This is a genomic window from Ancylomarina sp. 16SWW S1-10-2 (assembly GCF_009669305.1).
Classification (GTDB): Bacteria; Bacteroidota; Bacteroidia; order Bacteroidales; family Marinifilaceae; genus Ancylomarina.
This window is the reverse complement of sequence record NZ_SADB01000004.1, coordinates 173,015-254,382: the sequence shown is the minus strand read 5'-3', so window position 1 is coordinate 254,382 and position 81,368 is coordinate 173,015. Positions and strand designations below refer to the sequence as shown.

Annotated in this window: 64 protein-coding genes (1 of these 64 cut by a window edge); 41 read left to right on the top strand and 23 right to left on the bottom strand. The window is 32.9% G+C overall.

The features are described 5' to 3' along the window. Positions 1-798 precede the first annotated feature (798 nt). The 6 genes from EMN46_RS05080 to EMN46_RS05055 all read left to right on the top strand — a co-directional run bounded on the left by EMN46_RS05080 (position 799) and on the right by EMN46_RS05055 (position 7,466). On the top strand, positions 799-1,548 hold the full coding sequence (locus EMN46_RS05080) for a nitroreductase family protein (RefSeq protein WP_154199595.1): 750 nt from the start codon (positions 799-801) through the stop codon (positions 1,546-1,548). Positions 1,549-1,688: 140 nt separating this feature from the next. Further along, entirely contained in the window at positions 1,689-3,023 is a 1,335-nt protein-coding gene (locus EMN46_RS05075; protein WP_154199594.1) for a ferric reductase-like transmembrane domain-containing protein, read from the top strand. A gap of 834 nt (positions 3,024-3,857) precedes the next feature. Next, positions 3,858-4,739 carry an alpha/beta hydrolase fold domain-containing protein gene (locus EMN46_RS05070; RefSeq protein WP_195715187.1) on the top strand — a complete coding sequence of 294 codons (882 nt, stop codon included), beginning with the start codon at positions 3,858-3,860 and terminating at the stop codon, positions 4,737-4,739. A gap of 38 nt (positions 4,740-4,777) precedes the next feature. After that, entirely contained in the window at positions 4,778-5,455 is a 678-nt protein-coding gene (locus EMN46_RS05065) for a haloacid dehalogenase type II (protein ID WP_154199592.1), read from the top strand. Between the two features lie 327 nt (positions 5,456-5,782). Continuing rightward, on the top strand, positions 5,783-6,847 hold the full coding sequence (gene corA / locus EMN46_RS05060; RefSeq protein ID WP_154199591.1) for a magnesium/cobalt transporter CorA: 1,065 nt from the start codon (positions 5,783-5,785) through the stop codon (positions 6,845-6,847). 310 nt (positions 6,848-7,157) lie between these two features. After that, on the top strand, positions 7,158-7,466 hold the full coding sequence (locus EMN46_RS05055) for a hypothetical protein (RefSeq protein ID WP_154199590.1): 309 nt from the start codon (positions 7,158-7,160) through the stop codon (positions 7,464-7,466). Positions 7,467-7,703: 237 nt separating this feature from the next. On the opposite strand, the gene EMN46_RS05050 is transcribed toward EMN46_RS05055, so the two are convergent. Then, positions 7,704-8,522: a 5'-nucleotidase, lipoprotein e(P4) family gene (locus tag EMN46_RS05050; RefSeq protein WP_154199589.1), complete on the bottom strand. Its 819-nt coding sequence runs from the start codon at positions 8,520-8,522 to the stop codon at positions 7,704-7,706. 166 nt (positions 8,523-8,688) lie between these two features. On the opposite strand from EMN46_RS05050, the gene EMN46_RS05045 reads away from it, so the two are divergent. From EMN46_RS05045 to EMN46_RS05020, 6 genes are all read left to right on the top strand, one after another. Beyond that, positions 8,689-9,174, top strand: coding sequence for an RNA polymerase sigma factor (locus tag EMN46_RS05045; RefSeq protein WP_154199588.1), 486 nt, complete (start codon positions 8,689-8,691; stop codon positions 9,172-9,174). A 33-nt stretch (positions 9,175-9,207) separates the two neighbouring features. Continuing rightward, positions 9,208-10,293 (top strand): anti-sigma factor, encoded by a 1,086-nt coding sequence (locus tag EMN46_RS05040; protein WP_154199587.1) that lies wholly within the window; start codon positions 9,208-9,210, stop codon positions 10,291-10,293. 126 nt (positions 10,294-10,419) lie between these two features. After that, the gene (locus tag EMN46_RS05035; protein WP_154199586.1) at positions 10,420-11,493 is read left to right on the top strand and encodes an outer membrane beta-barrel protein; all 1,074 of its coding nucleotides are present in this window, start codon (positions 10,420-10,422) and stop codon (positions 11,491-11,493) included. A gap of 226 nt (positions 11,494-11,719) precedes the next feature. Next, positions 11,720-13,735, top strand: a complete 2,016-nt coding sequence (locus tag EMN46_RS05030; RefSeq protein WP_154199585.1) for a tetratricopeptide repeat-containing sensor histidine kinase — start codon at positions 11,720-11,722, stop codon at positions 13,733-13,735. A gap of 118 nt (positions 13,736-13,853) precedes the next feature. Then, complete coding sequence (pepE, locus tag EMN46_RS05025; RefSeq protein ID WP_154199584.1) at positions 13,854-14,564, top strand: dipeptidase PepE; 711 nt, start codon at positions 13,854-13,856, stop codon at positions 14,562-14,564. 175 nt (positions 14,565-14,739) lie between these two features. Further along, entirely contained in the window at positions 14,740-16,326 is a 1,587-nt protein-coding gene (locus EMN46_RS05020) for an aspartate:alanine exchanger family transporter (RefSeq protein WP_154199583.1), read from the top strand. Positions 16,327-16,407: 81 nt separating this feature from the next. Here EMN46_RS05020 and EMN46_RS05015 read toward each other — a convergent pair whose 3' ends face one another. The 4 genes from EMN46_RS05015 to prmC form a co-directional block, all read right to left on the bottom strand. After that, the gene (locus EMN46_RS05015) at positions 16,408-16,998 is read right to left on the bottom strand and encodes a hypothetical protein (protein ID WP_154199582.1); all 591 of its coding nucleotides are present in this window, start codon (positions 16,996-16,998) and stop codon (positions 16,408-16,410) included. A gap of 87 nt (positions 16,999-17,085) precedes the next feature. Next, positions 17,086-18,477, bottom strand: coding sequence for an LPP20 family lipoprotein (locus tag EMN46_RS05010; RefSeq protein WP_154199581.1), 1,392 nt, complete (start codon positions 18,475-18,477; stop codon positions 17,086-17,088). 72 nt (positions 18,478-18,549) lie between these two features. Then, entirely contained in the window at positions 18,550-19,041 is a 492-nt protein-coding gene (locus tag EMN46_RS05005) for a regulatory protein RecX (RefSeq protein ID WP_154199580.1), read from the bottom strand. 19 nt (positions 19,042-19,060) lie between these two features. Then, a complete protein-coding gene (gene prmC / locus EMN46_RS05000) occupies positions 19,061-19,921 on the bottom strand; it encodes a peptide chain release factor N(5)-glutamine methyltransferase (protein ID WP_154199579.1) in 861 nt (286 codons plus the stop codon). 76 nt (positions 19,922-19,997) lie between these two features. On the opposite strand from prmC, the gene cls reads away from it, so the two are divergent. Continuing rightward, the gene (gene cls, locus EMN46_RS04995; RefSeq protein ID WP_154199578.1) at positions 19,998-21,464 is read left to right on the top strand and encodes a cardiolipin synthase; all 1,467 of its coding nucleotides are present in this window, start codon (positions 19,998-20,000) and stop codon (positions 21,462-21,464) included. Between the two features lie 5 nt (positions 21,465-21,469). On the opposite strand, the gene EMN46_RS04990 is transcribed toward cls, so the two are convergent. From EMN46_RS04990 to EMN46_RS04945, 10 genes are all read right to left on the bottom strand, one after another. Then, positions 21,470-22,309, bottom strand: a complete 840-nt coding sequence (locus EMN46_RS04990) for a carboxypeptidase-like regulatory domain-containing protein (protein ID WP_154199577.1) — start codon at positions 22,307-22,309, stop codon at positions 21,470-21,472. Between the two features lie 162 nt (positions 22,310-22,471). Then, positions 22,472-23,464 carry a dihydroorotate dehydrogenase-like protein gene (locus EMN46_RS04985; RefSeq protein ID WP_154199576.1) on the bottom strand — a complete coding sequence of 331 codons (993 nt, stop codon included), beginning with the start codon at positions 23,462-23,464 and terminating at the stop codon, positions 22,472-22,474. Positions 23,465-23,701: 237 nt separating this feature from the next. After that, the gene (atpC, locus tag EMN46_RS04980) at positions 23,702-23,938 is read right to left on the bottom strand and encodes an ATP synthase F1 subunit epsilon (RefSeq protein WP_154199575.1); all 237 of its coding nucleotides are present in this window, start codon (positions 23,936-23,938) and stop codon (positions 23,702-23,704) included. Positions 23,939-23,997: 59 nt separating this feature from the next. Then, positions 23,998-25,509, bottom strand: a complete 1,512-nt coding sequence (atpD, locus tag EMN46_RS04975) for a F0F1 ATP synthase subunit beta (RefSeq protein ID WP_154199574.1) — start codon at positions 25,507-25,509, stop codon at positions 23,998-24,000. Between the two features lie 95 nt (positions 25,510-25,604). Further along, entirely contained in the window at positions 25,605-26,579 is a 975-nt protein-coding gene (locus EMN46_RS04970) for a polyprenyl synthetase family protein (RefSeq protein WP_154199573.1), read from the bottom strand. A gap of 236 nt (positions 26,580-26,815) precedes the next feature. Further along, positions 26,816-27,865 carry a tRNA preQ1(34) S-adenosylmethionine ribosyltransferase-isomerase QueA gene (gene queA, locus EMN46_RS04965; protein ID WP_154199572.1) on the bottom strand — a complete coding sequence of 350 codons (1,050 nt, stop codon included), beginning with the start codon at positions 27,863-27,865 and terminating at the stop codon, positions 26,816-26,818. Positions 27,866-28,052: 187 nt separating this feature from the next. Next, the gene (gene truB / locus EMN46_RS04960) at positions 28,053-28,757 is read right to left on the bottom strand and encodes a tRNA pseudouridine(55) synthase TruB (RefSeq protein ID WP_154199571.1); all 705 of its coding nucleotides are present in this window, start codon (positions 28,755-28,757) and stop codon (positions 28,053-28,055) included. 88 nt (positions 28,758-28,845) lie between these two features. Next, on the bottom strand, positions 28,846-29,634 hold the full coding sequence (locus EMN46_RS04955) for an undecaprenyl-diphosphate phosphatase (protein ID WP_154199570.1): 789 nt from the start codon (positions 29,632-29,634) through the stop codon (positions 28,846-28,848). Between the two features lie 160 nt (positions 29,635-29,794). Further along, positions 29,795-30,037: a DUF3098 domain-containing protein gene (locus tag EMN46_RS04950; protein WP_154199569.1), complete on the bottom strand. Its 243-nt coding sequence runs from the start codon at positions 30,035-30,037 to the stop codon at positions 29,795-29,797. A 31-nt stretch (positions 30,038-30,068) separates the two neighbouring features. Further along, positions 30,069-30,941, bottom strand: coding sequence for an ABC transporter permease (locus EMN46_RS04945; RefSeq protein ID WP_154199568.1), 873 nt, complete (start codon positions 30,939-30,941; stop codon positions 30,069-30,071). 238 nt (positions 30,942-31,179) lie between these two features. Here EMN46_RS04945 and EMN46_RS04940 point away from each other — a divergent pair, with 238 nt between their 5' ends. After that, positions 31,180-32,649: a lipopolysaccharide biosynthesis protein gene (locus EMN46_RS04940; RefSeq protein ID WP_154199567.1), complete on the top strand. Its 1,470-nt coding sequence runs from the start codon at positions 31,180-31,182 to the stop codon at positions 32,647-32,649. On the opposite strand, the gene EMN46_RS04935 is transcribed toward EMN46_RS04940, so the two are convergent. From EMN46_RS04935 to EMN46_RS04920, 4 genes are read right to left on the bottom strand one after another with little or no spacing between them, the layout of a single operon-like run. Then, positions 32,650-33,039 (bottom strand): adenylyltransferase/cytidyltransferase family protein, encoded by a 390-nt coding sequence (locus tag EMN46_RS04935; protein ID WP_154199566.1) that lies wholly within the window; start codon positions 33,037-33,039, stop codon positions 32,650-32,652. Beyond that, positions 33,039-34,286, bottom strand: coding sequence for a CDP-glycerol glycerophosphotransferase family protein (locus EMN46_RS04930; RefSeq protein WP_154199565.1), 1,248 nt, complete (start codon positions 34,284-34,286; stop codon positions 33,039-33,041). The genes EMN46_RS04935 and EMN46_RS04930 overlap by 1 nt, the downstream gene beginning before the upstream one ends. Next, on the bottom strand, positions 34,283-35,506 hold the full coding sequence (locus EMN46_RS04925; RefSeq protein ID WP_154199564.1) for a CDP-glycerol glycerophosphotransferase family protein: 1,224 nt from the start codon (positions 35,504-35,506) through the stop codon (positions 34,283-34,285). Before EMN46_RS04925 ends, EMN46_RS04930 begins: the two co-directional genes overlap by 4 nt. Next, a complete protein-coding gene (locus EMN46_RS04920) occupies positions 35,496-38,117 on the bottom strand; it encodes a YfhO family protein (RefSeq protein WP_154199563.1) in 2,622 nt (873 codons plus the stop codon). The genes EMN46_RS04925 and EMN46_RS04920 overlap by 11 nt, the downstream gene beginning before the upstream one ends. A 527-nt stretch (positions 38,118-38,644) precedes the next feature. Here EMN46_RS04920 and EMN46_RS04915 point away from each other — a divergent pair. The 8 genes from EMN46_RS04915 to clcA all read left to right on the top strand — a co-directional run bounded on the left by EMN46_RS04915 (position 38,645) and on the right by clcA (position 46,432). After that, on the top strand, positions 38,645-39,442 hold the full coding sequence (locus EMN46_RS04915) for a hypothetical protein (RefSeq protein WP_154199562.1): 798 nt from the start codon (positions 38,645-38,647) through the stop codon (positions 39,440-39,442). Between the two features lie 206 nt (positions 39,443-39,648). Beyond that, positions 39,649-40,347, top strand: coding sequence for a hypothetical protein (locus EMN46_RS04910; protein ID WP_154199561.1), 699 nt, complete (start codon positions 39,649-39,651; stop codon positions 40,345-40,347). 348 nt (positions 40,348-40,695) lie between these two features. Next, positions 40,696-41,394, top strand: coding sequence for a hypothetical protein (locus EMN46_RS04905; RefSeq protein WP_154199560.1), 699 nt, complete (start codon positions 40,696-40,698; stop codon positions 41,392-41,394). Positions 41,395-41,429: 35 nt separating this feature from the next. Then, on the top strand, positions 41,430-41,918 hold the full coding sequence (locus tag EMN46_RS04900) for an HD domain-containing protein (RefSeq protein ID WP_154199559.1): 489 nt from the start codon (positions 41,430-41,432) through the stop codon (positions 41,916-41,918). A gap of 702 nt (positions 41,919-42,620) precedes the next feature. Next, positions 42,621-43,301: a class I SAM-dependent methyltransferase gene (locus tag EMN46_RS04890; protein WP_154199558.1), complete on the top strand. Its 681-nt coding sequence runs from the start codon at positions 42,621-42,623 to the stop codon at positions 43,299-43,301. A gap of 253 nt (positions 43,302-43,554) precedes the next feature. Continuing rightward, positions 43,555-44,256 carry a hypothetical protein gene (locus tag EMN46_RS04885; protein WP_154199557.1) on the top strand — a complete coding sequence of 234 codons (702 nt, stop codon included), beginning with the start codon at positions 43,555-43,557 and terminating at the stop codon, positions 44,254-44,256. 184 nt (positions 44,257-44,440) lie between these two features. After that, a complete protein-coding gene (locus EMN46_RS04880) occupies positions 44,441-45,058 on the top strand; it encodes a MarC family protein (protein ID WP_154199556.1) in 618 nt (205 codons plus the stop codon). Positions 45,059-45,088: 30 nt separating this feature from the next. Beyond that, a complete protein-coding gene (gene clcA / locus EMN46_RS04875; RefSeq protein ID WP_154199555.1) occupies positions 45,089-46,432 on the top strand; it encodes a H(+)/Cl(-) exchange transporter ClcA in 1,344 nt (447 codons plus the stop codon). 468 nt (positions 46,433-46,900) lie between these two features. Here clcA and EMN46_RS04870 read toward each other — a convergent pair whose 3' ends face one another. After that, the gene (locus EMN46_RS04870) at positions 46,901-48,172 is read right to left on the bottom strand and encodes a family 43 glycosylhydrolase (protein WP_154199554.1); all 1,272 of its coding nucleotides are present in this window, start codon (positions 48,170-48,172) and stop codon (positions 46,901-46,903) included. Between the two features lie 30 nt (positions 48,173-48,202). Further along, positions 48,203-50,728, bottom strand: coding sequence for a sugar-binding domain-containing protein (locus tag EMN46_RS04865; RefSeq protein ID WP_229130275.1), 2,526 nt, complete (start codon positions 50,726-50,728; stop codon positions 48,203-48,205). 206 nt (positions 50,729-50,934) lie between these two features. On the opposite strand from EMN46_RS04865, the gene EMN46_RS04860 reads away from it, so the two are divergent. The 13 genes from EMN46_RS04860 (at position 50,935) to EMN46_RS04800 (ending at position 69,092) form a co-directional block, all read left to right on the top strand. After that, the gene (locus EMN46_RS04860; protein WP_154199553.1) at positions 50,935-52,572 is read left to right on the top strand and encodes a helix-turn-helix transcriptional regulator; all 1,638 of its coding nucleotides are present in this window, start codon (positions 50,935-50,937) and stop codon (positions 52,570-52,572) included. Between the two features lie 453 nt (positions 52,573-53,025). Continuing rightward, on the top strand, positions 53,026-53,460 hold the full coding sequence (locus EMN46_RS04855) for a hypothetical protein (RefSeq protein WP_154199552.1): 435 nt from the start codon (positions 53,026-53,028) through the stop codon (positions 53,458-53,460). Positions 53,461-53,745: 285 nt separating this feature from the next. Continuing rightward, positions 53,746-54,393: a carboxymuconolactone decarboxylase family protein gene (locus EMN46_RS04850; RefSeq protein ID WP_154199551.1), complete on the top strand. Its 648-nt coding sequence runs from the start codon at positions 53,746-53,748 to the stop codon at positions 54,391-54,393. A 1,199-nt stretch (positions 54,394-55,592) separates the two neighbouring features. Beyond that, on the top strand, positions 55,593-56,891 hold the full coding sequence (gene eno, locus EMN46_RS04845) for a phosphopyruvate hydratase (protein WP_368667497.1): 1,299 nt from the start codon (positions 55,593-55,595) through the stop codon (positions 56,889-56,891). A gap of 285 nt (positions 56,892-57,176) precedes the next feature. After that, complete coding sequence (locus tag EMN46_RS04840; RefSeq protein WP_154199549.1) at positions 57,177-59,429, top strand: glycosyltransferase family 4 protein; 2,253 nt, start codon at positions 57,177-57,179, stop codon at positions 59,427-59,429. 3 nt (positions 59,430-59,432) lie between these two features. Beyond that, positions 59,433-60,359, top strand: coding sequence for a glycoside hydrolase family 130 protein (locus EMN46_RS04835; RefSeq protein WP_154199548.1), 927 nt, complete (start codon positions 59,433-59,435; stop codon positions 60,357-60,359). A gap of 1 nt (position 60,360) precedes the next feature. After that, positions 60,361-61,371: a glycosyltransferase family 4 protein gene (locus EMN46_RS04830; protein ID WP_154199547.1), complete on the top strand. Its 1,011-nt coding sequence runs from the start codon at positions 60,361-60,363 to the stop codon at positions 61,369-61,371. A gap of 39 nt (positions 61,372-61,410) precedes the next feature. Then, positions 61,411-62,880 (top strand): glycoside hydrolase family 130 protein, encoded by a 1,470-nt coding sequence (locus EMN46_RS04825; RefSeq protein WP_154199546.1) that lies wholly within the window; start codon positions 61,411-61,413, stop codon positions 62,878-62,880. Positions 62,881-63,666: 786 nt separating this feature from the next. Then, complete coding sequence (locus EMN46_RS04820; protein WP_154199545.1) at positions 63,667-64,932, top strand: KamA family radical SAM protein; 1,266 nt, start codon at positions 63,667-63,669, stop codon at positions 64,930-64,932. A gap of 20 nt (positions 64,933-64,952) precedes the next feature. After that, on the top strand, positions 64,953-66,668 hold the full coding sequence (locus tag EMN46_RS20380; RefSeq protein ID WP_368667495.1) for a hypothetical protein: 1,716 nt from the start codon (positions 64,953-64,955) through the stop codon (positions 66,666-66,668). A 3-nt stretch (positions 66,669-66,671) separates the two neighbouring features. Next, on the top strand, positions 66,672-67,649 hold the full coding sequence (locus EMN46_RS04810; protein WP_154199543.1) for an ATP-grasp domain-containing protein: 978 nt from the start codon (positions 66,672-66,674) through the stop codon (positions 67,647-67,649). Further along, positions 67,646-68,608, top strand: a complete 963-nt coding sequence (locus EMN46_RS04805; RefSeq protein ID WP_154199542.1) for an ATP-grasp domain-containing protein — start codon at positions 67,646-67,648, stop codon at positions 68,606-68,608. Before EMN46_RS04810 ends, EMN46_RS04805 begins: the two co-directional genes overlap by 4 nt. Before the next feature lie 4 nt (positions 68,609-68,612). Then, positions 68,613-69,092: a GNAT family N-acetyltransferase gene (locus EMN46_RS04800; RefSeq protein ID WP_229130274.1), complete on the top strand. Its 480-nt coding sequence runs from the start codon at positions 68,613-68,615 to the stop codon at positions 69,090-69,092. 237 nt (positions 69,093-69,329) lie between these two features. Here EMN46_RS04800 and EMN46_RS04795 read toward each other — a convergent pair whose 3' ends face one another. Both EMN46_RS04795 and EMN46_RS04790 read right to left on the bottom strand, forming a co-directional pair. Beyond that, positions 69,330-69,812 (bottom strand): hypothetical protein, encoded by a 483-nt coding sequence (locus tag EMN46_RS04795; RefSeq protein ID WP_154199540.1) that lies wholly within the window; start codon positions 69,810-69,812, stop codon positions 69,330-69,332. A 753-nt stretch (positions 69,813-70,565) separates the two neighbouring features. Next, positions 70,566-72,776: a tetratricopeptide repeat-containing sensor histidine kinase gene (locus EMN46_RS04790; protein WP_154199539.1), complete on the bottom strand. Its 2,211-nt coding sequence runs from the start codon at positions 72,774-72,776 to the stop codon at positions 70,566-70,568. A 559-nt stretch (positions 72,777-73,335) separates the two neighbouring features. On the opposite strand from EMN46_RS04790, the gene EMN46_RS04785 reads away from it, so the two are divergent. From EMN46_RS04785 to EMN46_RS04760, 6 genes are all read left to right on the top strand, one after another. After that, on the top strand, positions 73,336-74,283 hold the full coding sequence (locus EMN46_RS04785) for a TRM11 family methyltransferase (protein WP_154199538.1): 948 nt from the start codon (positions 73,336-73,338) through the stop codon (positions 74,281-74,283). A gap of 71 nt (positions 74,284-74,354) precedes the next feature. Next, complete coding sequence (locus tag EMN46_RS04780) at positions 74,355-74,768, top strand: hypothetical protein (RefSeq protein WP_154199537.1); 414 nt, start codon at positions 74,355-74,357, stop codon at positions 74,766-74,768. A 56-nt stretch (positions 74,769-74,824) separates the two neighbouring features. Next, positions 74,825-75,568, top strand: coding sequence for a hypothetical protein (locus EMN46_RS04775; protein WP_154199536.1), 744 nt, complete (start codon positions 74,825-74,827; stop codon positions 75,566-75,568). Between the two features lie 240 nt (positions 75,569-75,808). Further along, positions 75,809-78,127, top strand: coding sequence for a response regulator (locus EMN46_RS04770; RefSeq protein ID WP_154199535.1), 2,319 nt, complete (start codon positions 75,809-75,811; stop codon positions 78,125-78,127). A gap of 35 nt (positions 78,128-78,162) precedes the next feature. Beyond that, positions 78,163-78,942, top strand: a complete 780-nt coding sequence (locus EMN46_RS04765) for an enoyl-CoA hydratase/isomerase family protein (protein ID WP_154199534.1) — start codon at positions 78,163-78,165, stop codon at positions 78,940-78,942. 520 nt (positions 78,943-79,462) lie between these two features. Then, positions 79,463-81,368, top strand: partial view of a proton-conducting transporter membrane subunit gene (locus tag EMN46_RS04760; protein WP_154199533.1) — the 5' portion only. Its footprint extends 77 nt past the window's final position; the window shows 1,906 of its 1,983 coding nt (coding positions 1-1,906); its start codon is at positions 79,463-79,465; its stop codon lies off the right edge, out of view.

The following is an 81,368-nucleotide window of genomic DNA, read 5'->3' as shown; positions in this document are numbered from 1 at the left end:
ACTTTAGTTTGGCGATTTTAGTGGTAAAAAAAAGACTTTTATTCCACATAGACAATGGGTGAGACTATTTCTCCTCATTGTCTTGAAAAATTAGATCTCCTTTTTTTATCTAAAATCCCTTCAGTTGCATTTGTTACTTGAATCTAAGCAACGTAAAATTGAAGAAATAAATAAAACAAATAACGCTTAGTAGCTTTTTATATATTCCATAAGGGTTTTAAAGGTATGCGATCAACGGTTTTCCGCTCATTATCTCGTCCGTACCCAGACAAATAATCACACACAAACCCTTACGTAACAAACAATTTTCCGTTAGCAGCAATTTAAAAAAAAATTAAATGAAACTATTAATTATTACACTGCCTAACAACTAAGCGTTCGTGTGAATGAAACTGCTCAATAGCTACAATATGAAGGTGCTGATGATAGAATTGCTACTTTATGGGAAATCTGAGTAACGAATACGTGTAAATCCCTTGGGCTAAATATAAAAATTGCCATTTATAGAAGAAAAGCTAAATATTTCTATTTAGCTAAATAATAAACCGACATGTCGTATTCCCCTCTGTTCTGCGTTTCATATACCAACGTTATACACAAGCAGACAAGCGATATGAATACAACATCCTACAAATCCACAAACCTTTTTTGTTTGTTTTTGAATACTACACAGCTTATTTTCAGTATATTATCAATAGTAAAATGCACTATCCTTTTTGACCGTTATTGCGCAGTTTTAAAACTGTATTTATTTTGGCACTATAAAAATTATAGTTGAACATTACATAATTTAAGAATATGAAAAAAAGAATTTTAATTTTAGCAGTTTTCGCAGGAATTTTAGGAGCCTGTACACCAAAAGAAAAAGGAGAAACACCAAAAGTTTCTGTTGGTAATCAAATCATAGAAGATTTGAGCACTCGCTATACATCAAAAGCCTACGACAAAACAAAACACGTTTCACCCGAAGATTTGGCAACAATAGAAGAAGTATTACGCTTATCTCCTTCCTCAATTAACTCGCAGCCGTGGAAATTTATCGTTATTAAAAGTGATGAAGCAAAACAACGTTTCGCAAACACTTTTGAAAACTATAAATTCAATCAACCACACGCTAAAAATGCGTCGGAAATTATCCTTTTTGCCAATAAAGTGCATTATAGCAAAGAAGATTACAAAAAACGATTAGACGCTGATATGGCTGCCGGACGCTTGAATCAAAAAGGATATGATAAACAGCTAGAAGGAGCATTCAAATTTGCTGAAATGGTGGCTGATGAAAATGGAAACAATGGACATTGGACAAAAGCTCAATCTTACATTGCTTTGGGTAACGTGTTGCACGCATTAGCACGCCTGAATATTGATTCTACTCCAATGGAAGGTGTTAATGCTAAGGAAATTCAAGAAGAATTTGCCAAAGAGTTAGGCGATGATTACGAATGTTCTTTTGCTTTAGCAATCGGTTATCACAAAGATGGAAAAGATTATAACCGTAAATTGCCTAAATCACGTATGGCAAAAGAAGATGTGATTACTGAACTTTAATTGAAAGTATTTTTTTTATATGTAGAGGAAGCTCTTGAAGTTTCTCTACATTTTTTTTAAAATTTTGCCGTCTAAAGTAAATTCCCAAAAATGAAAATAAGCTTAATGGCAGGAAGTTCTAATAAAATTGGAAAGCTTGTATGAATAAAATAAAACTAGCACTCGGCGTGTCAATTACTTTTATCACAATAATTTGGTTTTTGACTAATACACTGCTGTATATTCCGTTTGATTCCAACTTATTTACTAAGAGTTTGGCTCAATATACCGGAATTATTGCTTTTTCTGCTATGACTTTTTCAATGCTATTGGCAACACGTCCCATACTGATTGAGAGACGTTTGGGCGGACTTGATAAAATTTACCGTCTGCATAAATGGCTTGGTATTGTTGCATTTTCCTTTTCTATTATGCACTGGTTAGTATCAAAATTGCCAGAATGGTGGTCACATTTGGATAAAATAATAATTTTGGATTCTATCTCTGGAGCCACCGATAACGTTGAACCTAGCACATTTTCGGAGTTTTTGGAATCTCTTGAATCTACGGCTCTTTTAGTAGGGGAATACTCTTTTTATTTAACAGTTCTATTTCTCACAATGGCCTTGTTAAAGAAAATACCCTATCGTTTTTTTGCAAAAACTCACATTGCAATGGCGGTAATTTATTTAGTGTTGGTTTATCATTCTTTTGCACTAATGTATATCGATTATTGGACGGAACCCATTGGTATAATTATGGCAATTATGATGATAGCAGGAACAGTTTCTTCGTTTATTGTTCTTTTTGGGCAAGTGGGCAAAAAACAAAAGTATGAAGGTTCTATTCAGTCTATCAACACATATCCCGACATGAATATGTTAAAGTTAATAGTAAAAAGCGATAAATGGAAAGGACATAATGAAGGGCAATTTGCATTTCTAAAATTTGAAAAGAAAGAGCCACACCATCCTTTTACAATCAGTTCGGCTTGGGATAAAAAAACCAAAAATATAAGCTTTACAATTAAGGCTCTTGGAGGTTATACTAATAATTTGGCTAATAAATTAAAAATTGGCGATTCGATAATACTCGAAGGTGCTTATGGCAATTTTACTTTTAACGACAATAAAGAAAGTCAAATATGGATAGCCGGAGGTGTAGGTATCACTCCTTTTTTAGCACGAATGGAGCGTTTGGCACAACTGGATAACAAACAAAAAATTGATTTTTTCTACTCAGCATTTAAATTAGATGCTAATTTAAAGAAGAAATTAGAGCAAGTCTCAGCAGAAGCCAACATCAATTTACACTTATTCGATACCTCAAAATCAGCTCTAATTTCAGGAGAACATATCCGAAACGCTGTTTCGGATTGGGAATCTGCAAGTGTTTGGTTTTGCGGCCCCTCAAAAATGGGTAAATCAATAAAGAAAGACCTAAAAGGAAATGGACTTCATTCAAAATTCCATCAAGAATTATTTGAGATGCGCTAATTTATCTGAGAAGATGGCGAATGCAACTTTGTTTAATCCTTAACGAAGGGAAATTAGTTAAAGGCGAACACACATTTTTCTACTATTTGTTCAGAATAAAAACGAACAAATTTTAGAACATCGGGACATAATCGAAACTATTTTAAAGCGCGGTAATTTCAAAAAAATATAAAGTTGTAGCTTGTGCTACAACTTTTTTTATGTCTTATATTTAGAATAATTGACAATGGGATATAGCTATTACTATAAGTGCTCCTATTGGTTTAAGGTTAAGAATCTTAGATTCTCCAAAGGCGGTAGCATATCGCCAACTCAATAGCCAAGAATTATAAATCGGAGAAAACAACAGAATGCACATTTCATTTATTATGCTGACCAATTGCCACAACCAAACAGCACAAAAACTTCGCTCCTATTTTAGTTCCTGCCTTTTCTATATTTAAACCTATTTATTTTGTTGAGATCTTATTGTTTGTAAATTCAGTACATAAATAAAATTAGTGCTCATTACTGACCCATATAAATTCAGTAAACGTAATGCTTTTGCATTTATTTATGAGTTGTACCAATTAGACTACAACTTCCGATCTCAAATTCAACTAAATAGACTGAAAAAAAAAAAGTTAAAATATTTTTAATTTCTAAACGATTGCTTAGTTTTGTGTCGAATTAAAATATATTTAAACATAAATTTGTTCCAAAATGAATCTTTCGAAGAAACTCTTATATCCAATAATATTTTTTAGCGTAATAATTGTAGCATACTCAATAAACGCAAAAGTAATACAGCATAGGAGCATTAAGGCACAAATATTTTCAGATGTTTTAAAATTGATGGATGGAAATAAAAATGGACCAAGTCAATTTTCTAATTTAGAAATAGCACAAGAGTTCATGAATGAAAAGGTAGCAGGCTCTGAAATTAGATACAGTCTAATGAAAGATGATACAGACAAAAGTTTTATAAAAGATTCATTTGGAGAAACCGATGTTTACAGATTTTTCACAAAAAAAACGACTAAGAAAAAACTAATTTATATTCATGGTGGTGGATTTGTAAATGAAATAATGAACGAACATATTGATTTCGCATTAAATATTGGAGAAGCTATTGATGCCGAAGTTATTATACCAATTTCTCCATTAACTCCTTACACGAATGCTAAGCAAGTTCATCACGAAATGATGATGATGTACAAAAAATTATCTGAAACATGGACTGATGAAAAAATTATCCTTATGGGGGAATCATCAGGAGGTGGTTTTGCTCTATCTTTAGCACAACAGATTAAAATCAATAATTTGTATCCAACAAATCAACTTGTTTTAATATCACCCTGGGTAGATATTTCCATGGATAATCCATTAATAACAGAAGAGTTAGAAACACGAGACCACATGCTTGATGCTAAAGCACTCGCCTTGCTAGGAGAATATTGGAAAGGAGATTTTGATGTTAAAAATTCTATTGTGTCTCCTACTTATGGAGACTTAAATCAGTTAGGACATTTTACTATTATTACAGGAACTGAAGAAGTCCTTTTACCTGACATCAAGGATTTAGTCGCCAAATTAGAAAAACAAAATATCTCATATAAGTATTATGAGTATGAAAATATGATGCATGCCTTCCCACTTTTCGGGATGCCCGAATCATTAAATGCAATGGATATTATTATTAATTCTTTAGAGAATATAGACTCCATAGAAGATTAGGAATACCTGAATTCAAAATTTAAAATAACGAATAAAAAATGAAATACACTTTAGCATTTGATGTTTACGGAACATTGATAAATACATCGGGAGTCTATAATTCATTGGAGAAACTGATTGGAGAACAAGCAAAACTGTTCATGGAAACCTGGAGGAACAAACAGTTAGAGTACTCGTTTAAACGAGGAATAATGAATAAATACGTGGATTTTTCAGTGTGTACAAAAGATTCATTGAACTACTGTTGTGAGGTATTCAAAACTGATTTAAACAAAGCACAGATAGATTCTCTAATGGATGAGTATTCTGTTTTACCAACCTTTCCTGATGTAGACACAGAACTGAAAAAACTAAAAAAATCGGGCCATAGATTATTTGCATTTTCAAATGGTAGTGAAAAGGCAGTATCAAATCTTTTAACTAATGCGAATATTATTGAGAGATTTGATGGAATTATAAGCGTTGAAAACATTAAAACCTTCAAACCAAACCCATTGGTTTACAAACACTTCAATACAGAGACTAATTCTACAAAATCAGATTCTTGGTTGATTTCAAGTAACCCATTCGATGTAATTGGAGCTATTTCATATGGGATGCGTTCAGCTTGGGTACAGCGTTCACCTGATTCAATATTTGACCCGTGGGGAATTGAACCTACGACAATAATAAATAAATTGACGGATTTATCTTCGAAATTAGAAATGAATGAATAAAAATCTATTGTTAATCTGGCACAATCTAGTGCCCGTTTAGCTCTTATTCTTTATTTTAGTAATTCCAAAGAATAATAGAAAGTTGTAGATTTATCTACAGCTTTTTTTTATGTCTTATATTTTAAATTCCACAGAATATAAAGGTAAACACCTACGAATTATAACTACTCTTACATTTCATTTAACAAAAATAATAGTGTTTCGGAATCGTAGTAATAAATAGGAAGATATTAATAATGAAAATAATTAGTTGTAAATTGAGAATGGCATATTCCAAAATAGGAATACATAAAATCAGTCCCCTTGTGTTTAATTAAATAAGAACAAATGACAAGATTCATTAAAAAGCGGAAACAAGATATTGGTATTTCACCAGATGAATTAATTTTTAGGGGTGACAAAAAGATAAATCAAGTTTTATTGAGAATTATTGACTTTGACGCAAACAATCTTAATGAAAAATCGATTGAAACCGTCAACGAAATAAATCAATATAAGAATGAAAGCACAGTTACTTGGTTAAATATTGATGGTCTTCATAACCTAGAAATAATAAAAGAAATTTCTTCTTCGTTTAATCTAGACAGACTCGTTATGAGCGAAGTTATGAATACTGAAGCACGACCTAAGATTACCGACTATGATAATTGTACTTTAATATCCTTAAAAATGTTGCAGTATGACAACGAATCAGAGTCTATAATTGTTGAAAACCTAAGCTTAATTTTAACCAAGTCTGTTTTAATCACATTTCAAGAAAAAAAGGGAGATGTATTCGAACCTATTCGTGAGCGTATTAGAAAAAACAAAAAAAGAATAAGAAATGGCGGAACTGACTATTTGACTTTTTCTCTACTTGATATTGTGATTGATAATTACTTATATGTTATCAGTTTGTTGGGGGAAAAAATTGAAACACTCGAAGAAAATCTCCTTCAGAATCCTAAGCATGAGGTGATCAATGAAATTAACAGCTACAAACATGAATTAAATTATCTAAGGAAAAATATTAAACCAGCTAAAGAAATGATTTTCACCTTGGCTAAAATGGAATCAGAATATATCGATGACAGTAACCATGTTCATTTTAAAGAGCTTCAAGATAATATAAGTCAAGCCAGTGAATCTTCTGACAGTTATCGTGAAATTTTATCTGATCAATTAAATATATATCATACTACGATTAGCAGCAAACTGAATGATATTATGAAATTTTTAACGGTTTTTTCAGTCATTTTTATCCCACTTACCTTTATTGCAGGTATTTATGGAACAAATTTTGACAACGTTCCTGAACTTCACTACAAATACAGTTATTTTATAATGTGGGGGCTTTTCATTTTTATTGTATTAGGCATGCTATTGTATTTTAGAAATAAAAAGTGGCTATAAACAAACACAATAAAAAATAACCCTCGTTTAAAGAAATCTGAATTTTTAAAGTAAAAAGCACTTCTTTAGACATTACAATGATTATCTTAGAGAGTTATATAAAAAGAAACCTTCTTATATTCACATTGCTAGAGGATACGACTATGTTATTACAAGTTCAATTCTAAAAATAGAGACGTTTAGAATCTAGTAAATATTATTGACCGGTTTCTTGCTGTTTTTAAAATTAACATACACGAACGATATATAGATATTATTCAGTAAAAAGGTGTTAATTAAAATATTATAAATTAATAAAATTCAATTTAAAATGAAAAAAATTATTTTAGTCCTAGCAATAACTGCTAGCTTCGCAAGTTGTAGCAGTACAAAAAGTGTTACAGATGCTGTATCTCAATACGGTGGTACTGCAGCTTCTTTATTATCATCATTAAGTCCTGACTCTAAACTAGCCGACATCGCAAGTCTATTTTCATTATTAGACACAAATAAAGATGAGTCTATTTCATCAACAGAAGCTATTGGTGAGGTTGCTGATAACTTTGATGTATTAGATGCTGATAAAAGTTCGGGCATCGATTTATCTGAACTTAGTGGTCTATTAGGATTGCTTAAATAATACGCACATTAATATTTAATCCACTTATTTCAGGAATGTTCACCAATAGATGTTCAAACTGACTTAAGTGGATTTTCACATTAAGATATTACATTCTGAAGAAATCTATTTAGAATATAATAATTAGATAACCGACTCCTTCTATTCTCAAAATTGATAGCTTTTTAAGAACGGAATTCTACAAATAAAAAATCCCAATAGATATTGGGATTCCATACAATTTATATAAACCATTACTTAGTTTGCCAACTCTTTATATCCAAATAAAGCCTTTTTCCTTAAATCGTTATTTTCCTTAGGACTCAAACCTCTTTGTGCTTTAAATGCAACTTTCTCCCAAGAACCATACATTGGGTTTGGTAAAATAATAAAACGACTTCCAAAATCAGCATGATGGTCATCAACAGTATCAAAACCTGAATTCTGATTTCTATCTTCAAACAGCTCATCAAAATCGCCAATATTATCGCCTGCCAAAATTAGAATATCATGTGTTTCTGACACTTTGTTTCTACGAACCGTTTTAACACTGGTATCGGTTTTTAATAAAAGATGAGCCTCATCGGCAAAAGGAAAACCAAGTGCTTTAAGATTTTTCAAAGTCACGGCTGTTTCACTCATCGATCTATTAGAAATATAAAACGTCTCTACTCCCTTTGATTCTGCAAACAATAAGAACTTCAAAGCACCTGGAGTCGCCTTAGCTATCGCTTTTTCGGTCCACTCATGCCAAAGTTCATTGGAATATTGCTTTCCTGTTCTCACAGAGTAAGCTTCGAATGGACTATTATCAAGAACTGTCTCGTCAATATCAACCACAACTGCTTTTGGCTTATCATTATTAGATTCAGCCAAGTTGGCAACTAAAGAAAGCTTTGCAAAATTGAAAGCCTGATAATATAAGGCTCGACATTCTGATGCTCTTTGATACCACAAAGTAGACATGGTTAAATAATCGTTTTGCTCTTTTACTGCCTGAGTTGATTCAGTATTTGAAGAATTACAAGAACCTAAGGCTATTGTAAAAATAAGGAGGGCTAAAATTCGTTGCTTCATACTATTAAGATTTTATGTTTAACTTAGTATCAATTTAAGAAATGGTCTATAAGCGAAGATAAAAAACAATAATTAATGAAAATTAAAATTGCTTAGATAGTTTCTAAAATTAATTTCAATAGCCTGTAACTTTTAAAAGAGCTGTCCGTTATAGAGAAGAATACCTATGAAACTAGAAGAATACAATACAAGTGTCGATCAACACTCTGATGGCGTGTTTCGTTTTATCCTCAAAAACATTAAAGACGAGGATAAGGCGCGTGATATTGTACAAGATAGTTTCGAAAAAATGTGGCGAAATGTAGAGAATATCAACTTTCTAAAAGTAAAATCGTATTTATACACGACTGCCTATAGAACGATGATTGATTTGATTAGAAAAGAAAAACGCAAAGAGGATTTCAATCAAGTTGATGTACGGGAATATTCGCATTCGCAACACTATACCGATTTAAAAGAGATATTGGATCAAGCTTTAGAAAGGTTGTCAGCTATTCAGAGATCAGTTGTTTTACTTCGAGATTACGAAGGTTACAATTATCAAGAAATTGCAGAAATAACCGAATTAAGCGAATCGCAAGTCAAAGTATATATTTATAGAGCCAGAAAAAAGATGAAAGAATATATTGGACATATGGAGACTGTTATTTGAAAAATTGGTTCAATAAAATTTTAGAAACAAAACATGAAAGTTATTACACGAAACAACTACGAAGAATTCTTCCTCGATTATATCGAAGGAGAAATCAGTGCTACTGATAAGGTCGCATTGGAGTCGTTTCTTGCTGAAAATCCTGATCTAAAAAAGGAATTGGACGAAATGATGGACATGAATATAGAATGTGAAGGCATCACTATTTCTGTTGAATCAGATTCATTAAAAGATATCCCCTTTCAGGAAAACCTCGACGACTTCTGTATTGCAAAAATTGAAGGCGACTTAGATACCTACGAGAACAAAGCTTTTGATTATTATATAGCTTCTAATCCAAATAAACAGAAAGAACTTTCTCTCTATCAGAAAACAAAACTTGAAGCTGATCAATCTATTATTTTCAAAGAAAAGAAAAGTCTAAGACGAAGAAACAAAGGTCTTATTCTTATAAGATTTGCCTATACATCGCTTGCAGCTGCAGCATCAATTGCTCTTTTATTTACTATTTGGACAAATGAGATTAAAAATAAACCTTCTGATTTAAATATTGAGCAAATTTCCCAAAATACAAGGCAGACAATTGCTTCTCCAGATTCTACAAAAAATAAGATTCAAAAAAATATAAGCACAGAAAAAGATAGTGTCAATACAAAAGCACTAGAAAAACAGGACAAAACTTCGAAGACAAAAATTAAAGGTAAAATACAACATAAAAGCATTATAAAAACGGATGCACTCCCCAATAGAGCCGCAATATCAAATAAAGAATCAATTGATAAAATTGTTGTTAAGCAACTGCTCGTAGATAATAAACGACTTGCCATCGAAAATATTAATTTACCCAAAGCTAAACTTGATGGTATTAACAATATAAACACTACATACAAAGAAAACACAGGGCTAGCATCTTTAGGTCTTACCTGGAAATCAAGTCAAGGAGACGATAAAAACAAAGAAAAATCGACATTACTAAAAATAGCAAGTTATGGAGTCTCTCAAATAGGGAAATTTGCGGGTAAAAAAATAAATTTAGAAAAAAAATACGATCCTAAAACAGATAAAACCCGAGTTGCATTCAATACTTTAGGCATTGGTTTTTCTACCCCTACAAAGTAATTTCAATATATCTATCTTTCCCTTGTAACAAATCGGAATCTTCTTCGTCTTACTATTGATTTATAAATTACAAAAAGAATCTTTTATCGATTCTCAAATTATACCAACTACTGAAATTTTAATGATATGAAACGATACTTATTATTAGCATTAGCTCTTATTCTAACAATAGGAAGCCAAGCACAAGTTGTAACAGACAGTTTAAAAACCGATAGTTTAAAAAAGAAGAAAATTATTATTCAAGACAATTGGTCTAATAAAAAAACCGTAAAGAAAAAGCCAACATATAGGGCTACTGAATTTCAACAAAAAAAGAATATCTATTCGGATACAACAGACGTAAAAGTCTTAAAAAAAGATTTTCTTAAAGTTGTAGAGAATTCGAATGGGACTAAGGTTTCACTGAGAAATTTTGCCAATTACGAAGATGATTCTGACACAACTAAAATTAGAATTGGTCGTAAACAAATTAATGTTATAGATGGCTGGCATGGCACTAAAGTCAGAATTGAGAAAGTACGTCGTTGGGACCCAGAAACTAAAGCTTTCCAAAAACCAAGCTTTAGAGGTCATTGGTCGGGATTTGAAGTGGGCATAAATACTTTTGCAAACTCTGATTATTCAAAATATTCTTCTACAGATAATGACTTTATGGATTTAAATCTTGTGAAATCGATAGCTATAAACCTGAATTTTTTGCAATATGATATCAGCCTACAAAAAAATAAAACCAATATGGGTTTGGTAACTGGTTTGGGTTTGGAATGGAATAATTACCGATTCGACGAAGATATTACTTTAACAGAAGGTGATGATGGAATGATTTACCCTGATCCTATCAATTCTGATTGGAGTGTAAAAAAATCAAAATTAACGTCACTTTACTTAACAGTTCCTCTATTAATTGAATATCAAATTCCATTAAAAAACAAGCATGAAATACATATGGCAGCTGGTTTTGTTGGAGGACTTCGTTTGGGTACTCACACCAAGGTTAAATACAAAAAGAATGGTAACTCACACAAAGACAAAGATAGAGATGATTACAATTTAAGAGCTTTTCGATACAGTGCTCAAGCCCGCATAGGATACAGAGCAATCAATCTTTTTGCTACCTATGGAATGACTGACTTATTTAGAAAAAACAAAGGTCCAGAACTAACACCTTATACAATAGGATTAACTCTTGTTCGATTTTAAACAAAACATAATAACACTTTAAAAACGTACTATACAATTGTATAGTACGTTTTTTATTATAAAATGAATGACAATATTATATTGATGAACACTTAAATTTATCAGATTAATGCCTTAACTTGCCATTTAGTATTCAAATAATATTTTATAATTTCAGAAAGACACACCTATTTTGTGTTAACTGGATATTAATTTGAGATATTAATAAATAGATTCAGCCTTAATTGTGAAAAAAGTAACCTACATATTCATCTTACTTTGTCTTATTTTAGAGACACATATTACCTTTTCCCAAACTCAGCATAATAAAACTCATATAGATAGTCTTAGAAATATATATATTAATTCATCTGGGCGTGAAAAATTAGAAAATTACCTTGAGTTGAGCCGTGCATATTGGGAACAAGATCCTTCAGAAGCTATTCAAATATCATTTGAAGCTCTTGCTCATGCTACAAACCTCGATTATTATAAAGAGGCTGCAAAAGCCATGTACTATTTAGGTTGTGCCTACCATGTTAATAACCAATACGGCCTTTCTTTAGAGTATCTACACGATGCATACCGATATTCAAAAACACATAATTTCTCTAAAATTAATGCGGAAACCACACTTCAACTAGGTATTGTTTATTATCAATTAGATAATTTTAAAAAATGTTATGACTTAGCGCAAGAAGCTTATGACGTTTTTAATAAAATAGAAGACCAAAGAGGTAAAATTAAGTCTCTAAATCTGATCGGACTTTATTTCAAATCACAAAACAAACATGACCTAGCTTCGGGTTATCTTGATGAAGCTTTAAAATCGGCAAAAGCTCTTAAAGACAATAAATTAATCTCTACAATCCTAAACGATCTAGGAAATTACTATGCTGATAAGGGAGATATTCTAAAAGCAATTAAAATATACGAAGAGGCTGTAAGTTACCATCAAGATAATAGTCAAAACTACAACGTAGCCTTGTTTGAATTAAACCTAGCTATTCTTTATTTAAAACACAATGAGAACGACAAGGCTTTTGACCATCTGAATAAAGGCTACACCATCGCAAAAAATATAAAATCTCACCGATTGTATAGTAAATATTACGATTTTCTTTCGCAATATCACAAAAAAGAGAAAAATTATTCTGCTGCACTTAGTGCCTATCAAACAGCACAAGCATACAAAGATTCTATTATTGCAAATCAGCAAAGCAATAAAATTATAGATCTGGAAGTTAAACAAGCAACTCGAGATAAAGATATTGAAAATGAGAGCTTAAGAGAAGAAAACCAGACTAAAGACGGTAAAATACTTAGACAATACATCATAGGTTTATCGCTTTTAATCACCTTGATGATAAGTTTCTTTATTTTATTTATCAGGACTAGAAATAACCGCAAACAAAGGGAAATTTTACAGCTTGAAAAAAGCTTGGCTAATCAGCATGCAACAGAGATTTCTAAGAAAAATAAGGCGCTTCACAAAAGTGAAGGTGAATTAAAAACGGCTAACGAAACAAAAGATAAAATGTTCTCATTAATTGCCCATGATTTAAGAGGATCAGTAGGGAACATTAGCAATGGACTTAGAATGCTAATAGGTGAAGAAGACCTCGATTTTTCGGAAGAAGAAAAAAAGGAATTTTTAGGATCATTATTTCATTCTGCAAATAACTCTTATGAACTTTTAGAAAACTTATTAGCTTGGGCTAGAAACCAAAGTCATTCTATTATCCCAAACTTAGAATTAGTGAACCTCGAACCCATAATTCTTTCGAACATGGAATTATTATCGGAGTTAGGAAAAATTAAATCAATTAAAACCTTTACTTCAACAGATAATAAAATTGATATTTTCTGTGATAGAAATATGATTCAAACAGTATTACGAAATTTTATTTCTAATGCCATCAAGTTCACTAATAAAAATGGAATTATTGAAATTCGTACTGAAGTAAGGGAACATTTTGTAAGTGTTTCGATTATTGATAATGGCGTTGGTATGCGTAAAGATCAAATTCAAAATATTCATAAAGGGCTTACAACAGACGGTACAGCAAACGAAAAAGGAACAGGAATTGGCTTAGCCTTGTGTCGTGATTTTCTATCGAAGAATCATAGTTGGTTTAATGTGATTAGTGAAGTAGACAAAGGAAGCACATTTACCTTTACAGTTCCTCGCCAGCCTTTGAGCGAAAAAGAATTTAAGGAATTAGTGAAAAAAGAAGCAAGCTATTCCCTACTAAATCTTTAAATTTGATAGAAGCATATTCTACTTAGATTATAAGTTGTTTAGATTCACTCTTCATGGTATCTATACTGGAAAAATAGTCTAAGAAAACACTGAATACTTAAACTAAATTTTAATCATAATGAGACTATTACTAATTAGCAATTCTACCAATGCAGGTGAAGAATATTTAGATTATCCTAAAAATAACATCAAAGAATTTTTAGGAGATAAACCTACAAAAGCACTCTTCATTCCTTACGCTGGTGTTACGGTATCCTTCGATGATTATGAAGCTAAAGTAAAACATAGATTCAACGAAATAGGACACGATATTGTTTCGATTCACCATTTTGAAGATCCTATTAAAGCTGTTGAAGAAGCAGAAGTTATAGTTGTAGGTGGTGGTAATACCTGGAACTTATTACACATGGTGCATAAATTTAACTTAATAGATGCTATTCGCAATAAGGTGATGAATCAGAAAACACCATATATTGGCTGGAGTGCAGGATCAAACTTAACTTGTCCTACTATAAAAACCACCAATGATATGCCTATTATCGATCCCCTTGGTTTCGAGGCACTAAACTTTATTCCTTTCCAAATAAACCCTCACTATTTAGATGGCAATCCTGAAGGTCATGGTGGCGAAACACGTGAAGATAGAATCAATGAATTTATAGTTGCTAATCCTGATATGTATGTTGCTGGTTTAAGAGAGGCATGCATGTTTTTAGTTGAAAATGGAAAAATCAGCTTAATAGGAAGTAGAGAATGTCGCATTTTCAAAAATGGAGTTAAAACATATGAGCTAAAAGCAACTGACGATTTCAATTTCTTAATGAAATAAAATATTACAAAGAATATCTCAAGCGACCTTATCAAGTATAAGGTCGCTTTTTACTTTCCCATTCGCCTCACTTATTTTAATTTATAGAATAAATTTTAAGCCTTTCTGATCATTTTTATAAAGAAAACTATTATAACTTTGCAGCCTTAAAACATACATCATATTATCGTCTCCCATGGATTTATTCTCGTCGAGTTATTTCGTTTTATTTCTTATTGTAGCAATAGGTTTCGTCATTGGCAATATTAAAATTAAAGGCATCTCTCTTGATGTCTCTGCAGTCATTTTTGTAGCTTTAGTTTTTGGTCACTTCGGTATTAGCATACCAGTTGATATTCAGGATATAGGACTTACTCTATTTATTTTCACTATTGGAATTCAAGCCGGACCTGGTTTCTTCGAATCATTTCAAAAAAATGGTCGCCATCTTATTATTTTAGCCTTTGTACTTATCTCTAGTGCATCGTTAATTACTGTAGGTCTTGCATCTGCTTTTAATGTTGATTTTAAAATTGCCGTTGGCCTACTAACAGGTTCCTTAACAAGTACGCCCGGCTTAGCTGCAGCTATCGAGAGCACAGGCTCTACACTTTCTTCAATTGGCTATGGTATCGCCTATCCTTTTGGTGTTATCGGTGTCATTTTATTTGTTCGCTTATATCCTAAAATTGTAGGTGTCAATATTGAATCTGAAGCGAAAAAAATAGAAGATGAAGACCTTAAAAAACATCCAGAACTATTCAACCGGAACTTTATTGTTGAAAACGAAAACATCGTTGGAAAAAGCATTCGAGAATTAAAAGTACGTGCTATGACACAGGCTAATATTACTCGTATTATGCATAAAGGTATTACGATAGTTCCTAGTCCAGAAACAATTCTTCACAAGGATGATATTATCAAATTAATTGGATCTCATCAGGCACTCGAAAAAGCTAAAATCTTGGTTGGAGAACAAACCAAACAAAAAATTCCTCTCAGTTTTGATTACGTTGTAGAAAGCATCTTGGTTACCAATAAAGAAGTCGTTAATAAAACAATAGGTCAACTTAACGTTTTATCAAACTACAATGCTCGTATCACAAGAATAAGAAGAGCAGGAATTGACATTGCACCTAGTTCAAAATCAGTCATTCGATTTGGGGATAAAATAATTGTAGCCTGTGGAAAAGGAAACATTAATAACGTTCGCCATTTATTTGGTAATGATCAACAAAAACTTTCAGATACCGACTTCTTTCCTATTGCAACGGGTATTGTTTTAGGTGTTTTGGTAGGAAAACTTAAAATCTCATTCTCCTATGATTTCACATTCTCATTAGGTTTAACCGGCGGTGTCCTTATGGTCGCTCTAATTCTTAGTCGAATTGGGAAAACAGGCCCCATCTTATGGACCATGTCTGGTACAGCCAATCAATTACTACGTCAGTTAGGCTTGCTTATGTTTTTAGCTGTAGTAGGTACTAGCGCAGGATCTAAGCTTGTAGAAACTTTCCAAGAGTCAGGAATGCTCCTTTTCGGAATAGGTATTATAATCACACTTGTACCCATGATCATAACGGCTCTCATTGGTCACTATTGGCTAAAAATGAATCTACTTAACTTATTAGGAGCGCTAACCGGAAGTATGACAAGTACACCAGGTTTGGCTGCTGTTGATGGCATGACAGATTCAAATGCACAAGCTATTGCTTACGCAACTGTTTATCCCATAGCAATGGTTTTTCTAATCGTTTGTGTGCAACTCATAAGTATGATCTAGGGAAATATAGCTAGGACATGAAAACAGCGCTTACCCGTACGGATAAGCGCTGTTTTAGTATATTATTCAAAAACCTTTTAATTAAAAACCTCTTTGTTTAGTTTCAAGTTTTTCCATTTCTGCATCGTAAGTTTCCTTAAACTTATTATAGTCGTAATCAACTTTCAATTTCTCATCTTGAGATAATTTCATATCAATTGCTTTTTCTAAGTCCTCAGCACTCATTTCAATAGCCACATAAGTCTTATATTTGTTCTGAGAAGTACGAGTTTGTTTCTCACAAATCACTTTAATATTATTAAGCTGTTGATTGATTACCTCACGAGTTAAACCTTCGAAACGCTCTTCAACTTGCTCTACATTATTCAATTCTGTAGAATTGACGTAATTGTCGATAGTTCCTTTTATTGTAGATGCAACTAAAGAAGCCAACTCTGCACGTGCATTTGTTCCTGCTTTCTTTTTGGAAACCATCTGATCTAAACTTTCACCAATAGCTGAAGCTCTAAAATGGCTTTTATCACTTTGGTATTCGCTACCTGTGCAGTATACTTCAATCAACTCTTCACCTTGAGACTTAGCCGATACCGCTTTTTCACTAGAACCACACGAATTTAATCCTGCAGTCATTATCACTCCTAATCCTAGGACAAATACTTGTTTTAGTTTCATAATTTTCAATTTATTATTCAGCATTAAATAAAGTATGTATCTCGATTTTATGGCTGAATGATGATACTATTATTTTAAAATTTATTATTATAAATCGAGTTGATTAAGTTTTGGAACAATGGTATTATGAATTTCCTCTACAGCTTGGTCGTATGCCTCTTTCACTGCATAATCATAGCTAATAGGCTTCATCCCTTTTACTTCATAAATGGCGTCATTAAAAATCTCAAAACCAGATTTCACATCAGTCAATGAGAAAAAACAATCTAAATAAACAATATGAACTTTGTAATTTCGTCCTTCTTTTATTTCGCCTTTTACAACATTGGTTTTCACATCAAGAATCACATTTGCACTGTCCTTATCCTCAATAAACGAAAAATAATTCTCAGATAATTCTTTTTTAATTGCATTCTTAAGGATAGAACGTTTTGAATCCTCTCCAAATATTTTCTCACTAAAGGTCATGTAAGCCTTCAAGCGCTCCACATTCAAAATTATAGAACACTTAGGTGCTAATTCAGGAGTTAGGAAAATCTTTTTTAGTTCATAATCTACATCATCTGGTTTTAGTATGGAAGATAAATCAAGAGAAGCCTCAATTTTTTGAAGGCTTTGTTTTGAAGTAACCCTAGATAATTGTGATGAAGCATAACCAAACTCATCCGTATAAACGTTTTTATTTAATATACCATCGCCAGTTATAAAATTAAAAGCTAGAGGTAGATTTATTAAGGGCTTTTCTCCCTCGTCTGAAACCCAATTAACTTTCACTAGAAATGGATCTTTCACTGAAGTCGATATCTCAATCTTTATATTCTTTTTGACAGGAACAAACTGTATTTGAGAATAAATATCTTGAATTCTTTTATAAATCTCAGTTCCCAAATTAACAGAACCTTCAAAAGTCATTACAGACAAATCTTGATCCAAGTGTTTTTTTAATGCAGCTATCGATTTAGAATAATAACTCAAGGCCTGAATTAAATTCAATTTAGCTTCATATTCCTTAGCTTCTTCGAAATAACTTTGAGCTAATTTTTTAGCTTTATTCAACTTTAGTCGTTGCATCAAAGCATATTGATTCTTCGATAAACGGTAATATTCCCAATATTCATTACCCTTTTTATTATTCCATGAAGCAACCAATTCGTATCCCTCTAAATCTTGAACTAAGGATGTTTTAACTTGAGATTCAAATTCTTCTTTAAAACTTGTATTATCCTCGAATTGGGTCAAAACTGAATTCGATGAAATCTGAATCGAAATTTGAGAAGCCAAATCTTCCAATGCCTTATTCTTAGCCAATTGCATATAATTTTCAACATCCTTTTTCACAACCGATATACCAATATAATATTCAGAAGAAACAGGCCTGTTCTTAACCCACTTTGGAGGACGACGACCTGCATAACTCAAACTAGAAAAAATGAGTGTGATTAAAGTCAAGGAAGCTAATTGTCGTAAAAATTTATTCATAGGTTTTTAATTTTAATAAGGTTTAAAGATAAAAATTTCTTTGCAAGAAACGTGCCACTAAGTATACGATTTTTAATCTTTATGTAAGATTTTATTGAGGTATCTAAGTATCAAATTTGATTCAAAACCTCTAGATTGTGCAAAACGATACAATTTTGCCTTCAATTTATAGGGATCATCTTCCCGAGTACTCTTCATTTTAGAATTTAGAATATCTTCTAGATTTTCTTCATAAATATCTTGTGATATTGTATCAAAAGCTTCCATTATAATGTATTCAGGAATCTGTTTTTGTTTAAGTTGATGTGCTATTTTAATCCGTCCCCACTTATTAAACTTATATTTATCACGTACATAAAAACCAGTATATCGCTTCTCGTCAATAAATTTATTATCAATTAACGATTGGATAATTCTATCCTGATCATCGTAAGACAATGACCAATTTTCAAGTTTCTTACGAATATCCGAACAGCACTTTTCCTGCCGACTACAAATAAATTGCATTTTCGAAAGTGCCGATGAATAACTAATCTCTTTCTTTTCTTTTTCTTCAGAGTACATACTTCCAGTTATCTAAATTTTATAATGTAGCCGAAGTCATACGATCTCGTCCACTCAGGTCCTTCATCAATCGGACCGAAGAAAACCCAAGTGATTCCTGTAATTCTATCATCTCTAAACCCAGAGCTTCATTAATCTCAAAATACAACTTCCCTCCTTTTTTTAAATGCAATTTAGCAAATTCACTTATACGTCTATAAAAAATAAGAGGATCATTATCATCTACAAAAAGAGCAGTATGAGGTTCATAAGCAAGTACATTCTCATTCATTAATTCCTTTTCAGATTCTTTCACATACGGTGGATTACTTACTATAATATCATATTCTTTCTCCCAAGCGTATTCATCCCAATTTAAAAAATTACGATGATAAAAATCAATTGAGACTTTATTTAAAACAGCATTCTCTTTAGCCATTGCAATAGCTCCTTCGGAGATATCTACAGAACTAACATGTGCACCAGTAATATAATGAGCCAAAACAATAGGAATACAACCACTTCCTGTCCCAATATCAAGAATTTGGGGTGCGTTAACCATATTTTCATTGATAATTGCATGAACCAACTCCTCAGTTTCCTGACGTGGAATTAGAGTGTATTCATTCACCTTAAATTGCAAATCGTAGAATTCAGTCTCTCCAATTATATATTGAATAGGAACCGATTTCTTTAAAGCTTTTAGGGCTAAAATAAGCTTATCAAAAATATTTTGTTTAATTTCTTCATTCTTATTCAATTGAATCTCAATTTTTGAGTAATTTAGTAAGTGTTCAAGCAAGATATATATCATGCTTTCAATTTCTCTTGGAGGGTAAATAGACTTTAACTCCTCCTTAAAAAGATCTTGAATATATTTTATAGTTTGATGTGAATTCATATTATCGATATTTTAAGCAAATATACAAATCTTCTTTCTATGCCTACGACTATTATCTTTAGCATAAACTAAACTTATGGTTCTCAATTGGAATGACATATGGCTATACTTATTCGGATTTGCTGGTGTAATCTACACCTTGACTATCATTTTTACGCTTATTGTTGTCATACTTGAAAATCGAAGTCCACAAAAAACTATCTCCTGGATTTTGGTTTTGATACTCTTACCTGTCATTGGTTTATTATCCTATTTAGTTTTTGGCCAAAACTATCGTAAACAAAAAATGTTTAGTTTAAAAGGACTTGGAGATCTTAAGTGGTTACAAATTTTAAGTCAAGATCAGAAGGGTAAACTTGAAAAGAACAAATTCCTAAGAAATGAGCGAATTCACGAGAAAAAAAACGTGATGACACTCCTCCTAAACAACTCTAAAGCAATACTTACAGAACACAATAGAGTCAACATTCTTAACGATGGAGAAGAAACATTCAATGAGATATTTAAAGCTCTTCGCACAGCTAAAGAACATATTCATTTAGAATATTATATTATTGAAGATGGAAAACTTACTAGTGAACTTCACGAAATACTTATAGACCGAGCAAAAGCAGGTGTAGAAATTCGAATCATATATGATGGCGTTGGAAGTTGGAAACTAAGTCAAAAATATATTGACAGCTTAAGAGATGAAGGTATAAAAATACACCCCTTTTTACCCGTTAGATTTCCAATTTTAACCAGTAGAATCAATTATCGAAATCATAGAAAAATTATTGTTATAGATGGAAAAACGGCATTTGTAGGGGGATTAAACTTTGCAGATCGTTATAAAATGGGAATTCCTGAAATAGGCATTTGGAGAGATACGCATTTAAAAATTGTAGGTGAAGCTGCTAGTAGTTTACAAATCGTGTTCCTAACCGATTGGTATTTTGTTCGTCAAGAAGTACTTTTAGATGAAAAATATCGACCAAATTATAAAGTCAAAGAACATTGTTTACTTCAAATTGTAGCATCTGGAGCCGATTCAGATTGGGCTAGTATTTTACAAGCCTATTTTTCTGCGATTACCTCTGCTAAACAAAATGTTTATATCTCTTCGCCCTACTTTATACCTAACGGAAGTATACTTATGGCACTTAAAACAGCTGCTATGAGCGGTATAGATGTTAGAATCTTAATTCCTAGCAAGTCCGATTCTTTAATGACCTATTATAGCACGCTATCTTACATAGGAGAATTATTAGAAGCCGGTGTTAGAATTTATTTTTATAAAAAAGGTTTTAACCATAGTAAAATTATGATGGTAGATGGTGTGATATCAACAGTGGGTACTGCCAATATGGATGTAAGAAGTTTTGAACAAAACTTTGAAGTAAATGCACTGATATACGATGAAAAAATAACACTAGAGCTTAGAGAACATTTCTTAAAAGATTTGGAAGATAGTAGCGAAATTGATTTACTAACATGGAAAAAACGCTCTAAAAGTCAAAAAGTAAAGGAGTCTTTGGCTCGTATATTTGCACCATTATTATAAGTCAACTATTTTCTTAAATTATTTCTAAGAATTTTAGTTGAATCATCTAAAGCATAGTCATATTCACCTTCAACATATTCCAAAACAAAAGTATCATAACAAGCTTTTATTCTTCTTTGAATATAAATATCTCGACTCTGATACGAGAAGTGCTCTCTTTCTGTAATATATACCATAAGAGCGTCCAGCCTTTCACCTGTCTCATGTGTTATTTCGGCAACTAATTGTTTGTTGAATTTAGATTTTATAATCTCTGATTTGTACTCATTTGATTTCAGCTTAGCTACTAATTCTCTCTGTTTCCCATCTTTATATTTTCTATTAACAGTAAAGCTCATACCTGCTCCACTTCTATCCATAGTGAGAGCTTCTTTCATCTGCGATTTCAAATTACCAAAATTCCATCCACCAGCAATATGTTCCTCGTCTAACAATTCCATTTTCGCGAAATTCTCTTTAAATTGCTTCCAAGTTCCCAATGAATAAATATCAACTTCTTCGAGCATGTAGCTCATTCTTTCAAGAGAAATTTCCTGAAAAGCTTCTCCATCAGTAACTTCACTAGTAATGGGAACAATTATTTCGGCATAACTCAAAGAAGATACTCTTAAACTGTGATTGGACTTTATAGACACCTTAAAAAAACCTAAACTATCACAAATTACACCCCAATAGGTATCATCAATTTTTATATGAGAAAAAGGAATTCCCTTTAATGTAGCTGCATCGATAACTTTTCCTGACAGGGTAAAACCTTTTTCTTCTTCGGTGTCTTGTGCATCAGAAATTATCGGAAACAGTACAAAACTGCTTAATAGTATAAGGGTAAAATAAATAGATTTCAAGGCTCGATTCTTTTAAATTATGATTAAAGATATACTTAGAAAACATTATATAGCAGGCTTATGACATTTTTTAACACAGATTAACCTCCTTTATCAATCATTATGTACAATAAAAGCCGAATCAAAAGTATTTGATTCGGCTTAAAATATCTTTTGTGATTTTTACATTACAAAATGTCTAAAATGCTTCATAAATTGAACTCTTTCAAAAGCTGCTGGATCATTCGATTTATCTTGACTTAACCGACCTTGGAAATCGCTTATATTTTCAAAACCTTGTTTTTCCATCCAAGAATAAATTTCCTTTGTCAAAGTATCAATATAGCCAGGTCCTTCTTTATAAATGATTGATGCCAATTCAACAACATCAGCTCCAGCTAAAAGTTGCTTAATAATACTTTCTGAGGAATGAATTCCAGTTGTTGCAGCAATAGAACAACTCACTCTATCGCGAAGGATGCCAACCCATCTCAAGGTATTTTTAAAATCGTAGGCTCCAGACAAAACTTGTCCCGTATTCAATGTCAAATTATCGATATCAATATCAGGACTATAGAAACGGTTAAACATCACAATGCCATCTGCTCCTGACTGATCGAGAGTCTTAACCATATGAGCTAAATTTGAATGATAAGCACTTATTTTTAGGGAAACAGGCAAAGAGACTTTCTTTTTAACCTCTTTTAAAACTTCGTAATAAATATTTTCATTTTCGTCAACAGAACGATTTAAGTCTGTTGGTAAAACAAAAAAGTTAATTTCTAATGCATCTGCACCAGCCTTTTCAATTTCGCTAGCTAGATATATCCATTTCTGTGAGCTCACACAATTGATACTTGCAATGATTGGAATAGATACAGCTGCTTTAGCCTCTTTTATTAATCTTAAATACTTTCGAACAAGATCCTCTTCTGGTTCATCGTTCATATAATCAAACGTTTCTGGGTAGATGAATGGACGACCTGTCATATTCAACATTTTTTCATCCATCTCCATTATAATTTCTTCTTCGAAAATTGATTTAAGAACAACTGCAGCAGCTCCATTTGCTTCAAGTTCTTTAATTTTTTCAACAGAATCAGTCAAACCCGAACTTGCTATAACAATTGGGTTCTTTAGTTTTAATCCTAAATAGGATGTACTTAAATCTGGCATAAGGTTATGTTTTAGTAGATGTTTATTGTTTAATTTTTGTTTAGAATTATCAACACATATCAAAAAAGATAAAATATATTTTTGAAAATTTCATAAAATAAATTTATTACAGAATAGTCTATATTTCAAATTGATAATCTTTATATAAATATAGTTATTTCATATCAGAAATTCCAATAAACAGAAAGGCTTGTCAAAAAATGACAAGCCTTTTAATTATTTTTAAAACTTATTAGCTTAATCAGCCAAAACCGTTACGATATTCATTTTACATTCAACTACTCCGCCATCAACTTCGAATAATTGTTCCTGTCCTTCAGTGGTTTTAATTTTAATAACACCACGATCTAGAGTAGAGATTAATGGAGCATGATTCTTCAAAATTTCAAAAGAACCACTAATACCTGGTAATTGAATTAGATCGACTGTGCCTGAAAACATTTTCTTTTCAGGTGTTACAATTTCTAAAAGCATTTCTATCAATTTAAAGTTACAAGTTCTTATAATTATAAATACTTAAAAATACTCTTATATTAATTTTCAGCTTCAGCTAATAGTTTTTCACCTTTTTCAATAGCTTGATCTATATTACCAACAAGGTTGAAAGCTGCTTCAGGATATTTGTCAACTTCACCATTCATAATCATGTTGAAGCCTTTAATTGTATCCTCAATTGGAACCAAACATCCCTTAAGGCCAGTAAACTGCTCTGCAACGTGGAAAGGCTGAGATAAGAAACGCTGAACACGACGTGCGCGGTGTACAACCAATTTATCATCATCAGAAAGCTCTTCCATACCTAGAATAGCAATAATATCTTGAAGTTCTTTATAACGCTGCAATAACTCTTTAACGTTCGTAGCACAATCATAATGAGCATCACCAACAACATCACGAGTTAGAATACGAGACGTTGAATCTAGAGGATCTACCGCAGGATAAATTCCCAACTCGGCAATCTTACGATTCAATACTGTCGTTGCATCCAAGTGAGCAAAAGTTGTCGCTGGAGCAGGGTCAGTCAAGTCATCGGCTGGTACATATACCGCTTGTACCGATGTAATCGATCCTCGTTTTGTAGAAGTAATACGTTCCTGCATAGTACCCATCTCTGTAGAAAGAGTTGGTTGGTAACCTACCGCAGAAGGCATACGTCCAAGAAGAGCCGAAACCTCAGAACCTGCTTGTGTAAAACGGAAAATATTATCTACGAAAAATAGAATATCACGTCCACCTGATTTCTCATCGCCATCACGTAAACTTTCAGCAACAGTCAAACCTGAAAGAGCAACACGAGCACGTGCTCCTGGAGGCTCATTCATTTGCCCAAAGACTAATGATACTTGCGATTTATCTAATTCATTTTTATCAACCTTAGAAAAGTCCCATCCGCCTTTTTCCATGTCCTTCTCAAACTCATCGCCATAGCGAATAACTTTTGATTCGATCATTTCACGAAGTAAGTCATTACCCTCACGAGTACGCTCACCAACACCAGCAAATACAGACAAACCATCTTGACCAATAGCAATATTATTAATAAGCTCTTGAATCAATACCGTTTTACCAACACCAGCACCACCAAACAAACCAATCTTACCACCTTTGGCATAAGGTTCAATCAAGTCGATAACTTTAATACCTGTAAAGAATACCTCTGACTCAGTTTTTAGTTCATCAAACTTAGGAGGTGTTCTATGAATAGGATAACCACCTTCTTTATCTACAGATCCAAGTCCATCAATGGTTTCACCCACAACATTCAATAGACGTCCTTTTGTCTTATCACCTGCTGGCATAATAATAGGAGAGCCTGTTGAAATAACATCCATCCCTCTTCTTAAACCATCGGTTGAGTCCATTGCAATAGCACGGATGGTATTTTCACCAATATGCTGTTGACACTCAACTATTAAATTTTTACCCTTTTCAATTACGACTTCTAATGAGTCGTAGATATCAGGAAGCTCAGTACCCTCCTTTTCGAAACTAACATCGATTATAGGACCGATTACCTGAACTATTTTACCAATATTTTGTGACATTGCATTTGTTTTATTGGAACATTCTATATCCTGTGACGACAAATTTAACATTTTTCCTTAAAAAGGATGAATTTATCTTATACTTTTAAATAATCTTAAACCGAGCGATTTATCAAACCCTTTACAAGCAAAGTAAAGTTCTCTTTTTTCTTATCATCGACATTCACTGATGCTAAATAATCTTGACATAAATTAAAGTAGATATCAATTTCAAGCTCAACCAAATCTCGCACGTTTAAGTCTTCATAAATCTTTCTAACTGCAGCAATTTTTTCTTCTGGATTAAATTCGCCTTCACCAATCCATTTCTCAATTTCAATTTTAGCATCACCTTTAGCTAACTCTTGAGCTTTAATCAACAGATACGTTTTTTTGTTACAAAGAATATCTCCACCAATTTTCTTTCCAAATACAGATTCATCACCAAATGTATCTAGCAAATCATCTTGAAGCTGGAAAGCCATTCCTAAATTTAAACCAAAATGATATAAAGCATCGGCATCCTCTTCATCAGCATCAGCCATAATAGCTCCCATTTTAAGACTACCTGCCAAAAGAACGGCTGTTTTAAGACGAATCATATTCAAGTATTCATCTACGTGAACATCTGTTCTGTCTTCGAATTCCATATCGAATTGCTGACCTTCACAAACCTCAAGTGCTGTCTGATTAAAAACATTAAGCACAGAACTTAAATATTTGTTCTCACAACTCACAATAAATTGATAGGCTTTAATAGACATAGCATCGCCCGAAAGAATAGCGACATTGGAATTCCATTTTTCATGAACCGTTGCCATATTTCTTCTAATTGGAGCGTTATCCATCACATCATCGTGAAGAAGAGTGAAATTATGAAAAACTTCGATTCCAATTGCTGGCAAGTAAACTTTATCAAGATTATCCTTAAAAAGATTGGCAGCCATTAAAACTAATATAGGACGTAATCGCTTACCTCCTATAGAAAGAATGTATTTCATTGGCTCAAAAAGACCTTCTGCAGATGTAGAAAACTCCAAAGCATCAATTTTTTTTTCAATTTGAGTTTGAAGTTCGTTGAAAGTGTACATATTTTTAAATATAGATTTAATATTTTAGATTTCAGAAGTCTAATTCCACCTTATAGAAATGAGTTTTTTAAATTCTCTCAAATCTGATATCTCATAAACTAACATCTACTTTTTAAGTGTACTAAAGTAAAAAAAAAATAGATGTATTAAGCCTCATTTTTGAAATCTTAACAAACAAAAAGCCACTTCTAAAAAAGAAGTGGCTTAAAAAAAATATTATTTTTCTGAAACATTTATCAGATAATTAAAATAGCATCACCGTAAGTTCCAAAACGATACTTTTCTTTGATAGCAATTTCGTAACATTCCATCACTTTATCGTAACCACCAAAAGCAGCTACCGACATCATTAAAGTTGAATATGGAAGATGGAAATTAGAAATCATTGCATCTGGAATACTAAACTCATGAGGTGGGAATATAAATTTATTTGTCCATCCTTCGAAAGGCTTAAGCGTTCCCATTGTTGAAACAGAACTCTCAAGTGTACGAACAGTAGTTGTTCCTACAGCACAAACTTTATGCTTACCTTCTTTAGCTTTATTTACAATTCCAACAGCCTCATCATTAATAAAGATCTGCTCTGAATCCATTCTATGCTTAGTCAAATCTTCAACATCTACATCTCTAAAGTTACCTAAACCAACGTGAAGTGTTACTTCAGCAAAGTCGACTCCTTTAATTTCAAGACGTTTCATTAACTCACGACTAAAGTGCATACCTGCAGTTGGTGCTGCAACAGCTCCTTCGTGCTTAGCAAAAATAGTTTGAAAACGCTCAGCATCTTCAGGCTCAACTTCACGGTTGATAAACTTAGGAAGTGGCGTTTTACCTAGATCGTATAAAACTTTTTTAAACTCGTCATAAGGGCCATCAAATAAGAAACGAAGTGTTCTACCCCTTGATGTTGTGTTATCAATTACCTCGGCAACTAATAAATCATCATCGCCAAAATATAACTTGTTTCCAATACGTATTTTACGTGCAGGATCAACTAAAACGTCCCATAATCTTTGCTCGCTATTTAACTCGCGCAATAAGAATACTTCAATTTCTGCTCCTGTTTTCTCTTTATTTCCATACAAACGTGCAGGAAAAACTTTGGTATTATTAAATACCATAACATCTTTATCATCGAAATATTCGATAACATCTTTAAAAATACGGTGTTCAATCTCACCTGTATCTTTGTGAAGTACCATCAAGCGTGATTCGTCACGGTTGAAGGCAGGATGTAAAGCAATAAGTTCTCGAGGTAAAACAAACTTAAACTTAGATAACTTCATAAGGCTGACTTTAGATGTTTTTGATGATAGATATGAGTTCTAAAAAGAACTCTAAATTATATGACAAATGAGAATCAATTTGATTGCACAAAACAATCACACAAGTTTTTTAACTCACATACAACGAGTTAATACAAGTGCACTTTTTCTCAAAATTGAAAACTTTACAAAAATGGCTGCAAGATAGTTATAAATTATCTAAATAGCTCACAAAATCTTCTATTTCAAGTGCCTGATCTGTTTTAAATTCTCCAATACGTGTTCGTTCCAAGGCAACTAGATGTGCACCACTACCTAATCGACTTCCAATATCGCGTGCCAATGCTCTAATGTAAGTTCCCTTACTACAAACCACACGAATTTTCAGAACATCCTTTTCAAAGTTTATAATCTCAATTTCGTCGATGACAAGAACTTTTTCCTTAATCTCAACAGCTTGACCTTTTCGAGCATACTTATAGGCTCTTTTACCATCAATTTTAATAGCAGAATAAATGGGCGGACGTTGACGAATTTCCCCTAAAAACTCTTTTAAAATCTCATCGAGCAAAGCTTTATTAATATGATCTGTTGGGTATGTTCCATCAATCTCAGTTTCTAAATCGAATGATGGTGTAGTTGACCCCAACTGTAAAGTCGCAATATATTCTTTAACCTGTGACTGATAGGTATCGATACGTTTAGTGAGTTTGCCGGTACAAACAATCATTAAGCCTGTAGCCAATGGATCGAGAGTCCCTGCATGGCCAACCTTTATTTTTTTAAAATCGTATTTGTACTTTATCTTTGATTTAATTTTTCTTACTAAATCAAAAGAAGTCCAATTGTAAGGCTTGTTCAAAAGAATAAGCGAACCTGTTTGAAAATCTTGATCTACTTCAAATTTAATCATGCGTCTGTTATTTTTAAGATGAATGAATAAATAAGTGAAAGAGGTCGAATAGTTTACTCTTCCGCCTTAAGTCTTACTTTATTAATTTTTAGGATGCAAAAATGGCAATAAGTCCTACAATAAAACAATAAATCGCAAAATAAATTAATTTACCCTTTTTCACAATTTTTATCATCCAACTACAAGCTAATAAACCTGATACAAAAGCTGCTATAAAACCAACTATCAAAACGGAAGTATCCATGCTACCTGCCTGAGAAACATCGGTTTTAAAAATATCCAAGATATTTTCTCCTATAATAGGTACAAGAACCATCAAAAAAGAAAATTTAGCCACTTCAGCTTTTTTATTCCCTAATAGCAGACCAGTAGCAATTGTTGATCCCGAACGAGAAATACCTGGAAGTACAGCACAAGTTTGAGCAATTCCAATTATTAAGGCGTCGCGGAAACTTATCTCTTTCTCCTTTTGCTTAGCATAAAACGTAAAAGCTAATAATGCAGCCGTTATCAAAAGCATAAGACCAACTAGGAACAAAATTTTATCTGTATTAAAAAGGTCTTCAACCTGATCTTTAAAGAACAAACCGACTATGGCAATAGGTATCATCGAAAAAGCAATTTTAGCAACATACTGAGTTGATTCATTCCATTTGAATTCAAACAAACCCTGCAATAAAGACAAAATATCTTTTCGAAAAACAACTATTGTACTTAGTACTGTCGCACCGTGAACAACTACCGTAAATCTTAAATTATCCACAGTATTTACTCCCAAAAGAGCCTTACCAATTTCTAAATGACCGCTTGAGCTTACAGGTAAAAATTCTGTTAATCCTTGAACCAATCCTAATATGAGAGCTTCTATCCAATCCATTTCTTTGTTTTAAATACAAATACCGATATCACATGTTATCGACATTTTATAAAATTTATACTATTTGCCTTATTTTAATTCTAACTAAAAGCTTATACAAAATGAAACCGCAACCAAGCAAATGGAAACGGTCAGTTGTAAAGTCATCTGCTCATAAAGTTTATTTTTCCTTAGGTCGTTTCATAATGGCATAAATCTCGAATACAAATCCAAAAAGAACAACCATAGGTGCTAGTGTGATTCTACGAAAACTAAATATATCCTTATTAAAAACGGCTGGATCATCCGAACCACCACCCATCATAAGCATAAAACCAATAATAATTATAGCAAAACCAATAAGCAAAAGCTTATAGTTTTCTTTTGCCAAAGCAAATTCAAGTTTTTTTTCGTTCTTATTCATATAAAAATAAATATTAATCCTTTTGAGTCTATTAATATAAATGTCTTGTATCGATTCTTAAAAATTTATTTACGGCTAAAAAGGTCGAAATCCAAGTTATCACAATCCCAATCAGTATAATCAGAATAAATAATAAACCGAGAACATCTACATTTTCGAATGTGATAACCTCTTTTAATTCCCGTTGCGAAATATAAATAACGCCCACTAAAAGTAAATTCGCAATAATGGCTCCAAGCACACCATGCCAAAAGCTACGTCCTATAAATGGACGACGAATAAAACCTCTTGTGGCTCCAACCAGTTGCATGGTCTTAATCAACATTCGCTGCGAATATATCGACAAACGAATGGTATTATTAATTAATGTTATTGATATTAAAAAAAGCAAAGCACTAAATGCAAGCAAGATTAAACTTATCTTTTTCACATTATCGTTTACCAAATGCACTAAAGATTTCTGATAATATATCTCTTGAATCTCATCGTGTTTCGTTAAATCCTTCTCAATTTTTGTAATACTTTCGGGATTCGCATAATCCGCATATAGTTTCACATCTATAGTCGCCAATAAAGGATTATAGCCCAAAAATGAGACAAAATCTTCTCCCAAATCTTTTTGTAAATCCTTAGCTGCTGTTTCCTTATCTATAAATTTAGTTGATTTTACAAAGGAACTAGCATCGAGCGTTTTTTGTAGACGACGGATATCAACTTCCTTAACATTATCCTTTAAAACAACAGAAAGACCTATATTCTCTTTCACGTAATCGGATAATTGCTTAGCATTCAATATTAATAAACCCATTAATCCCAACATAAACAGAACCAATGAAATACTAATTATGGAGCTAAAATAGGACGTTCTTAAACGACGCTTAGAAGCTTTATTACTTTGAGCCATGCGACTAATTTTATTGTGAATGTAAATTTATGGCAACATGCGAAAATACAATTTTTAATCAGAAAAAAGCCTTTAGATACACAGTAATTTTTTCACCCTTCAATTTACACAAAAACGAACTAATTGTAGCAAACAACTCTTAATTTTATCTTTAACCGAAGTCAAAACCATAGATAAGTATTTTACCTTTAGTTTTATTACTTTTGATTTATCATACTTCACACTAAAAATAAATAAGTTGGGGATCATCCGCAAACAAACCATTATTGGATCATTATTTTCATATTTAGGAGCTCTAATTGGGCTTGTGAATATTGCTATTTTATATCCGCGAGTTCTTTCTACCGAAGAAGTTGGCTTATTATCATGGTTAATTGCAACCACCATGATGGTTGCGCAATTTTCAGGTTTAGGTTTTGGTGCTGTTATATCTAGGTTATTCCCTTACTTTCGTAACGAAGAAAACCAACACAACGGATTCATGTTTATTCTTTTTTGTGTTGGACTATTGGGTTTTGCCATTTCGCTGGTCGCTTATTTTTCGTTTCTACCCTTTGCTCCTAATTATTTCAAAGGCGATGATGTAATCAATCTCAATTATCTGTTTTACCTCATCCCATTAGTGTTCTTCAGCCTCTTTTATAATTTATTCGATTCCTATAATCGAGTTCTTTACGATGCGACTTCGGGCACATTTTTTAGAGATATCGTTTTTAAATTTATCGTATTAGCTTCACTCCTGCTATTGTGGAAAAACTACATCGACTTCAACCAATTGGTATTTATTTATGTTTCAGCATATTGTTTACCTGCCGTATTATTATTTGGCTTATTGATTAAACGTAAGCAGGTTTCTTTTAAACCCAAGCTAGACTTTATTAAACCAGATCTTAAAAAAGTCATGCTAAACACGTCTTTTTACGGCATTCTAAATAGTTTTGGAGATAAAATTGCATCCCAAATTGACAAATTGATGATTATGGGAATGATCAGTTCTGGAGCCACAGGTATATTTGCTGTAATGGCTAATTTTGGAATTCTAATATCCATGCCATCCCGATCTTTCAAAAAAATATCAAGTACTATAATCGCTGAAGCCTGGAAAAAGAAAGATCTAAAAACCATATCAAAAACCTACTCGCAAAGCGGATTACATCTTTTTATGCTAGGCAGCTTACTTTTTGTTGGTTTGTGGGTAAATATTGAAAATGTTCTTCAAATAGTCACACCAGAATATACCGAAGGAAAGTATGTGGTATTCTTTATTGGACTCTCCAATGTGGTCCTTATGCTTTCGGGAATTAGTGGTGTGGTAATTCAAAACTCACCTGCTTATCGTAAGCAATCCCTTTTCCTAGGCATTTATGCCGTATTTATTCTTATTAGCAATGCAATTATGATTCCTATATGGGGAATTATTGGTGCAGCTGCAGCATCTTTTGCGGCTAACTTTTTCTTCAACTTATTGAAATACCTTTTTCTTCTAAAACGCTATAAATTTCAACCTTTCAACTACCGCTATTTGTTGGTTATACTAAGTGCAATCATAGCTTACTACATCACATACCTGCTTCCTACACAAGATTCATTTATCATCGATATTGTTGTTAGAGGAACAGTCGTAAGTCTTATCTATATCGCATTATCTCTAGTCTTTCGTATTTCGGATGATTTTAATGCGTTTGCAATGAAAATTATTAAGCGATAACTATCGCTTAATAATCTCAATAATCTCAGTTGTAGATACAGATGGCGTTCTTGGCAAATAAATCACTTCACATAAATCCTTAAACATATCGAAACGACCAGCCCAATCGTCTCCCATTACTAAGACGTCAGCTTTGTATTTTTTGATATACTCACCTTTAAGCTCTAATGATTCCTCAAAGAAAACCTCATCGACAACAGAAAGCGCCTTTATGATATCCATTCTATCTTCCTGGTTACAAATAGGATTCTTTTGCTTCTTAGAAAAGTTCAGAGCATCAGTAGAAACACCAACAATTAGATAATCCCCATTCTGTTTAGATCGCTCAAGTATGCGTAAATGACCAATATGAAATAAATCGAATGTTCCGAAAGTAATAACTCTTCTCATTATTTAAGTTTTTTTAGATTGTTACGAAGATAATGTTCCTTAATGAATTTAAAAATTCTTTGAGAACTGTTATCATCTATATTCATATATGATTTTTTGATAATCTTTGATCTTTCATTCTTAAATTCATCTTTCCCTGAGAAACAAGAAACAAGATCTTTTTCTAATTTAGCTTGATTTGTAGAGATAGAACCAACAAGGAAGTCATTAAAGAAAGAATGTAGTTCTCGATCCTTCGTTTCGTATTTTTCCCGATCGTATAAGAGAAAAAATATAGGTCGATTCAATAAAATATAATCCATATAAATTGAGGAATAGTCACTTATCATCCCATCTACTTCAGGCAAAAAAGGATACACATCCATAACATTATCATACCATATTATTCGCTCAAAATTGTCACTAATCGATTTATATTGTGGCAAAGGATGCAACTTAAATACAAACACAAAATTATTATTTAAAGCGAATTGATTTAATTTCTCCAAATCTAAAATTCCATCAGAAATTCCGTCTCCACCAGTATCACGAAAAGTTGGAGCATAAAGAATAGATCTAATCCCATTTTTACGCATTTTTGCTACTTTATGAATTGTTGCCACATCAGAATTTATGTCTGAATTTTGATATTTCGCGGGATTAACAACCACATCATTTCTTGGATAACCAGTATCGATAAAATAATCTGAAAGAAAAGCAGGTTTGAAAAATTTTTCTGTAAAAAATTCACCAGTAGAGATAAGAGCATTATAAACAGGCAACTTTCCTACAAAATTTAAGATAAATCGTCTATACAAAGACGAGTTTTCTTTAATAAAGAATTTGTTGCTTCGTTGAATTTTTTTGAAGCCAATTCCATGCCAAATCTGAATAATCTTCGCACGCCAAAACAATTGGAAACGACAATTATCCATCCACGAAAAATTATCTACCACCAATACTTTGCTTCGAAGTATTATCCAATATGCCTTTAGCGATGGATAATACAGAATATTTGAATATTTTGACCTAAGTGTTTCGTATGTATCTTTATTGGCTGTTAGTAAATAAAAATCCTGATCTGCTTCCTTTTCAGAAAGATATAAAAAGAAAAATTTCACATTATCTATAAAGAAACCATCTTTAGCACCCATAAGAACCATTCGGTTTCTCTTTTTGGGAATCAAATAAGTGAGAGGGACTATAAAGATCCATCCTAAAAGGGTGGTTAGAAAAATAATTGGCTTAGAATATTTATTTAGATTCATAGATTCAATTCTTTTATCAGTTGACAAATTCGCTGTGAGCTGTTACCATCCTGATGAGAATGATACATATCACAAATATATTTTCGCCAATTGGCGTGTTCTTGTGGATTATTCAAATAAGTTTCAAGTTGAGACTGAAACTCTTTGTAATTAGCCGCTTTATATCCTGGTGTATTCTTCTCAAAATCGAGGAACAAACCTTTTGTCATCTTGTACTCCTCTAGGTCGTATGGAATAAAGACAATTGGTCTATCTAGCAACAAATAATCAATCCAAATGGATGAATAATCTGTCAGCAGAACATCGACGTAAGGTAAGAGTTCATATACATCGGGGAATAAATTCTGATCCGCTTTTAAGACGCGTTTCATCTTCGAAACATCGAAATGACTTAAGGCATCGTCGCGCTTAATGTCTTCCTTATGCCCTCTTAGCAGAATATAAGCTTGCTCTTTTTCAAGAAAGGCATCCAATTGTTCAGCATCAAAATCTTGAAAAGGGAAAAACTCTGCCGATTGCGTTTCCTCTCGCCAAGTTGGTGCGTAAAGGATGACCTTTTGATTTAGGTAAGGATGTTTCTCTAATAAAGCCTCATTTTTTTTTGCTGTCTGTAAATAATCATTACGAGGCAAACCACTTACCCAAACATGATTCATATCGATATTGAAACCAGCACCATGTATCACTTGTTCTACCGGTGAGCAGGCTGCCATAAAGCTATATTTCTGTAACTGATATCGCTTACCATACTTTTGCCAAGCCGAAGTTTGCAATCCCATTCTTTTCATAGGAATTCCATGCCCCAAATAAATAACATGCTTACATTTTTCGTGCAGATAATAAGGAAAAAAGGGAGCAGCACTAATACCGTAGGAGATAATCACATTTCGTGTTCGGAGAAAAAGGAATAAACCTTTCACCGACCAAGCATAAACAACTTCGCCGGGAAACTTCTCGTTTAATGAAGCATACAAGACTTTATTTGCTGTAAAAAGGACAGATTTAAAATCGTCCTTACGGCGCATATACTCAAAAAGGTATTTCGAGTTGTCGTAATAGTATTTCTCAGTCATGAAAAACAAGGCAATTCGCTTATCCTTCCTCACCAATTTCTCAAGTAAATAGTAGAAATTACGAAGAACAAAGATGACCAGATGCAGAAAAACGATTTTCTGCATAAAAGCCAAAAATTGCTGCTTTTTACTGAGTTTATAACTCATCGCTAGTTCCTTTTCTATTTGTTTTTAAAGTCCATACTAAAGCTCCTAATACCAAGGCAAAGAATAAAATCATACTTGCCAAAGAAATTTTCTCACCCACAAAGAAAGCTTTGGGTTCGAATTTAAATTCGATTTTGTGTTTACCTGCAGGCAATCGCATAGCACGTAACACATAATTTGCTCTAAAATGAGGGCTCAATTTGCCATCGACATAAGCATTCCATCCTGGTTGGTAATACATCTCTGAGAATACCACTAGTTGCTCTGTACTAGATTGGTATTCGTACTGAATGCCGTTGGGCGCATAGTGAGTCATATCAATGCTTGCCAAACTATCGGGACTACTTACAAAACCATTCACCTGATCGGCAAAACGTTTATCAACAATTAGCTCTTTTGTAGGATTAAATGCGCCTAAACTCATAATTTCCTCATCGGCATTGTCAACTAATTTATAATTTGAAACCAACCAAGCACAACCTAAAGCATCGGGATTATAAACAGCTTGAATACCGCCCTCTTTTTTGGGAACAATAACATAACGTGCATTCAGCATATTAATCACATTCGCATTGCCCTTTTCAATATAATAATCGTAAAGTTCTTGTATGCGTCGCAGCTTAGCACCATGATATCCGCCAACAGATTTGTGAAAATATGAGGTACTTGAATTCTGAAATGTGCCTACCGTTTTGTTTAAAACACGATAATTCGAATTCATATTTAAAGCCCACAATTGGGCAGCTATTGTTTCGTACTGATCGGCTTTACGATTTTCTTTTTTATAATTAGCTACAGCTTTTTGTAGTGGCTCTCTTAGTTCTGGATGCTTATTTAATTCCATTTGTAGAATTTCGTAATCAGCTTGAGTTGGATTAAAAGCCAATTTCATATCCTTTGGGGTAACAAAAGCATCGTTGTTCAAATAACGTTTGTTTACTGGCCAAAGATCAGCTAATACCAATACGATTAAAGCCAGAATCAGGATCTTCGTATTTATTATCTTACGATAAAAAAGAACTAATAATCCCGCTCCCAAAGCTACAAATGAAATTGATCGTAGAGCATCGGCTCTGAAGATTGAGATTCGAGCATCTATTAAATCAGCTTGAATTTGAGATATAAAACCAACGGCATCGGGATTACCCGATTTAATTTGTGCGAAATAGTTAGTTTCCATATCACTCAAAAAATCGAGACCTAAATTAGGTAGTAGATATAGGATGATAGCCAAACCACCTGTAAGGGCAAAAGGTATAATTCCAATATTCAATTTGAATGAGCCAAAAGCAATCTTGCGCTTTAAAACTTCGGGTTCGTCGATAATTTTTTTGACAGCTAATATGCCCAACAATGGCACACAAAGCTCCACAACTATTAGTATTGACGAGACCACACGAAACTTATTGTAAAGCGGCACATAGTCTAAAAAGAAATTGGTTAAGCCTGCAAAGTGGTGTCCCCACGATAGCATAATGGACAGAATCGTAGCTGTAAGCAAACCCCATTTCAATCGTCCTGGAACAATGAATAAGCCGAGCACGAATAAGAACAACATTAATGCTCCCGCATAAACAGGACCTGCCGTAAAAGGTTGATTTCCCCAATAATGATGGTTATCAACTTGCTCTAGTTTATAATAATCGTCAACCTTTTGAATTTGACCGCTACTTACATATTTCACGATTTGAACAGCCTCTTGTGGCGAACCAGCTCCTCCTTTTACGTTAGGAATAAGTAAACTCAATGTTTCGGGAATACCATACGACCATTGGGTTGCATACCCTTTATCGAGCCCAGTGGTTTTATCCTTACTATCGCCCAATGTTAATTCAGATTTGCCACGTATGGTCGATTTACTATACTCGTACGAATTAAAAAGGTTGGTATTATTCACTCCAATTGCGATAAAGGATGCAGCAAGTAATACGGCAATTGCCTTGAAAAAATGAGCTAATTCCTTAGTTTTGTATCGGTGATAAAATTCAAATATCACGATACAGAAAACCATCATAGCAAAATAATAGGTCATCTGAATATGATTGGAATAGAGTTCCAAAATAAGGAAGAAACTTGCCAACAAACCGCCCCAAAGGTAGCGCCCACGAAACACCATAAGAATTCCGGCCAAGGCGGGAGGAATAAAGGCTAGCGCATTTACCTTCCAGAGGTGACCTGCACCTATAATAATGATAAAATAAGTTGAAAATGCATAGGCAATAGCGCCTGCCAAAGATAGCCATGGATTAACCCGAAGCGAAATAAGGAGGATGTAAAATCCGAGAAGGTAAAGTAACAAGAAACGAACAGGGTCGGGTGTGTACAACTCCATTATTTGCTTGAAAGTATACATATCCTTCGCCTCATAATCAACATTAATTTGATAGGCTGGCATACCTCCAAACATCGAATTGGTCCAAAGTGGATCGTCGCCAGTCGCTTTTCGATAATCGATAATCTCTTTTTTTCCTCCCCAAGCATTCACCGAATCGCCTTTGCGCAACTGCTTACCTTCTAGCACAGGCTGAAAGTAGATAAATCCTATTATAAGAAAAACAACAATTGAAACTAGATGTGGTAATGCAGATTTAAATATCGACTTAAAATTCATTCTCAATTACGAATTACGGTTATTCATTACGATACAAAGCTCACGAATTTAGTCATTCGCAATTATTCATTCGTAATTTTCCAATTAAGCCACTAAAGTACAAAAAAACCAGAAAGCATTAACTAAAGATGTATAGGCTTTTTAAGGAACATAAATACTAAGTTTGATTTACTATAACAAAGGACAATAGAACTACAAAGCTCTTATGTAGATAGATTCTATTTAAACATGCTGCAATTTTCACGGCAAAGCTCAAAACTGTTTAGTCTATATTTTTCATAACTTTGATACAAGTTATTTAAATTCAGGAGGAATCGATTTGAATTTCAAATCAAAAATTAATTATGACAATTGACATTTACAGTCACTTAAGTAAAAAGTCTCTTGCAAAAATAAAAAGTCAATTAGATGTGATTACATTAAATAAAAGCAAGCAAAACAACAACTTATAAGAACCAACAGCTAAATGGGCTAAAGCGCACTTCACTTTAGCCACTTATTATGCATAATATAAAATTAACAAACAAATGATAGATATAACCAAAAAACTTCCTATTTCCTTAATTACACTTTTAAACAGCTTTAATGAGAAATTAATTCCATTTAGGAAACAAATCGAATTAGATGCTGTTTCTTCAAAAGTCAGTTTCAATAATATATCTTACGAAAACATAAAGACTAGTTATAAAATTAAAAATAGTAGTTTTTCCTTTGAGATAAATTTTATAATAGACGGAGACTATATTGACTGGAATTACTATCCAAATGCAAAAGATTCAAGTAAAAAAACGAATCAAAAAAAACTCATATTTAATCAAAAAATATGCGACCAACTAAAAGCTGACTTAGAAAAATGGAAAGAAAATATATCTATAATTAATGAATTAGTAAACCCAATAGATTTTTTCTTAAAAGACAAAATAATTGAATTTTACTCTAAAGAAGTACAAGAAAAAATGCCATTTAATGAATATGAGGAAGAATTTCCTCTGTCTTCTGAAAAACAAGACTTGGCAGTAGTACTAATTGACAAGCAAGTGAAATTTTTAGAGCAAGAATTAAAGTCTATTAAAGATAAAACAACTGAAAAATATCAAGATTTAAATAATGCAAAAGCAAACCTTTCGGAATTAAAAGAAGATATGTCTCAAATGACAATTTCTGAAGTTAAGCGAAAATGGAGTCTTTCTTTTGGAACGATAATTAAATGGTCAAAGAAAAAATTTATTCAGTTTATGAGTTTTGATAAAGCCAGCGGAAATGATATATCAAGGTTGATTGGTAGTTTTCTTGGAGGCGTATTTGGAGTGCCTAAACTTGAATAAGTATTATGTATAATAACGTGTATAAAACATCGCTAGTAAGTGCTAAACTAAACGGTTTATGCTTATTTGCAAAAACCACCAAATTTTTAAATTAGGCTCTGTGTTTAATCCGAAAAGTAATTCCTTTTTACACACTACGTTTCATACACAAGACCATTAGTAGAGTCTACTAAACAATAACTTATCACCTACACTAATAGATAGATATGGATTTAGATAAAAGAACTGAAGTATTGGAATACGCATTGCAAATTGAGGAATCAATAAAGATACTCTTGCTTTTATGTCTGGGTATAAATAATAGTACTAAAACAAAACTGTTTGGAAGTAAAGCGGGAATAAGTTTTCAAAATAAGATTGATTTGTTATATGATATAGATGTTCTTGAAAAGGATGAATATCAAGGCTTAGAATTACAGATGAATTTTAGAAATAAGTTTCTCCATGATATAAAGTTCAATACATACCTTTCTATTTTATCGTTTTTTGATAATGGAATTAAAAACAGATTTAAAAAATATTTACTTGATAATGGCGATATTTCAGATGAAGATTCATGCAGAGAAGACTACCAAAATCTATATATGAGTAACTTGAAAGTGATTTTAACTAAAATTGAGTCAAAAAAGAAAGACGCTGATGATACAATGGATTTATTATCAACTCCTACTAAAATATATAATGGTTTGACAGATATTTTTTTCAATCTTATCGGAGACTTATATCAACAGATTGAAAATTCGAATTTGGAAAACCCTGATGTCAACGAATTGGTGAATAAAATAAGAATAAAGTGTAAAGAACACTCAACAAAATTTAAGAATAATGAAACAGTAAAAAAGATATATACTGATTATTATTCTCGATTAACTAATCCTGATAAGATGAAGGATATATTTAAATAATAAAACACGAAATGCTAATCGAGTAGGCTGCCGCTAAGCCATTAGCCTAGAGGAGAACCTCTCACACACCTTTATATTTACATTATTAAATTAGATGAGAATTTAAGTTATCCGAAAGAGAACTAGTCTCTCCACTTAGCTATGGGCTAATGTTGCGGTATCTGTCCTTTACTCTTCTTGTTGAATTGTACCAATTAGAATTTTAAGTTTCTAGACTTATTAAAGGATTGAAAATGTTCAACATCTCAGCGAACCATTTCTACACTTTACTCAATGCAAACATGAAAGGTAGATACCTTTGATTCACTAACATTTATTAAACTATAATTAACATAAATACAAAATAAAATGACACCATTTAGAAAGTATATAATCACAATACTTCTTAGTTTTATTTTTACACAAGTTTATTGCCAAACAAATTTGTCAACTCATTCTCCGATTAATCTCAAACTTACAGTGCTAGACACGTTAAAAGTAGAAAATAAATCCATGATTATTAACGTTTTATGGCTGAGTGATACGATAAAAATAAATATCTTAAATCAAGATAAAAAAACTGACACGTCTTCTTTGGAAAATATCGAACACAAAGGTTATTTTGCTTCAAAGGGTTATGTCCTTTCAGATGAAACAAGCATACAAAATTGCTTTTCATACGCACTTGAGAAATATTTTGAAAATAATGAGACTTTTAGTCAAAACATTTTTAGAAAAACAACAAGCATCAAGAGTGAATCACTAGAGAAAATTTTAAGGAATTCTTTTAAAGTCATTACTGAGTTTTCTACAACTCCTAGGAAAAATCTAAAAAAAACTATTCCGAACGATGTTCTACTTGCTTTTGTTAACAATTTTGGATGGATTATTCACACGGTATATTATCGTGATGAAATATTTTACACAAAAAATGGAATGTTTGAACCTAATACATTTAAATCTTTAAATAAATTTATAAAGAAAACATATTGGGACACCGAACACATTATTGTGTATAAAATTGATGACGACAAAATAAAAACCAAGCTCAATAATTTAGCACGATAGATGCAAAACTAGAAAACGAATACACTTAAAACAAAATGACGGGTAGAATAATACAGAAGATGATTGAGCACTTCGGAAAAGATGTTCGGAGAATAAACCATGCATTAAAAGTTTATGGATTTGCAAGTTGTATTGCACGTCGGGAGAATTTATCAGACAATGAAATATTAATCATTGATATTGCTGCTATTCTTCATGATATTGGGATTAAAAATGCTAAAGAAAAATACAATAATACAAGTGGACCATATCAAGAAAAAGAAGGTCCTGCTGTTGCAACAGATTTACTTTCGGAAATAAATCTTAAAAAGGAAAATCTCGATAGAATTTGTTATTTAATTGGAAATCATCATTCGTATCAGAAAATAGATGGAATAGATTTTCAAATATTGATTGAAGCTGATTTTTTAGTAAATATTGATGAAGATAAAATGCCAGACCATTCGATTGAGAGCATTCAAAAGAAATATTTTAAGACTCAAACTGGTATTTCATTAATTAACAGCATGTACTGTAAAGGTTAAATTGTATAATTATAATATTGGGCCTTACGGAAAGGTTGTGTTTACTTTACGGACCCAAAATATGGTAATAATGACTCCGAACTTCCTCAAAACGGAATGCATGTGTATTATATCAATCCAGACCATTCATCGGTTATTCGAGTATGTAATGATTTGGAAAAACCCAGTGGTGCGCTCGGAACTCCCGATGGAAAAATTCTTTATATAACAGACGCTCAAGCAGAAAAAACATATAATATAATATTCAAAAGGATAGTTCCTTGACAAATAAGACGCTTTTTGTTAAATTTGGCTGTAATAGGATGTCAATTGACAAAGCTGAAAATGTGTATTTAACCACTGGTTAAAAACAAGCGGTAGATATTTTTTTCCCTTTAGGCGAATTAATCAAATCTAGAATGCTAATACATAATATAACAAAAAGCAGAGAAGTACTTAACTGGAGTGGCTAAAACCCTTTTCAATTTTTTCTCGAATTAATACTGAAATATCTGTAATCTACTTTATGTGATATTGGTATTTCTACCCACCTATCATCAATTTTGATTGTTTTTAAATGACTATAGAAGCTAAGTTCTAACAGTCATAAATTCCGACAATTTTCGGAAACCCAAGAAACAAAGCAAGACTCTTGACAGCAAGGCTGAGCAAAAGTGATAATGCATTTAAATTTTGAAATTATTTTAAATAAAAATTAAATTTATGAGCGATAACACATCACCGCATCTAGCGGAGACCTACGATAGACAGGTCAGAGAAACATTACCTTACTACGACCTATTGATGAATGAGGTAATTGATATTGTTAAAATTATTAAACCCCAACCCAAATGTTGGATTGATACTGGATGTGGAACAGGAAACCTAATTGATTTGGCTGTTAAAGCATTTTGTGATACTGATTTTCTCTTAGCTGACCCATCAAAAGAGATGATGGATATAAGCTTAAATAAGAATAGTAAAAATAAGAATGTAAAATCAATAGGTGTTTGTACGACTCAGGAACTTGAAACAATAAAGACAAGTACCCCCGATATTATTACGGCTATTCAATGTCATCATTATCTTGATTGGGAAAACAGAAAAAAAGCTTTAGAAGTATGCTATAATCTTTTAGAGGATGGAGGCCTTTTTATTACTACCGAAAATATTTCACCCGCTTCGGAGGCAGGTATAAAATATGCAAAACAAAAAAGTATTAATTTTCAAATAAGCCAAGGTAGAACAGAAGAAGAATCGTTTAATCATAGTAGCCGATTTGGTGTTAACTACTTTCCAATAACAATTGAAACTTTTATGAAACTGTTAAGAGACTGTGGTTTTAAAGTCGTTGAGATATTATGGACATCGAACACCTTTGCTGGCTTTTACTGCATTAAATAAAAATTCTCAACCTATTTAGCTATGTATAAAATGTAATAAGAAATAAATTACTATTTCTTATTACACTGTTTTGTTATACAAAATGTTAGTTGAACAAAATCAGACAAATAGTTTAACTAAGCCATACTCAGAAAAATAGAAAATGATAAAGCACAAAATGTAGCAAGACCATTACGGGCAATTAAAACAGTCTGAACAAGCTGAAAAATGACTATAAAAGGAAGTAAGCAATCAATAAAAAACTAAATTAAAAATGAGTCTTACAAAAACGTTAAGAGATCAAGGCTACGATTTAATTGAGGGGCCAATAAGAAATCATAATTTATTACAATTATGGTTGAAAAAACCTTTTAATGATGTTCAGATATATTATTCTCATATTGACCATGCTTTTACAAGTAAGGTTGACTTAAATCAGGTGGAGAATATAGCACTAAATATAGATTCCACTACAAAAGATGAATACAGATTTAATATCGGCATATCATTACTAGACGAAATTCTAAAATCCTTAGGATTAGGAACATTTGAACTTTCTTCAGAAGTTAAATCAGGAAAAAAAGTAACAATTAGTTATGATAATTCGGTAACAAGAGAAGTACCAATCGGAGAAATTCAAAATTATCTATCAAATGCTGATTTTAAGCATCCTAATAAAGCATTGCTAAAGAATGCTAATCAAGATAATATATTAGTCATATCAGGTATTTTATTTGCCAAAAATCTTGTCGTAGAAATTGAGACTGATTATTCTTTAGACACAAACTTAGTTGTTAAGCTAAATGAAATTGTTGACGGAAAGCTTGATTTTTCAATGCTTAGTGAAAGCAAATTAAAAATGGTATCAAGTGGTAATAGCTTCTTCCCTGTTGCAGTTAAGGCAGATAGAATTGATTTTGACAACGGCCATTTTGACAATACAAATCTTGTAACTGATAATAGGAAGTTTTTTTAATAAGATCCCCTCATAACGAAGGCTATAAAAACATTGGGTAGATAATGGCTTAAGCAAGTTCCCTGTTCTTAATGAACTTTATGCTTGGCTGAGTTTATTACTAATAATGCCCTACATTTTTCAGTCAACCGTTACCTGCTTGAGTGGAAACGAGTGAATACGGAAAATTTAAACGAATAGTGATATGACAGAATATTTGATATACTCCTTATCGGTATTTACAGGTTTCTTTGCAATAATGAACCCCATTGCCAATATTCCTATTTTCTTGTCATTAGCTCAAGATGCCGATGAAACAACGAAAAATAGGATTAATAAAAAAGCAACAATAACTGCATTTTTAATAGTTTTTGTATTTGTAGTACTAGGTAAATTTATATTTGAATTATTTGGTATTACAATCCCCGCCTTTAAAATAACAGGTGGTATTTTACTCTTTTATGTTGGTTTTGAAATGCTTCAATCAAAAAAATCGAATATAACACATATAAAAGAAGCAAAAATTGATGAAAATGTTGCGATATCCCCCTTAGCAATTCCAATATTAGCTGGTCCGGGTACAATTGTTACCGCTATGAATTTTGTTTCCGATAATAATTATTTTCATATTGGAATAGTTATTTTAATTTTTGCAATTATATGTTACATCACTTACTTAGCTTTCAGTTTTAGCGAATATATCGTTGAAAAAATAGGCCACAATATAATAACAGTTATAGGCAAAATAATGGGTTTAATTCTTTCAATAATGGGAATTGGAATGCTCATTCAAGGAATAAAACTAGCGTTTAACCTAGCTTAGGTTAATCAAAAAAATAAACTCAATTGATTCATGATGAAGCTTAATCCATTTTTTAAGGAATATCAACGATATACAAATGAGGATACAAAAAACTTCAGGCTATTATTTTATGCACTCATAATTGGGCTTATCGCAGGCCTTGTTGGTGCTCTTTTTAGAATAACACTTAGTTATATCGAAAATTTTAGACTCAACTTATATGCAAATGCAGGAAATTCCGGATTCATAAGTTGGCTATGGCCAATTTTGTTTGCAATTACAGGAATAAGTATTGCCTTATTTTTAGTTCGAAAATTTGCACCCGAAGCTTCAGGCAGTGGCGTTCAAGAAATAGAAGGCGCATTGGATGGCACACGACCTATGCGCTGGAAAAGAGTATTACCAATAAAATTTATTGCCTCATTATTTTCTTTGGGAAGTGGATTACTGTTAGGTCGTGAAGGACCGACGATTCAATTGGGTGCCAATATTGGTAAAATGATTAAGGATACTTTAGGGCAATCGGATATTGAAAATAACCCATTGGAGTCTGCCGGTGCTGCTGCAGGACTTGCAAGTGCTTTTAATGCCCCTTTTGCAGGTATTATTTTTGTTATTGAAGAAATGCACGGCCATTTTAAATTTAACTTTTATTCTGTGGCTGCTATTATGATTGGTGCGGGAACAGCCGATTTTACTGTTAGAGCCTTAGTTGAATCTAAACCAATTATACAAATGATGGTTTTTCCAAACCCAAATACATTTGGACTATGGCTATTTATAATTCTGGGTTTACTATGTGGTGTTATCGGTTATTTATATAATAAACTACTTATCATTTCATTAGATTTATTTAAATTCACTACTAAAACCCCAATCATCTATACAGGAATATTTGTAGGCTTGGTTATAGCAATAATAGGTATTATATCCCCAGACATGATAGGTGGTGGATATGATACAATTACTAAAATACTCGATAATTCTTTCACCTTATATTTTTTATTATTTTTATTTATTGCAAGAATGCTATTATCATTTTTTAGCTATGCTTCTGGTGTTCCAGGAGGTATTTTTTTACCAATGCTAACACTTGGAGTTATTCTTGGCATGCTGTTTGGAATTATCATGCAACACTTTTTCCCCACTTTCATTTCGCACCCAGGTGTTTTCGCTGTTGCAGGAATGGCTGGCATTTTTGCAGCAACTGTTAGAGCACCTCTTACAGGATTGGTGCTTGCCATAGAAATGACTTCAAATTATGAATTAATTTTACCTTTAATAGCTACCACAGTTACTGCTTCGGTATTTACTGCCCTACTTGGAAATAAACCAATTTATACAAGTTTATTAAAACGTACTCTGGCAAATTCAACGCCTGATAATCAAATTTAATGAATAGAATAAGATCCCGCAGGTAAGGATATACATGAAAAAGTAACAACCGAAGTTGGAGTAAATCTAAGAATATTAGCTCGCTGCAATTTTTGTGTATCTTGACAAGAAAGTGTCACGTAGTCGTCAGCTACTATTCTTATACTAACCGTTGTTTTAATTAAAGACTGGACCTTTTTACAACATTATAATCATACGTATATGTATTTATATATTCCCAAAAGAATACTTATATGTATTTTATAATTTGATATATTATACATTTATATATATTTACTCCAATTTACATACTTATATGTATAAAACAGATACCTGGTGAGAAACAAAAAAACTACTCATAGAACAACTTGACCAAAAACTCTCTAAATTTAAAAGTGCAGACATCATAAATACTTGTAAATAAGAAAGGCCACTACAAATTGAATTGCAGTGGCCTTTTTCATTGCCATAAAATGGCTATTTTATTTGTTATTTTTTGGCTTTCTGAATTGCCTTATTTTCTTCTTCAATACGTTTCTTTTGCTTCCCATTTAAGCCATGCTTAAAGTAATATTCAGGCTTATTATATTCATGTGTCCTTTTCATCCCTATATCGTTCACATCCTGACTCAAATCACAATCGAAACGCAATAAAATTGCATGATTCGTTTTCCAACCAGTAACAGTAGTTAAATGTGAAATTCCCCAAGTAATTCCTCTACCATCTTTGGTATCAGTAAAAGCATCCGGAATAAAAGGACCACCTGCATTTGGCATTAATGTAACCATAGAAGCAATGTTAAAATTCACTCCATCTTTTGCATACTGAATGGTATTGTGCTCGTTACCATCACGAATTACCAAAGCTGCTATTCCCTCTTTAAAAGGAAAAAGTGTAGTTTCATGTCCTGAGTTAATCACCGGATTTAAAGGACATTTTGTAAAGGGTCCCAATGGATTATCAGCAGTAGCTAAACCTTGCATACGCACTAAATTAGGCTGTCCATTTGCATCTGACTTATAATACAAATAAATCTTTCCTTTGTATACCAATGGATATGGATCGTGAATAGAATACTGATCCCACTCTCCTTCTCCACCGTTTGGAATTACGATTTTATTGTATGCAACCCAAGGACCATCAGGAGAATCCGCATAAGAAACAGCTACCGGACAATCATCACCACGTTTACCACTAGCTTCCTGAAAACCCTGATAGTATAGATAATATTTACCTTTCCATTCCAAAATATCAGTTGTAGCAACCGAACGCCAACCTACATTTGGTTTTGGAGGACGAGGAACTGCTACACCTTGCTCCTCCCAAGTAAATCCGTCTTTACTTGTAGCATACCAAATATCACACAAATCCCAATCACTCGATGGAATTGTATCGTTACATTTTGCAGCACCTTGAGGTGGTGTTGGTGAATCACGATGTGTGTACCACACGTAATATTTCCCTTTGGCAAAAATCACCTTTGAAGGATCTCTTCGAGAAATAGTTCCATCATGATCATTGTAATCAAAGCCTTTTAGTTCGGTATATTTAAACTGTGTGTAAAGTTCATTTTCCTGTGGAATAGGTGCTAAATAAGCATCATAATTGCGTTCCATAGCAGCACTTAATGCTCTATTAGGCTTTTCATTGGGTAACTTAAAAGGAAAACCGCCAGCCTCTTGTCTTTGAGCCTCACATCCTAGAACAAATAAAGCCCCCGTCGCTATCAACAGTATCCTAGATAATGTTCTTCGTATCATAATTGAAAAATTATTTTATTCTATTTTAAACTACTTAATAGTCAACTGAATGACATCACTCTTGATCGAACCTGACAAGGCCGATATTTTCACAACACCCGATTTCCTAGTTGACTGCACAATCAATAAACAACGTCCCTTATTGGTTCGAACGGTATTCGATTGATAGGTCTGTGTACTAGAAGCCGATCCATTATCCACACCCAATAACTTAATATTTCCTTCCAATTCAAAACTGATGCTTGCCTCATTTATAATCACCGGATTGTTATCTTTATCGTAAAGTTGAGCTATAATATGAGCTACTTCGTAACCATCAGCATTTAAACTTGTTTTATCTACCGATAGTTGAATACTCACAGGTTCTGTTGATGTTGCAATATTAGCACTTATTTCCTGACCATCCTTTACTCCTTTTGCCTCTAACTTACCCTTTTGATAAGGAACTGCCCACTTATAAATCCGATCTTCAAAATCACTCAAGCTTTTTATTCCCAATGATTCACCATTCAAGAAAAGTTCAACTTTCGGGCAATTAGAAATCACTTCAACAATTACATCCTTTTCTGTTGCATAATTCCAATGCTCAATTACATTATACCATTCCCACAAAGCATGTTTCCAAGCACCTGGTTTCTTTTCAATCACCTTTCCAGATTTATTCACCTCATATTGAGAATCTTTAGTAGAATTTGAACAAATATAAATGTGCGGCTCATCAGACCATAGTGTTTTATACATATGGTAAGATGGTTTTGGAAATGCCGCTAAATCAACTAAACCACTTGCGGTCGCTTTCTTTGGCCAATGTCCATTTGATTCACCAAGGTAGTCTGTTCCCGTCCAAAGAAAAGTTCCAGACACAAATGGACGATCTTCTATTGCCTTCCACTCATGCCATTGACCTAAGTTTTCGGTACCCATTACAATCTTATTTGGATAATTCTTCTTTGCGTAATCATACATTACGCGTCGGTAACTAAAACCAACAATATCCAATGCATCAGTATATCCTGTTTCGAAACTAGCCGAAGGTAAAATACAATTTGCAATCACCGGACGACTTGTATCCAACTCTTTGGTCCAGCGAGCTAATTTATTTGCTGTTTCTCCAATTGTATGCTCCATTGCAGGCATTTTATTGTATTCTGAACGAATTTTCTCAGGAGAGAATGGCGGTTGTGACCAAAAATACCCACCTTCCCAATTCATATTATTGAAGAAACCAGTCGCCTTTTTATTGCGAGGATAGGTCCACTCAATCTCGTTTCCAATACTCCATTGAAAAACAGATGGATGATTTCTGTGAGCCAACATGGTATTCTTCAAATCGAATTGAGCCCATTCTTGAAAATGCTCTCCATATCCTCGAGTAATGTAATCATCATGACTCTCTTTCATGTTTAAACGTTTGTCTTTTGGATAATCCCACTCATCGAAAAACTCATCCTGAACCAAAAATCCCATTTCATCACATAAGTCAAGCAATTCATCTGATGCCGGATTGTGTGCAATTCGAAGAGCATTACATCCACCATCTTTCAAAATTTGTAAACGTCGGCGCCAAACTCCTTTTGGAACAGCCGCACCTACTAATCCACCATCATGATGCTGACATACTCCTTTAATTTTCATATTTACATCATTCAGAAAGAATCCTTGATCCTTATCGAAACGAATGGAACGAATTCCAAAAGTAGATTCATATACATCTACACTATTATCTCCTTGTACCAATCTCGAAACAGCCTTGTATAAATTAGGTGTATCAACACTCCACAACATCGGATTGTCAATAACAACAGTCTGTTTTAAAGTTTTTTCACCGGGAATCAACTCAATAGTATCAGAAACTATTTCTTTTACTTTCTCTCCATTGGGAGAATAAAATTCGGTGATGATTTGAAGCGATTTATTTGTTTCAAAATCATTAGCTACTGTAATATCTATTGATACTGTAGCCTTCTCAGTAGATACTTCAGGTGTTGTAATAAAACGACCCCAAATTGGAATGTGCAATTTATTAACACGTATCAATTTTACATTTCTGTAAATACCAGAACCCGTATACCATCTACTATCAGCATATCTAGTATGGTCAACCTTTACGGCCAAAACATTATCTTTTCCTGCTGGATTTAAGTAAGGAGTTAAATCAAAATAGAATGGAGAATATCCATAAGGATGCTCACCTACTCTTTTACCATTCAACCAAACTTCAGAATTATTATAAACCCCATCGAATAGTACATAGGTTAATTCATCAGCTGAACCCTCTAAAGTAAAATGTTTGCGATACCATCCCAAACCTCCAGGCAGATATCCAGTACATCCTTCTCCTTTTATAGAGTCAAAAGGAAACTCGATACTCCAATCGTGAGGAAGGTTAACATCTCTCCAAGAACTATCAACCAAATTAACCGCATAAGCATCATTCGCATGCTCTAAGGAAAATTTCCATCCAAAATTAAAATCCAATTCACGTTCCCGATTTTGATTAGATTGACATCCAATCATTAATAAGAACAACAATCCAATCATTATTTTATTTATCATACCAGTATAAAATATTTAGTGGTGTTTTATATAATCTAAACCAAATATGCATTGAAATGTGAGCAATAAAGAACTTTTTACATGAACAAAAACTAAACGCCCCCTCTTTTTGCGCACTTTTTTTCTGAACAAACAAATACAAATAAATATCTTTACACCTATAAACCAACTAATTGATAAATTACACAACCCTACAAAGCTTTCCAATGCTATATAGACTTTTTATACTTTTACTTTTATTTCAACCGATATTTGTTTTTGCTAAAGATTCGTCGAATTTAAGTTTAAACGACACTATTGTTACGCCTCTTTATAATTTTGATTCTGACAATCAGCTTACCTCACAATATTCTGAAGAGACGGTTTATAAACTTCAAAATGAATATTCAAACCAAATTGAAAATGGAGATACGCTAATGGCAATTAAAACTCTTTCGAGACTTGGTAACATCTATTCCAACCATGCTTCCTATTCTCTGGCTTATCAACAATTTTGGAATGTTCTTTTATTAGCCGACAAAATTAAAGATTTAAGAACCATAGCTCGATCGCACGAGCAAATTGCATGGCTCTATTCATTTTTCGAAAGAGAGAATGAAGCGATTAGCTATTTTCAATCTTCATTAAAAATCAAAAAAGAACTTTTAAAGCAGGGAAAAATTCCCAAACATAGCCTTAGCGCAAATTATTATGGTTTAGCTACTTTGTTTCGTGAAGGAGGCAATGCCCCCAAATCTAAAGCATATCTCGACAGTTGTTTCATGATTCATTACTCTGGAGGTGAGAATATATCGGCAATTGAGTATCTTTTAGCTGAAGAAAGCTACTACCAGATGAACCAAAACCACACTCAACAAGCTCTTCAGAAAATGCATGCCATTGAGCCATATTTTCTCAAAAATGAACCTGCCTATTTGGTTATTCTCTATTCTTTTATGGGAGATGCCTATCAAAAGCAAGGACTCAGTAAAAAAAGTGAGCAGTATTATAATTTATCGATTAAGATCAGCGAAAGTTCGAAAGGTCATATGAACTATATTCCAAGAGTTCACCAAAAATTATCGAACCTGTATTTGAGCATGGGAGATTACAAAAACGCCTATCAGAAACTCAGGGAGTCCAAAATTCTAAATGAGCAATTATTTGATAGCCGAAGTGAAAACAACAGACCTTTATTTGAAATAAGTGATGAATTCAGAAAAGAAAAAGAAGCTCAATCTCAACTAATTCAACAACAAAGATTGGCACAATTGGAGCAAGAAGATAAAATTTGGTTCTTGCAAAAAATGCTATTTTCAGGAACTATGATATTCATATTCATAATCGTATTTTTTTACGTTCGACACCTAAATACAAAGCACCAAACAGAGCGGAGTTTAGCCAAAACAAATCAAGAACTTGAGAATCGTAAGAATAAGGAACTTTTTGAACTTAAGAATAAAGAATTAGCCATATCAGCATTGCAATTGATTGAAAAAGATGAACTATTTATCCAACTTAAAAATAATTTAACCAATACTCCGACTCCACCCAGTGATTTAGAAGTAAGAAAAATATTCAAATCAATTTCCAATAGCAATGCTCAAAATTGGAAACAATTCGAAGCCCGTTTTGTATCAGTAAACGAATCATTTTTCAAAAACCTGAATGCAACATACCCAAATATAACCGCTGGAGAAAAGAAACTATGTGCTCTACTAAAGCTGAATTTCTCGAGCAAAGACATTGCTAAACTTCTTGGCATTTCAAATGATAGCGTGCACACCTTGCGATACAGATTAAGAAAAAAAATGAATCTTGATCGTTCAGATAATTTATTTAAACATTTGGAAAGTCTAGGATAATTATTAGAGGAATAAAAAAATGTAAATAGTCACATCAAGCTTGGACTCCACTTCCTTCATCAACAACTTACATTCTATCATTCAACTAAATACATTAAAATTACACAATAAAAGTTAAATTAATTTTTATTTCTAAGCGATTGTTTAGTTTTGTCTTGTATTAGAAAAATAATAGCACAGCAAAAAGAATATAAAGAAGAAAAGTAAGTGAGAAAGCAATGAATTTATTTAGCAAAACGGATATGACTAAACATCTATGCAGATGCTTAAAAAAGGAATTAGAATAAATTAATATTCCATTTACTCGAGTTTCAAAAGTAGAATTAGAGAAGATATTATCAACTAGAATCAACGAAATAAAATAAGTATTTATCAGTAATTTAAAATGAGATAAGCTCAAAGACAACACAAAGCTTGTTTCGTTATTTAATAATTAGTTAAAAATAGAAAATCATGAATAAAGTATTATTTATCACGAACTTATTAATGGGAATTGTTTTATCACGATTTGCCATTTCAAAATTAGCAGGATGGGATATTTCAGTTAAAGCTTTTATCGAAATGGCGCAGCCATTAGGTATAGACCCTACCTTTTTTAGAGTATCAACAGGAATCGTAATCTCGGCTGTTGTAATTGGTTATTTAGTAACAGCAGTTTTTAGTTTGATAAAAAATAACGCTATCACTAAATTTAAAATTCCTTTTACAAAATGGGCTACGCTTACAAATCTTTTCGGTTTACTTACAATGGTTGGTGCACTTATAGCCGAGTTTTCACTGAGAGTTCAACCTAAATGGTTATTGGTATATATCGCCATTGGAATTGTAACATTCTCAGCAACAAACATATTTATTTTAAATAAACAACAACGAATAAAGAATAGTTAAATAGAAATGATGCCAACATTAAAATTCACAATTTAGAATCATCAGTTAAGGTAACAGAAGACATTAAAGCAATTGGCACGACATAGCGATGAGTACAAACTTTGACAAGTTCAGTGTAAATATTGAACGACATCCATTAAATAAAGCTATTTTCATGCACTCATCGTCGACTTTAATTGTTTTCTGATGATTCCATAATGTGATTTCAATTAGATAAAAATTCTGAAAGCTATTGGTTACCACAAAACTTAACAGGACCTTTGGTGTAAAGAAATAGAGAAGAAAATGAAAAAGGACACAAGCATTTCGAAATCAATAAGCTCAAGAGCTGTATTTAAACGTCAATTCAGTTTGCGAGAAATGTACAACGCTGCTGTTTTTGCTCCAAGGGCCATGTCAAAACTAATTGGAAATAATAGAAGTAAATTAGTTAACAAACATTTTGTGGAACGCTTACACTTAGCAGTAACCGAAGTAAATGGTTGTGCGCTTTGCTCATATGGACATACTAAAATGGCTTTGCGTCAGGGAATGAGTAGCGAAGAAATTAAAAGCTTTTTAAGCGGAGAAGATACTTTTATTAAACCTGAAGAGGCAAAAGCTATCCTATTTGCCCAACATTACGCCGATTCGAGAGGCTACCCTAAAAAATATGCTTACGATGCTATCGTAAAAGAATATGGCAAAGAAAGAGCACAAATTATACTTTCGGCGATTCAAATGATAACTACTGGAAATCTGTACGGCATTCCCATCAGTGCATTTCAATCTAGACTTAAAGGGAAACCATATAAAGGCAGTACTTTGTTTTACGAACTAAAGATGCAGATACTAGGTCTTCTAATTCTGCCCATTGCTATTATTCATGGCTTTGTTAGAGGTTTAATTGGTTTACCCAACGAAAAATTCGACAAAAGTACGGATGTCGACTAGTGTGAATTCTTGATGATTAACCTATTCAATCAACTTATTGGTAAGAATAAAAATTGCACAAAACACCAAGGATATCTCATGCGAATAAATCCTAAATTTCAAGGAAAAACAATTAATCGATAGTCGTTTAAGTAAAAAACAAGAATTTTAGCTGCTCAAAATCTCAATCTAAGATACCCTTAGCCACGTAGCAAAAGAGCAATTTATTATGGTAAAAGCATGCCCCAAGTAAGTATCACCTCTACAATTTTAAATGATTGGGATAAAATTATTCCAATTTCAGTTTATAAACACGGCAATAATGGTAGTCGTAAAGATTAATAAATACGAAAATCTAAGCAGATTCCTTTTAGATTAAAAAACAAACTCCCTCTGTGAGCCATACTAAAGCTCGCTCCAAACAATACATTGACATTTCGCAGAAACCAGTAATCAAGCAAAAATTGCAAACGAGTTATTTTTAAGCGATCCCTTTATTTAAAATCGAACTTTAATATTTAGCAAAAAGATACTATAATTAACTTTATACATATAAGGTTATCTGTAAATTATCCGTAATTTTATAGAAGCAAGTTTATCATTGTAATATAAGATTATCTAAATTTTATAAATGTTTTCCAAACGAATAGACTAGCTGTCAAACATTAAGATGTATTCGAGAGACACAAGGTGATATTTAAGAAATCCTGCATTTAACGCAGACAAGGAATATCATGCTACCGCAAATTTGACGGAGTAGGCAAACCATAATGGTGCCACTATTGAAGCAGACATTTAATTAAGCAAGACACAACCAAGAAATAGCGGAGTTTACACAGCGCTTAAATTTGGAAAACCACATAAAGCTTGTATGTAACAAGCTTACATCGCATAATCCTACTGATTTAACCCGATACCATGTAACCAGTTGTTACATGTGTTTTGTTGGTTTAATAAATTCAGAGGGTACTTGGGGAAATAATAATTTTTCCGGCACCACACTTACAATTGTAATAAATAAAAAGTGCTGTGGTTCTGAATTTAATTATAACCCAAAGGCCCTTCAAAAACCAAGGAACAAAGGAGTTAAAACCAATAAGTAGGAAAATGCAGGCAAGATAGTTTATTAGACAGACGACCAATGTGTGCAACTGTAAAAAAAGCACCACCATTTTAGTTGCCTTTTATAAGAATAACAAATTCAAATAAGGAGGACTTACATTATGAAAATTCAAAAAGTTGAAGCAATCGAAATACTTGATTCAAGAGGAAATCCTACAGTTGAAGTAAACTTAAGATTAGAAGACGGTACATTTTCTCGTGCTATGGTTCCAAGTGGAGCATCAACAGGAGAACGAGAAGCAACAGAATTAAGGGATGGTGATAAAAACCGATATGGTGGCAAGGGTGTTTTAAAAGCGGTTAATAATGTTAATACGATTATAGCCAAAGAAATTGAAAATAAATGTTTCAGTAATCAGAGAGAACTTGATTATACGCTAATAGAACTAGATAATACACCTAATAAAGCAAAATTAGGAGCAAATGCAATACTTGGTGTTTCTATGGCTTTTGCCCGGGCAAAAGCACTAAGTGCCAACATGCCTTTATACCAATATTTAGGCGGAAGTAATGCACACATTATGCCCGTTCCTTGTATGAACGTTATTAACGGTGGTAGGCATGCCGACAACACAGTAGATTTTCAAGAATTTATGATTGCACCTCACAATGCAACATCATTTAGAGAATCCATCCGCATGGGAGAAGAAGTTTTTCATGCCTTAAAAGCCGTATTAAAATCTAAAGGTTTAAGCACTGGTGTTGGTGATGAAGGAGGATTTGCCCCTGATCTAAAATCGAATGAACAAGCTGTTGAGATGATTTTAGAAGGCATAACTAAAGCAGGATATACACCAGGAAAAGATGTAAGCATCTGCCTTGATCCTGCTGCAAGTGAGATGTGGGAAGATGGGAAATATAGATTTTTTAAAAGTTCCCAGAAATTAGTTTCGAGTGATGAAATGGTTAAACTTTGGGAAAGTTGGGTAAACCAATATCCAATTGTTTTACTGGAAGATGGCTTAGCTGAAAATGACTGGGAAGGTTGGAAAAACCTAACAGATGTTATCGGTAAAAAAATTGAAATTGTTGGTGATGATTTATTCTGTACTAATAAATCTATACTATCCGAGGGCATTAGCAAAGGTGTTGCAAATTCAATTCTGATTAAACTAAATCAAATAGGTACCGTTACTGAAACACTCGAAACCATTGAGCTTGCATATCGAAATTCATACAATTGTTTTGTTTCTCACAGGAGTGGTGAAACTGTAGATAGTTTTATTGCAGATTTAACCGTGGGTATTAATGCAGGACATTTAAAAACAGGCAGTGGTTGCCGTGGAGAACGTATTGAAAAATTCAATCAACTTATGAGAATTGAATACGAATTAGGAAAAGCATCCCGTTTTGCTGGGATTACAGCATTTAAAAATGCTAAATATAACAGCAAATAAATAACACCCGCCGCACAATATATGGTATAGGATATTAAGGTTTGAAAACCTATGAACTCCCTTAGGTTTGTTCTTAGGTTTTCAACGTTTTATTGCTCCTAAAGAAGCTAATTAAAACGCATCTAAAATCGCCAAAAAACCACACGATTCCCTAATGCCATCCGTTACCGACATAGCACAAGAAAACAACTAAAGTTGTTTATGAATATAAAAACAAGATTAACTTTTCTGCCAACACCAGATTAGTTACAAACTTGTTTATAGAACAATATAAAATATACAAATATGAAACTTGCATTTATTGGAACATATCCTCCACGGGAATGTGGCATTGCTACTTTTACTAGGAACCTTTACGAATCAATGAAAACAACGGCTTCAATGCCAAAGGATAATGAAACAGATAATGCCCCTGTTGATGGATTTATTGTGGCAATGAATGACCCTGATAAAACCTATAATTACCCTGAAGAAGTAAAACTAACCATTAGGCAAGAACATCAACGTGATTATTTAAAAGCCGCCAAATTTATTAATGTCAGTGATGCCAATATTTGCGTTCTTGAACATGAATTTGGAATATATGGCGGAGAAAATGGCATATACATTCTTCCCTTGCTATATCGTCTTGAAATTCCACTGGTCGTAACGCTTCACACCGTATTGAAAGAACCATCTTACAACGAAAAAGCTGTATTGCAAGAAATATGTAAAATGGCAAATAAGGTTGTGGTAATGAGTCGAAAAGCCATTGAATTTCTGATTAATATTTACGATGTCGATAAAAACAAAATTGTTTATATTGAACATGGAGTGCCTGATTTACAGTTTCTTCAAAAGCAATCGAAACATGAATTCCATCTTGAAAAAAGGAAGTTGATACTTACATTTGGCTTTATTGGTCGCAGTAAAGGAATTGAAACGGTTATAGATGCTTTACCCCAAGTGGTCAAAAAACATCCTGAGGTTTTATATATGATTTTAGGAAAAACCCATCCCAATGTTTTGAAACACGATGGAGAAGAGTACCGTACTTATCTTCAGAAATTAGTGAAAAAACATAATCTAAACGATAACGTTCTTTTTCTAAATGAATTTGTCAACCAAAAAGAACTATTTAAATATTTATCAGCATCTGATATTTATGTAACACCCTACCTTAATGAAGCTCAAATTACCAGTGGCACACTTTCTTATGCTGTAGGTGTTGGTTCGGCAGTTGTTTCAACACCCTATTGGCATGCCACTGAATTATTAGCTGAAGGCAGAGGACGCCTTTTCGATTTTAGAGACACATCTAAATTATCAGAAATTATCACAGAATTACTTGATAACCCAACAGCCTTAAAAGAACTTCGCAAGACGGCCTATGATTATGGCAGAACAATTACGTGGCCAATGACTGGTGGTAAGTATGTATCACTAGCTAAAGCTATTCTTACCGAAAAACCAGCCTTAATAACAGCAAAAAACAATACGATTGATCCGCTTATTCTTCCTCCATTTTCCTTGGCTCACATTAAACGCTTAACAGACGATACGGGGATTATTCAACATGCAAAATATGGTATTCCAAACCTAAAAGAAGGATACTGTTTAGATGATAATGCCAGAGCATTGCTAATGGTACTTATGGTACACCATCAGAAAAAGGATGCACTTGCACTCGACTTGGCACCCATTTACTTGAGTTATATTCACTACATGCAAAACGAGGATGGAACATTCAGAAACTTCCTTAGTTTTAGCAGAAATTTTCTTGACGAACTTGGCTCGGAAGATTCATTTGGTAGAACAATATGGGCACTGGGGTATTTACTAGCAAATGCACCCAATGATGCGTATTATCAAACAGGAAAATCAATCTTCTTTAAGGCCTTTCCTAATTTCGCAAATTTAAAATCCATAAGAGGTATTGCCAATACCATGGTAGGTATTAGTTATTATCTGAAGAACAATCCTAGCGATGAGCCTATGGTTGACTTGCTAAAAACCCTTGCTGGCAAGCTAGTAAAACATTATGATAATAATGCCACTCCAGATTGGAAATGGTTTGAACCAGAACTAACCTATGATAATGCCATGTTGCCACTTGCTCTTTTGCATGCAGCTGAAATAACCAACGACAAAAAAATAACAGATGTGGCATTAGAATCCATGAGCTTTCTGAATGAAATAAGCTTAAAAGAAGGTTATTTATCGATTATTGGAAACGAGAAATGGTATAAAAAAGGAGGCGAACGCTCTATGTTTGCCCAGCAGCCTTTAGATGCGCTTGCCATGATTTTAATGCTACAACAAGCTTTCCATTTGACAAAAGAGGAAAAATACCTAAACAAAGTATTTGTTTGCTTTATGTGGTTTCTAGGCGAAAATGACCTGAGAATCAATTTGTTTGATTTTGAAACCAATGGCTGTTGTGATGGTCTCGAAAATAATGGTGTAAATAGAAATCAAGGAGCAGAAAGCACCCTCGCCTATCTGATTTCACATCTAATTGTATTACGTGCTTTTGAAGAATCCGAAAAAACAAAATAAGCTATGTTAATTAAAAGGTATTCAAAGAATCCAATTCTTACAAAGGATAATGTCCCTTATCCAGTAGCTACCGTACATAATGCGGGCGTGGTAAAACACAATGGAACTTACATTATGATTTTTAGGTCGCACAAACTTAATGGACGAAGTATTTTGGGCAAAGCCGTGAGTCAGAATGGTTATGATTTTAAAGTAGAAAAAGAGCCGTTTATGGTCCCTGCCACCGAAGGAATATTTAAAGAGTATGAAGAATACGGTGTAGAAGATCCCAGAATCGTTTTTATCGATGGAGAGTATTTAATTACTTACAGCGCCTACTCGCGGCATGGTGTACGCGTAGGATTGGCAAAAACTAAGGATTTTAAATCCATAGAACGGTTTTCTCTGATTACGGAAGCTGATTACCGCAATGTGGTTATTTTCCCAGAGAAATTTAACGGTCTTTATGCCCGTTTAGATCGCCCTCATTCCGAAATATCACCTTGGTCTGTCTGGATTTCCTACTCACCCGACTTAAAGTTTTGGGGCGAATCAAAACTAATCATGAAACCTCTACAATACCATTGGGATGAAATGAAAATTGGTCCTGGTGTACCTCCTATTAAAACGCCCCGTGGCTGGTTAAATATCTATCATGGTGTATTTCCAACAATGGATGGTTGTGTTTACAGGCTTGGAGTTGCATTGCACGACTTAAAAGATCCTTCGAAAATTATTGCTGTAGGAGATGAATGGATCTTACAACCCGAAGAAGTTTATGAAATTACGGGATATGTTCACAACGTTGTATTTAGTTGTGGTGCCGTTCCGGAACCAGATGGAACGATAAAAATATATTGGGGTGGAGCCGATAAAGTAATGTGTGTAGGTACGGCAGTTATAGAAGAACTCGTTGACCATTGTTTGAATAATTCACGTAATCCCATGTAAAATGAAAATAGCTATTTTATCTCCAATTGCCTGGAGAACACCACCCTTAAAATACGGACCCTGGGAACAAGTCGCTTCAAATATTGCAGAAGGACTTATTGAACAAGGTTATGACGTTACTTTATTTGCAACAGGTAATTCAAAAACAAAAGGGAAATTGCAATCTATTTCGGAAACGGCTTATGCCGAAAATCCTGATATTGAACCCAAAGTTTGGGAATGTCTACACATCAGTAATTTGATGGAACAAGCAAAGGACTTTGATATCATACACAATAACTTTGATTTTTTACCTCTTAGCTATTCGCGACTTATAAAAACACCCATGATAACAACAATTCATGGTTTTTCATCGCCCAAAATAGTACCGGTATTTAAAAAATACAATGCTAACAATTCTTATGTATCTATCAGTAATTCGGACCGAAGTCCTGAACTAGATTATATTGCAACCGTTTATAACGGCATAAACACAGATTGCTTTACATTTAGCGCAATCGCAAAAGATTATTTGTTGTTTTTTGGTCGAATCCATCCCGAAAAGGGAACCTACGAAGCCATACAAATTGCAAAAAAATCGAAACGGAAATTAATCATCTCAGGTTTAATACAAGATCAGGCATACTTTGATACGAAAATCAAACCATTTATCAATAACGAAGATATTGTATATGTGGGTAATTCTGGACCTGCCGAAAGAGATCAATTATTGGGTAATGCTTTTGCCCTATTGCACCCAGTTAGCTTTAACGAGCCCTTTGGCTTAAGCGTTGCCGAAGCCATGCTTTGTGGAACACCTGTTGTTGCATTTCGCCGAGGTTCAATGTCCGAATTAATTAAGGATACTAAAACTGGATATCTTGTTCATACGATAGATGAAGCAGTAAATGCTGTAAATAATATCAAATCAATTGACCGAGCATACTGCAGAGAATGGGCTAATTCAAAATTTAGTAGAAAAAAAATGATTGAAGGCTATTTGAATGTTTACAAGAAAATTTTAATGAAATAGAGTTGGTTGTTGATGTTTGAAATAATATAAAATTACGTTATGAATAAGGATACAATTAGTAGACCATTAATTAAACGAAAAAAAACAAAAATAGAACGCGATACTTCACGAGTGATTGCTCGTGCTAACATCCCCGGCATGTCGCGTATTCGTAAAATAATTAACCGGGTATTAGGTCTCTCTGAGGAGGATGCTGAAAATTTGTTGGAAAAAATTAATTTTGATTTTGTCGACCGACATAAGAATATTGGCTTACAATTCGAAAGACATTTTAATAAGGTGCTGGAATTTATGCCCAAAATAGAGTCGATTAGCAAAACAAAAAAAATGTTGATTGGTGCTTATTTTACAATGGAATATTCCATAGAATCGGCAGCACTATTTAATCCATCTATTATTCCTCACCCCGATCAAAGCAATGTTCCAGAAGGTAGCCTTCGTTTTATTATGAGTCTTAGAGCAACTGGGGAAGGACATATCTCATCGATTGTTTTTCGGAGTGGAATTATTGAAAGTGATTATTTATTACATTTTAATAGTATCTCAGAGTTTGCTGAAACTCCAGAATTATCGCATGATCCGATTTACGATAAACATTCGTTTTATTTAAAATTGGAAGAAATGCACGTATGGGACGAAACATGTATTCGTGTTCTCGACCAAGTACCCGAAGCTTTTACTTACCGAGATCTAAAAATCAGTATCAACAAACTTTACACAGACTCGAATTTTAAAAGTAGCGACCTAAGTATTGATATTATCAACTGGTTAGCAAATTCGAATTATAAACTAAAATTTGATAAAAAGAGTAAGATTTCGGAACGTGTCATATTTCCAGTTTCTGAAAATGAAAGTAGGGGAATTGAAGATGCTCGTTTTGTACAGTTTTATAATGACAATGGAGAGATTACCTACTATGCAACTTATACTGCATACAATGGCCATACTATTCTTTCTCAACTTATTGAAACAACCGATTTTCTAACCTTCAACATTGTGACTTTAAATGGGGCAGCCATTCAAAATAAAGGAATGGCACTTTTTCCTCGTAAAATTAAGGGTAAATATGTCATGCTATCGCGTCAAGATGGTGAAAACAATTACATTATGTTTTCTGATAATTTGTATTATTGGCATAAAGCTCAAATTTTACAAGAACCCAAAGAAACTTGGGAATTTATTCAGATAGGGAATTGTGGTTCGCCAATTGAAATCAACGAAGGTTGGTTAGTGCTAACACATGGTGTAGGTCCTATGAGGCAATATTGCATGGGTGCCATCCTTTTAGACAAAGAAAATCCTGAAAAGGTGATTGCACGCTTAAAGAAACCCCTACTAACTCCCAATGAAAAAGAGAGGGAAGGTTATGTTCCTAATGTTGTTTATTCTTGTGGTTCTATGATTCACAATAACATGTTGATTATTCCCTATGCTATGTCTGATATAAGTTCTGGAATTGCAACCGTAGATTTAAAAAGTTTGATTGATAGTATGGATTTTTGTGATTGAGAATATCTTAATTAATATTCTGTCCTTAAAGATAATGCCGATATATAAAGTGAGCGTTAAAATCATTAGCTCTCCTTAAATATATCGGCATTATACATTGTAAAATTCCATTCCATATATAGTCTAATCTGGAAAAATATTTTTTTTCACTTTCAAGCGTAATGAGCGTACAAGCAAATTCAACTCTCAAATGCAACTTATAACTCAGCTCTAATTATTGGTTTTGTTCACACATCGAATTTCACAGGTAACATTTATCTAAAATAAGAGTTCGGTTAATCTTAAGAATGATCAACTAATTATAGGTTTAATATTGAAATTTATTAAAATAAAATAGGGATTAATCACTAACAATTTATTTATCTTAATAATAAAATTAATATTACCTCAACCATGAATTAAAATCTAAAAACATGAAGATAAAAACAGAATAATACTTCAGAATTAACAAGCCTAAGCATTAAAAAGTGATCATTTTATTATATTAACAAACACAATAAATAAAAAGTTAAATTCAGTAGTCAAAACAAGCCCTTTCACACTAGATACAAACACTAACGACAAACAAATCAGAAATATTTAAAAAGACAAAAACACAGCCCCATATATTTTGATAAGTATAAAGAAGAACAAACGCGTATAAAAACCCACAAAACAAAGGGGGTAAACAATAATGTAAAACACTTATTTCTCACACTTAATTTTTTTTGAAAAAAAACTTAACAAAAACAATAAAACGAAGCATAGAATAGTGTAAGTTTGACAATTAAAAAAAAAGAAATAAAGATGTACAAAGATCTTTTACAAACCGCTGATGAACCTCCCCTTGGGCAGGAGAAGATTAGCCATGAAATGATTCCGTTAACAACGGTTTCTGCCGGACATTTGTTTAAACAAAATCAGATTCCAAACTCTGATTTTAATGTTCTTAGCGATTCTACCGCAAAATTTAAAACGAAGTATTTCCCTCTCGCTACCGATAAACAATGGAATAATTGGCATTGGCAAGTTCAAAACAGCTACACTCAATTTAGTAAACTAGCAGAAGTCATAGATATTAGCACCATTGATAATGTGGAGTTTCTAAATAAGTCAAGAAAATTGCCCTTAAGAATCACCCCTTATTATGCCAGCTTATTGGAAGATAAGAGTCCTAATTACGCCATCGCAAAATCTGTTGTTCCTTCAAAAGAAGAATTAATTATTTCGGAAGGAGAAGAATCAGATCCTTTGCATGAAGATAGTATGTGTCCCGTTCCTAATTTGGTTCACCGCTATCCCGATCGCGTACTATTGCTTTCCACAGGCTTTTGCTCTACGTATTGCCGATATTGCACGCGCTCTCACATGGTGCTTAAAGACAAAAAACATTATGGAGAAAAAGCATGGGCCGATTCTATCGAATATATCAAAAACACACCAAGTGTTCGTGATGTACTTATTTCTGGTGGTGACCCATTAACAATGAATGATAAGCATCTTGAATTCTTGTTATCGTCATTACATGCCATTCCTCATGTTGAAATCATAAGGATTGGAACAAAAGTACCCATGGTTATGCCACAGCGTATTACCAAAAAGTTGGTTAGAATGCTGAAAAAGTATCACCCTCTTTATATAAGTATTCATTGCACACATCCCGACGAGATTACCCCTGAGGTAACAGAAGCTGTAACTCGCCTTGTTAATGCAGGCATTGTACTTGGTAGCCAAACGGTACTCCTTAAAGGAATAAACGACAATGTGGAAACCATGAAAGAGCTCATGCTCAAACTATTAAAAATAAGGATAAGACCTTATTACATTTATCAATGTGACCCTATACTTGGTTCTTCACACTTTAGAACTCCTGTAGCCAAAGGATTAGAAATAATACAAGGATTACGTGGTTTTATAAGTGGCTACGCTATTCCCCATTACGTTATTGATGCTCCCGGTGGCGGTGGTAAAATCCCCCTCCTACCCGAATATTATCAAGGACGAAAAGGAGATTATGTGATGATTAAAAATTTCGAGAATAAAATCTATAAGTATTACGATCCAATCAAATGAGCCTATTTAAAATAAGGAAGGTGACGGATTCTTTCCACCCTTCCAATAAACGCGCAATAGAGCAAGTTTTAGATATTTTGAGAATTCATTTTCCTTCTATAAAAGAGGATAAAATCAATGAGATTCTCGAGCAAATGAAGGATCCGATGAAGTACCAATTTTCATCTACCTTATTTGTAGCCGAAGATGGGCGATTTAACGTGAAAGGGTTCGCCATTCTTTTTTATATGCCCGACACCCATTTTTGTTTCCTTGATTACATCGCTGTAAAACCGGGACGCATTTCGTCTGGTGTTGGTGGTGCCATATACGAAAGATTGAGAGAAGAAGCTCATCTACTTAAATCTATCGGTGTTTTTATGGAATGCCTACCCGATGAAGAAACTTTATGTTCGGATAAAAGTGAAATAAAGCAAAACCAATCACGTTTGGCTTTTTACGAGCGTTATGGTGCCCGCCCTATTATAGGTACAAGTTATGAAGTACCTGTAAATGATGGTGATGATTGTCCTCCACATCTTCTTTTTGATGATTTGGGTAAGGACTATCAATTGTCTGCCACAGAACTCAAAAAAATTATTAAAGCTATTTTACAGCGAAAATATCCAACGTATTGTCCTGCCGAGTATGTGAAAATGGTTGTCGATTCGGTAAAAGATAATCCTGTACAATTACGCGATTATAAATATTTGGTTAACAACATACCGCTGGAAAAGAATAAAGCGATTAAAAATCTAATTCCCCTAATTGTTAACGACAAACACGATATTCATCATGTAAAGGAAAGAGGTTACATAGAATCGCCAGTAAGAATATCCAGCATTTTAAAAGAAATAACCAAATTAGATTCTTTTAAAGTAATGCCTACAAGAGATTTTGCGGACAAACATATCACAAATGTGCACAATCCAAAATACTTCAATTATTTTAAAACAATCTGCGATAATTTTCCAGAAGGTAAATCCATATATCCTTATGTTTTTCCTGTAAGAAATACCACTAGACCTCCGAAAGATTTGTCTGTTTTGGCAGGATATTATTGTATAGATACGTTTACACCTTTAAACAAGAATGCTTTTGTAGCCTCGCGTTCAGGGGTTAATTGTGCTCTTACCGGAGCAGAGTTATTGCTAGAAGGACATCATACGGCTTATGCTTTGGTTAGACCTCCAGGACACCATGCCGAACGCGATGTTTTTGGTGGCTTCTGTTATTTTAACAACGCCTCCATTGCCGCTAATTTTCTTTCAGAATATGGAAAAATAGCCATTCTAGACATTGATTATCATCACGGGAATGGGCATCAACAAATTTTTTATAAACGAAGTGATGTGCTTACAGTTTCTATCCATGGTAACCCTTCATTTGCATACCCATATTTTACTGGTTTTGCCGATGAAACAGGTGAAGGAGAAGGCTTAGGTTATAACCATAATTTCCCACTTAAGGAAAACCTAACAGGAGAAGAGTACTTGGTCGTTTTAAAAAAAGCACTTAAGAAAATTAGCGCTTATAAACCCGATTATCTAGTTATAAGTCTTGGACTTGACATTGCCAAGGGAGATCCTACGGGAACTTGGTCACTAAAAGCTTCTGATTTTGCAAACAATGGTAAAGAAATAGGTAAACATGGATTTCCCATTTTATTTGTACAAGAAGGTGGATATAAAAACAGAACTCTCGGCATTAATGCCCGCAATTTTTTTGATGGTTTTTTATCAACACGCATAAAATAAAAGATGAAAATAGGATTAACATACGACTTGAGAACAGATTACCTCAACGACGGTTATTCGCTGGAAGAAACAGCTGAATTTGATAAAGAAAGTACCATAGAAGGTATAGAACAAGCCATTGAAAAAACAGGACACCATACCATAAGGATAGGCAATTCAAAAACCTTAATGCAACAGCTGTTAAATGGACAACGTTGGGATATGGTGTTCAACATAAGCGAAGGTTTATATGGCGAAGGCAGGGAATCGTTAGTACCTGCACTTCTCGATAATTTTAGAATTCCTTACGTTTTTTCGGGTCCAATTACTTTAGGTATTTCACTCAACAAAGCATTTGCTAAGCAAATAATTAGGGATAAGAAAATCAATACGCCTGATTTCTTTGTGGTGACAAAAATTGAAGATGTAGAAGACATTAATCTTGTCTATCCTTTATTTGCAAAACCCATATCGGAAGGTACTGGTAAAGGCATCGATTCAAAATCAAAAATGAACTCTAAAGCAGAGTTATTGAGCGTTTGTAGTCATCTACTCCAAAAATTTAACCAAGCGGTATTGGTCGAAGAATATCTTCCTGGTAGAGAATTTACTGTGGGCGTTCTTGGAACTGGAAAAACAGCACACATTCTTGGAGCTATGGAGATACTTTATAAGAATAACACCGAGTCGATTTATTCGTATGAAACCAAAGAAAATTACGAAGAAATAGTAGACTATGTAGCCGTTAAGGATGACCTTTTAAAAGAATGTGAAAGTCTTGCTTTGGATGTATGGAAAACATTAAATTGTTATGATGGCGGTCGCGTTGATGTAAAAATTGATAAACAAGGAAATTTAAGTTTTATCGAAGTAAATCCTCTAGCAGGTTTAAATCCAATAACTTCAGACTTACCAATACTATGTAAACTAAATGGCATAAGCTATCAAGAAATCATTAATGAGATATTAGAATCAGCCATAAAAAGGAATTTTAAATTATGAAAAAGGTAACTATTCTCCATAATCGAATAGAAAATAACACAGCCGATGAACTGGACGTTTTAGATCAGAAAGAATTAGTAAGAAAAGCTTGCAGCAATTTAGGTTATGAAGTAGAAACTTTAACTGTAGGTGATCATATTAAAAACGACCTTGAAATCGTAGCTTCGTCAAAACCAGATATGGTTTTTAACCTTGTGGAAGCCACTTGGGGAAAAGGCGAATTAATCTATTTTGCTCCGGCTATTCTTAATTCCTATAAAATTCCCTATACAGGTATCCCATTAGATGCACTCTTTGTAACCACCAATAAAGTATTAGCTAAAAAAATGATGCTGAAGGATAAACTTCCTACAGCACCATTTTTTGCTATCAATGAAATTCATTTATTAGATCCCCAAAAAATATATATAATAAAACCCATTTGGGAAGAGGGCTCGGTAGGTATTTTGGAAGAATTAATTTTCACACTTGCCGATACCAATAAGATAAACATAATAAAGGGAGTGTCTGTTTCCCAGTATTTTATCGAAGAGTTTATTGAAGGACGAGAATTCAACATCAGCATTCTTGCAGGAGAAAACGGCCCCGAAGTATTACCTCCCGCAGAAATGATATTCTCTGAATATTTTAACGACAAACCTAAAATTGTAGGCTATAAAGCCAAATGGGATGAAGATAGCGAAGAATACAAACACACAAATCGTTCATTCGGCACTTTGGATAATAATCCCATATTAAAGAAAAAATTGGTTGATATTTGTACAAAAAGCTGGAAACTTTTTAATCTTCACGGTTACGTTCGTATCGATTTTAGACTTGATGAATGGGATAATCCCTACATTTTAGAAGTTAATGGCAATCCCTGTATAGCTCCAGATAGTGGATTCATTGCTGCATCAGAATACGCGGGATATTCAAGAACCCAAATTATAGAACGTATTCTAAATGATTTGAATTAAAATGATGAATTTCAGAAAAGAACTTAATAAATCAGATTTTGAATATCTGAAAGAAATACTTGTATCTACAGGCTTTTTCTATGATTCAGAAGTGGAAATTGTAAAGGAATTAGTAGAAGAAAATCTCGAAAAAGGAGAAGAAAAAAGCGGCTATATTTTCAATATTGCTGAAGAAAATGGCAAACCAATCGCCTTCACCTGCTATGGTGAAATTCCTGGTACGGAAAGCAGTTTCGACCTCTATTGGATTGCTGTTCACAAATCATCGCGAAATAATGGCATTGGAAAAATACTGATGGACATGGCCGTTGAAGATATCAAAAAAAGAGGCGGTGAAAATATATGGATAGAAACAGCTTCTCGCCCTATTTATGAACCCACCCGTCAATTTTACATCGCTTATGGTTGCAAAAAAGTTGCCGAACTCCCTGCATATTATGGGAAAGACGACAACAAAGTGATCTTTATGATAGAATTAGTATAGCAGTAACTAATTATGGCTGGAATATCATAATAAACAATGGTCAGTCAACTTGTAACGATAATAGCCGAAATAATAGTAAATGAATGCGTTGTAGCCAGCCAATTGTATTTAAAAGAGATACAAAGTATAATATGTAACTATATCTGCTATTCTCTTACAAAATACTGATCGATGTAAGTCATATATCAATGGTAAACTTGAAACAAGCCCCGTGTAACATCACGGGGCTTTGTTGTTTTATTTTAGATAGCTTTTAATAAGCTTAGACCAACTCTCAAAAGATTGTAGTTCTCCGTTAAGCTGAGTGTTTATTTCCGAATTAAAAAATTCCATTGTAATATCACTCTTGCTTTTATCAAAAGGAATGAAATTTAATTCTAGCTTATCAACAACATTTGTAGTGCTATCTTTATTAACAATTCTCCGTGTCGCATTTTGAACCACACAGTTTTTAACATCTGCTAGGTTTACAGATTGATTAACGACACCATCTGCCAGCTGCTTGGAGAAGAAGACATGCTTTTTTGTTTCATCAATACCAATTACAAAATCTCCACAAATTTCGTGTTTGCTAACTTTACAATTATGTTGATTTGCAATATTAATTAGTGATTGTAACGTTTTTCGTTCTTTTTTTTTCCTTTTGTGCTCCATCATAACAACAGGTACAACGCAAATAGCTACTAGAATAGCTCCAGTAATGGTACTTCCTAAATTCATTTTTAAGTTTTTTAAAATTCATAAAATGTAAATTAGGCATTGATATTATACAATGCCGTGCGAATTCAAGTCAAGTCTTATGAAAAGAAATGACTACTTAAAAATGAATTACCAGAAGCAATTGAAAGGGAAAATGATGTTTGTTTTCCGATGGTGTATCAGAAGATTCCTGGCGAAATGGACATACTGAGTAAATGCAGATTTGTAAAATTGATCTGTTCGTTTAGCTAAAGCCCAAAGTTCATTAAATAAATTATCGGAACTTGTAGTAGGAAAATCGTTAAATGTATTTTCGGAACCTTCCAATTGTGTAGAGACACAAAACAAACTTGTAAAAGAAGGTGTATAATATTTTTCTTGCTCTGAAGTGCGAGTATTTTGTGTGTTTTGACTGTCAAAATAAACAAACGACTTTACACCAAAACCTATTGTAAAACAATAAATTGCAGTTAATAATATAACGTTCGATATGATGATCCTCTTTTTCACGGGGCAAATGTAATAAATTATTTTTCTCGCGGAAGAGATTGTATGATTAAGTAACCATTTACTTTTCAATTTCTTCATACTCATCAAAAAGAATTAGTAAATCTTATTTCCACGAATTAACATAAAGCCATTTGACGTAAAATATTTGTCTTCCAGTAAATCGTATAATTAGACTTTCTTTAGGAAACTTAAATCTACAACCGCATATTTATTAAACAACAAGTCAAAATACAGATTTAATTATAGCACCTCATTGCGGCAAATTTAGCTCAACATTGGAATTCTAAAAACAAATAGACTGCCTTTATCAACATTACTTTCCACCCAAATTTTACCATTATGCTTGTCTACAAACTCCTTACACAGTATTAAACCTAGTCCTGTTCCTGTTTCGTCCTCAGTTCCTTTAGTCGAAACATTCTCTGTAATTTTAAATAACTTGGATTGTATTTCAAGAGGAATACCAACGCCGTTATCTTTTACCGAAATTTCAGCAAATTTTTGATTCTTTTGATCAGTTACTGTCTGAGATTTCACCTCAATAACACCTCCTTTATGCGTAAATTTTATAGCATTCGATAGTAAATTTCTTATTACCGTTTCTAACATATTTTTATCAGCTTCTACCGATAAATCTTTTTCATCACTTAACAATAGCTTTATTCCTTTATTACATGCCGACTCTTCTAATAATGAACTTGTTTCGGTTATTAATGCTGATAAATTGATTAATTCTGTTGTGAATTTTATTTTACCTGTTTGAGTCCGTGCCCAGGTAAGTAAATCTTCTAAAAACTTATAGGTTTTAACTGAACTTTCATTAATAATCTTTATAAAAGACCCTCTTTCTTCTTCGTCAATTGTTGTATGATTTTTCAATAAAAAATCTGAAAAGCCCAGTAATGCATTGAAAGGACTTTTTAAATCGTGAGCAATTATCGAGAAAAATTTATCTTTTGTTTCATTTGCTTTTTCGAGCTCAAATGCAAATTTTTGAATTTCTTCCTTTTGCAAAGTCAACGCCTCATTTGTTTTCTCAATTTGTTTTTTTTGCAGCCTAAGAATTGTATTTGCTTTACGTTTTTGTATAGAGCTCCTTAGAATTACGATAATAAGACTCAACATTAAAACAAACCCGAATATGAATACCATATTCAAAATATGTTGATGTTTTGTTTTCTCAGCAGTAATGGCACCCTTCTTTTGTTGGTCTAACTCAATAGCTTGCTTTTCTTTGTCAAATTCGTATTGATATTCAAGTCTGCTAAGTTCTTTTATATTTTTCTCATTAAAAACCCTGTCATTTAATTCTTTATATAGAATATAATTCTCTAAAGCTATTTTATAGTTTTTTGTAGCCGTATATATTTCTGATAATTGCAAATGAATACGCTTTTGTTGATTTAAATTTTCAAGTTCTTTCGCAATTGTAAAACTTTCTTGGGTATATTTTAGTGCTTTTTTTAAATTGGATGCGCCTAGATAATAGGCTCCCAAATTAGCATAAGAATTTAAAATTTGTAATCTATCATTAACTTGTTCACTCTTTTTTAGTGCTTTTTGATAAAAGTCAAAAGCGAGAGTATTTTTACCTTGTGAAAAATATATTCTGCCAATATTATTCATTGACCTTGCTACCTCTTTTTCATCCCCAATTTCCTCATTTATTTTTATTGATTCGTGATAATAGGTAAGGGCTTGTTTAAAATTGTCTTGTTTTCTGCACAATTCTCCCAAATTATTCAAACCCCATGCTTCACCCTTTTTATACGAAATTTCTTTACTGATTTTGTACGATTTTTGATAGTACGGAAAGGCAGAAGTATAGTCACCTTGTTCTGAATATATAGTTGCAATATTATTCAAACAATTTGCTACCTGCATCTTAGAATCCTCTTCTTCGTTAATACTTAACGATTTTTGATAATACTCAAGTGCCAACGGATAATTTCCTTGTACATAATATACTATTGCAATATTGTTCAAACAATTTGCTTTTCCTTGCTTATTACCAATCTCTTCATTAATTTCTATTGCGTTATTATAATTTTCAAGCGACAATGGATAATTCCCTTGGTGTTCATGTATTATTCCAAAAAATTTCAAGCAAAGAGCTATCTTCTTCTTATTTCCCAGAGCTTCATAATTATCTATACTTTTTTGAAAGTAGTCAAGACTCTTTTCATACTTATTTCCAATAAAAGACGTCAAACCTAAGTAATATAAACTCTCAGCTTTTCCTTTCTTAAAATTAAGAATACCTGCTAGTTCATAAGCTTCCTCAGCATACGCTATACTTTTCTTAGGATCTATTTTAAGCGATAAGTCTGCAAAATTATTTAACAAATTAACTCTACTCGTATCTTTTTCTATATGCTGATGGAGCAAATTTTCAAGACTATCAATTTTTGATGTTTGAGAAAAAGGAACTAAACAATTAAGGACAAGTAATACAAACAGGAAGATTTTCTTCATAAATAATATAATAATTGACAATCTTAATCTTACATAAGTTTTACACAATAGCAATTTACTATTAATGTTTTAAAGATTAATTAAAAATAACCATCTTAATTTATAGCCTAAAGTAAAGAACGAAGAGCACCTCTATACACCGTAATCGACTAATCAAAAACACTATAACCTTAGTGCATTTCAAGAATATTTATAAAATAGCTTACATTCTCCAATAGCTAGTTAAGATGTACAATTCTAAAATCATTTGTTTAGTTACTAAAACTCATATATTATCAGATGATAAGTAAAAGCATTTACTAAGTCAAACGGGAAGAATATATCATAAAAAACATGAGATTTACAGCTGTTTCTTATTCCGTTTTATGTAAAAAAAGCACAACAGAGCCTACGATTTGACAGGTAAAATAAAAAGCTTAGATTTGTACATCATCGTATATTTTGCTCAAAGCAATTTTGATAAGTAAACTTTTCAAGATCCCTTCCAGTTTCATATGCATACCCATTGCCATTCATTACTACAATTCCACTAATTAAGAGTATCAAGGACAAAAAAGATATGCAGACATACAAATACATCTATTCATATAATTATGACATTACTGAAGGTGAATTATGCAAACTCGAAACAAAATATATTTTTAATAGAGAAGCAAAAGATAAGTTACTTTTTTCCAATCAAAAGGTAGAACCTTCACATAGTGCTTTCATTAGAAATAGACTTGATATCATTTCTCTTTCTGCAGATTATTCTACGCTAATCAATGAAATCAAACAAAAAGGTATTTGTAGTAAAGGTTTCAAAGTTGAATATTTAGTTTTTGAAGGTGACACCACAGAATATACTGATAGGTTACAAAAATTAAGAGATATAGGCTTCAGCATTGAAGGTAATCCTGATTATTATAACCCCACAACAACTTATGCTTTATGCAAATACGGAGGTATATGGTATTTTAGTATTTCCATAAGAAACAATAATATATGGCACAAACACAAGGAAAAACCATGTTCATTCAGTAACTCTCTAGGCATAAACATAGCCAAAGCACTTGTTAATATTGCAACCAAGGCAAACAAAGAAAAAACACTACTAGATGCTTGTTGTGGTGTTGGCACAATTATGTTAGAAGCCTGTTTTGCAGGCCACAAGATTGAAGGTTGCGACATTAACGAAAAAACGTGTAATAATGCTCGAGAAAATCTTGCTTACTTCAATTATACTGCAAATATATATCACTCCGATATAAAAGACATTAGCAAAAGGTATGAAGCAGCAATTATAGATTTACCCTATAATTTATTCACAAGTGCAACGGATAATGAGATTTCACACATTATTGAGTCAACAGCAAAAATCACAGATCGTCTTGTTATTGTATCTATCTCCGATATTACAAGCTTAATCAACAATACAGGATTCAAAATCTCGGACTATTGCAACGTAAGTAAAAGTGGGAAGAGAAAATTTGCGAGAAAAGTATGGGTTTGTGAAAGAAACAACTAGATAAAAGATAAGTGAATCACACAATTACATTATATTTAGCATAATTATTAACAAACCCAAAACACGCCCCGATGAAACAAACTTTTAAACTTAAAAATGGTGAAATTTCATTTAATGATGAAGAAATAATTATATCAGATAATGCAAAAAAACAATATAGGCTTCGAATTCTAACTTCTAGTATTTGGGCTTTTTTTGGGATAATATCAGTTTTAAGATACATGAAAACCGGTGACCAATTTTTACTATGGACTGGTTTAGTTATAGGCATTCTACATTCTCTAATTTTAATTATGACATTTTTTAGAAGCACTAAAAGTAAAATCAAAATAGCTGATATTAAATTAATGAATTTAAAACAAAGATTTGGCAATAACTTTCTTGACATTAAGTTAGTTGGGAATAAAATAAGAAGAGTTGATCAAATTGACATCAATACTTTTGAACTCAGACACTACATAGAAACAAACTTTAAGGCAAACTGAAAATGCTTTTGCTAAAAAATGTTTGTAAATTGACTTAAGCATAAATCTTAATTAAGATGAAAAAGAAGATCAATCTTTTACTCCAAATGTCAATCGTATTCTTACTATTAGCTTGTACTTCGCAATCGAAAATTACTTATGTAGATAATGTACAACAGAATGATAACCAATACAAATACAGTTTTAAACAAGACAAAGCAAAAACATTATTGAAAATAGGGAAAAAGGATAGTATTTTTAATTATCATATTCTAGACACAACAATTAGAGTTAGTCGATATATTAGAGATCTCGATAAAGATTTTCACAATCTGAATTTACAAATGGAAAAACTAAAAGATCGAGAATACTTCCCCAACTGCAAACCAGATTCAGCTTGGTTTTATAGTTCAAGTAAATTTCAAGGACAAAGCTGTTTTTCGTATGCTATGGAAATATTTTGTAGAACTAATGACGTGAATCCTCATCCCTATTTCGACTCAGAAAGTTTAATAAGTGGCAAAACTTATCTACTCATTCTAGAGACTCTAAAATTAAAAAGAAAGGCGTATTCGTGGAAAGAATACAAACGAACGAAAGACCCTATGCCATCCGAAGCTCTAATCGCATTAAAATGTAAAGGCATGTTTACACACGGTATTTATTATAAAGATGGCTTATTCCATTCTAAAAATGGATTCACGAAACCAGCTATATTCCCCGATCTTAAAAGTATCGTAAAATCCTATAAATACACCGATACAGTTCTTATATATAAACCCAATAATGAGAAACTTTTATCGTTTACGAAACCTATTTAGGTAAAAAATCTCAAGATATTAAGAGACTTGTAAAAAATCAAGCTTAAATTTAGCACACATACACTCAAACATAATAGACGTACAAGCGTATTCAATGCTGAAAATATTGAATAACCAATGATAGGATAACAAAACATAAATCAATTAAAAAACTAAGAGTACATTGCACCAACCATTAAATTTAATACAGAAGGACAAGGAATATTAAGCTTACAGTACAATTATAAATTGTTTTAAGATATGAATTACATCCAGATAGCCATATTGTTTTTACAAGGGTCATTAATAGCCTTTGTATTACTTATATTATTCCATCTTCGAAAACGATTTGGCATTGGTATATTATATGCCTGCTTAGGCTTATTCCAATTCATGCAAGTATTTCTATCAAGTACTGTATATGTTACAATTACCAATAATTTCCTTGTTTCTCCAGGCTCAACCGTCATGTTTACGGCTGGTCTTTTTGCATTGTTAATAATATATATAAAGGAAGATGCCAATGAAACAAAAAAGCTTATTTACACTCTCCTGATTATAAACATAATAATGTCAATTCTCTTGCAATCATTCAGTTGGAATATTAAAGGAGATTCAACATTCAACCCATTTAACGTTTCAACTCTTCTTTTTGACAATCATGCATGGTCATTATTTATTGGTACAGTAGGTCTATTTCTAGATTCCTTATTAATAATTATCCTATTCGAATTTATATCTAGGCACATACGATTCTTATTCTTACAAATTTCCCTAACGATGGTAATTGTTGTAAGTTTCGACACCTTATTTTTCTCGATTCTAGCTTTTTCAAATTTCGATAATTTGAATACAATTATCATATCAGGTTTAATCTCAAAAACTATTTTTGCCTTGTTTTACAGTCTTATATTTTATTCCTATTTAAGATATTTTGATTTAAAGGATAGAAAATTTAATCTTTTCAAAGTAAAAGATGTATTTCAACCTCTTACTTATAAGCAAAAATTTGAATCTGCAGCACACAATATAAAAAAAGCAGAAGAAGAAATAGAAATAAAAGATATCCATTATAGAACCTTAACGGACATTTCACCTGTAGGTATTTTTCATGCACGAAGTGATGGTTATACAACATTTGTAAACAACAGGTGGTGCGAAATTTCGAATGTAAAACAAGAAGATGCTCTAGGTTGGGGATGGCTTTCTGCGCTGCATCCTGATGACAAACCTATTATAAAGCAAGAATGGGATTTAGCCTTGGCTCAAAAAAGAATATCGGAAGTAAATTACCGATTTATCCGAAAAGATGGTTCTGTTAAATGGGTGTTAGGTTCAGCTGTTCCTGAACATAATAGCCAAAAGCAGTTAATCGGTTTTGTTGGAACAATCACTGATATTACCGAACTTAAACTTTTTCAACAGGAACAAGTATTACTACGAGAAAAAGCAGATCAAAGTAACCGTCTTAAATCTGCATTTCTAGCAAATATGAGTCACGAAATTCGCACTCCCATGAATGGAATTTTAGGCTTTGCTAGCTTACTTAAGGAACCAAATCTTTCTGGTGAAACACAACAAGATTACATTAAAATAATTGAGAAAAGCGGTGCACGTATGCTCAATATGATAAATGACATTGTTAGCATTTCAAAAATTGAATCTGGATTAGTAGAAGTCAGCCTTAAAGAATTGAATGTTAATGAACAGCAAGAATATCTATACACATTTTTCAAACCCGAAGCAGAAGCAAAAAAAATAGACTTTTCATTTAATTCTTCCTTGTCTTTAAAGGATTCAATAGTTAAAACAGACCAAGATAAATTCATGTCTATTTATATCAATCTTATTAAAAATGCAATAAAGTATACCGAAAAAGGGTCTATAGAATTTGGGTACACTAAGAAAAATAATTTCATCGAATTTTATATTAAAGACACAGGCATTGGAATTGAAAGCGATAGACAAGAAGCAATATTTGAACGTTTTATTCAAGCAGATATCGAAGATGAAATGGCAAGACAAGGAGCTGGTTTAGGTTTATCTATTTCAAAAGCTTATGTTGAAATGCTTGGCGGAAAAATTTGGCTTGAAAGCAAAAGTGGCGAAGGTTCAATATTCTATTTTACAATTCCATACAATACAGAACCAGTTAATATAGATTACACGGAGAATACTATTCCAATTGATGAAATAAAAAACCAAATTAAAAATTTAAAAATATTAATTGTAGAAGATGATAAAATATCAGCCTTACTTATTAAGACAATACTTGAAGAAGAAAACTATAACATTTTACAAGCTAGAAACGGAATTGAAGCCGTTGAACTTTGTCAAAAAAACTTGGACATTGATTTAGTATTGATGGATATTAAAATGCCAAAAATGGATGGATACGAAGCTACACGCCAAATCCGACAGTTTAATAAAGAGGTCATCATTATAGCCCAATCTGCACATGCTCTTTTGGGTGATAAAGAAAAATCAGTTAAAGCAGGTTGCAATGCACATCTTTCAAAACCAATTAATAAAGCTGAATTATTTTCAACTATCAAACACTATCTTATTGATAAGTTGTAATAAATAATACTGACAAAACATAAATAAAAAAGCAGATGACTTATAAATCTATTATCCTTAAAAAGGAACATGAATTTATTGGCGAGATTATTTTAAATCGTCCTGATGACTTAAATACATTTAATAATACATTGGCCGTTGAGCTAAATCAAGCTCTTTTAGAACTAGATAAGGACGATAATATAAGAGTGATTATAATTAAAGGAACTGGTAAACATTTTTGTGCTGGAATCGATCTTAAGGAATTTTCTGGTAAAAATGAGGTACAATACCAGGAATGGATTCAATGTATGGAAAAACCTTTACTCACAATGAGTGAAATAAAAAAACCTGTTATAACTCAAGTGCATGGTGTTGCTGCAGCAAACGGTGCTGGTTTAGTTGCTGCCTCCGATTTATCAATTATTTCTGAAGACTCTCGAATTGGACTAACTGCAATAAAAGTTGGCCTAAACTGTATTGGACCTGTCATCCCCGTTACACGTTCGGTAGGTCGTAAAAAAGCACTAGAACTCTTATTTTTCGGAGAGCTAATAGACGCTTCTGAAGCATTAAGAATTGGTTTAGTCAATAAAGTTGTTCCAGCTATAGATTTGGAAAATGAAACACTAGCATGGGCTAAAAAATTAGCTAAGAAAAGCCCCATAGCTCTACAAATCGCAAAAAGTGCTTTTTATTCTGCTGCTGACTTCGACTATCATAAATCATTTGAGTATATGAACGAAGCCTTTGCAAATTTATGTTCTACTGAAGATGCTCAAGAAAGCGTTGATGCTTTTAAAACCAAAAGAAAACCACATTGGAAGTTACAATAATCAAAAATAAACGCTTACATATTAATAAGTATGCAAGCGTTTATTTAGTACACCAAAACCTTATCTACAATACAAAATAAAGTAAATTCCTTCGAACTTATTAGCCTAAAATAAATCTTACACTCCAAAAACACAGAATAAACCAAGTCGCCCTATTCATAAAATGAATATACAACAAAGCATTCGGTGAGTCAATGAATCACCATTCCACCTTCTAATACTTTCGTACATAATTGGTTCTTTTAGTGAAGTTCGTTAATGCTTTGTTTATTACAGAACACCCCTAGTGCATAAGGAATTCAATCCATTTAAACTTTATTTTGAAAAACTTAATATTATAAAATAACTTTTACTAAATTCACCACTCAAAACACACATAATAGCTAAATTCATAGCAGGTGCAGTAGTGTTTGTGCGGCTAATTTCCGCATCAATTATCGTCCAATCGGACAAAAAATCACTACCAAGATCCTCTACGAAATCTGCACAAACCGTTACTTTTCATTAATAAAGAACTACGATGACAATTATCTTATTTAAGATTGTGATAATTTTCGCATTGGTATTATTTATGCTTCCAAAACAATACCAATATTATTTAGGTCTTGTACTGCACATAGCAATCATCTCCATTTCAAGTTCATGGGCAATTAATGCTCTGGCAATATCATCAAAAGTAACATTGCCATTTATACCCTTTCTGGGAAATATTCTATCCATTGAAATAGACCAACTATCGGCTTTCTTTATTCTAGTCATAAACATGACGATGCTAACCGGAATTATTTATGCAAAAGGATACTTACAAGCCTACTTTCATAAAAAAAGTAAAACAGAAATGGCTTGGCATTTCTTTAATTTTTTATGGCTTCATATTTCAATGCTTTTAGTTGTAAGCCTACGCGATGCAATTGCTTTTTTGATGATTTGGGAAGTCATGTCATTATCATCATTTTTTCTTGTGATTTTCGAAACCGAAAAAAAAGAAACCATCAGTATTGGTATTAAGTATTTAATACAAATGCACATAGGTGTTATCTTCCTAATGGTTGCATTTATTTTTGCTTATGTGCAAACAGGAGCAGCGTTTAGTTTTAACGGTTTATCTATCTATTTTGCATCACATAATCCATTCGGTTTATTCCTCATCTTTTTTATCGGATTTGGAATTAAAGCAGGATTTATTCCTTTACACTCCTGGTTACCTCATGCCCACCCTGCAGCACCATCTCATGTATCAGCAGTAATGAGTGGCGTTATGATTAAAATGGGCATATACGGCATTCTACGTGTATTAATGTCTATCCATCATGATTTATTCAACATCGGTTTATTCATATTAATTATGTCGCTAATATCTGGTTTATTAGGCGTCTCTATGGCCATTGTTCAACACGATGTAAAAAAACTACTTGCTTATCACAGTATTGAAAACATTGGAATTATTGGTATAGGTATTGGTTTGGGCGTTATCGGAATAGCAGAAGACATACCAGTATTGGCCGCTCTCGGTTTTGCTGGTGGCATATTACACATTCTTAATCACTCACTGTTTAAATCCTTACTTTTTTATACTGCGGGCTCAGTTTACAAACAAACGCACACCCGAAACATTGAAGAATTAGGCGGTTTAATTAAAAAAATGCCAAAAACAGCCTTATTCTTTCTACTTGGCGCCTTGGCAATTAGTGGTTTGCCTCCATTTAATGGTTTTATTTCTGAGTTTTTAATTTATTCAGGAATTTTTAAATCGCTCCATTCAGCAAATTTATTTACCGATATTGTATTAATGTTCAGTTTTACAAGCTTAGCTATTATTGGTGGATTAGCCCTATTCTGCTTTACCAAAGTGTTCAGTGTTATATTTCTTGGTACAGCGCGTTCCTCAAAAGTAGAACATGCCACCGAAGTAGAATCTTCCATGTTAATTCCTGATTTCATCATTGGTTTTATGATTGTTCTTATTGGTTTTGTTCCTGTAATTTTCATGCAGCCACTCTCTCAAATAATCGGCTTATTTTCAATTAAGATGGGTGCAATTCAACAGATCATCCCCATATTAAATAACATTAGTATATCCTCTGGTATTTTTATAATGCTTATTGGTTTGCTATGGATATTGAGAACTTGGCAACAAAAACGACATACCATAAAACAGAATACAACATGGGCTTGTGCATGTAAAGTTACTAATCCGGCCGAACACCAATATACAGCAACATCCTATGCTAATAATTTTAAACAATTATCTTCAAAGGTGGTCAATGTTAAAAAGGATTTTAAGGATTTCGACGAAACCGAAATTTTCCCAAAAGCTAGAAAATTTGAAACCCATTCGAGCGATGTTTTTGAAGACAATTTAATCACAGCACCAACCAATAAAATTTTAATTTGGTTTGAAAAAATTGCCGTATTACAAACGGGTA

What these genes read in the sequence shown, in the direction of transcription:
- EMN46_RS05080 (WP_154199595.1), top strand. Translation starts at nt 799, where the DNA reads ATGAAAAAAAGAATTTTAATTTTAGCAGTTTTCGCAGGAATTTTAGGA.
- EMN46_RS05075 (WP_154199594.1), top strand. Translation starts at nt 1,689, where the DNA reads ATGAATAAAATAAAACTAGCACTCGGCGTGTCAATTACTTTTATCACA.
- EMN46_RS05070 (WP_195715187.1), top strand. Translation starts at nt 3,858, where the DNA reads ATGGATGGAAATAAAAATGGACCAAGTCAATTTTCTAATTTAGAAATA.
- EMN46_RS05065 (WP_154199592.1), top strand. Translation starts at nt 4,778, where the DNA reads ATGAAATACACTTTAGCATTTGATGTTTACGGAACATTGATAAATACA.
- corA (WP_154199591.1), top strand. Translation starts at nt 5,783, where the DNA reads ATGACAAGATTCATTAAAAAGCGGAAACAAGATATTGGTATTTCACCA.
- EMN46_RS05055 (WP_154199590.1), top strand. Translation starts at nt 7,158, where the DNA reads ATGAAAAAAATTATTTTAGTCCTAGCAATAACTGCTAGCTTCGCAAGT.
- EMN46_RS05050 (WP_154199589.1), bottom strand. Translation starts at nt 8,522, where the DNA reads ATGAAGCAACGAATTTTAGCCCTCCTTATTTTTACAATAGCCTTAGGT.
- EMN46_RS05045 (WP_154199588.1), top strand. Translation starts at nt 8,689, where the DNA reads ATGAAACTAGAAGAATACAATACAAGTGTCGATCAACACTCTGATGGC.
- EMN46_RS05040 (WP_154199587.1), top strand. Translation starts at nt 9,208, where the DNA reads ATGAAAGTTATTACACGAAACAACTACGAAGAATTCTTCCTCGATTAT.
- EMN46_RS05035 (WP_154199586.1), top strand. Translation starts at nt 10,420, where the DNA reads ATGAAACGATACTTATTATTAGCATTAGCTCTTATTCTAACAATAGGA.
- pepE (WP_154199584.1), top strand. Translation starts at nt 13,854, where the DNA reads ATGAGACTATTACTAATTAGCAATTCTACCAATGCAGGTGAAGAATAT.
- EMN46_RS05020 (WP_154199583.1), top strand. Translation starts at nt 14,740, where the DNA reads ATGGATTTATTCTCGTCGAGTTATTTCGTTTTATTTCTTATTGTAGCA.
- EMN46_RS05015 (WP_154199582.1), bottom strand. Translation starts at nt 16,998, where the DNA reads ATGAAACTAAAACAAGTATTTGTCCTAGGATTAGGAGTGATAATGACT.
- EMN46_RS05010 (WP_154199581.1), bottom strand. Translation starts at nt 18,477, where the DNA reads ATGAATAAATTTTTACGACAATTAGCTTCCTTGACTTTAATCACACTC.
- EMN46_RS05005 (WP_154199580.1), bottom strand. Translation starts at nt 19,041, where the DNA reads ATGTACTCTGAAGAAAAAGAAAAGAAAGAGATTAGTTATTCATCGGCA.
- prmC (WP_154199579.1), bottom strand. Translation starts at nt 19,921, where the DNA reads ATGAATTCACATCAAACTATAAAATATATTCAAGATCTTTTTAAGGAG.
- cls (WP_154199578.1), top strand. Translation starts at nt 19,998, where the DNA reads ATGGTTCTCAATTGGAATGACATATGGCTATACTTATTCGGATTTGCT.
- EMN46_RS04985 (WP_154199576.1), bottom strand. Translation starts at nt 23,464, where the DNA reads ATGCCAGATTTAAGTACATCCTATTTAGGATTAAAACTAAAGAACCCA.
- atpC (WP_154199575.1), bottom strand. Translation starts at nt 23,938, where the DNA reads ATGCTTTTAGAAATTGTAACACCTGAAAAGAAAATGTTTTCAGGCACA.
- atpD (WP_154199574.1), bottom strand. Translation starts at nt 25,509, where the DNA reads ATGTCACAAAATATTGGTAAAATAGTTCAGGTAATCGGTCCTATAATC.
- EMN46_RS04970 (WP_154199573.1), bottom strand. Translation starts at nt 26,579, where the DNA reads ATGTACACTTTCAACGAACTTCAAACTCAAATTGAAAAAAAAATTGAT.
- queA (WP_154199572.1), bottom strand. Translation starts at nt 27,865, where the DNA reads ATGAAGTTATCTAAGTTTAAGTTTGTTTTACCTCGAGAACTTATTGCT.
- truB (WP_154199571.1), bottom strand. Translation starts at nt 28,757, where the DNA reads ATGATTAAATTTGAAGTAGATCAAGATTTTCAAACAGGTTCGCTTATT.
- EMN46_RS04955 (WP_154199570.1), bottom strand. Translation starts at nt 29,634, where the DNA reads ATGGATTGGATAGAAGCTCTCATATTAGGATTGGTTCAAGGATTAACA.
- EMN46_RS04950 (WP_154199569.1), bottom strand. Translation starts at nt 30,037, where the DNA reads ATGAATAAGAACGAAAAAAAACTTGAATTTGCTTTGGCAAAAGAAAAC.
- EMN46_RS04945 (WP_154199568.1), bottom strand. Translation starts at nt 30,941, where the DNA reads ATGGCTCAAAGTAATAAAGCTTCTAAGCGTCGTTTAAGAACGTCCTAT.
- EMN46_RS04935 (WP_154199566.1), bottom strand. Translation starts at nt 33,039, where the DNA reads ATGAGAAGAGTTATTACTTTCGGAACATTCGATTTATTTCATATTGGT.
- EMN46_RS04930 (WP_154199565.1), bottom strand. Translation starts at nt 34,286, where the DNA reads ATGAATCTAAATAAATATTCTAAGCCAATTATTTTTCTAACCACCCTT.
- EMN46_RS04925 (WP_154199564.1), bottom strand. Translation starts at nt 35,506, where the DNA reads ATGAGTTATAAACTCAGTAAAAAGCAGCAATTTTTGGCTTTTATGCAG.
- EMN46_RS04920 (WP_154199563.1), bottom strand. Translation starts at nt 38,117, where the DNA reads ATGAATTTTAAGTCGATATTTAAATCTGCATTACCACATCTAGTTTCA.
- EMN46_RS04915 (WP_154199562.1), top strand. Translation starts at nt 38,645, where the DNA reads ATGATAGATATAACCAAAAAACTTCCTATTTCCTTAATTACACTTTTA.
- EMN46_RS04910 (WP_154199561.1), top strand. Translation starts at nt 39,649, where the DNA reads ATGGATTTAGATAAAAGAACTGAAGTATTGGAATACGCATTGCAAATT.
- EMN46_RS04905 (WP_154199560.1), top strand. Translation starts at nt 40,696, where the DNA reads ATGACACCATTTAGAAAGTATATAATCACAATACTTCTTAGTTTTATT.
- EMN46_RS04900 (WP_154199559.1), top strand. Translation starts at nt 41,430, where the DNA reads ATGACGGGTAGAATAATACAGAAGATGATTGAGCACTTCGGAAAAGAT.
- EMN46_RS04890 (WP_154199558.1), top strand. Translation starts at nt 42,621, where the DNA reads ATGAGCGATAACACATCACCGCATCTAGCGGAGACCTACGATAGACAG.
- EMN46_RS04885 (WP_154199557.1), top strand. Translation starts at nt 43,555, where the DNA reads ATGAGTCTTACAAAAACGTTAAGAGATCAAGGCTACGATTTAATTGAG.
- EMN46_RS04880 (WP_154199556.1), top strand. Translation starts at nt 44,441, where the DNA reads ATGACAGAATATTTGATATACTCCTTATCGGTATTTACAGGTTTCTTT.
- clcA (WP_154199555.1), top strand. Translation starts at nt 45,089, where the DNA reads ATGATGAAGCTTAATCCATTTTTTAAGGAATATCAACGATATACAAAT.
- EMN46_RS04870 (WP_154199554.1), bottom strand. Translation starts at nt 48,172, where the DNA reads ATGATACGAAGAACATTATCTAGGATACTGTTGATAGCGACGGGGGCT.
- EMN46_RS04865 (WP_229130275.1), bottom strand. Translation starts at nt 50,728, where the DNA reads ATGATAAATAAAATAATGATTGGATTGTTGTTCTTATTAATGATTGGA.
- EMN46_RS04860 (WP_154199553.1), top strand. Translation starts at nt 50,935, where the DNA reads ATGCTATATAGACTTTTTATACTTTTACTTTTATTTCAACCGATATTT.
- EMN46_RS04855 (WP_154199552.1), top strand. Translation starts at nt 53,026, where the DNA reads ATGAATAAAGTATTATTTATCACGAACTTATTAATGGGAATTGTTTTA.
- EMN46_RS04850 (WP_154199551.1), top strand. Translation starts at nt 53,746, where the DNA reads ATGAAAAAGGACACAAGCATTTCGAAATCAATAAGCTCAAGAGCTGTA.
- EMN46_RS04840 (WP_154199549.1), top strand. Translation starts at nt 57,177, where the DNA reads ATGAAACTTGCATTTATTGGAACATATCCTCCACGGGAATGTGGCATT.
- EMN46_RS04835 (WP_154199548.1), top strand. Translation starts at nt 59,433, where the DNA reads ATGTTAATTAAAAGGTATTCAAAGAATCCAATTCTTACAAAGGATAAT.
- EMN46_RS04830 (WP_154199547.1), top strand. Translation starts at nt 60,361, where the DNA reads ATGAAAATAGCTATTTTATCTCCAATTGCCTGGAGAACACCACCCTTA.
- EMN46_RS04825 (WP_154199546.1), top strand. Translation starts at nt 61,411, where the DNA reads ATGAATAAGGATACAATTAGTAGACCATTAATTAAACGAAAAAAAACA.
- EMN46_RS04820 (WP_154199545.1), top strand. Translation starts at nt 63,667, where the DNA reads ATGTACAAAGATCTTTTACAAACCGCTGATGAACCTCCCCTTGGGCAG.
- EMN46_RS04810 (WP_154199543.1), top strand. Translation starts at nt 66,672, where the DNA reads ATGAAAATAGGATTAACATACGACTTGAGAACAGATTACCTCAACGAC.
- EMN46_RS04805 (WP_154199542.1), top strand. Translation starts at nt 67,646, where the DNA reads ATGAAAAAGGTAACTATTCTCCATAATCGAATAGAAAATAACACAGCC.
- EMN46_RS04800 (WP_229130274.1), top strand. Translation starts at nt 68,613, where the DNA reads ATGAATTTCAGAAAAGAACTTAATAAATCAGATTTTGAATATCTGAAA.
- EMN46_RS04795 (WP_154199540.1), bottom strand. Translation starts at nt 69,812, where the DNA reads ATGAATTTAGGAAGTACCATTACTGGAGCTATTCTAGTAGCTATTTGC.
- EMN46_RS04790 (WP_154199539.1), bottom strand. Translation starts at nt 72,776, where the DNA reads ATGAAGAAAATCTTCCTGTTTGTATTACTTGTCCTTAATTGTTTAGTT.
- EMN46_RS04785 (WP_154199538.1), top strand. Translation starts at nt 73,336, where the DNA reads ATGCAGACATACAAATACATCTATTCATATAATTATGACATTACTGAA.
- EMN46_RS04780 (WP_154199537.1), top strand. Translation starts at nt 74,355, where the DNA reads ATGAAACAAACTTTTAAACTTAAAAATGGTGAAATTTCATTTAATGAT.
- EMN46_RS04775 (WP_154199536.1), top strand. Translation starts at nt 74,825, where the DNA reads ATGAAAAAGAAGATCAATCTTTTACTCCAAATGTCAATCGTATTCTTA.
- EMN46_RS04770 (WP_154199535.1), top strand. Translation starts at nt 75,809, where the DNA reads ATGAATTACATCCAGATAGCCATATTGTTTTTACAAGGGTCATTAATA.
- EMN46_RS04765 (WP_154199534.1), top strand. Translation starts at nt 78,163, where the DNA reads ATGACTTATAAATCTATTATCCTTAAAAAGGAACATGAATTTATTGGC.